General features: G+C 40.6%; 91 protein-coding genes, 1 tRNA gene and 1 CRISPR repeat array (1 of these 93 running past the window's edge). Of the genes, 36 read left to right on the forward strand and 56 right to left on the reverse strand.

Annotated elements, in window-relative coordinates; translation table 11 throughout:
• Positions 1-307 precede the first annotated feature (307 nt).
• The 4 genes from H6G18_RS03220 to H6G18_RS03235 form a co-directional block, all read right to left on the reverse strand.
• On the reverse strand, positions 308-1,105 hold the full coding sequence (locus tag H6G18_RS03220; RefSeq protein WP_190405647.1) for a class I SAM-dependent methyltransferase: 798 nt from the start codon (positions 1,103-1,105) through the stop codon (positions 308-310).
• Between the two features lie 84 nt (positions 1,106-1,189).
• Complete coding sequence (locus H6G18_RS03225) at positions 1,190-2,215, reverse strand: helix-turn-helix domain-containing protein (RefSeq protein WP_190405648.1); 1,026 nt, start codon at positions 2,213-2,215, stop codon at positions 1,190-1,192.
• A gap of 434 nt (positions 2,216-2,649) precedes the next feature.
• Entirely contained in the window at positions 2,650-4,245 is a 1,596-nt protein-coding gene (locus H6G18_RS03230; protein WP_190405649.1) for a 2-isopropylmalate synthase, read from the reverse strand.
• Between the two features lie 90 nt (positions 4,246-4,335).
• Positions 4,336-4,857, reverse strand: a complete 522-nt coding sequence (locus H6G18_RS03235) for a LabA-like NYN domain-containing protein (protein WP_011318899.1) — start codon at positions 4,855-4,857, stop codon at positions 4,336-4,338.
• A gap of 758 nt (positions 4,858-5,615) precedes the next feature.
• On the opposite strand from H6G18_RS03235, the gene H6G18_RS03240 reads away from it, so the two are divergent.
• Complete coding sequence (locus tag H6G18_RS03240) at positions 5,616-7,949, forward strand: CHASE2 domain-containing serine/threonine-protein kinase (protein WP_190405650.1); 2,334 nt, start codon at positions 5,616-5,618, stop codon at positions 7,947-7,949.
• A gap of 195 nt (positions 7,950-8,144) precedes the next feature.
• Here the strand turns inward: H6G18_RS03240 and H6G18_RS03245 are convergent, their stop codons facing one another.
• Together H6G18_RS03245 and pirA are read right to left on the reverse strand one after the other, a co-directional pair.
• Complete coding sequence (locus H6G18_RS03245; RefSeq protein ID WP_190405651.1) at positions 8,145-8,600, reverse strand: hypothetical protein; 456 nt, start codon at positions 8,598-8,600, stop codon at positions 8,145-8,147.
• Between the two features lie 286 nt (positions 8,601-8,886).
• Positions 8,887-9,042 (reverse strand): arginine synthesis PII-interacting regulator PirA, encoded by a 156-nt coding sequence (pirA, locus tag H6G18_RS03250; protein WP_190405652.1) that lies wholly within the window; start codon positions 9,040-9,042, stop codon positions 8,887-8,889.
• 110 nt (positions 9,043-9,152) lie between these two features.
• On the opposite strand from pirA, the gene H6G18_RS03255 reads away from it, so the two are divergent.
• From H6G18_RS03255 to dprA, 3 genes are read left to right on the forward strand one after another with little or no spacing between them, the layout of a single operon-like run.
• Entirely contained in the window at positions 9,153-9,953 is an 801-nt protein-coding gene (locus tag H6G18_RS03255) for an SAM hydrolase/SAM-dependent halogenase family protein (protein ID WP_190405653.1), read from the forward strand.
• Between the two features lie 50 nt (positions 9,954-10,003).
• The gene (locus H6G18_RS03260) at positions 10,004-10,669 is read left to right on the forward strand and encodes a DUF2301 domain-containing membrane protein (RefSeq protein ID WP_190405654.1); all 666 of its coding nucleotides are present in this window, start codon (positions 10,004-10,006) and stop codon (positions 10,667-10,669) included.
• 49 nt (positions 10,670-10,718) lie between these two features.
• Entirely contained in the window at positions 10,719-11,837 is a 1,119-nt protein-coding gene (gene dprA / locus H6G18_RS03265; RefSeq protein WP_190405655.1) for a DNA-processing protein DprA, read from the forward strand.
• Here the strand turns inward: dprA and psb28 are convergent.
• The 3 genes from psb28 to H6G18_RS03280 form a co-directional block, all read right to left on the reverse strand.
• Positions 11,834-12,202, reverse strand: a complete 369-nt coding sequence (psb28, locus tag H6G18_RS03270) for a photosystem II reaction center protein Psb28 (protein WP_190405656.1) — start codon at positions 12,200-12,202, stop codon at positions 11,834-11,836. The genes dprA and psb28 overlap by 4 nt on opposite strands.
• An 85-nt stretch (positions 12,203-12,287) precedes the next feature.
• The gene (locus tag H6G18_RS03275; RefSeq protein ID WP_190405657.1) at positions 12,288-13,817 is read right to left on the reverse strand and encodes a serine hydrolase; all 1,530 of its coding nucleotides are present in this window, start codon (positions 13,815-13,817) and stop codon (positions 12,288-12,290) included.
• Between the two features lie 271 nt (positions 13,818-14,088).
• Entirely contained in the window at positions 14,089-14,820 is a 732-nt protein-coding gene (locus H6G18_RS03280) for an RNA methyltransferase (protein WP_190405658.1), read from the reverse strand.
• Positions 14,821-14,887: 67 nt separating this feature from the next.
• On the opposite strand from H6G18_RS03280, the gene H6G18_RS03285 reads away from it, so the two are divergent.
• From H6G18_RS03285 to H6G18_RS03300, 4 genes are all read left to right on the forward strand, one after another.
• On the forward strand, positions 14,888-15,520 hold the full coding sequence (locus tag H6G18_RS03285; protein WP_242040173.1) for a Crp/Fnr family transcriptional regulator: 633 nt from the start codon (positions 14,888-14,890) through the stop codon (positions 15,518-15,520).
• Between the two features lie 70 nt (positions 15,521-15,590).
• A complete protein-coding gene (locus tag H6G18_RS03290; RefSeq protein WP_190405659.1) occupies positions 15,591-16,004 on the forward strand; it encodes an ester cyclase in 414 nt (137 codons plus the stop codon).
• A 143-nt stretch (positions 16,005-16,147) separates the two neighbouring features.
• Positions 16,148-17,494, forward strand: a complete 1,347-nt coding sequence (locus H6G18_RS03295; protein WP_190405660.1) for a PQQ-dependent sugar dehydrogenase — start codon at positions 16,148-16,150, stop codon at positions 17,492-17,494.
• Positions 17,495-17,867: 373 nt separating this feature from the next.
• Positions 17,868-18,275, forward strand: a complete 408-nt coding sequence (locus tag H6G18_RS03300; protein ID WP_190405661.1) for a phosphomannose isomerase type II C-terminal cupin domain — start codon at positions 17,868-17,870, stop codon at positions 18,273-18,275.
• 79 nt (positions 18,276-18,354) lie between these two features.
• On the opposite strand, the gene H6G18_RS03305 is transcribed toward H6G18_RS03300, so the two are convergent.
• From H6G18_RS03305 to dndC, 9 genes are all read right to left on the reverse strand, one after another.
• Positions 18,355-19,113, reverse strand: coding sequence for a HEAT repeat domain-containing protein (locus H6G18_RS03305; RefSeq protein WP_190405662.1), 759 nt, complete (start codon positions 19,111-19,113; stop codon positions 18,355-18,357).
• Positions 19,114-19,296: 183 nt separating this feature from the next.
• Positions 19,297-19,893 carry a GNAT family N-acetyltransferase gene (locus H6G18_RS03310; RefSeq protein ID WP_199311544.1) on the reverse strand — a complete coding sequence of 199 codons (597 nt, stop codon included), beginning with the start codon at positions 19,891-19,893 and terminating at the stop codon, positions 19,297-19,299.
• Positions 19,894-19,941: 48 nt separating this feature from the next.
• Positions 19,942-20,118, reverse strand: coding sequence for a hypothetical protein (locus H6G18_RS03315; RefSeq protein ID WP_190405663.1), 177 nt, complete (start codon positions 20,116-20,118; stop codon positions 19,942-19,944).
• 104 nt (positions 20,119-20,222) lie between these two features.
• Entirely contained in the window at positions 20,223-20,639 is a 417-nt protein-coding gene (locus H6G18_RS03320) for an ABC transporter permease (RefSeq protein ID WP_190405664.1), read from the reverse strand.
• Positions 20,624-22,132 (reverse strand): AmpG family muropeptide MFS transporter, encoded by a 1,509-nt coding sequence (locus H6G18_RS03325; protein ID WP_190405665.1) that lies wholly within the window; start codon positions 22,130-22,132, stop codon positions 20,624-20,626. The genes H6G18_RS03320 and H6G18_RS03325 overlap by 16 nt, the downstream gene beginning before the upstream one ends.
• An 87-nt stretch (positions 22,133-22,219) precedes the next feature.
• Positions 22,220-23,677 (reverse strand): DNA phosphorothioation-associated putative methyltransferase, encoded by a 1,458-nt coding sequence (locus tag H6G18_RS03330; RefSeq protein ID WP_190405666.1) that lies wholly within the window; start codon positions 23,675-23,677, stop codon positions 22,220-22,222.
• A 30-nt stretch (positions 23,678-23,707) separates the two neighbouring features.
• Positions 23,708-24,109, reverse strand: a complete 402-nt coding sequence (dndE, locus tag H6G18_RS03335; protein WP_190405667.1) for a DNA sulfur modification protein DndE — start codon at positions 24,107-24,109, stop codon at positions 23,708-23,710.
• Between the two features lie 11 nt (positions 24,110-24,120).
• Positions 24,121-26,109 (reverse strand): DNA sulfur modification protein DndD, encoded by a 1,989-nt coding sequence (gene dndD / locus H6G18_RS03340; RefSeq protein WP_190405668.1) that lies wholly within the window; start codon positions 26,107-26,109, stop codon positions 24,121-24,123.
• Positions 26,110-26,359: 250 nt separating this feature from the next.
• Positions 26,360-28,006: a DNA phosphorothioation system sulfurtransferase DndC gene (gene dndC, locus H6G18_RS03345; protein ID WP_190405669.1), complete on the reverse strand. Its 1,647-nt coding sequence runs from the start codon at positions 28,004-28,006 to the stop codon at positions 26,360-26,362.
• Positions 28,007-28,164: 158 nt separating this feature from the next.
• On the opposite strand from dndC, the gene H6G18_RS03350 reads away from it, so the two are divergent.
• Positions 28,165-29,763, forward strand: coding sequence for a DGQHR domain-containing protein (locus H6G18_RS03350; protein ID WP_190405670.1), 1,599 nt, complete (start codon positions 28,165-28,167; stop codon positions 29,761-29,763).
• Between the two features lie 105 nt (positions 29,764-29,868).
• Positions 29,869-31,059 (forward strand): DNA sulfur modification protein DndB, encoded by a 1,191-nt coding sequence (locus H6G18_RS03355; protein WP_190405671.1) that lies wholly within the window; start codon positions 29,869-29,871, stop codon positions 31,057-31,059.
• A gap of 33 nt (positions 31,060-31,092) precedes the next feature.
• Here H6G18_RS03355 and H6G18_RS03360 read toward each other — a convergent pair whose 3' ends face one another.
• The 8 genes from H6G18_RS03360 to argF form a co-directional block, all read right to left on the reverse strand.
• Positions 31,093-31,566, reverse strand: coding sequence for a DNA phosphorothioation-associated protein 4 (locus tag H6G18_RS03360; RefSeq protein WP_190405672.1), 474 nt, complete (start codon positions 31,564-31,566; stop codon positions 31,093-31,095).
• Between the two features lie 80 nt (positions 31,567-31,646).
• A complete protein-coding gene (locus tag H6G18_RS03365; protein WP_190405673.1) occupies positions 31,647-32,213 on the reverse strand; it encodes a Uma2 family endonuclease in 567 nt (188 codons plus the stop codon).
• Between the two features lie 127 nt (positions 32,214-32,340).
• The gene (locus H6G18_RS03370; protein WP_190405674.1) at positions 32,341-34,413 is read right to left on the reverse strand and encodes an AAA family ATPase; all 2,073 of its coding nucleotides are present in this window, start codon (positions 34,411-34,413) and stop codon (positions 32,341-32,343) included.
• Entirely contained in the window at positions 34,410-34,583 is a 174-nt protein-coding gene (locus H6G18_RS03375; protein WP_190405675.1) for a hypothetical protein, read from the reverse strand. Before H6G18_RS03375 ends, H6G18_RS03370 begins: the two co-directional genes overlap by 4 nt.
• A 396-nt stretch (positions 34,584-34,979) precedes the next feature.
• Entirely contained in the window at positions 34,980-38,309 is a 3,330-nt protein-coding gene (locus tag H6G18_RS03380) for a CBS domain-containing protein (RefSeq protein WP_190405676.1), read from the reverse strand.
• Between the two features lie 270 nt (positions 38,310-38,579).
• Positions 38,580-40,058: a DNA phosphorothioation system restriction enzyme gene (locus H6G18_RS03385; protein WP_190405677.1), complete on the reverse strand. Its 1,479-nt coding sequence runs from the start codon at positions 40,056-40,058 to the stop codon at positions 38,580-38,582.
• A gap of 124 nt (positions 40,059-40,182) precedes the next feature.
• Positions 40,183-40,788: a transcriptional repressor LexA gene (gene lexA / locus H6G18_RS03390; RefSeq protein ID WP_190405678.1), complete on the reverse strand. Its 606-nt coding sequence runs from the start codon at positions 40,786-40,788 to the stop codon at positions 40,183-40,185.
• 145 nt (positions 40,789-40,933) lie between these two features.
• Positions 40,934-41,854 (reverse strand): ornithine carbamoyltransferase, encoded by a 921-nt coding sequence (argF, locus tag H6G18_RS03395; protein WP_190405679.1) that lies wholly within the window; start codon positions 41,852-41,854, stop codon positions 40,934-40,936.
• Positions 41,855-42,184: 330 nt separating this feature from the next.
• Between argF and H6G18_RS03400 the strand changes: the two genes are divergently transcribed.
• The 5 genes from H6G18_RS03400 (at position 42,185) to H6G18_RS03420 (ending at position 48,105) form a co-directional block, all read left to right on the forward strand.
• Positions 42,185-42,256 (forward strand) — tRNA-Thr (locus H6G18_RS03400).
• 663 nt (positions 42,257-42,919) lie between these two features.
• Complete coding sequence (locus H6G18_RS03405) at positions 42,920-43,156, forward strand: hypothetical protein (protein ID WP_190405680.1); 237 nt, start codon at positions 42,920-42,922, stop codon at positions 43,154-43,156.
• Positions 43,157-43,339: 183 nt separating this feature from the next.
• Positions 43,340-45,094: a sensor histidine kinase gene (locus H6G18_RS03410; protein WP_190405681.1), complete on the forward strand. Its 1,755-nt coding sequence runs from the start codon at positions 43,340-43,342 to the stop codon at positions 45,092-45,094.
• 398 nt (positions 45,095-45,492) lie between these two features.
• A complete protein-coding gene (locus H6G18_RS03415) occupies positions 45,493-45,723 on the forward strand; it encodes a NifU family protein (RefSeq protein ID WP_010995481.1) in 231 nt (76 codons plus the stop codon).
• Between the two features lie 147 nt (positions 45,724-45,870).
• A complete protein-coding gene (locus tag H6G18_RS03420) occupies positions 45,871-48,105 on the forward strand; it encodes a glycoside hydrolase (RefSeq protein WP_190405682.1) in 2,235 nt (744 codons plus the stop codon).
• Between the two features lie 202 nt (positions 48,106-48,307).
• Here H6G18_RS03420 and H6G18_RS03425 read toward each other — a convergent pair whose 3' ends face one another.
• The 3 genes from H6G18_RS03425 to H6G18_RS03435 are packed head-to-tail and all read right to left on the reverse strand — an operon-like array spanning position 48,308 to position 53,645.
• Complete coding sequence (locus H6G18_RS03425; RefSeq protein ID WP_190405683.1) at positions 48,308-50,581, reverse strand: hybrid sensor histidine kinase/response regulator; 2,274 nt, start codon at positions 50,579-50,581, stop codon at positions 48,308-48,310.
• 5 nt (positions 50,582-50,586) lie between these two features.
• Positions 50,587-51,012, reverse strand: coding sequence for a response regulator (locus tag H6G18_RS03430; RefSeq protein WP_199311547.1), 426 nt, complete (start codon positions 51,010-51,012; stop codon positions 50,587-50,589).
• Between the two features lie 17 nt (positions 51,013-51,029).
• Positions 51,030-53,645 carry a GAF domain-containing protein gene (locus tag H6G18_RS03435; RefSeq protein ID WP_190405685.1) on the reverse strand — a complete coding sequence of 872 codons (2,616 nt, stop codon included), beginning with the start codon at positions 53,643-53,645 and terminating at the stop codon, positions 51,030-51,032.
• A 421-nt stretch (positions 53,646-54,066) separates the two neighbouring features.
• Here H6G18_RS03435 and H6G18_RS03440 point away from each other — a divergent pair, with 421 nt between their 5' ends.
• Together H6G18_RS03440 and H6G18_RS03445 are read left to right on the forward strand one after the other, a co-directional pair.
• Positions 54,067-55,788 (forward strand): hybrid sensor histidine kinase/response regulator, encoded by a 1,722-nt coding sequence (locus H6G18_RS03440; RefSeq protein WP_190405686.1) that lies wholly within the window; start codon positions 54,067-54,069, stop codon positions 55,786-55,788.
• Between the two features lie 91 nt (positions 55,789-55,879).
• Positions 55,880-56,923 (forward strand): adenosine deaminase, encoded by a 1,044-nt coding sequence (locus H6G18_RS03445; RefSeq protein ID WP_190405687.1) that lies wholly within the window; start codon positions 55,880-55,882, stop codon positions 56,921-56,923.
• Here the strand turns inward: H6G18_RS03445 and H6G18_RS03450 are convergent, their stop codons facing one another.
• From H6G18_RS03450 to H6G18_RS03460, 3 genes are all read right to left on the reverse strand, one after another.
• A complete protein-coding gene (locus H6G18_RS03450) occupies positions 56,924-57,829 on the reverse strand; it encodes a DUF5331 domain-containing protein (protein ID WP_190405688.1) in 906 nt (301 codons plus the stop codon).
• 267 nt (positions 57,830-58,096) lie between these two features.
• A complete protein-coding gene (locus H6G18_RS03455; RefSeq protein WP_190405689.1) occupies positions 58,097-58,429 on the reverse strand; it encodes a (2Fe-2S) ferredoxin domain-containing protein in 333 nt (110 codons plus the stop codon).
• Between the two features lie 110 nt (positions 58,430-58,539).
• The gene (locus H6G18_RS03460; protein ID WP_190405690.1) at positions 58,540-59,514 is read right to left on the reverse strand and encodes a cysteine synthase A; all 975 of its coding nucleotides are present in this window, start codon (positions 59,512-59,514) and stop codon (positions 58,540-58,542) included.
• 302 nt (positions 59,515-59,816) lie between these two features.
• Here H6G18_RS03460 and H6G18_RS03465 point away from each other — a divergent pair, with 302 nt between their 5' ends.
• The 3 genes from H6G18_RS03465 (at position 59,817) to H6G18_RS03475 (ending at position 64,557) form a co-directional block, all read left to right on the forward strand.
• The gene (locus H6G18_RS03465; protein WP_190405691.1) at positions 59,817-60,131 is read left to right on the forward strand and encodes a hypothetical protein; all 315 of its coding nucleotides are present in this window, start codon (positions 59,817-59,819) and stop codon (positions 60,129-60,131) included.
• Between the two features lie 22 nt (positions 60,132-60,153).
• The gene (locus H6G18_RS03470) at positions 60,154-62,235 is read left to right on the forward strand and encodes a dynamin family protein (RefSeq protein ID WP_190405692.1); all 2,082 of its coding nucleotides are present in this window, start codon (positions 60,154-60,156) and stop codon (positions 62,233-62,235) included.
• 99 nt (positions 62,236-62,334) lie between these two features.
• Positions 62,335-64,557, forward strand: a complete 2,223-nt coding sequence (locus H6G18_RS03475) for a dynamin family protein (protein WP_190405693.1) — start codon at positions 62,335-62,337, stop codon at positions 64,555-64,557.
• A 76-nt stretch (positions 64,558-64,633) separates the two neighbouring features.
• On the opposite strand, the gene H6G18_RS03480 is transcribed toward H6G18_RS03475, so the two are convergent.
• Both H6G18_RS03480 and H6G18_RS03485 read right to left on the reverse strand, forming a co-directional pair.
• Entirely contained in the window at positions 64,634-65,218 is a 585-nt protein-coding gene (locus tag H6G18_RS03480) for a Uma2 family endonuclease (protein WP_190405819.1), read from the reverse strand.
• Positions 65,219-65,357: 139 nt separating this feature from the next.
• Positions 65,358-65,996, reverse strand: coding sequence for a peroxiredoxin (locus tag H6G18_RS03485; protein ID WP_190405694.1), 639 nt, complete (start codon positions 65,994-65,996; stop codon positions 65,358-65,360).
• Between the two features lie 354 nt (positions 65,997-66,350).
• On the opposite strand from H6G18_RS03485, the gene H6G18_RS03490 reads away from it, so the two are divergent.
• Genes H6G18_RS03490 through H6G18_RS03500 form a run of 3 tightly spaced genes read left to right on the forward strand, consistent with a single transcriptional unit; the run spans position 66,351 to position 69,992 of the window.
• Entirely contained in the window at positions 66,351-68,063 is a 1,713-nt protein-coding gene (locus H6G18_RS03490; protein WP_190405695.1) for a VWA domain-containing protein, read from the forward strand.
• 59 nt (positions 68,064-68,122) lie between these two features.
• On the forward strand, positions 68,123-68,848 hold the full coding sequence (locus tag H6G18_RS03495; RefSeq protein WP_190405696.1) for a hypothetical protein: 726 nt from the start codon (positions 68,123-68,125) through the stop codon (positions 68,846-68,848).
• 31 nt (positions 68,849-68,879) lie between these two features.
• The gene (locus H6G18_RS03500; protein ID WP_190405697.1) at positions 68,880-69,992 is read left to right on the forward strand and encodes a substrate-binding domain-containing protein; all 1,113 of its coding nucleotides are present in this window, start codon (positions 68,880-68,882) and stop codon (positions 69,990-69,992) included.
• Positions 69,993-70,010: 18 nt separating this feature from the next.
• On the opposite strand, the gene hpsP is transcribed toward H6G18_RS03500, so the two are convergent.
• The 6 genes from hpsP to glmM form a co-directional block, all read right to left on the reverse strand.
• Positions 70,011-71,192 (reverse strand): hormogonium polysaccharide biosynthesis glycosyltransferase HpsP, encoded by a 1,182-nt coding sequence (hpsP, locus tag H6G18_RS03505; protein WP_190405698.1) that lies wholly within the window; start codon positions 71,190-71,192, stop codon positions 70,011-70,013.
• 340 nt (positions 71,193-71,532) lie between these two features.
• Positions 71,533-72,711: a hormogonium polysaccharide biosynthesis glycosyltransferase HpsO gene (gene hpsO / locus H6G18_RS03510; protein WP_190405699.1), complete on the reverse strand. Its 1,179-nt coding sequence runs from the start codon at positions 72,709-72,711 to the stop codon at positions 71,533-71,535.
• A 10-nt stretch (positions 72,712-72,721) separates the two neighbouring features.
• Positions 72,722-73,732, reverse strand: a complete 1,011-nt coding sequence (gene hpsN / locus H6G18_RS03515; RefSeq protein WP_190405700.1) for a hormogonium polysaccharide biosynthesis glycosyltransferase HpsN — start codon at positions 73,730-73,732, stop codon at positions 72,722-72,724.
• A 94-nt stretch (positions 73,733-73,826) separates the two neighbouring features.
• Entirely contained in the window at positions 73,827-75,491 is a 1,665-nt protein-coding gene (hpsL, locus tag H6G18_RS03520; protein WP_190405701.1) for a hormogonium polysaccharide biosynthesis protein HpsL, read from the reverse strand.
• A 195-nt stretch (positions 75,492-75,686) separates the two neighbouring features.
• Positions 75,687-76,427 carry a glycosyltransferase family 2 protein gene (locus tag H6G18_RS03525; RefSeq protein ID WP_190405702.1) on the reverse strand — a complete coding sequence of 247 codons (741 nt, stop codon included), beginning with the start codon at positions 76,425-76,427 and terminating at the stop codon, positions 75,687-75,689.
• Positions 76,428-76,579: 152 nt separating this feature from the next.
• Positions 76,580-78,052, reverse strand: a complete 1,473-nt coding sequence (glmM, locus tag H6G18_RS03530; protein ID WP_190405703.1) for a phosphoglucosamine mutase — start codon at positions 78,050-78,052, stop codon at positions 76,580-76,582.
• Positions 78,053-78,738: 686 nt separating this feature from the next.
• Between glmM and H6G18_RS03535 the strand changes: the two genes are divergently transcribed.
• Positions 78,739-79,455, forward strand: a complete 717-nt coding sequence (locus H6G18_RS03535) for a biliverdin-producing heme oxygenase (RefSeq protein ID WP_190405704.1) — start codon at positions 78,739-78,741, stop codon at positions 79,453-79,455.
• 187 nt (positions 79,456-79,642) lie between these two features.
• Here H6G18_RS03535 and groL read toward each other — a convergent pair whose 3' ends face one another.
• The gene (groL, locus tag H6G18_RS03540) at positions 79,643-81,325 is read right to left on the reverse strand and encodes a chaperonin GroEL (RefSeq protein ID WP_190405705.1); all 1,683 of its coding nucleotides are present in this window, start codon (positions 81,323-81,325) and stop codon (positions 79,643-79,645) included.
• A 158-nt stretch (positions 81,326-81,483) separates the two neighbouring features.
• Here groL and H6G18_RS03545 point away from each other — a divergent pair, with 158 nt between their 5' ends.
• Entirely contained in the window at positions 81,484-82,566 is a 1,083-nt protein-coding gene (locus H6G18_RS03545; protein WP_190405706.1) for an MraY family glycosyltransferase, read from the forward strand.
• A gap of 56 nt (positions 82,567-82,622) precedes the next feature.
• Here H6G18_RS03545 and fabG read toward each other — a convergent pair whose 3' ends face one another.
• The gene (gene fabG, locus H6G18_RS03550; RefSeq protein ID WP_190405707.1) at positions 82,623-83,375 is read right to left on the reverse strand and encodes a 3-oxoacyl-[acyl-carrier-protein] reductase; all 753 of its coding nucleotides are present in this window, start codon (positions 83,373-83,375) and stop codon (positions 82,623-82,625) included.
• Between the two features lie 258 nt (positions 83,376-83,633).
• Here fabG and trxA point away from each other — a divergent pair, with 258 nt between their 5' ends.
• The gene (trxA, locus tag H6G18_RS03555) at positions 83,634-83,951 is read left to right on the forward strand and encodes a thioredoxin (protein ID WP_190405708.1); all 318 of its coding nucleotides are present in this window, start codon (positions 83,634-83,636) and stop codon (positions 83,949-83,951) included.
• Between the two features lie 166 nt (positions 83,952-84,117).
• Here trxA and prmA read toward each other — a convergent pair whose 3' ends face one another.
• The 4 genes from prmA to H6G18_RS03575 all read right to left on the reverse strand — a co-directional run bounded on the left by prmA (position 84,118) and on the right by H6G18_RS03575 (position 94,922).
• Positions 84,118-85,038, reverse strand: coding sequence for a 50S ribosomal protein L11 methyltransferase (gene prmA / locus H6G18_RS03560; RefSeq protein ID WP_190405709.1), 921 nt, complete (start codon positions 85,036-85,038; stop codon positions 84,118-84,120).
• A gap of 68 nt (positions 85,039-85,106) precedes the next feature.
• Positions 85,107-86,687: a phosphoglycerate dehydrogenase gene (serA, locus tag H6G18_RS03565; protein WP_190405710.1), complete on the reverse strand. Its 1,581-nt coding sequence runs from the start codon at positions 86,685-86,687 to the stop codon at positions 85,107-85,109.
• 278 nt (positions 86,688-86,965) lie between these two features.
• Positions 86,966-92,371, reverse strand: a complete 5,406-nt coding sequence (locus H6G18_RS03570; RefSeq protein WP_190405711.1) for a trifunctional serine/threonine-protein kinase/ATP-binding protein/sensor histidine kinase — start codon at positions 92,369-92,371, stop codon at positions 86,966-86,968.
• Between the two features lie 175 nt (positions 92,372-92,546).
• Positions 92,547-94,174: direct repeats of the CRISPR family, unit length 37 nt; unit sequence GTTTCAATCCCTAATAGGGATTTTATTATGTTGCAAC.
• A gap of 280 nt (positions 94,175-94,454) precedes the next feature.
• On the reverse strand, positions 94,455-94,922 hold the full coding sequence (locus tag H6G18_RS03575) for a GNAT family N-acetyltransferase (RefSeq protein WP_190405712.1): 468 nt from the start codon (positions 94,920-94,922) through the stop codon (positions 94,455-94,457).
• A 177-nt stretch (positions 94,923-95,099) separates the two neighbouring features.
• On the opposite strand from H6G18_RS03575, the gene H6G18_RS03580 reads away from it, so the two are divergent.
• The 3 genes from H6G18_RS03580 to H6G18_RS03590 all read left to right on the forward strand — a co-directional run bounded on the left by H6G18_RS03580 (position 95,100) and on the right by H6G18_RS03590 (position 99,972).
• Complete coding sequence (locus tag H6G18_RS03580) at positions 95,100-95,300, forward strand: hypothetical protein (protein WP_190405713.1); 201 nt, start codon at positions 95,100-95,102, stop codon at positions 95,298-95,300.
• A gap of 229 nt (positions 95,301-95,529) precedes the next feature.
• A complete protein-coding gene (locus H6G18_RS03585; protein WP_190405714.1) occupies positions 95,530-98,889 on the forward strand; it encodes a response regulator in 3,360 nt (1,119 codons plus the stop codon).
• A gap of 12 nt (positions 98,890-98,901) precedes the next feature.
• The gene (locus tag H6G18_RS03590) at positions 98,902-99,972 is read left to right on the forward strand and encodes a hybrid sensor histidine kinase/response regulator (RefSeq protein WP_190405715.1); all 1,071 of its coding nucleotides are present in this window, start codon (positions 98,902-98,904) and stop codon (positions 99,970-99,972) included.
• Positions 99,973-100,082: 110 nt separating this feature from the next.
• Here the strand turns inward: H6G18_RS03590 and H6G18_RS03595 are convergent, their stop codons facing one another.
• The 5 genes from H6G18_RS03595 to H6G18_RS03620 form a co-directional block, all read right to left on the reverse strand.
• Positions 100,083-100,733: an HAD-IA family hydrolase gene (locus tag H6G18_RS03595; protein ID WP_190405716.1), complete on the reverse strand. Its 651-nt coding sequence runs from the start codon at positions 100,731-100,733 to the stop codon at positions 100,083-100,085.
• Between the two features lie 92 nt (positions 100,734-100,825).
• Positions 100,826-102,070: an NAD(P)/FAD-dependent oxidoreductase gene (locus H6G18_RS03600; protein WP_190405717.1), complete on the reverse strand. Its 1,245-nt coding sequence runs from the start codon at positions 102,068-102,070 to the stop codon at positions 100,826-100,828.
• A gap of 289 nt (positions 102,071-102,359) precedes the next feature.
• Positions 102,360-103,526: a baeRF7 domain-containing protein gene (locus H6G18_RS03610; RefSeq protein WP_190405718.1), complete on the reverse strand. Its 1,167-nt coding sequence runs from the start codon at positions 103,524-103,526 to the stop codon at positions 102,360-102,362.
• A gap of 59 nt (positions 103,527-103,585) precedes the next feature.
• Positions 103,586-104,152 (reverse strand): HPF/RaiA family ribosome-associated protein, encoded by a 567-nt coding sequence (locus H6G18_RS03615; RefSeq protein WP_190405719.1) that lies wholly within the window; start codon positions 104,150-104,152, stop codon positions 103,586-103,588.
• Positions 104,153-104,215: 63 nt separating this feature from the next.
• Positions 104,216-104,380, reverse strand: a complete 165-nt coding sequence (locus H6G18_RS03620) for a hypothetical protein (RefSeq protein ID WP_190405720.1) — start codon at positions 104,378-104,380, stop codon at positions 104,216-104,218.
• A gap of 675 nt (positions 104,381-105,055) precedes the next feature.
• On the opposite strand from H6G18_RS03620, the gene H6G18_RS03625 reads away from it, so the two are divergent.
• Positions 105,056-105,175, forward strand: coding sequence for a pentapeptide repeat-containing protein (locus H6G18_RS03625; RefSeq protein WP_242040180.1), 120 nt, complete (start codon positions 105,056-105,058; stop codon positions 105,173-105,175).
• A 417-nt stretch (positions 105,176-105,592) separates the two neighbouring features.
• Here H6G18_RS03625 and H6G18_RS03630 read toward each other — a convergent pair whose 3' ends face one another.
• Positions 105,593-105,838 carry a ChaB family protein gene (locus tag H6G18_RS03630; protein WP_190405722.1) on the reverse strand — a complete coding sequence of 82 codons (246 nt, stop codon included), beginning with the start codon at positions 105,836-105,838 and terminating at the stop codon, positions 105,593-105,595.
• A 537-nt stretch (positions 105,839-106,375) separates the two neighbouring features.
• Here H6G18_RS03630 and H6G18_RS03635 point away from each other — a divergent pair.
• Both H6G18_RS03635 and H6G18_RS03640 read left to right on the forward strand, forming a co-directional pair.
• The gene (locus H6G18_RS03635) at positions 106,376-107,440 is read left to right on the forward strand and encodes a J domain-containing protein (RefSeq protein ID WP_190405723.1); all 1,065 of its coding nucleotides are present in this window, start codon (positions 106,376-106,378) and stop codon (positions 107,438-107,440) included.
• Between the two features lie 260 nt (positions 107,441-107,700).
• Positions 107,701-108,471 carry a hypothetical protein gene (locus H6G18_RS03640; RefSeq protein ID WP_190405724.1) on the forward strand — a complete coding sequence of 257 codons (771 nt, stop codon included), beginning with the start codon at positions 107,701-107,703 and terminating at the stop codon, positions 108,469-108,471.
• A gap of 17 nt (positions 108,472-108,488) precedes the next feature.
• Here the strand turns inward: H6G18_RS03640 and H6G18_RS03645 are convergent, their stop codons facing one another.
• A complete protein-coding gene (locus H6G18_RS03645) occupies positions 108,489-110,018 on the reverse strand; it encodes a YifB family Mg chelatase-like AAA ATPase (protein WP_190405725.1) in 1,530 nt (509 codons plus the stop codon).
• A gap of 67 nt (positions 110,019-110,085) precedes the next feature.
• Here H6G18_RS03645 and H6G18_RS03650 point away from each other — a divergent pair, with 67 nt between their 5' ends.
• The gene (locus H6G18_RS03650; RefSeq protein WP_190405726.1) at positions 110,086-110,436 is read left to right on the forward strand and encodes a histidine triad nucleotide-binding protein; all 351 of its coding nucleotides are present in this window, start codon (positions 110,086-110,088) and stop codon (positions 110,434-110,436) included.
• Between the two features lie 197 nt (positions 110,437-110,633).
• Here the strand turns inward: H6G18_RS03650 and H6G18_RS03655 are convergent, their stop codons facing one another.
• Positions 110,634-111,257, reverse strand: a complete 624-nt coding sequence (locus tag H6G18_RS03655) for a class I SAM-dependent methyltransferase (protein WP_190405727.1) — start codon at positions 111,255-111,257, stop codon at positions 110,634-110,636.
• Positions 111,258-111,351: 94 nt separating this feature from the next.
• Here H6G18_RS03655 and hemH point away from each other — a divergent pair, with 94 nt between their 5' ends.
• Positions 111,352-112,518 carry a ferrochelatase gene (hemH, locus tag H6G18_RS03660; protein ID WP_190405728.1) on the forward strand — a complete coding sequence of 389 codons (1,167 nt, stop codon included), beginning with the start codon at positions 111,352-111,354 and terminating at the stop codon, positions 112,516-112,518.
• A 416-nt stretch (positions 112,519-112,934) separates the two neighbouring features.
• Positions 112,935-113,528, forward strand: a complete 594-nt coding sequence (locus H6G18_RS03665) for a DUF2808 domain-containing protein (RefSeq protein ID WP_242040175.1) — start codon at positions 112,935-112,937, stop codon at positions 113,526-113,528.
• A gap of 125 nt (positions 113,529-113,653) precedes the next feature.
• Here the strand turns inward: H6G18_RS03665 and H6G18_RS03670 are convergent, their stop codons facing one another.
• Positions 113,654-114,193 carry a DUF4126 domain-containing protein gene (locus H6G18_RS03670; protein ID WP_190405729.1) on the reverse strand — a complete coding sequence of 180 codons (540 nt, stop codon included), beginning with the start codon at positions 114,191-114,193 and terminating at the stop codon, positions 113,654-113,656.
• A gap of 489 nt (positions 114,194-114,682) precedes the next feature.
• On the opposite strand from H6G18_RS03670, the gene H6G18_RS24940 reads away from it, so the two are divergent.
• The gene (locus tag H6G18_RS24940) at positions 114,683-114,817 is read left to right on the forward strand and encodes a hypothetical protein (protein ID WP_277875560.1); all 135 of its coding nucleotides are present in this window, start codon (positions 114,683-114,685) and stop codon (positions 114,815-114,817) included.
• 104 nt (positions 114,818-114,921) lie between these two features.
• Here H6G18_RS24940 and rpiA read toward each other — a convergent pair whose 3' ends face one another.
• Positions 114,922-115,343, reverse strand: the 3' portion of a protein-coding gene (gene rpiA, locus H6G18_RS03675; RefSeq protein WP_190405730.1) for a ribose-5-phosphate isomerase RpiA. 289 nt of this gene lie beyond the right edge of the window; 422 of the gene's 711 nt are visible here — the last part of the coding sequence; its start codon lies off the right edge, out of view; its stop codon occupies positions 114,922-114,924.

Here is a 115,343-nt window from a genome sequence, read left to right on the forward strand (position 1 = left end):
ATTTCCTGCCCTTTAATCAGATATAGGGCTTGTATTCGTTCTTTGCACCGAGACTGTTTTTGATGTCTGAGCCACTCCTCTAGTTCCTCGACACTTTCTTCAATCTCAATATGCGTTACCCCTGCCATCACATACTCTGAATACTACTTCTGTCTATATTTACCATCTGTCGCATTCTTTTTTCAAATTGGTATTACTATTCACTTCAGATAAGAAACTTCATAACCAGGAATGCCGACAAATTCACCTTGGTAGATAGCTTTTGAGGCTCACAGAAAACCTCTATTCCGTCCACACTGATGGAGTGTTAGCTTGCTCTATAAGCCCATATCTCAAACTTGGCTTGAGATGATAACTCTGTTTCCAACGAACCGTAATGTTCAACACAAAACTCTTCAAACTCGCTCATTACATGAGGAAATATTTCATCCGACACCAGCCAACATAAACCGTATGCCCGTGATTTGGAAAAACTGAGGAGTTCTTCAACAGTGTTACTTACCGTCCACTCTTTTGCAATCACATACTTTGACCGATAACCTTTGCTATAAAAATAGTCTTCTACGTTAATTTCTTCAATTACTTTATTGACACGCTTCGATGCTTCTTTCGCTTCGTATTTAGCTAAAATAGCTCTCAAATAACGCTCAAATTCCATGCGGGCAGGTGGGGTAATCCATTGAGCATTGAGATAAAAACCTTGTGGTTTCAAGACGCGATGAATCTCATCTAGAAACATTTTTTTATTGGAAATGCCGTGAACCATGTGAACGGTTAACACAACATCAAAACTCTTATCTGTAAAAGGTAATTGTGAAGCATCGGCATGAATCAAGTTCAGATTTTGAGGAATTTTGTCCAGTTTTTTTCTTAATTGGTCAAGCATTGCTTCAGAAACATCAATTCCTGTGACAGGATAGCCGCGTCTGATGAAAGGAAGAACATTCAATCCTGTACCAATACCAGGTTCTAAAAAAGATGTCTCAGGCGTTGCATCAACTAATTCCAGGATAAAATCTGCAACTTCCTGCGCGACGGATTCTGTTAACCAACGGGTTTGGTCGTAAAGGTGAGCAATGTTGTCGTAATAAGTAGACTTGACCATTTTGCTAAAATTTATACAGTAGTTAAAACTATCAACTTTTTTATTGTTAGGTTATAGGCTGACTTTTACCGCTTGTCGTCTCATTTAAAACTTCTCTAAAAATCGACCTAATCGACAATCTTGAGGAGTAATACCAAACTTACGCTTGAATGCGGCGGCGAAGTGACTTTGATTTGCATAACCGACTGTGTTAACTACTGTTCTCACGTTCTGCTTTTGTTCTTGTAGCAGCTTTCGCGCTACTTCTAAGCGATAGTCACGCAAATAGCCAAATACTGTAGTACCAAACACTTCACGAAAGCCGTACTTTAGTTTGTTGTCATTAATACCAACTGTCTTAGCTAAGTCAATCAATGAGGGTGGATGATCGTAGTTTTTGCTAAGAATATCCCTAGCTTGATAAATTTTCTCAACATCGCCAGCTTTGAGATTAATCAAGGGTTGTTTATCTCCCTCAGCTTCTATTAATTGGGCAAACTGCAAAGCTAGTAATTCTAAAACCTTGCCTTCAAGATACATTCTTTGTATCATCCCTTGATAGGGAACATTGAGAATTTGCTGTAATGCTGTCTGTATAGGAGGGGTAATCTTGCCCACTGGATGGTGAAACAAGGGTGGTGAGTCTTTTTCTAAGAAAGGCTGTAACTGTTTTGGTAGATGCTCTAGTCCATCGATAAAGGTTTTAAAGAAGTCTAAGTCTATACAAATTCTAATTAAATAGATGCGATCGCCTGCAAAATATTGTTCTACTTCTTCAATATCTGGTAAGTAGAATAGGTAATTATTTCCTACTGTTTCTTGATAATTTTCTCTAACGCCTGGAATCCCTGGACAAATTACATTATGATTACCTGATAAATAAAATTTAGCTGTTAGTACGTAACTACCATAGTGATCAACTATACTATTAACTTGTTGATAGTAATAATCATCAAAAATTTCTAGAACTAATCCTGGGCGAAATTCAACTACTTGGGAATAAGTATCACATAAGCTGTTGCGGAATCTCTGAATTTGGTCAAATCCCTTAGTATTATAGGATACCTCTAGATTTTCTAAAGTTTCCTGTTCAATCTGATTGATTTGCTCTTCCGTCAGGATATTTGTCATGTTTTAACGGCAATTTTAGATAATCAGTTGCAATAAATTATCAACTGTAAAACTAATTAATGTATAATCTACAGTAATTAGTATTTTATTGCAATAAAAAATTAATCTCATTAGTGATAGTATTTGCTATACCATCAACCATAACTAAATAGCTGTTTAGCAAGAGCATGATATTTGCAGAATTAGATCAATTGAAGGGAGCAATGAGAAAAAATGGCGTTGCATATTTGCAGTATAAATTGAGAATTTTGTACAACGCTAAAAGTTGATTCTTTGCTCGTACTCTGCGAGAACGCCTTGTGGCGGATGCGTGTGAGCGTTCGCGGAGCATCTTCTAGAGAAGCGGGGTTGTAGCCCGGCAAAAATCATCCCATCATTCAGCAATGCCAAATAAATAAACCCAACTCACAAGCTAGTTGGGTTTTGTTTGATTTCTATGCAGTGACTTCTGTTTGCTTTTCTTGAGTTTGCAAGGATGCGTATAAACGATTCAGTGCGTTAACGTAAGCTTGGGCAGAAGCTACAATGATATCGGTGTTGGCTGCATGACCAGAAAAGACTCTCGATTCGTAGCGCAAGCGAATAGTTACTTCTCCAAGCGCATCTATACCACCTGTTACTGATTGTACAGAAAATTCAATTAACTGATTCGGTACGTTGACCACGCGGTTAATTGCTTTATAAACTGCGTCTACTGGCCCTGTACCAATGGCTGCATCGGTTAATTCTTCGCCATCTGGGGTACGGAGGGTGACTGTTGCGGTGGGACGTGCATTACTACCACAGGAAACTTGTACCAATTCTACCCGGAACAAATCAGGGGCTTGTTGAATTTCATCGTTAACAATGGCTTCCAAATCCCAATCCGAAATTTCTTTCTTTTTGTCGGCTACTTCTTTAAACCTAACGAAGGCTTTATTTAACTCAGTTTCTGATAGTTCAAAGCCTAATTCTTTCAAGCGGGTACGGAAAGCATTACGCCCAGAATGTTTACCCAAAACTATTTGATTGTCTGTTAAACCAATCAATTGGGCATCCATGATTTCGTAGGTGAGTTTGTTTTTTAACACACCATCTTGATGAATTCCAGATTCATGGGCAAAGGCATTAGCCCCGACGATCGCCTTGTTTGGTTGCACTAGCATTCCCGTTAAACTAGACACTAGGCGAGAGCTTTTATAAATTTGTTTGGTGTCAATATTTGTGAGTGATTCTTCCGAATCTGGGTGTCTACCTAAGAAGGGGTTGAAGTATTGTCGCCGGACGTGTAATGCCATGACTAATTCTTCTAAAGCGGCGTTTCCGGCGCGTTCACCAATACCATTGATAGTGCATTCTAATTGTCTAGCACCATTTTTGACTGCTTCTAGAAAGTTAGCCACTGCCAAGCCTAAATCATTGTGTCCATGAACAGAAATAATTGCTTGGTCAATGTTAGGAACGTTTTCTTTAATGCCCTTAATTATTGCCCCAAATTCGCTGGGTGTGGTGTAACCAACTGTATCGGGAATGTTAACTGTTGTTGCACCAGCCGCGATCGCCCGTTCTAAAACCTGATACAAAAATTCTGGGTCAGAACGTCCGGCATCTTCTGGGGAAAATTCTACATCATTGGTGAAGCTTTTGGCATAAGCTACCATTTCTTCGGCGATCGCTATCACTTCCGGTCTGGTTTTTTTCAGCTTGTACTTCAGATGAATATCAGATGTAGCAATAAAGGTATGAATCCTGCCTTTAGCTGCTGGTTTAATTGCCTCGGCTGCGGCTTTAATATCATCATGTCTCGCCCTTGCCAAACTACAAATTACCGGGCCTGATTCTGTCCCTACAGTTTGAGCAATTTTATTAACAGCTTCAAAATCTCCGGGGCTAGCAAAAGCAAAACCTGCCTCAATAATATCTACACCTAAACGAGCTAATTGTTTGGCGATCGCTAATTTTTCATCTATGTTTAGCGTTGCGCCCGGACATTGTTCACCATCCCGGAGTGTAGTATCAAAAATGATGATTCTTTCTGGCTTAGTTGTCATTTTGGCTATTTGTTTAGTTGTACTTTTTGCTTAAAATATCTAGAACCTAAGTTTTTGTAGTTTTAATTTTGTAAATAATTGCTAAGAATATTAACCTTCTGCTTTTTCTATTCGGTCTCTAATATCATTTAAATCTATATATCTGTCCGTAGCATTACGTAATTCTCTGGCAATCATTCCTTCTGTCGATACTACTGTAATATGTGTATTTTTTGAACGTAATAATTCAATTGCTCTTTCAAAATCACCATCACCACTAAATAGAACTACTCGGTCGTACTGATCTACTGTATTAAACATATCAACGACAATTTCAATATCTAAATTAGCTTTTTGTGAGTAACGACCGGACGAATCATCATAATATTCTTTGAGTATTTTAGTTCTGACTGTATATCCTAAACTAATGAGAGCATCTCTAAAACCTCGTTGATCTTGTGGGTCTTTTAAGCCAGTGTACCAAAATGCGTTGATTAGTGTTGTTTCTGATTGCTCGTTCTTAAAATATTCTAAAACGCGTCTTGGGTCAAAAAACCACCCATTTTTTTGTTGGGCATAGAACATATTGTTTCCGTCTACAAAAATAGACAGACGATTCATTGGGGAACCCATAGAAAAATACACCTAATATATAGTAAAGAATTTAGAATGGACAATAGATTATAGCAATTCTCATTTGATAAATTGACTAATAGTTCTAGCGTAACTTTTCATCTATAGCTTTTATTTTACCTCTCTCAATACCTAAAATTAGCAGTAACATAGGAATTTAAGTGCTGGTCGTTGAACATTTTAACCCTCAAGAGTAAGAGAAACACCCTGTAATCAAAATCTACCAATAAAAAAGACTGATTAACAGGATACTTTGCCATCCATCTATCAATTTTACTTCTAAAGAGGTAAGGCATATGTCTGAAAATAGGAGATTGGGAAATTACCATATATGGGTTGTACAGTTAACAATAAAGCTTAGTAAAAAATACGAGTTTTGTATAAGCGGTATAAGTAGCAGGCTAGAGGCTAGGGATTAGCGGCTAGGAAATAAGGGATAGAAGCTAGTATTTTTTACTCGACACGGGCTGAGTTAACAGCAATTTTCTAAGTCAGCTAATCACGCAAAAATCGGAAAATCCAGTATAGAAAATTATTTTCTCTAGCCCCTAGCATCTAACCTCTAGCCCCTAGCATCTCACCCTCTAGCTCATATTAAGTTCACTTAGTTGAGATTGTCTAACACAAGTTTGGCGTAGAATAAAATTTCTATTACAAATGTATAAGATTATCATTTAAGTTTTGATTTCAATGTAGTTGTAGTATAAATGAAACTAAATAAATAAAAAAATTGTACTTAAACTAATTATTAACACGATATGGCAGAAGAACCTACACAAAAAGACAACAAAAAATATGTGTCTACTGCCAATATAGCGTCAAACAAAACAACAAAAGCCTCGTTGACAGCATCAGCACGTCAGTCTCAGCGTCTAGTACGCTTAGATAACCTACTCACTATTGTTTCAGCAATGGGAGCGGCTTTACTGACAACTTCTGGCTTAAGTTTAGTACAGTTACTGGAAACTCAAGCGCTTTCGACATTTTTTCAAATACGTGGGCCGCTTGTCCCTCCAGAAGACATAGTGATTTTAGCAATTGACGATCAGTCCATATCAATACCCGAACAATACTATAAAACAGATTCACAAAAGTATGCCTACCTGGAACCACTGATTAAGTTTCCTTTTAAACGTGCTGCCTATGCTCAGGTAGTGGAAAAATTAATGCAGGCTGGGGCTAAATCCGTAGCCTTGGATGTGGTTTTTGATTTACCCGGAAGCTATGGTGATGAGGACGATCGCCAACTGCAAGCAGTATTACAAACATACGGTAGTAAAATTACCTTAGCCGCACAATACGAAATTTCTCAATCTCACCAGGGAATATTCACTCAATTAAGGTTGCCTTATGAAAAATTTCTTAACAATAGCTTATCAATAGGTACGGTGAATTTCCCTGTGGAAGTGGATGGGAAAGTACACCGTCTAGCTAGTGAATTTCCCAAGTTGTTAAGCGAATACGGTGCGTTGACAGATAAAATTCCATCCTTTGACCAAGCAGTATTGGGGTCAGCGCAGGTAAAATATCCTCAACCAGAAGGAGAACGTATTTATTTTTGGGGGCCTCCTGGCACATTTGAGCCAATTCCCTTTTGGTATGTCCTCGACCCGCAAAACTGGAATACTTATTTGCAGCAGGGAAAAGTATTCCAAAACAAAATCGTGATTATCGGCGCTACAGCCCAGTTAGCTAATGATTATCATCCTGTTGCAGTAGCCAACAATTGGTTATCTCCTGAACGGATGTCGGGAGTGGAAATTCACGCGAATGCGATCGCCACTGTCATGCAAGGTAAAGCGATCGCCCAAGCAATTAAAAGTCCCACTCTGCAAGCATTATTTGTCTTGGCTTTAGTTGGTGGTGCATCATTCATCATTACTAAAAGCAAAAGCGGGCTGAAAAGATTTATTTTAAGTATTACTGTTGCTAGTGGTTGGGCGAGTATTAGCTATGTCAGCTTTGTTTATGCACAGTTACTATTTCCGACGACTATACCAATGTTGGCGATCGCTTTTTGTGGAATATCTTATCTGGGAACAGAAATAGCTAGAGAAAAAATTAGAACTCGCCAAATAGTCGATATTTTTCAGAAATATAAAACTTCTCCGGTTGTTCAAGAAATTATTAGCCAACAACAGGAACTGCAAGACTTATTGCAGCAAAGATATTTAGCTGTATCGGGAAAAATCCTCAGTGGACGCTACAAAATTGTCAAGGTGCTTGGTTCTGGTGGATTTAGTGAAACTTATATTGCCGAAGATACCCAACGTCCTGGGAACCCGCGATGTGTCGTCAAGCAGCTAAAACCAGCCAACACCCAGGCGAAAGGATTAGAACTAGCTAGACGTTTATTTCACTCCGAAGCACAAACCCTAGAAAGATTGGGTACACACCACAACATTCCCCAACTTCTAGCTTATTTTGAACAAGAGGCAGAATTTTATTTAGTTCAAGAATATATCATTGGTCATCCTCTCAGTCGGGAATTGCCATCCGGTAGAGGCATTATGGAAACAGATGTGAGCGAAATTGTCAGAGAATTACTGCAAATATTAGTATTTATTCATGAAAATGGCGTAATTCATCGAGATATTAAACCCAGCAATATTATCCGCAGAGACTCAGATGGTAAATTAGTATTAATTGACTTTGGTGCAGTCAAAGAAATTTCCTCACTCCACATAGAAAATCAAGAGCAAACCCCCTTTACTATTGGTATTGGGACTAAAGGTTACGCACCCAGCGAACAATGCTTTGGTCGTCCCCAATATAATAGTGATATCTATGCAGTCGGGATGATTGGTATTAAAGCCTTAACAGGCATCGCCCCTCATGATCTGCCTAGAGATGATAATGAGGAAGTGAAATGGAGTGATAAGGCGTTTGTTAGCGACGACTTCGCCCAAATTCTCAGTAAAATGGTACGCGATGATTTTAAGCAGCGATATCAGTCTGCATCAGAAGTATTAGCCGCTCTTAATCAACTAGCCAATTCGGCAGATCAAAACTTCAAACAGAAAGATGACTCATCAATGAATACACTAATATCCATAGATGAAGAAGATTTGCCTACCGCACCTTGGCCATGATTAACAATTCAAAATTCAAAATAGCCTACGGCAAGGCTGCGCCAACAAAATTCAAAATTAAAGACAGTTGGAGTTGGGGATTTAAACCCCGACTCAACTGATACTACGTATAGACATAGGGGTCTTGAACCCTTGATTTTATGATAACTAATGAACAGTTATCAGGTGAATGTTCGCTGATAACTGTTCATTGGTTTAATTAGAATAACCACTGATATATCTAATTACAGATTCTGACTGTATAAGTTTGCCATTGTTGATAATGTCTAGACTAGCACCATTGACAACATATTCATATCGTCCATTTCTAGCGACATATCCTGTGCCTTCTTCCGTATAAGCTGGCAGAGAATAAATCCCTCTACCATTCCGTTTAGAAACACCTGTATAAAACAGCTTTCCACGTCGTTTGCAAAGATGAATAATAAAATTACGAGTTTCAATTTGGGCTGATAATCTTCCTCCTCCAGCATATTGGGGGCAAGTACTGACATTGGCTATAGTTCTACTATTTATTGCCGAATTATGATTAGCTATTAGTTCTGATGCAACAGCAGAATTAACATTACCAACAAATGATAAAGCTGTTCCACAAGTTGTAGCTAAAATTAATAACAAAGACTTCATTTGCTGATTAGGGTAAGTGTTCATATTTAGTCCATTAATTCGATGAATTTTTACTTCATCGGGTGATTAGTTTAACTCAAGACTGATAGATTTTAATCTACATTCATGTCTACCAATTCATCATGAGCTTTTCCAGATTTTTCTTGCAAAATGAACTCCATCTAGAAATTTTATTAGTCAGCGATGCACTGAGCAGAGAAGCCGATAACAAAAAGGAGAATGACTATTGACTATTGACCAATGATTAACCAAAAAAAAACCCGCCTTAGCGGGATAAACACAACAACACTATGAACAATAAATACTGAATTTAAGCAAATTGTCTTAATTCAGCTTCCAGTTGGCGGATTAATCTTTCATCGCCTTTAGCTCTGGCTACTTCTAAGCGATGTTCTATGTTTCTTTGAATATTTTGTCTATGCACTTCTTTGGCAGCACCATTTGCCTTGAGTCTAGTTTGGCTCATAGGATTAACCTCTTAATTTTTCTACTTTATGTTTTGTCTTCCTAACATAGCATAAATTTCGTAGTCTATGTTACAGAAAAATTTAATTTAATATATTTTTTGTGGAAGTCATGCCAGGAAATTGGTCAAATCAGCAGTTTTTAACTTTATTGAGTGATTTTGGCGATCGCGATGTGTATGTAGCTGTGATGAAGGGAGTAATTGCCCAAATTAACCCTAAATTGTCGGTGGTAGATTTAACCCATCAGATACCACCACAAAACATTGCTGCTGCTAGGTTTAGTTTGATGAATGCTTATCCCTACTTCCCAGAAGGGACTGTACACATAGCAGTGGTAGATCCGGGGGTGGGTAGTAAAAGACGAGCGATCGCTGTAGAATTTGCTCAAGGTTTCTTAGTTGGGCCAGATAATGGCACATTTAGCGGCGTATTAGCTCAAACTCCAGCCATTGCAGTTGTTGAGCTAACCAATTCTCGATATTGGCGCACCCCAGAACCTAGCAAAACTTTTCACGGTAGAGATATTTTTGCACCAGTCGCCGCTCATCTCGCCAGTGGTGTGACTCTCCAACAGCTAGGACATGAAATTGATCCAGCTAGTTTGGTGCAAATGAATCTGAAAAATTGTACCGAAACAAAAACTGGTTGGTTTGGCTGCATTCAATACATAGATCACTTTGGTAATTTAGTCAGTAATATTCCAGGTAATTACGTACAAAACAAAAGATGGTGTGTACAAGTTAGCGGCTTGATGATTCCGGGGTGTGATACATACAGTAATGTGAAAGCAGGAGAGGTGGTTGCGCTAGTTGGGAGTCATGGCTGGGTAGAAATTGCCATTAATAGCGGTGATGCACATTCACAGTTACAGCTAAATTTGCAAGACCCCCTGGAAGTCATTAGTTATTAGACTAGTAAATAATAGTTGACTGTTGACTAACGACTAAGGACTGACAACTAATGACTACATCAACAATATCTGCATCAGAGATTTATCAAGGTCAGTTTGGAGAGTTTACCATCAATCAGAGCGATCGCAATGGTGTGATTATCTACCGTTCTGGCTTAATGGTAGCCGCCTTGAGCTTTGCCATTGGCAGTGCTTTAGTATTATTCAACCATAATCCTATCGCCATCCAAGCACTGACACCTTTATACACCTGCTTTAGCTTGGCACTGGGAGTCAGTTTATGGACGATTCATATTTACCTTGCACCCTTGCACAGACTATTACAAGTTTTTTGGTTAATTGGTAGTATTGCGGCGTTTTTTGTCGGACATTCTGATAGCCAACCTTTTGCTGTGACTGTATACAATCAACCTTTAACGATATTGGGAATTGGTTTTACCTTCGCTGCGTTGACAGGGATTTATTTCAAAGAAGCATTTTGCTTTAATCGTTTAGAAACCAAAGCACTAACCTTTATCGTCCCCTCACTGTTGTTAGGACATTTGCTGGGCATTTTACCAACTCAATGGGAACAAGTGTTATTGGGAACTTGGGCAATTTTATTTTTAATATTTGCTGTGCGTAAGGTAGTACAAGCAATTCCCCCCGATATTGGTGATAAATCTGTGTTTGCTTATCTCAAAGAAAAACGCTCAGACAGCACAATTCGTAATTAAAACTGACGAATTTGGGAATACTCAACCCAGTGGGTGTGAGGATGGAAAAGTGGGAGAAGAACGGGCGTATTGGTTAGCTTGGGCGCAAATTTCCGGGGTTGGGCCTGTTTTAGTGCAACGACTACAGCAGCATTTCGGCACATTATCAGCCGCTTGGAATGCAAATAAGGCTCAATTGGGAGAAGTTGAGGGCTTTGGTTTACAGACATTAGAAAAAGTGGTGAGACAGCGATCGCATCTCAACCCAGAACAGTTATTCATCCAGCACGAAGCAGATAACCCTCATTTCTGGACACCAGCCGATACAGACTATCCCCGTTTATTACTGGAAACTCCCAGTCCACCACCCATGTTGTACTACCGTGGTGAAGTAGATTTACAAGAAAATCTAGGAAACAAACCCCTAGTAGGAATTGTCGGGACGCGTCAACCATCAGAATATGGTATACGTTGGACTAGGCAAATTAGCACAGCCTTAGCTAAAAACGGCTTCACCGTAGTTTCGGGTATGGCTGAGGGAATCGACACCGTTAGCCACAGTGCAGCGATGAAAGCCGGTGGAAGGACAATTGCAGTGTTGGGTACGGGTGTAGATGTCGTTTATCCTCCGAAAAATCGGGATTTATACAAAGAAATTTTGACTTGTGGCTTAGTTGTGAGTGAATATCCTGCGACAACACCACCCGATCGCACTCATTTTCCTCGTCGTAATCGCATCATTGCCGGCTTAAGCCGCGCTATTTTGGTAATGGAAGCGCCTATCAAATCTGGTGCATTAATTACTGCTACCTATGCGAATGATTTTGGTAGAGATGTTTATGCACTCCCCGGAAGAATAGATGATCACCCATCCCAAGGTTGTTTAAAGTTACTCAGCCAAGGCGCTTCGCAAATTGTCAGAGAACTAGACGAACTATTAAAAATGTTGGGAGCAATACCACAACTGGACGTAGTAGATAAATCACCAATACCAGAACAGTTGAGTTTGCCTAGTTTATCACCAGAACTACAACAAGTATTGGATGCGATCGCCCTTGAAGCCTTACCCTTCGATTTTATTATCCAACAAACAGGCATGAACGCAGGCTCAGTTTCCAGCGCCTTATTACAGTTGGAACTGATGGGTATAATTTCCCAACTCCCAGGGATGCGATATCAAAAATGTTAACGTTCTCCATATTCCATACCATTAGCCTCGGCGTAACGGTGCATAAAACGCATGAATCGCTCCCAATGATCATCACGCTCAACTTCAAATTGGCACTCTACCCCCTTTAATTCATCACCTTCATCACCCCCAAAGATAAATCTTGTGGAAGAAGGAGTGACACTAATCTCACCTTCCTCATCAGTTAACAATAGAGAATTCAATGATTGTTTAGTAAAACTGGTAAATCCTTCTATGGCTCTGAGTTGATTGAACTGAAACATAACGATGCGTTTATCAGTACGGACTTCTCGCCGCAAACTCACATTACTTAGTTCTTCAAAAATCCCTGCAAAAAATTGAATTGTGGGGGTAGTAGATGTCATAAGCGGATTTTATATTTGATTGTTATAATCCACAATTTACATCAGTTTGTGACCCAGTAAAGACTTGATATATGACACCTGCCAATTATCTAGTTGGTGGGTAATATGGTGGATTTACTACTGGAGATGGATAACCACCTACATTGTTGGATGTAGGAGGAGCAATAGCTGGATTTATAGGTGTGTTGATTACAGGAGAAGTCATGGCTGGCGACTGATAACTAGTTGGAGGTAAATTACTAGTCGTATTACTCGGTATAGGCTCACTCTGGCTAAATTGTTGGTACGCAGCACGAGAAATTGAACTAATGAGTTTTTCGGCACGGGGATCATTATTGGGGCGTTGTACCATGACAGCAACCACATAACGCTTACCTGTGGGAGTATCAATTAAACCCGCATCTGCCAACATAGTACCAATGTCGCCAGTTTTGTGGTATACTCTTGCACCTGCGCCTAAACCGGAAGGTAGGAGATGATCGCGTTCTGTCTGACGCATGATATCGAGGATTTGGTCACGCGATCGCATACTCACTAGATTACCCTGACTCACCATAGCCATCAAATTTCCCAATTCTTTGGGGCTGGTGGTGTTTGTCCCTTGTAAATCTGGTAGTGGATTGCGAATAACTGTATTTGTTAATCCCCAACTCCGAAAACGCTCGTTGACTGCTTCCATACCTCCGAGTCGAGCAATCAGCATATTAGTAGCTGTGTTGTCGCTGATGGTAATCATTTTTGTGGCAACTTCCAAAGCAGCATACTGAGTTCCGGCTGGTTTGTATTGAAAATTACCTGAACCTCCTGCTACCATTTCCCGTTCCATCGTCAGCATCTCATCCAAGCGGATCTTCCCAGCATCGACATCTTGGAAAAACGCAACGAGAATCGGGATTTTAATTGTACTAGCGGCAGGCCAACTGCTACCAGCATTGATATCTACATAACCCCCTGTATCTAAATCTACTAAAAAGACTCCAGGGGTGAGGTTAGGGTTGGCTGCTGTTAATTCTTGTACAGCGTTCTTTAAAGGTGTAATTTCTTGAGTTAAATACACACCTGCTACTGAATTACCAGGATTAATTTTTGACTGAGATTGTCCTGTATTATTACTGCTAGATAGGGTAGAAGCATTAGGAGTAATGCGAGTTGCGGGGTCTAAAACAGACAAGACTGTACCAACGATCGCACCAATACCAACTCCTACAATTAATAACCGTATAGCATACAAAATGGCTCTAGCCATTGGTTTTAATCGTGTCTTGCGTGATACTCTTCTACCGATTTGAGACATCGGCTGCTTCTGCACTCTTACTGTTCTAACTTTTACGTTGTTGCGATTTAAAGGGGGAACCTGACCTTTGGCAGTGGGCATGGGTTTGACTACACTAGGCATTACCAATCCCTGTTTTGGTTTGCGACCTCCAGCAACGGCAGGAGGAGGCACAACATTATTGGAGGAGCGCGTTATGACTGCTGCTCCTGTAGTAGCACGCTGCTGGTTCGGAACTTTAGCTTTTTTTGACTCTACTTTTGGAACTTTACGCGATCGCTGGCGGCGGTTGACGGGTTGTCGCCGCGAGAAATCTCTTAGTTTGTCACTTGACTCTGACACTACTACTCCTTGTGACCCACTCGAATTTTTTCCTGCCGACTCCCGATCCAAAACTCACGCCATAGGCAGCTTGAGGCGGAAATCATTCTTCTGCAACAGCCGGAAAGCAGGAGATTTCCCACTCCCCATTCTTTACTCCCTACTCCCTGTTTTATCTACTTAGTAACATTTTTGTGTTTAGTTTAATTCATATTAAATATTTTGGGGAATAGTTGCGTAAATATTAGATAATGAATTATACCAAATTGGGACACAATGTCTCTGGGCATAATTACGAATTACGCTGATTGTTAATTGCCCATTCTACCTGTCGTAAGATACCGCGAAGCATTCCTATTTCATGAGTTTGCAGGTAGGCACGGTTATATAGTTGGCGAAATTTTTCCATCCTGCTAATTGCTGTATGAGGATATAAATAACCAATTTTCAGTAATAAAGACTCCAATTCCTGATAGTACGCCTCTACAAAATCTAAAGGTGCTAATTCAGTTTCGTTAATGGTTGGAGTTTCAATTGGCGCTGTATTTTGGGCTAGTTCGTAGCAGCAGATACCGACAGATGTAGCCAAATTCAAAGACGTATATTCAGGACTGGTGGGAATACGAACAAATCGCTGGGCATAAATTAATTCTTCATTGCTTAAACCCCGGTCTTCTCTGCCAAAAACTAGGGCTGAGGGTTGACCTGTTTCTTCTATTAACCAAGGTAAAGCTGTTCTGGGTTGTTCTAGGGCTAAACCCCAATCATTATCACGCCCTGTAGTGGCGATCGCCCGCACACATCCATGTAAAGCTGCTGGTAAAGTCGGTACTAATACGGCAGATTCTAAAATTTCTTTGGCGTGGACTGCCATTCTCATCGCTTCTTCAGACAGTGGATCACATTGAGGATTAACTAATACTAGGTGTTTTAACCCGAAATTTTTCATCACTCTGGCGATCGCACCCACATTTAAAGGGCCAGCTGGTTCTACCAACACAATTCTTACACCAGCCAATCCCATTCTTTACCCCCACTATCGAAATAGTCTATAAACTAATTTAATCATCTTACCTTTAGAGAATTACTACTTGAGCTTAGATAAGGTTCAAACCATCACAAGGTTAAATTCCGATGATCAAATGTATGAATCATTTTACGAATTCATTCGGCAACTTTTGCCTGATTTCAAAATTGACATGACCCTTGTTGAACCACTTTTAGAGTTCAAAAAAGTTAATAAAGGTGAATTCTTTTTGCGGGAGGGCGATGTTTGTGAAGTTCTTGGCTTGACGATGAAAGGTTGTCTGAGAACATTTTTCTTAAAAGACGGAAAAGAGTTCACTTTATTTTTTCACGTCGAACATCAACCACTGGGTGATTACGAGAGCTTCTGCAAACAAATACCCGCCTGTTTCTCTTGTGAGGCGATTGAAGATTCTGACGTACTGATTATCAACCATGAGGCATTTGAAGTTTTTGAAGTAAGTCCAGATGGACAAAAACTTCTGAGGCTCCATGCTGAAAGTCTTGCGTTTATGCTGCGAGATAAATTGCTGTCTCTTTTTAGGGATACACCTGAACAGCGTTATCTCAAGATAATTAACACAGAACCCGAACTCTTACGGCGCATTCCTCAATACTACTTAGCATCATATCTGGGAATTGAACCAGAATCTTTGAGCCGATTAAAACGCAGAGTCAAACAGCAGCAATTTTCTTAACCTAAGTCAATGCAACTGAGCAACTAACAAGGTAGATTCGTAACGCAATATTTCAGCATCAAAACCTCTCATGTCATTAGAAGATAATAAATTTATAGTCCTGCAAGCTTACGAAGCCTTTGATTTAGGAGACATCGAAAAAGGTAAAACATTTGTAGCCTCAGATATTATTGGCTGTGTGATGGGGAGCCATCAACTTCAAGGGTCTGATGCTTTTTTTGGGTATGCACTGATGATGCGTGCTGCTTTTCCAGATGGTTTCCACACTTTTGTAGATGTGATTGCTGAAGGCGATAAGGTTGTTACCCGTGGGACATTCAGTGGAACTCATCAAGGAGAAATTATGGGTATTCCACCGACAGGAAAGCACGTCAAATTTTCAATCATACATATTGATCATGTCATTGATGGCAAAATTGTAGAACATTGGGGTCAAGGTGACATGATGGCGTTAATGGGGCAATTAGGTGCTGTATCTAACTGAGCTTTTGGCAGAAACAAAACTTAATTTATTAGGTCAGACGATAAGCACGAAAACCCTAACCAGTAAAAATCGCACTTGTGGCAGGCGACAACTATTGAACTTCTAGCTTACATTGAAGAAGTTGTGTATATAACCGCACTATCATGAAGGTTTCTAGGCGTTTCGTGCTGTCTGTGTTTCTATCCATCACCGCAGCAGCCTGTAATCAAACTAGCACCTCATTAGAAAGTTCTCCACCACAAGAAGCGTCTACACCTGCGGCTCAACTAGCACAAAATCCCACAGAAACCAAAAACCTCATCCCGACAGAAAAACTTTCACCCACACCTATCCGCATCGACCTAAAAAATTTACCAGCACCTTTTGCTACAGACAGCGCCTCTAAACCACCGCGAGTTGTATCCATTCCGCAAAAACCAGTGCTAAGAGTTCCAACAGGGTTTACAGTTAACGTTTTTGCCGAAGGTTTGGATGCACCACGTTGGCTGGCTTTAACCCCCAGTGGTGATGTATTGGTGACAGAAACCAGGCAAAATAGGATTCGTTTGTTGCGTGATACTAACGGTGATGGGGTAGCTGATGTCCGGCAAACTTTTGCTAGTGCGGAAAATGGGTTGAATATTCCTTTTGGTATGGCATTTGTCGGCGATTCCTTCTTTTTAGGGAATACGGATGCGGTATTACGGTTTCCCTACACTCAAGACCAACAACAACTAACTGGCACTGGTAAAAAAATTGCTGACCTCCCTGGTGGTGGTTACAATCAGCACTGGACTCGTAATGTTATCCCCTCACCAGATGGGGATAAGGTGTATGTTTCCGTGGGTTCCCGTTCCAATGTGGATGAAGAAGAACCACCAAGGGCTTCTGTACAGGTGATGAATTTAGATGGTTCCCAAAAGCAGACTTTTGCTTTTGGCTTACGTAACCCAGTCGGTCTTGATTTTCACCCCGTAAGCAAAGAACTTTACACCACCGTGAATGAACGGGATGGAATTGGCGATGATTTGGTTCCAGACTACTTTACACGGATTCGGCAAGGGGAATTTTACGGCTGGCCTTATGCTTACTTTACACCCGAAAACCTCGACCCCAGGCAAAAAGCAGGTGGTAAAAGTAAACGCCCAGATTTAGCAGCCATGACTCGCACCCCAGATGTATTGTTTCAATCTCACTCAGCCGCTTTGGGTTTGCAATTTTATGATGGTCAAACTTTTCCCCAAAGATATCGTAACGGTGCGTTTGTAGCATTTCGGGGTTCTTGGAACCGCGATCGCGGTACTGGTTATAAAGTAGTATTTGTTCCTTTTAATGCCCAAGGACGACCACAAGGACATTATGAAGACTTTCTCACGGGATTTTTACTAGATCCTGCTGGACCCACTACTTGGGGGCGACCTGTAGGTTTACTTGTGTTACCCGACGGTAGTCTATTAGTTACAGAGGAAGCGAATAATCGTATTTACCGCATTCAATATACAGGTAAGTAGAACGAATTGAAAAAACAAACTATGTTAAGTAATGTAAAAATACTAAGATTCGTTTCGTAGTAAGGACTTTAGTCCTTTTTTGTTCGCTGAGCGTCTGTCTACGACACGCTATGCGTTGGCGTAGCCTCTCGAAAGAGAACGCAGAGAGAACTAAAGTTCTCACTACAAAACTTTAATTATTTACCCTGTTCTCAGTGGGAATAACATCACCGAATATTTTTGTCTCTGTTCACAATTAGATACAATTTATGGCCATAGGGTAAAGTAAGAGCAGGAATCATCACATAAGATTGTGCATCTTGCTATTGGTTTTCTCTGGTTTAAGTTGGATTGCTGGAAAACATTAATATTCTTTTAGCTGAGAAATTTAGTTATGACTCAGAGTGAAAATAACGGGCAGTTAGATGCCAATGACTCTTCCTCACATTCAGGTTCACGTTACTGGGGTAATGTGGAGGTGATAGAAGAAGGGGAAACCTATAGAATTAGTCGCGTGGAAATCAAGCCCAGACATGGCATTAAACCCCAAATTCACTATCACCGCAATGAACATTGGGTGGTAGTGTCTGGCGTTGCCAAGGTGACTTGTGATGAACAGGAAGTGTTGTTAGGTCGTAATCAATCAACTTATGTACCAGCAGCCACTCTACACAAAGTGGAAAATCCAGGTTCTATCCCTCTAGTAATTCTGGAAATTCAGAATGGTGAATATTTAGGCGAGGATGATACAGAACGTCCCTATGACTTAAATTTGGTCAAGCCTACAACTGAAAATAAGTAAAAGGGATTAGGGAGTGCTGAGGTAAGAGTTATTCATAGTCATTGTTTCTCTTCTCCCCCTGCTCCCTGCTCCCTGCTCCCTAAAACCATCCTTCCTGCTCCAAAGTTTCAATGAGTTGCAAGCCACGGGGGTCGCCTACACCTAATAGCGAGGCTTTAGCATCCTCGCGTACACCTAAATCTTTGTCTTCAGCGAAAGCCTGAATCAAGGCATCGATCGCTGTGGCATAAACTATGTTAGAAGGCAGTTCTTTACATAATTGTCCAATTGACCAAGCACTGTTACTCCGTACTGCTCCTACGCTATCTTGAACTAAAGCTTCAATCAGTGGTGGGATTGCCCCAACAACAGACTCATAACTAACTCCTGCCATTTGGGCTAAGGCACTGGCAGACCAAAGGCGCACGGCAGAAATATCTGTTCTCAAAGCGTCGGCTAAGGGTGCTAAACAACGGCGATCGCGGCAGTTTCCTAAAGCCCAAACAACGCCTTTTCTGACATAGCCATTCCAATCTCGATACAGTTGGGTAATTAACGGTTCAACTGCATCGGCGCTAGGGTTACGCCCAATACCATAGGATGCACTGACTCGCACCAAGGGACAGTTATCATTCAAAAGGCGAATCAGAATTGGGGTGGCTCGTGAGTCTTCAATATCACAAAAAGCACGAGCTGCCAGCATCCGTTTCTGTGGTTGCGGATTGTCTAGGAGCGCTAGCATTTCATCTGGGTCAGGCTTTGGTATTTCTGACTCAGCCGTGATTGGTTCTATCTTATCTAAGGGGCTTTCTAACTCTTCCTCGATATCGAGTAGGCTTAGGTCTTCTTCGTCATACATATTTCTCTTGCACGCGCGAGTGAGATTTAAATAAACCCCCCGTGCTAATTATTTAAAGATTTATTTTTATTGATTAGCTCATTGTACACTTTCTGATCCATCTCATACGCCATGAGTTGGGAATTGCTCTGTGAGAAACAGGGGAGTAGGGGGAGAAGAGAACCAATGAATAATGAATAATAACTATTGACCAATCGACTTTACCATCCAGAGCGATTGGGTTTGATAACCGAGATGATTGTAAAGATTTAAGGCGGGTGGGTTGGATTGAAAGACTTGTAATCCGATTTGGCGATCGCCTCTTTGCTTTGCCCAATTTTCTGCATATTGCATCAATGCTGTAGCAATACCGCGCCTTCGATGTTCTGGAAGGACGTATAAAAGAAAAATATGAGCATGGCGATCGCCCTGAATCTGGTCTATGGCGTTTCCCATCCAGAGACAGGCTACGGGGGATGAGGTAGAGGAGCAGGGGAGCCACTGCGGTCTTGGGGTCTCCCCAAGTGGAGCAAGTGGCGTAGCAGGGAGCAGAGGGGAGGAAATATTCCCAGACTCTATCCCTTCCCCGCTTCCTAATTCTTCATGAGAAAAATCTACCCACCACAAAGGCGTGTCCTTTGAGAAGTATTGCTCAACAGTGATTGCTAGGTGAGCAAAATCCTGTTGTGTGGGAAACAACTCTTGGTAGGTACGCTGGATGAATTTGACAAGTTGCGATCGCTCCAAGGTTGAGCCACGGCGAATATGATATCCGGGTATTAGCAATTCAGAATTTGTCAATGGTCAATAATCATTGGTCATTAGTTTTTCTCCCTCATCCCCAATCCCTCACAAAAGAGCTATGGGAGAATTGCCGATAGGTACAAGACTGACACCAACTTCTTCAATGGGGGCTGGGGAAGCCATGTCTGAGGGTAAGAAGATGCGGGCGCTGACCGCCACTAAGGCAAATATAAATACTAGTACTACTAGTAAGGGTGCAATGTACTGTCTGAATATAGCCATATTTTGATTCGTAATTATGTCAGGTTGTGTTGTGCAACCTAATCAAAGATTTGTAAATTTTCCTTGACTTATTTTAGCGATATTTGAGCATGACAAGCTAAAGATTAGCGAGTGTCGCGGTCTAGGTCATCAAGAACTCTCTCGCAATACCAGTTGTCTGGCATCCCTGGATAGTTTTGCCTTGCTTGCTCTATTAATCGTTCTGCTGATTCTACATCACCAGATAATCGGGAAATTAGTTTGTTTTTGAGATGATTTTCCGGTATTGTTGGGGTTTGCGTTTGTGTTTCTAGTTGGGTGGGCATTTCTGCTGGTAATACTTGTGTTTGTTCCCGCTTTAACTGCCAGAACAGGACATAGTATAGGGTGCCAAAAATCAAGATTAGGCTGATTGTGCCGAAAAAAGTTAGGAGGTTAAAAGCTAAAAAACCTAAAACTAACTGTGAAAGAACATAGCCTAGTAACAAACCGGTGAGTAAGAGAATAAATGTGCCGGCAATAATCACTACTTGGTTTCCCATACATCCTCGTCATCAATTCCTGGTCTATTTACTACCACTGGTTTAGGATTCCAAGGGGCAACAAAGGGTAAAAGCAGCAATCCAGGTATTGCTACTACTAGGGTGAGCAAGAAAAATGTAGGCCAGCCTGTGGCTTTAGCCAAATCTCCTGCTGGTGCAGAAAGAACATCTCTACTAATAGCCATTAAGCTAGAGAATAAAGCGAATTGAGTAGTAGTAAAGCGATGGTTACAAAGGTTCATCAAGAAAGCTACTGTAGCAACTGTCACTAATCCTGCACTGAAGTTTTCGATGTTCACTGCTAAGATTAGAAGTGAGTAATTTTTGCCAGCAACTGCTAGTGCATAATAACCTAAGTTACTCAGTAATTGAAGAATACCAAAGATCCACAAACTGCGATTGAGGTGGATTTTAGTCATAATCACGCCACCGGCTAATACGCCGATAGTTGTGGCAATAAAGCCCATACCAGCCTGGATTGACCCAATCTCAGTTTTGGTAAAGTCTATTTCTCGCAGAAATAGGTTGGCGGTAATACCTACTAAGGAGTCACCTAGTTTATAAAGGATGATAAAAATAAGAATGATGCTGGCTTGAGTTAAGCCAAATCTGTGAAAAAATTCTTTGAAGGGGAGAAAAATTGCGGCTTGTAAATTTTGGGGAGGACTATCTTCCGTGACTTCTCCTAATAGTTCTGTGGGTAATAACCAGGAGGTGACAATCCAAGCGACTATTAAACTCGCCAATAACCAATAAAATACAGGCAGAGCAATATAACCGACAAAGACACCGCCAATTAATCCCGCAACTAAGACTGTGATTAAGACGATAAAGATAACGTCTTTAACAGATATAGGTGCATACTTTTCAGTAGCGTTGCGGATTTCTGGTTCTGGCGGCGACCATAAGGTAGTTAAAATACTCCCCGCCATGAAAACAGCCATGAGTAAGTAAACGCCGTTCCAGGGAATATAATCGGCTAAAACTATCGCTAGGGAACTGGTGATAAACAAGGCTATGCGATAACCTAGCACCCAAACTGATGCGCCTGGTTCAGCTTCGAGTGGGTTTAAAATATCGGTACGGTAAGCATCTCCGGCGATGTCTTGGGTAGCGCTTAAAAAAGTAATGATGAGACAGTTGATTGCCAGGATTTGCAATACTTGGTCACTTTGAGATGGTTGTTGCAATGCTAAGGCGGCGATCGCTAATGTTAACCCAATTTGGGTGCATATTAACCAACCCCGTCTAGCTCCTAAAAGTGGTGGTACAAATCTATCTAATAAGGGCGACCACAGGAATTTTAGGGAATAAGGCAAAGCCAACAACCCAAATAAGGTGATTTTCCCTAAATCAACTTTGGCATCCTGCATCCATAGCTGCAATGTTCTACTAGTCAAGAACAAAGGTAACCCAGATGCAAAACCTAGCAGTAGTAGCGCTCCCATTTTGCGACTTTGAAAGGCTTGTCGCAGAGCTTGAACTTCTCTCATCTTTTATACTTTTCCTTTTCGCCAGAGCGCATTGCCGTTATAGTGTCATAGTTACTGTGTGATTTCATTGGCAACATTCAGGGTTTCTTAATCTTCCTGAATCACATAAACTTCATGTCCCCTAATTTCCACTCCGTGAGCTGCAAGGCATTTTTCCCAACCTGCACGAGTACCAATTTCACTTTTCTGCTTGAGTAATCCTAATTCCTGCTCTTGTTGGGTGAGTTTAGCAAATTGTTCATAGAGTGGGTAGTTGGGAGTAACAAAAGTTTCTTTACGATGCAAAACAGGTGGATTTGCACGATTGCTGTAGTCGCGGTGAGTGACATACAAACTTTTTAAGTCAATTGTGATACTTGCTTTCAAGGCTGGATGGGGGTCTGTGTCAAATTCTGGATAGAATAAATAGGATATTTGCGGTTGGTCGGTGTAATATTTGATGAGCGTAGCCCCATCTACACGCCCAATGGTACGGCTGGCGCAACCTTCATAAATTCGCAGCAAAGGCTCAAGGGCGGCTAGTGCGGAAATGTGGACATATAAAGCGCCCCTTGTGTGTTTACCTATTTTGCTTTTTTCACAGGCTGTTTGGACTACTTTTGGTTTACCTAAACTAAAAAGTTTTTGGTCGGCGACATTACAGGCTTCCTCGTAGCTACCAAAGAAGGCTTTGATGTCATGGCGCATTTCTGGCGCGAGTTGGGAAAATTTGGGACGTTTATCAAAGTGAGTGAGGGCAAGGTAAACCTGTATATCTAAAGAACGACGGTAAGCGATCGCATCCCATTCTGCCTCATCTGTGGCTTGCAACACAACAGCGAAAGCCCGGCGAAAGTTGCCAAATCCCCTGAGTAATTCTTCTTCGTTTCCTAGTTCTCCTTTTATCGGCAGTCTACCGCGCTTGGTGAAAAATGCCATGAGGGGTGCGAGTTGTTCTTGGTAGTCTTCAAACCGCTTGGTAGGAATCCTAACTCGCGGTGTAGAGGTACGAGAAAAGAAGCGGATGGCTTTGAAGTTTTCTTTTTCGGCTTCATCGCGAAAGACGAAATAAACACCAAGGGCTACTGGGACTGCATCAACGTTTAAGATTTCATCAATATATTTTTTCAGTTCTTGTTGTTCGTAATATTTTTGAAAAGTATTACGACTGGTGACAATCCCATCACTGTAAGCCAGTTGGGCTTTACTGGGGGCATTAATTAATACTTGTGCGGAGACAATTAAAACTTTGCGGGTGAGTTCCCAAGCTTGGATGAGACTTTGGCGGCGTTCCTCTATGTCTTCAATGACGTTGAGGACGTAACCTAAATTGACCACATCGGCGGGAGTAATTGGTTCATTGGGGTAGTAGTATGGGTCCCAACCTGCGCTAGTGTAACCAAGGTTAGCTACACGCTGTACATCACCACCATAACCACAGCCATAGTCAAAAAAAATCGTGTCTGGGTTAAGGATTGCCCATTCTATAGCCAATCGTACAGGACGAGAGATTTCCGTGCGAGCGATCGCTGCTCGATGACGCTCGATTTCTAAGGCTTCAGGCATAATATTCAGTTAACAGTCAACAGTTAACAGTTAACTAATATCCTTTCCATCTTTTATCGCTAGTTCAATTAAATCTTCAATTTTCTTGATATTTGGATCGCCTGCTAAGTAGCCAATGCCACGATGTAAATGTAGGCGGAATTGTGTGACTAGGGTTTCTTTATCATTGGGGTAGCCGTCATTGTGACAGCGTTGCTTAAGGGCGAGGAGGAGAATATCTGAGATTTCACCACCAAAAACGCGCCATGTCATTTCCACGTTACTATCTTGGGGAATGGGTACGGGTGAAGGTGGGGTAGATTCGGAGAGGGAACGACAAAAAGCCCAACGACAAAGGATATTCCATTGGTCAATTTTGGTGCTGCGGCGGAGTTTTAAGAGTTGGTCTTTAGCTGTTTGTGAGAGTTTAATTCTTTCGATGGGCGATTCCATAATAATTCGTATTACCAAAAATATTTATTTTCTATGACAGTTGTCTGACGAGTTGCGGAGTTGTATTGCAGGAGATATTCACGGGCGATCGCCTCATTACTCCTCAGTGTTTCTACTTCCTTTTTCCCAATTTCAGTATCCGTAGATAGGAGAATTACTTGATGGCTGGCGGCGGGAAAGTACTTCTCTACTAGGTTTTGACGGTGGGAGGAGTCGAGTCTACCGAGGGGTGTATCGATAGCTACAGGTAAGCGCAGTCCAGAGACTTTGGCTAATCCCCAAAGGAAGGCGATCGCTAATAGTTGTTTTTCCCCTGCTGATAAACGATGCTTGGGGACTCGTTTACCATCAAAATCGAACAGCGATAAGGCAAAAGTTTTAGTATCAATAGTGAGGCGATATACTAAATCTGATTTGTGGAGTAGATAGAGGAAGCAATTCTTCACTTCTTCCTCTAGTTTGTTGAGTTTTCGCAGAGTTAATTTTTCCCGAAAAACCTTAAGTGTTTCTTGAACTTTAGCGGCTGAAGTAATAATATGTCCTCTATTTTTAGTATCAATATTTTTATCAGTATATTCTCTTAATTCCTTCTTTGTTCGTTCAATAGAGTCTGCTAATTCAGCTAAAATACGACGAGTTGTTTCCAAATCAGCCTTAGCTTGAACCACCTGATTTTGTGCTGCTTCTACAGTCTCACGCAGATGTTGATAAGCTTCCGGCTCTGCGGCTGTCTGCACTTGTCTAGCTAATACAATCAATTCTTCTTCTATACTTTTGAGATTAGCTAATTGCTGCTTTGTCAAAATTTTAGCATTTTGTAAATGATATCTAGCATTATCTAACTGACTCAAACTTTCTTCGTCAGCTAATAACCAAGGTGCTTCCGCTTGAGCATAACCTGTATATAAATTATCCACATCTTCCACTAAAAAAGATTGGATTTTATCGACCTGTTCAGAATTAATTGCTATTTCACTTAACCATTGCAGTAGACGTTTATCTCGCTCCAGCAAGACATCTCTAGCTAATTGTATTTGTTGATAACGAAATTCTTTTGCTCCCTGAGTTTGTATTTGACTTAGTAAATTGGGAATTAAAGCTAACGGTAAAACCTCAGCAGCTACCGCACACATTGACTGTCTAATATTCTCAATGGCGCTAGATTTTTCCTTTTGTTGTTGTTCTAACTGATTGCGCTCGGCGGCAATTTTACCACCTTCAGAAACGAATTTATCTAAAGCTTCTCGCTGTATAGTTTCTAACTTTTCAATTTGATTTTTGAAAGTTCCTAACTTTTCTTCTATAACTTGATAATCTTCTTGCTGTGATTTTAACTTTTGTTCAATTTCTTCCAATTCCGCTAAATCTTTAGTTTCAGCGAGTTCCTTACGTTTGCGATTGACTAAAATCTCTAAATCAATTGCTAATCTATCCGCCAATTCTAAACCCAACAATCCGCGAATAGCTTCAATAACAATTTGTGGTGGTGTTTCCTGTTCCGCAAGTTCTTTAACTTGTTCCCCATCAAATAAAAATAAATTAGAAATCCCCAAAGGCAAAAGATTTTCTATATAGTCATCCCAGATATTCACCAGAGAATCCACAGGCCAAGTGTCATCATCACCTAAAATTCCTAGTGCATCTTTACCATCTTTAGGGTTTTTTTCCCAAGTTCTGACAATCCGATATTTTATTGGTTTATCATCTTCAATATGTTCAAAAAGCAACTCAACTCGCGTTTTTTCCGCAGGATTAGCTTGACTATTAACGCATTGAGTTAAGAAATCACTATAACTTAAATTACCACGGGTAGAACATTGGGCGCGCTGTCCATATAAAGCCAGGCGAATAGAATCCATGAGTGTGGTTTTTCCGCCTCCATTCATTCCCCCTAATAAAATAATGGGGTGAGGATTGTTTTCACTTCTGGGATCAAGATTGATTACTTGTCTCCCAGAATAGGGGCCAAAGTTTTCTAGAACGAGTTCAAGGAATATCATTAATTTTTGTTCAACCGATGCAGATTGCAATTGTTCTCTCTGTACCTTTGTGGTGAAAATGATTTTTAACCACGAAGACACAGAGTTACAGAGAATTAAGAGTTTACTAATAATTAAGCCGTGTCAATCTTAGCCTTTTTAAACGCAGAGGTTCGCGGAGGTTAACGCAAAGGAGGTAGAGACTTTATCAAAATTATTGGCTGATTCCCAAAGTAATTAGAATTACTTGCTTTTTAATTAATAATTTCTATTAAAGTTTTGTCTGTTTACTTTTGAATTTCTTATTTCCCCAAGACTTCGCCTTAGCATCAGATTTGGTTGTGTCAGTTTTTGTATTGGGTGTGACATCTTCCGTATTGGATGCAGTACAATCTCCTAAAGTTAGTTGCTTGACTTTAGCAATATCACCTTGACTAATAGCTTGACTTAAATTGCGTCTTAAATGAGCATTTTCAATAGCTTCTTGAGGAGAACGAGAACTAGACTTAAAACATTTTTCTAAAGATTCATATATTCCTACACGCTTCGTTTTTTTACGAAATTGCCATTCTGTGCTTAAAAGTTTTGACATGAGTTCTAGGTGCATATTGTCATCAGCACAGATTTCTTCTAACACACTCCATTCATCGCTACCTAGTAACTTGTGATCAGCCCCAGGGCGTGGGTCTTTAAATTTGTCACCAGTTACTTCTTCATAAATTCGAGGTAGGCTGTCATCAAACTCATGTCTTTCTTCCAACCAAATACGACGAATTTCGCTAAGTTCTTCTAAAGATATCAGTGTGATGTCCCGCATATTTTCTGGTGCTGTTTGACGGAGTTGTTTTTGAATAGTCAATAACTTTCTCAGCCAATCTTCCCGCGCTTCTTTCACATAGGGGCCAGGAATAGGCTCAATAGATATTTCTCCTTCTAGATTGCGCTCGTAAAGTTGGACATCTCCATTTCTGCGGCGAAAATCTCGGCGATCGCGTGTTTCTTCCGCATCTAATTCTTTCCGAAAATCGAGTAGAGGCTGCATCCACTCTTTTTCTTCGTCATTTTGAATCATAGCAGCCAGAGATTTATCTTGACTGACTAAGGTACAAACCCAACAACCAAAACGAGAGCTACCACAACTAGGTGTAGTTGTATCAACGACTAAGGGACATTCATTATCAGCAGAAGCGCCTCGATACATGGCAAATAAATCTTTATTGCTGTATCCCCAAGGATTTTGCCATTGCATAAGATAAATCCAAACATCATCATTTTGCCAATCCTCAATAGGACTGTAAACTAGAGAGTTTGGCAAATTCATATTAGGACTAAGGCGATCGCGTACTCGCATAGCTTCTAATTTTCTCATTCTAGAAGCGCGCCTTGTACTTTCTGCTTTCCGAGTACCTAAAATAACAATAGCTTCTCCATTAGTGCGGATAACATCACGAATAAAGCGATTTGAGGGATTGATTTTCAGACGTTCTGTACACCAACGAAATTTCCCTCTTGGTGCTGGATAACCCTTACCAATCAAACCAACCCAAAATGTTTCTTTAAAATCTGGCTGTAGTAGATGAGGCTGAAATGGTAATCCTTGCGCTTGCGTCTCCAATTCCATCTGTTTGAGAGAATTACGTACCCAAGCAGCAACAATCGGATTCTCTACTAGCGTGTCTGTCGTGATCACGTATATTGTTTTAGTCAGCTTTTCCGGTGGGAGTCCCGATATTGCATTCCAAACCAGCTGTAACGTTGCAGTACTGTCTTTTCCACCCGAATAACCAATAACCCAAGGTATCGCATCTAAACAATACAATTCTTGAATTTCCGTAGTGAGAGCTTGGATCTCTTCCACCAAGTCTGATACAGTACGTGTTTGCTGACCTTTATTTTCTGGCTGTTGTGTTGTACTCATTGCTCCCTACCTCTGGACATTTGGGCGTTACCGCATTTTTTCTGACCCAACGAATTGGAATGTGCGGGTTGCCAAAAAGTTTTTAAAAACTGATTAACTAGTATCTAACTTTTTGGAAAATATAGCTACACTACAAGACTAAGTTTTTAAAAATTAATATGAGAGATACCGCATCTGACCCAACTGCTGATATTGCTAGAGATTACTTAGAGCGAGAAGACAAGGAAAAACAGGTACTAGCTTTACTTTTAGACAAGTTTTTACAAAAAAAAGACCAAATTCTCGTTCAAAAAACCGAGATGGGGGGTACAGAGTCTTATGTAGGGTCTGTCACTCTGGAATGGTTTGCAGGTAGGGTTCACTTCGCCTCTGGTTTACCTCTACTGCAAAAAAAGTATAATGCAGAGACTGATAACGTCGAAATTGACGCGGATACTATTGACGAAATCCAACAGCGTCCCCTTGACTGGTCACGTCAAGCACCCCTTGTTCAGTATTTAGCAGCTAGAAAAAATCATAAGTTTCCACCAGTCCTAGTGGTAATTAATCAGTCTTGGGTAGATCAACACAAAACCGATGAATGGGATAGTGAAGGACGTGCGAGAAAGTCTACTACTGATTTTACACCCCTGGATCAAGATGATAAGGTCGGCTTGCTCAATGTTTCTGAGGATAACGTCAGCATTTACGCATTAGATGGACAACATCGATTAATGGGAGTGCAGGGGTTGATAGAGTTAATCAAAACTGGCAAACTCCAGCGATACAAAAAGGATAAAACGGCTGATGATAGTTTTATTACAGTGTCAGATTTGCTAGAGCAGTATCAAGTAGACCCTGATTATTTACAAAGTTTACCCAAAGAAAAAATAGGTATTGAGTTCATTTGTGCGGTGAATGCTGGAGAAACTCGCATTGAAGCAAGGCGAAGGGTGAGGTCAGTATTTGTTCATGTTAACTTAATGGCTGCACCGTTAACTAAAGGTCAGTTAGCGCAGTTAAATGAAGATGATGGTTTTGCAATTGTGGCGCGAAAAATTGCAGTTACTCATCCGCTTTTAGAACAAAAACCAAATCGTAACCCCCGCGTTAATTGGAATAGTGCAACAGTCGCAGCAAATTCCACAGTCTTGACAACTTTGCAAGCATTGCAAGATATGTCAGAAAGGTACTTGGGTCAAAAGTTCCCGCACTGGAAACCTTTTGAGAAAGGTTTAATTCCCATGCGTCCAGAGGATGAGGAAATTGAAGAGGGAATTGCAGAATTCACCAAACTTTTTGATAACTTGGCAAGTTTACCTAGTTATAAGATTTTGGAACACGAAGATACGCCTATTTTACGACGCTTCAGTTTTGAAAAGGGCGGTGGTGAAGCAAACATACTTTTCCGTCCTGTAGCACAAGTGGCTATAGCACAAGCTTTAGGATTTTTAGTTTTTAAAAAAGGTTTGTCTGTAGCCGGCATTTTTAAGAAGTTACGCAAGTTTGACCAACAAGGGGGTTTTACTGGTATGGAATACCCTCAATCTTTGTGGTATGGGGTATTGTATGACCCTAATAAAAAGCGAGTGCAAGTGTCAGGAAAGGAATTAGCAACAAAGTTATTAATTTATATCCTTGGCGGAATTCAAGATTCTATGGAACGTGCTGAACTTCGTAAGGCTTTAGCTAATGCTAGGACTGTAGAAAATCAAACTATAGGCTTTGATGGTGAGTTTGTTGATCCAAAAGAAGTAGGACTCCCGTCGCTGATATAAGTGAAAACTTTCACAAGTTCCTTTAAAAGGGTTTTTACTGATTCCAAACTGCTGAAAAACGGATTATTATGTTAAATACTTGACTGAAATTATACCAATTCCTCTATGGTTAACATAAACCAGGATAGTGCAAATACCATTCCACCAGAAGTTCGAGGTAAGTTTAATGCCTTTCTTGAACCTTTTTTTTCTAAATACCATCGTGAGCGTTGTTATCCTGGGTTAATTTTTAGGCAGGGAAAGCGAACAATGCTACAAATAAATGTACCTGCAAGTGATTTTTCTGGTCTTCTGCAAGCAAAACCATCCACGGGTAATGATCCTGATTCGGGGAAAAATCGCCCAGAAGTGAAAGGTCATGCAGAAGAAATTACGCAATACATAGTTGAACGTGCCAGAAAGGGAAAGCCTTGGATTGTAGGAACTTTAACTGCAAATATAGATCCAAAAGATATCATAATTATTGACTTAGGTAGAGGTATTTGTCTAGTTGTCATTCGTCGCGGAGTCAAATTAGATATCACTGATGGACAACATCGGAAGCGTGCTATTCATGAATTAATTGAAAGTGCTGAAAGTTACTTAATTAGTGATGATGATTTTCCAATTACACTGGTATTGGAAGGGGACTTACGCCAATGTCAGACAGACTTTAGAGACATGGCACAAACAAGACAATTAGATAAATCATTGTTATTATCATTTGGTGAGTTTTCTGGTCGAGTTGGCATTACTAAAGAATTAATACAAAGAGTGCCAATGTTTCAAGGTAAAACAGAAAAGATTAAATCTTCTCCTGCTACCAAACAAAAGCTGATTTATACAACTAACTATATAGCTAGGTTTGTGAGTTGTATCTTTACTAAAGACCCAAATCACCAATTGCGAGACTATGATGTTTATGAAGCATCAGATTCTCTAGTTATTTGTCTGAATAAATTTTTCTCACGATGTAGTAATACAGAATATATTTTTGATACACCAGTAGAAGAATTAGGTGAGGATGAAGTAGCGGCATTTAAGGAAGATTGTCTTTTAGGTGTAAGTGTTGGCTTGGAAGTTTTAGGACGTTTGTTATATTTGACTTATTCTCAAACAGATAACTATTTTAATGAAGAAAAAGTTTTACAACTTTCACAGATAAATTGGTCTAGAGAAAATCTACTTTGGCAGGATAACGTAGTTAGAATAGACCCAAAACCAAAAAATCCTGATAAACCTTTTAAATTAACTACAGCAGCAAATGCTGTTAATGATGCAGTAAAAATGGTAATAGATAGTCTGGGATGGATGTAATTAGTTAGTTGTTAATTATCAACATCAATTTAGTTAAAAGAGGAATTTACTTAAATCAAATTCCTCTTCTTTCTCATCTTTGTGAGTCCGTTCATAGCTGAGAAATAATAAAATTCTCTCTGAATAATCCACTGCTCCACGCAACTCATTTTGTAATATCTCTAATCCACCGTTAGCATATTCTTCAAAAATACTGTTGCGTTGAGTCTCATACTCTTCTTCATAAATGGATAATATATTAATGTCCTGAGTTTCAGTCATTCCCAGTAATTTAATTACCACATCATTTCCCACTGAAGCAAAATATTCTAACCGAATTGGTGATGGTTCTCGTTTAGAAATTTCCCCTAAGGGTACGCGCTTTTTATGCTTTGCACCTAACGCAGCAGCAAACACAATCACATCAGCAAAGGTTTGAAAAGGCCCAGTGCTACCATCTGAAGATGTCAACGCTTTAACTAAATCTGCTTTATCTTTAGCAACCCTGATTCTGCCCGTTTCTGCCATGATATTGATAATCGCTTTGTTGCTATTTTAACCGAAAGGTACAAGTGTCACTTCTTATAATTTTATACCAAGTAAGCAAATTAACCCAAAAACACATCCTCATAAACCAAAGATATGGGAAAGCGAAAATCAACACTCTGCAAATAAACCTCATTTCCCTCTTCGTAAGAATACAACTCCCAAATACCGTTTTCATTTAACCGAAAACAATCTAAATTGATTTTTTCTGCATCAATTAGGACGTATTCTTTTAAGGTTTGAATGCGGCGATACTGCTTAAATTTAGCACCTCGGTCATAAGCCTCGGTACTTGGAGATAAAACTTCGACAATTAGACAAGGATACTGAAGAAATTTAATAGCCTGTCTATCTCTGTCATCACAACTCACAACAACATCAGGGTAATGAAATGACCCGTTATCAGATACCCCTACTTTCGCATCAGACATATTAACACGACATAAGCCACCACGTAGATGAGTTTTTAGGGATGTAGCCAAGTTGAGGGCAATATCATTATGAGGAAGAGTTCCCCCAGTCATGGCGAAAACTTCACCATTGACATACTCATATTTAATATCTTGGCGTTCTTCCCATTCCAAATATTCTTGAGGAGACATATAATTCCGGTCTGGACTTGCAACCATAACCAACTCCCTTTTCTCAACTGCACTAATAAAAACTCTCCGCGCTCCTCTGCGTTTAAAAACATTAACTCTACACCTAACTTCACAAAGAATCGCTATAAATAACCTCTCAAAATTCTGCTGAATATCACCACTCCCTCTCTACCACTATCACCTCAGTATATTCAAACTCATTCGGGCTTTGTTTCACCAAAGGATATCTTTGTCCACCCAATTCAATATAATCTTGTTCACAGTCTGGCTTAGAAGAGTAATAAGTCAGCACGTATTCCCTACCAATTCTATTTGTCATCTCTGCTTCCACTTCCCCCCGCCATTGAGTTTTTGTCACTAACACTATCAACTGATTAGCCAACTCAGGTAATGTTTGAGCAATGCGACGGCGATAAGTTTCATCTAAACTCCCAAAAGGGGAATCCATGACGATGGGAAAAGTACTGCTATCGGGTACCGTTAAGATTTTGCGTTTTTCGCTCCAATCTCTTACTTTATCAATAATACTGGCAATAAAAGACAAACTAAGAATTTGGTTTTCACCAGTAGACGCGGCGACTGACGCTTCCATCCCTGATGTACTTTCTACAAGAGTCAATTCATATTTATCGCTGATTTTAGGTACATAAGGCGTAAAAGATACGGAATTAAATATCTCTTGCAAGCGCTTTTCTAATTGCAGCCGAAACTGATTTTCTTGGCGATTTCTGACTTCTGTTAAGCGTTCAATTGCGTCTTGTGTAGCATTAATCCGCCTTTGTGCCAATAACTGTTTTTCTTCGTTGAGCTTTTGTTTAGCAATTTGTTTAACTAAAGCATCAATATCAGCCTGCAAATGAGAAATTTCTTGCTGATTTGCACCTTGTTCTCTATTTAATTCATCAATTTTACTTTCAATCTCATCTAACCGCTTTTGTAAACTGCTAATTTCTTCGTTTGCATCTTTGCGTAAGCGTTCTTGAATGGTTTCTAATTCATTTTCCACTTGAGATATATTTTGCCGCAACTGATTGATTCTGAGTTGTTCTTTATCTACATCTTCCCAAAATGCTATGGCTTGCTTATCAATTTCATCTACTTGGGCGCTCATGCGAATTGCCGTTTCTTCCACAGCCGAAGAACCTGCTTGATTTAACCAGAGACTCACATTTGTATGAGCATGATTACCTTCATGTAATTCTGCACCACAAATACAGCGTTGGGATTTTAATAACTCATGAATAAATTCCCGTGAAATTCCCGCAGTTAAGTCACCTTGTTGCTTAAGTTGATTTATAATCGTCCGAAATTCGGCTGTAGTATCTGATAATAATACGGTGTAACCCCGTGCAGAAATAATTTTCTTTAGTGATTCTCTAGTTTGTCTGAGGCTTTCTTGATTGGAGTTTTTTTGATTTTCTAGCTCTTGTCGTCTTTGTTGCAGTTCTTTGGCTGCACTTAATTCTTGTAAACGATTACCTGTTTCTTTCTTAAAGGTTTGTTGATATTCTAACTCTTGCTTAATTTCTGTTTGTCTGGTGTGAATGCGTTCAATTTCTTGTTCTAGTTTCTCTTGTTCACGTAAAAGCTGCTTAATCTCAGAGTCACCAATTGCTTTTAACTCATTCTCTAAACTTTTTTTAGCTTCTCCTAAATGCCTGATAGAACGGTTAATTACTTCCACACCCAAGAAAATTTTAGTAGCTTCGGCAATTTCCGCTTTTTTATCAGAACGAACAATTTCTTCTATGCGTTCGCCGTCGAAGAAAAAGTATTGATGTAAACTAACTGGTAAAATCTGCCCAATGATTTCTTCTGGTTGTTGACTTGGGTAATACCATCTCCCATCATCTCCAGCTACCTGCATGAGTAATTCTGTTTTACCCACGGCAAAGTCGGTTTTATTTTTATAGCCTTTACACTGGCGTTTGACGTTGTAGCGTTTACCTTCGTGTTCCCAGTTAATCTCTACCCAACATTCTACAACTTGTCCGATTGTAGCTTCAGCGATCGCCCGTTTATTCACTAGTTGTTCTATCGAGGCAAAGGCTGCACTAAACTTCTCATATAATACCCACGTAAAGGCATTCAGTAAACTAGTTTTACCTGAACCATTATTCCCATGAATTATCGTGGTGTTAAGAACATCCCCCCCAGCAATAACTATCTCTGGTGTTTTGCCATAAAAGGAGCGAAAATTGCATAGTTTAATTGAAGTCAACTTCATTGCACCGCTTCCTTCACAATTGTCAAAATATCATCATTGATAGGGCTATTACTTTTTCTATCTAGCCTGTTTTTTTCCAGATGCCATACCCGCTCAATAATTTGTTGCACCTCCGGCGGAGCATGAATAATTGGCTCCTGAACATCATCGATATTTTGCTCTTGAGACATCTGAGTTTTTTAAAAAGACCTTTTTCTCTATTTTAACCGCCCCAATCCCTGCTTTTACATCCGTAAAGCCACTATCACCGCTATTTGCAAATTCTGCTAATTGTCGATATACAATTTCCTATTTTTTGGACAAAATAGGATTTATTTTTATTTTGTTTTTTGATATAATCAACAAACATAAAATTTTTATAATTAAATATTAGTAATTTTTTTAAATAGACAAACACTCAATTTTAATAATCTTTAATTTTTCACAAAAAGTACAATTAAGCACAACTTTTATAAAAAAATTTACAAAGTAGCGCCCAGTGAGGAAGTATACTTGCTCAGTACAATTGAAGTATAGTTTAATCAGCGCCTATACCCTTACCACACCTGTGAGTACACCCCTACACCCTAATTCCTCCTACCGATCGCATCTGATAGAGTATGTAATAAATCTGTTGCTGTGTAAGGCTTAGAGAGAAATTTCTTAGCACCAGTTGCAATAGTTTTTAGCTGATTGGCGGGTAAGCCACTGGTAGCAATAATCTTGACACTGGGATTGAGAGTTAGTAGAGTGCGAATGGTTGTCAATCCATCCATGTTGGGCATATTCACATCTAGCAAGACGGCACTGATTTCTGGCTTATGTTCAACATAGAGAGCGATCGCCTCAATGCCATCGTTAGCCAATAGAGTTTTATAATTGTAATGTTCTAAGGTTTCCTGAGTGGTTTGTTGGACAACTCTTTCATCATCTACAACTAAAATTAACTCACCCTGGCCTCTGGGCAAATCTGTCTGTGTTGCTGTCTCGATTGCTGTTCCTTCTCCTCTGGGCAGAAACACCTGAAATTTTGTTCCTTTACCTACCTGACTGGATACATCCACAAAACCACCGTAGTTCTTGACTATACCTAAAACCGTTGATAGCCCCAGTCCTGTACCTTTCCCGACTTCTTTAGTGGTAAAAAAGGGATCAAAGATGCGCTCCAAAAATTCTGGTGGAATTCCCGTCCCTGTATCTGAGATAGTGACAACGACATAGCCTCCCGCGTGAGCCTCAAGGTGCATTCGAGAATATGTGTTGTCAATGATTCGATTTTCAGCAGTGATGGTGAGAATACCATCATTGGGCATGGCATCACGGGCATTAACGGCCAAATTCATGAATACCTGTTCTATTTGAGTAGGATCACCTTGCACCATCCACAAAGTATTTGTGGGAATGTCAGTCACGATTTCAATAGATTTAGGAAATGTCTGCTTGATAACTTTGACTAATTCTTGGAGCAAATGTCCAGGTTGCAACAGGATGTGTTTACCTTCTGTACCACGGGCAAAGGTGAGAATTTGTTTAACTAATTCAGATCCACGCTTCGAGCTGTTTTCTAGTGTGTGAAACAGTTCTTGAGTCTTTTCATCCACATTTCTGCACCTTAAAGGCAACAGTTGGGCAATCATCATGATGGGTGCAAAGACGTTGTTCAAGTCGTGAGCAATACCACTAGCTAGGGTTCCTAGACTCTCTAGGCGTTGAGCGCGATAGAATTGTTGTTCTAGTTGTTTTTTCTCAGTAATATCGGTGTTGACTGTTAAGATAGATTGAGTTTGTCCGAATTGATTGTGTATTCGTGTCCACCGACTAGCAACGATAATTTTTCTCCCAGTTTTGGTGGTTTTCTCTAACTCACCTTGCCATGAACCTTGTTCGACAGTAGTTTTTAAAGCTGCTTCCAATTCAGACAAAGATTCTGTATGAAAAAGTTCATGAGCTACTTTCCCCACACTTTCTTCTGCTGTCCAACCGTATAAGTTTTCAGCCCCTCGACTCCAGAACAGAATGCGGTTTTCTAAATCACGGACAAAAATGGCATCAGTGCCGATATCAATTAAAGACGCTTGTTCGGCAATTTTCTGTTCGGACAGCTTGCGATCGGTAATATTGCGGCTGACGCTTGCCAGACCAATTAACTGGTCGTTCGTGTCTTTGATGCAAGAAACGCTGTAAACCATCCATAATGCTTCCCCCGTCTTGAAATGACGGAAACGAATTTCTACCTCCGCCCGTCCTTCACACAAAACACGCGGGAAAAATTCATTGATGATAAAGTCCTGATCTTCGGGAAAGAAAAATTCCCTGACTGGCGTTTCGCTATATTGGTGAGTGTCATTCAAACCGACTAGTTCCATGCCTGCCGGGTTGAGATAGAACGGCACAAAATTCATATCACACATACCAATAAATTCTGTGCTGTTATCAGCCAGAGAAACAAATTTACGGATTTCTAGTTCCGATTGTTTGCAATCAGTGATATCTCGCCCTTCTGGAACCAACATTACCACAGTTCCAGTTTCATCAAAAATGGGCTTCAGGGAAAAGTCTACAAATGCCTGTTTTCCATTTGCCCAAATGTGTTTAGTTTCCATCCGAACAAACTCACCATTTGCTGCACGGGCGATCGCCTTTTGCAGTATTTGCTGCTGTTCTGGGAAATGCACCCACCACGGTGTTTCCCAAAAGGGTTTTCCCATGACATCTGACAAATTAGCGGCGACAATGTCTAAAGCTGCACGATTTGCGTTGATGACAATCCCTTCCGTCGTCAGTAGTCCCATAAATTCAAAAGTACTGTCAAAGACGGCGCGAAGTTTCCATTCATTTTGCTGTAATTCTGCTTGTGCTTGTTTGCGTTCCTCAATCTCTTGTTGCAGACGTATATTTGTTTGTACCAATTCAGCTGTACGCTCCGCCACCCGCAACTCTAATTCTTGTTGAGCTTGGCGTAGTGATTTCTCAACCTGGCGGCGTTGTATCACTTCCTGTTGTAACTGATGGTTGCTTTGCCTGAGTTGCACCGTTTGCTCTGAAATTTTTGCTTGTAAAGCTTGGATAACTGTAACTATTTCTAGAGGATCAAGTACTTGCAAAAAATTGGTTTGTGTCACCAGTCCTTGTAGTTCTCCTTGTTCTCCAACTACAACTAACCGCCGCACCTGTCGCGCTTGCATCAACTGGTGAACCGTCCATAAAGATTCAGTAGGACTGACACTGAATACAGGACTACTCATCACTTCTTGCGCCTGGGTTTGGGCTATATCTAGTCCCTGTAACTGGACTTTAATAATATCTTTCTCAGTGATCATGCCTACAGGGATCAGCGCCGTTTCCTGTTTTGCGACAATTACCAGACAACTGATTTGGCGATCGCTCATAATTTGGGATAATTCCAACACAGATGTAGTTGGCAGAGCATGAATCACTTCTGTGGTCATCACTTCTGTCACACATCGCAGCTTCAGCAGGTGAGTTGGTTGGATGACCTGACGAATTCTATCTTGGGTAATCAAACCTACTAATTGCCCTTGCTCATCTACTAGAGGCAAATGGCGAATTCGATGCTGGCACATCAAAGATAAAGCTGTCAGGGCATTTTGATCCGGAGCTAACGTTAGGCTGACGACTGGCTGTGTCATCACCTCAGAAATTTTGACCCTAAATAAATCTACTCCCGCCCCAGTCAGCCGGACTACATCCCGTAGAGTGAATATGCCTACTAAGTTGTTTTCTTTAACTACTAAAACACAACTACTAAAATCAGATGTAGATTCTACTAAACTGCTTTTTACCGGATTCATTCGAGAAATTACATCAATGATTAGGGTATCTGGTAATACAGTTAAAGGTGAATATTCAACTACCTGCTCTAGAGTAGGCAAATCCACAGAATAAAGTGATTGCATTAGGTCAAGTTTTCAGTTATTGCAATAAAGAACTGAGAAAAAGCAGCACAAAATGGGCTTAGTAATGATTAATTTTTAAGCCTGACGACAAAATTTAACTTCCTGGTCGAATAAGATTCTGATTTTAATTTTTACTAATCTACTTAGATGATATTTTGTAATAGAAATAACTATCTTTTAATAAAAAAACATATATTAATTATACAATACAAGTATTTTTCCAACTAATAACTAGTTTAACTTAAAGTTTATACATTCGGCATTTACTAATCAAATATCCAGTAAACCATAGCGTTTTTGCAAATTAAGTAACTTAATCCTTGCTTGTCCTGCATTATCAGCCAAATCAGCAAATTCTACAAACCTACGCAACTCTTTTCTTAACAGATTGCGCTCTACTTCTATGGTTTCCCGATCTAAATCTGGTGGCAAAACAATCATATCGTAGATGGTAGCCCGTTCTTTATTTGGGTGAGGACGCAACACTCTTCCTCGTCGCTGAATGAATTGGCGAGGATTACCAGAACTAGACAAAATCACAGCCGTTTGAATTGCTGGAATATCTACTCCTTCATCTAAACAACGAATTGCTACTAAACCTTGTAATTTACCTTGTTCAAATTGAAGACGCAAAGTTTCTCTTTCGTGTAAGGGTGTTTTTGCTGTGTATGTACTGACTTTGTAACCTAATTCCACTCCCAAAATTTTGGCAACGGCTTTGAGTTGACGTAAAGAGGAACGTTGTCCTATTTCTGGGGAACCATCACTACAATAAAAGAGTGTATGAGTAGTTTCTCGGCGCGTTGTCATCAAATCACGTAAAGCAGGTAATTTATTGGCTGCTGCACCAATTAATCTCGCCCTTTGCATCAATAACGGCTTTAAATCTTCATGATCTTCCAAATTAGATGACTCGCCGCTTTCTCTTTCTCGATATAGTAGCGCCCTACCAATTTTTTTCGTTAACTTTAAATAGGAAATACTTTCAGCTTCCGTGAGTTCCACTAGTATGGGATAATACAAATAATGTACTAATGCACCTTGAGAGATCGCATCCCTCAAAGTAAACTCTGGTTGTAAAACCGTGCCAAAATAATCAAATAAAGATTGTGTACCTTCATCATCAAAATATCTTTCAGGTGTAGCCGATAAAGCGAGTCTCAACCCTACACGCCGGGGTAAACTTTCCTCTAACTTAGGTGCGCCTAAATTATGGGCTTCATCACCAATAATTAAAGTTTTGGCAGGAAAATACTTGAGTTGCGACTGAAAACCATCACCAATTAATGTGGAATTGGTAGTAATCACAGTTACAAAGCCTTGAGAACCTGAACGCAGATTGTAAAGTTGGGTAGAAAGTTGACTTTGCCAAGTGCGTAGATTCTCAAAGGCTAATATTGGTTGTAAATTAAATTTCTCGCATTCTCGCGCCCATTGTGTGACCAAATGACGATAGGGACACACCACCAACAGCACTTGTAAGCTAATCTGCTGGTATAGTTCACAAGCGATCGCCAGTGCAGTAATAGTTTTACCGCTACCAGTCGCCATTTTCAGCGTTCCTCTGCCATTATTCGCAAACCAGTTAGTCATAGCTTGACGCTGATACTGGCGTAACTGCACAGATAACGGCATTCTAGGACACCCTGGTAACGGCTGAGTCTGATAACTACCTTGACCTTCCCTGACAAATGGTAATTTGAGCCGGAAAACAGGAAGTTGCTGCACTGGATCTTGCTTCAGGTACATAATACCAATTCAAAATTCAAAATTTCTAGGGATTGGAGATGAGGAAGATGAGGGGATGAGGGGATGAGGAAGACAGGGTAGGTGAAATTCTTCCCCATCTCCCATATCTCCCCCATCTTCCCATTCACATATAACCGCGCCAAACACCGACGAGAGAACCCTGTACCTGTACCTGCATGGCTGTAACTTCAATGGGATTGTATTTGGGATTGGCTGGTTTGAGGGTGATGCGATCGCCACTTCTGTAAAATCGTTTTAATGTAGTACCGTAACCATCAACCCTGGCGGCGACAATTGTCCCGTTTTTTAACTGATCTGGTTCAGGGACTGGACGGAGAAATACCAAATCGCCATCGGTAATTAAATCTTCAATCATGCTGTCGCCAGTTACCCGCAAAGCATAAGTTTGAGCAGGTAAAGTGAAATTGGAAAAGTCGATATGCTCTACAGCATCAGTGAATGGTTCTATTAAACCACCTGCTGCGATCGCGCCTAAAACTGGCACACCTTGCTTAATAGGTTGTAAAATCCGAATCGTTCTGGCTTTACCTTCAGTCCATTCAATGTATCCTTTCGTGCGTAAATGTTCTAAACGACTTTGAATAGGTGCAGGTGATTTTAAATTCATCGCTTGCATCATTTGGCGAATCGAAGGTGAATGCTGGTGAATGCGGATATATTCTGCCAGCCATTCATAAAGTTCTTGTTGAGCTTCTGTTAGGCGTTCCATAAAATAATAGGGAGGTAAATATAAATGTCCCTAGAACATTAGTACTACAAAAAATCTCGAATAACAAGATAAAAATCAAAATATAAAAGGCAAAAGAAAGCTAATTTACTTTGCTTTTGCCTTCTTACTTTCGACTTTTAACTGTTCACTCTGCCCCTAAAATACTAGCTAGCAAAGCTTTTTGAACGTGCATTCGATTTTCTGCTTGTTGCCAAACTCGTGATTGAGAACCTTCGATCACTTCTTCTGTAATTTCTTCACCACGATGAGCTGGTAAACAATGTAAAACAATTGCATCTGGTCTTGCTAGACTTAATAACTGTTCGGAAATTTGGTAAGGTTGAAAAATAGGAAAGCGATCGTCCGCTTCTGCTTCTTGTCCCATACTTGCCCAAACGTCAGTGTAGAGTACTGATGCGTCTTTAGTCGCTAATTCTGGGTCATGAGTCAGCAGAATTTCCGTTTTACCATCTCCTATTGCCTGTGCTTGTGCTACAACTTTGGGGTCTGGCTCATATCCACTAGGAGTAGCAATTTTCACATTCATCCCCGCCAAAGCACAGCCAAGCATCAAAGAATTAGCAACATTATTACCATCACCAACATAGGTCAAAGTTAACCCAGAAGTTTTGCCAAAACATTCTTGTACAGTTAATAAATCCGCTAATATTTGGCAAGGATGTTCTAAATCTGTAAGTGCATTAATTACCGGAATTTTGGCGTACTCAGCAAAAGTTACTAACTCTTGTTGTTCAAAAGTGCGGATTGCCAAAACATCCAGATATCGATCTAATACTCGTGCGGTATCTTGTATTGGTTCTCCCCGACTAACTTGAGTAACATTGGGATTAAGATCAATTACTTGTCCACCCAATTGGTACATCGCCACTGTAAAACTGACTCTTGTACGAGTTGAAGCCTTAGAAAATAACAAACCCAATACTTTATTACACCGCAACTTCAACTGTTGTGATTTCAATTGGGTTGCCAATTGCAGGAGTTCTTGAATTTCTGTAGGAGTCAAGTCTGCCAGACTTAACAAATCTCGTCCTAACAATGCTGCCATGCTTGTGATCTGTTAAAGAATAATTATAAATCTCTGTTCCTTTCCCCAGTCAAGTCAAAAAAAAAATACAGTTGGAAAACTGTACTCTATGTTTTTTCATCAAGTCTAGGATTTGAATCAGCTTTTGCAATGAATATTAATTTATCAACATTTTTTTAGTGATTTAAATCACCGATTTTTATTAAGCACATCATCTCGCCCAAGGTGAAGAAAGTAGTCTATCAGCCTCTTCTTATCCACGGCACCAAATTAAGAGGCTTTGGGGGTAGACAAATGAATTAATTGTGATATAATTAAAAATCGGTGAGTGCATTAAGGCAACTGCACAATGCCAGCATAGCACAGTGGTAGTGCATCCGACTTGTAATCGGAAGGTCGTCGGTTCAAATCCGACTGCTGGCTTTCGCAAAAGAATGTTGATCTGTATTTACGTGTACATTTGTCTGCGTTGGCAGATTAGTTTTGTTTTCAACACATTTAATATTGTGGTCTAACAAATTTGTGTCGTGGCTTATTTGAGATAACTGTTCACAAATTTAAGAGAGGCGATCGCTAACTCCTGAGCAAATCCGATTTTTGGTTGATACGCTTGTAAATAACCTTCCCTCAGGTAATCAAACAGCCCTATCTCTAATCCCCCTGCCTTTCCTGCTCCTCTTACTCCTATCCTACGGAATACTAAAGCTATATATACCCCCAATCTCCAGTCCCAATTTTAAAGATTACTCACAGACTTTTTAAGAATCTCTATAAAGTCTATTTTTCTCTGCTAGTATTCATCAAACTGAAGCGTACAATAAATATATATAAGTACATAGTATAGATAGGATGGGCAATTACCACCCGTATTTGCCCGGAATCTCTGATTTACTGACAAAACTTCTAGCCTCATGTCTAGAAAGTTCTAGAAAAATTGCCACTGGCTATCTGATGCTGTTAGTTTGGTGAAATTTCGGGGAACTATGTAACTATAAACTTTTAATATTTGTCAGTAAAATAACCCGAACAGTGAATAAAACTGCTTTACAAAGCTTGTGACAAGACAGTTTCTGAGTATATAAACCTATGAATATGAAAGAAAGAGCTACCGATGCGGAATCAAGCCAAACCGATAAGGTAGAGATAGCTGTCCACTTGGATTCGGAGTTACTGGAGCAAATTCAGCACCTAACTAACGACCCTAGCAAAGTAATTGAAGTAGCGATTCGTCAATGGTTGAGAGGCGAAGCTCTCAGAGATGATGAACTGACGCGTAGCCCACACCGTGTACCAGTTCCACCGCGTGGGGAATGGAATGATTGACTTTCATGAATAGGCTGTAAAGAACAAGCCTATAAAATGTAAAGTTTGTCAATCTAGATGCCAGAACAGTTAGAATACGCAATACTCATTATGTATAAACTGTAAAATTTTACGCCAACCTTTGCCCAGCCTTAGTGAAACTGTTGTGAGTTGCTATCTGTCCATCCAACTCGATTCGATGTAATGACTATTACTGCCAATTCCCAATTACCAAATAGATTTCCCCAAAACCTGGAATCGATTAACCACAAGGCTGATGGCTTATTAGCAACCCTCGGTGCTGAGTTGATATATGTACAAGATGGGCTAGGGCGTTACCTATCCTTTTATTGGCAGAAAAGTGATCTTTTAGGGTTCAACCCAGAGCAAATAGTAGCCGATAGCAATGGACAAGAAATCTTTTCCCCAGTGGACAAAGTTTCTTACATGGAAAGATTACATCAAGTAATGACCAACCTAGTTCCAGAAAAGTTCCCCTTCTGGTTTAGTTGTCATCAAAATTTATTTGAGTTGGAATTGGTTATCAGTCCGATTATTCCGCCATTGGGAACGGCTGCTACTACTGTTTTAGTTATGGGAAGGTTATTACAAGTTAAAGTCAATAACCAAGAATTAAATGTAGCAATTACCACACCTACACAAATAGACCTAGCTTCACGATCGCAGCAACACCAAAGACTGGTAAATAAAATTACCAGAAATATTCGCCGGACGTTAGATTTAGATGCAATTTGGCAGCAAACAGTTGACAGTCTAGGCAAAGCACTCAGACTAGAGCGTTGTATTATTTGCCCCTATCAGCCCTCCAGCTCAAAAGTGCGAGTAATCGCCGAATATCATCAACCAGACAGAGCATCTATGCTGGGGTTGGAAATAGATGTGACCTCTGAACCAGCGTTTGCTCAAGCCTTGGCGACCTTGGAACCAATCATCATGGAGGTTCCAGACTATAATCTTTGTCCACAACAAAAAATTCTCGTAGTAGCTACCTGTTATCAAGACCAAGCCAATGCTTTGATAGCAATCAACTTGCGGGATGAGTGTTATCCCCTCACCAATGCTGAACTAGAACTAGCCAAAGAAGTAGCAGATCAATTAGGAACAGCGATCGCTCATGCTACTTTATACAAAGAATTAGAAGCAGCACGACAAAAAGCCGAAGAAGCTTCCCGCCTCAAAAGTGAGTTTCTCGCTAATGTCTCCCACGAAATCCGGACTCCCTTAAATGGTATGATTGGCTTTTTGAAGCTAATTTTAGAGGGAATGGCAGACGATGCCGAAGAGAGGAATCAGTTTTTATCTGAAGCCCATCACTTATCTTTACATCTGCTCAATATTATTAACGACATCTTAGATATAGCCAAAATTGAAGCAGGAAAAATGGAGCTAGTTTGCGCTCCCGTCAAGCTAGAAGAGCTATTCTCTGATGTAGATAACTTCATGCGCCCACAAGCAGAAGTCAAAAACCTGACTTTTCGGATGCAATTACCACCAACTTCCGATGAAATAGTAGTCGAAGGTAATTACCAACGGCTTCTGCAAGTGATGTTGAACATAGTCAATAATGCCATTAAATTTACCCACGAAGGTGGTATTACCATCACTGCGGATGTCGTACTCAAAAAAGGGAAATTCCAAGAACAGCATTTCCCTGGCATGGTAAGAGTCAGGATAGCTGATACCGGTATTGGTGTTTCTTTAGACCAACAAGACAAACTATTTCAATTATTCTCTCAAGTCGATGGTTCCCGCACTCGTCAGTACGGTGGTACAGGTTTAGGACTGGCAATATCCCAGAAACTTGTAGAGACTATGGGTGGAGAGGTACATTTCTACAGTCTTGGTGAAGGACTTGGTTCGACAGTCACATTCACCGTACCCTTATATCAACAGCCAGTGATGCTGTCATCTAACGACAGTGACGTAGATTGTAAGTAGTCGGTTACAGGTTACAGGTTACAGGATAAAACTGGTGTAATTAATTTTGTCTCATTACTTATTCGTTAAATATATAAGCGATGGGGTGAGCTATCAATACTCAACTGTCATCGATGCCCAGAAATCAGCAATAACTTATAGAATATTTGATAAATACTCAACCTTCAACAGCAAACAGTTATGGATTGTGACCTATAGCGATATTATTATGTGTTCATGACGATTGCACCAAGCAACTGAGAAGAAAACACAATTTGGCAACAATTGGATCTAGGATCGATTTAATAAAGCTGCAAAATAAGACTTTGAGTGGGATGTGAAAAATTAGGCATAGGAAGAACAGCCAATGTCCAATGCTCCATATCCACATACTTTGTTAACTTACTAGGTATCAAGCAATGGAATTAACAATTGACAACGTTGAGACAGTCTTAGATGAAATGCGCCCTTACCTGATATCTGATGGTGGTAACGTGGAACTTGTAGAACTTGATGGGCCTATTGTTAAGTTACGTTTACAAGGTGCTTGTGGTTCTTGTCCTAGCTCTACCATGACCCTGAGAATGGGTATTGAACGCCGTCTACGGGAAATGATTCCTGAAATTGCCGAAGTTGAACAGGTAATTTAGGGACTGGGGATTGGGGGCTGGGAAGAAGCAGAGGAGTAGGGAAGTAAAAGAGCAGAGAAGAGGGATTTAATCTCCGATCCCCAAATTCCCAAAACCCAAAACCCAAAACCCAAAACTCAATACCCAATACCCAATCCCTAAGACTCTATGACTCAACCACTCTACGTTGCTTTTATCTGGCATCAACATCAGCCACTATATAAGTCTCCTGGTAGCAGCCTAGCAACAGCTTCTAGTCAGCAATATCGCCTGCCTTGGGTACGCTTACATGGTACGAAGGATTATTTGGATTTGGTGTTACTTTTGGAAAGGTATCCCAAATTGCACCAAACGGTAAATTTAGTTCCTTCCTTAATTCTGCAACTAGAAGATTACATTGCTGGTACAGCTTTTGACCCTTACCTGACTGCCAGTCTGACACCTAATGAGCAATTGACTCAGCAACAAAGAGAGTTTATCGTCCAGCACTTTTTTGATGCCAATCACCATACCTTAATTGATCCTCATCCCCGCTATGCCGAGTTGTATTACCAAAGGCAAGAGAAAGGAAAGAGTTGGTGTTTAGCGAATTGGCAGTTAGCAGATTACAGTGATTTGCTGGCTTGGCACAACTTGGCATGGATAGATCCACTGTTTTGGAATGACCCAGAAATTGCAGCTTGGTTAGAGCAGGGGCGTAACTTTACATTAGGCGATCGCCAGCGCATTTATTCCAAACAACGTGATATTCTCAGCCGTATTATCCCCCAACACCGGAAAATGCAGGAATTGGGGCAACTAGAAGTTACCACCACACCCTACACTCACCCGATTTTACCTTTATTAGCCGATACCAACTCTGGACGAGTAGCAGTAGCAAATATGACTTTGCCAGAGGCTCGATTCCAATGGGCAGAAGATATTCCTCGTCACTTACAAAAAGCTTGGGAGTTATATAGAGAAAGATTTGGGCAGGAACCAAGAGGTTTATGGCCTTCAGAACAATCCGTCAGCCCAGCTATATTACCGTATATTATTAAACAAGGATTTCAGTGGATTTGCTCAGATGAATCCGTCTTGGGGTGGACACTAAAACATTTCTTCCATCGGGATGAAGTAGGGAATGTACAGGAGCCAGAGCTAATATATCGCCCTTATCGCCTAACCACACCAGCCGGAGATTTAGCAATTGTCTTCCGTGACCACAGATTATCAGATTTAATCGGCTTTACCTACGGGGCAATGCCAGCCAAACAAGCAGCCGCAGACCTGGTGGGACACCTACAAGCGATCGCCAGAATGCAAAGAGAACGCCCCAGTGAACAGCCTTGGTTAGTCACCATCGCTTTAGATGGCGAAAATTGCTGGGAGTTTTACCCCCAAGATGGCAAACCATTTTTAGAAGCTTTATATCAAAATTTAAGTAACGAACCCCATATTAAACTTGTCACCGTCTCCGAATTTATCCAAGAATTTCCCCCTACAGCCACTATTCCCGCCGAAAAGCTTCATAGCGGTTCTTGGGTCGATGGCAGTTTTACTACCTGGATTGGTGATCCCGTCAAAAATCGCGCTTGGGATTACCTCACAGAAGCGAGAATCATGCTGGCAAACCATCCAGAAGCTACGGAAGAAAATAACCCTGAAGCCTGGGAAGCTTTGTATGCTGCTGAAGGTTCAGATTGGTTTTGGTGGTTTGGGGAAGGACACTCCTCAAATCAGGATGCCATTTTTGACCAATTGTTTCGAGAACATTTGTGCGGTATCTACAAAGCCTTGAACGAACCTATACCCGCCTATCTCAAGCAACCCTTAGAAGTTCATGCAGCAAGAACAGACCATTCCCCCGAAGGATTTATACATCCGGTGATTGATGGTAAAGGTGACGAACAAGACTGGGACAAAGCCGGACGGATAGAAATTGGTGGGGCGCGAGGGACGATGCACAACAGCAGCATCGTTCAGCGATTGTGGTATGGGGTAGATCACTTGAATTTTTATTTGAGGTTGGACTTTAAAAGCGGTGTTACACCAGGACAAGGTTTACCCCCAGAGTTAAACTTGTTGTGGTTCTATCCAGACAAAACAATGCACAACAGCCCGATTCCTTTGGCAGATGTGCCGGATACAGACCCACTCAATTATCTATTCCATCATCATTTGGAAATTAACTTACTGACCCAATCAATCCAGTTTCGGGAAGCAGCCGAACATTATCAATGGCATCCCCGTGTTAGTCGCGCTCAAGTAGCTTTAGAAAATTGTTTGGAAGTAGCAATTCCTTGGGCTGATTTACAAGTTCCACCAGATTATCCTTTGCGGATGATTGTTGTGTTAGCGGATGAAGGGCGTTTTAGTAAATACTTACCAGAGGATACTTTAATTCCGATTGAAGTACCCTAACAAGGGACTTCCAGAAATTAACAATTCAAAAATAAATTATCCCATTTACTCAGGCTACATTATTCTGTATCCCCCTGCTCCCTGCTCCCTGCCTACAAAGCGATGGAATATTTTTTTAGTTGGAAGTCCCTAAGAATTGGGAATTTATTAAACCTACACTTGTCAGGAGTAGAGAGTGGGGGTAAATCAGCAGTGATGGTGACTAAATCATCACTTCGTGCAATGCCAATAACAACTCATTGACGGTGTAAGGTTTAGCTAAAAATGAGTTAGCGCCTGTGTTGACTATTTCGCTTAACTTATTTTTGGAGATTAGTCCACTAGTAGCAATAATTTTGACATGAGGATTAATTTTTTTTAGGGTACGAATAGTGGTCAACCCATCTAGTACGGGTAACATAATATCCACCAGTACAGCACTAATTTTATCTGCATTTTTGGCATAGAGAGCGATCGCCTCGACACCATCACCAGCAACTAAAGCCTGATACTGGTGAGTTTCTAAGGATGTTTTCGTAATATCTCGAATTGCGGGTTCATCATCAACAATCAAAATTAATTCTCCCCGACCTGGAGGCAGTAGTAAATTATCTGCGGTGGGTGTTTCTGAGCCTGCAACAGCCGGCAAGTAAACTTTAAAGGTAGTGCCACGTCCTTCTTCACTATAGACGTTGACAAAACCGCCATGACTTTTAACAATTCCTAAAACGGTGGAAAGTCCTAAACCTGTACCTTGTCCTACGGCTTTGGTGGTAAAAAATGGTTCAAAAATTCTATCTAAGTTTTCCTGAGAAATACCAACTCCTGTATCCGCCACTGTAACCATGATGTAGGAGCCTTGTTTGGCTTCCAAGTTCATGCGAGCGTAGTTTTCATCAATCAAGAGATTTTCCGCAGAGATTGTCATCTTACCACCGTTAGGCATAGCATCACGGGCATTCACACAGAGATTCATCAGCACTTGATGGAGTTGGGTACTGTCTCCAGACACCATCCATAAGTTGTTTGGTACATCTGTAGAAACTTCGATGGATTTGGGAAATGTCTCTTTTAAAATTTTGGCAACTTCAACGATTAAATGCTTGAGTTGTAAAGTGATGCGCTTCCCTTCTACACCTCTGGCAAAGGACAGCACTTGTTTGACTAAATCAGCACCACGTTTAGCATTGATTTCTAAAATCTCTAACAGATGCTGAGTGCGTTCATCTGCGTCAGGGAATTTGAGTGGTAGTAATTGCGCTCCTGCCAAAATTGGTGTCAAAATATTATTCAAATCATGAGCAATGCCACTTGCTAAAGTCCCGATACTTTCTAGGCGCTGGGTACGAAATAACTGAGCTTCTAAATGTTTTTTCTGTGTAATATCTGTATCTACAGAGAGAATTGATTTTGGTCGTCCCTGTTCATCAGATACTAAACTCCAGCGACTAGCCACCACAATTTCCTTACCAGTTTTGGTAACTTTGCTTAATTCTCCTTGCCAATTACCTTGAGAGATAACGTTTAATAAAGCTGCTTCGACTTCTTGAGAAGGTTCACGAAAGAAAAGTTCACTAGCATTTTTACTTATCACCTCATGAGCTTGCCAGCCGTAGAGATTTTCAGCACCTTTATTCCAAAAGAGAATTTTATTATCTAAATCACGCACGCATATAGCATCTGTGGTGATGTCTAACAAGGCTGCTTGTTCGCGGATTTTGGCTTCTGCTAGTTTACGCTCACTAATATCAATACAGGCGCAAGTTATGCCAACAATTTCTTGGGATTCATTCCGTAATGGTTCGACGGTTAAATCATAATATCTTGTACCTTGAGGAGTTCTTATCGATACCACTTGACGATTACCCATGCCTGTGGCTAACACATGATATTTGATGGCAGTGAGACATTGGGCATCTTGCTCTGACATAATTTCAGAGTCTTGTTTGCCCAGCATTTCGTCAATTTTCCACCCAGCAATTGGGTTATAAATCCAGGTATAACGTAAGTCTCTATCTTGGTTAAAAACGAAAATAGGAGAGTTTTTCAACGCAACCCGAAACCGTTCCTCACTATGGCGCAGTGCTTCCTCTACTCTTTGGCGTTCTATGGCATAACGTATGGAACGTACTAATAAGTCGCCTGTTACTTGTCCTTTGACTAAATAATCCTGCGCTCCTTCTTGCATAGCTCGTAGTGCTAAATTTTCATCATCTATACCTGTGAGTACAATGATGGGAATGACTGTTGTTTCACGATTGGCTCTAATAAAGGTATCCAAACCTTGGCTATCAGGTAAGGAAAGGTCTAGTAGCATGACATCAAAATGCGAGCCGCAGGAGGTATGGGTGGCTAAAGTTTCCAATGCTTCGGATAGTCGCTCAACTGGCTGTAACTCTACCTTTGCTGAATGTACCTCTCTGATTAACTCTTGAATTAAAAAAACATCACCAGGATTGTCTTCTACTAATAAGACTTTAATAATTTCATCTGCCATTGCCTTTACTCCGGTGGCAGCTTAACGATCGCAAACCAAAAGTTTTCTATAGATTGTACAATTCTAACGAACTGATCAAAGTCAACTGGCTTAGTTATGTAACAATTAGCCGCTAAGTTATACGCTTTGAGGATGTCTTCTTCTGCTTGGGAGGTTGTCAGCACAACTACCGGGATGCGTTTGAGATGAACATCCGTTTTAATTTCTGCCAATACTTCCCGCCCATCTTTTCTAGGCAGGTTTAAATCCAGCAAAACTATATCTGGATGAGGTACATTGGTGTATCTATCCAGTTTTCTCAGAAATGCCATTGCTTCTACCCCATCTTCAACTACATTGAGGTTGATGGAGATTTTGCTATCCTCTAAAGCAATACGGGTAAGTTCAGCATCCCCTGGGTTATCTTCTACCAACAAAACCTCAATTGGCATAATCCCTGTTGTGGTATTCACGATTGTTTCCCTACTTGTTCTGGAATAGTGAAGTAGAAAGTCGAGCCTTGACCCAGTTCCGACTCCACCCAGATATGACCACCGTGGCGTTCTATTATTTTCTTACAAATTGCTAAACCAATACCTGTACCTGGGTATTTACTTCTACCATGCAGGCGTTGGAAAATGACAAATATGCGTTCGGCATATTGGGGCTCGATACCGATGCCATTGTCGCGGACTGAAAATAGCCATGTTGTTTGGAGAGTGGGAGACGATGAGGAAGTAGAGCGAGTGAGAGAGAAATCATGTTTTTCCTCCTCCTGCCCCCTGACCCCTGCCCCCTGCCCCCTGCCCCCTGACTCTTCAACTAGTCCAATATGAATCCTTGGTGGTGCTTCTTGGCGAAATTTGATGGCGTTGGCGATGAGATTTTGAAAAACTTGGGTTAGCTGGGTAGGGTCTGCCATGACTGTGGGTAAAGGGTCATGGGTGATGACTGCACCAGATTCTTCGATCGCTATTTTGAGGTTAGCGATCGCTCGCTGTAAAATAACACCACAGTCAACTAGGACAAATGGCTGTCCACGGGTAGTAACTCGTGAGTAATTCAACAAGTCGTTAATTAAGGTCTGCATCCGCCTTGCGCCATCGACGGCATAAGTTATAAACTGTTCGGCGTTGCTGTCTAGTTGATTTTTGTATCTCCTCTCTAATAACTGTAAATAACTAGTCACCATCCGTAAGGGTTCTTGCAAATCGTGGGAAGCTACGTAAGCAAAATTTTCTAGTTCGGTATTAGAACGAGCTAGTTCTTGACTTTGCTTTGTTTGTATTTCCAATAACTGTCCTTGGGATAAAGCTATACCAATTTGGTTGGCTAGTTGTTGCAACAGTTCCAACTCAAAGTTATTCCAATGGCGGGGAGTAGCACACTGATGGGCAATGAGTAAGCCCCAAATCCCATCTCGATTGAGAATGGGGACTACGAGGTTAGCTTTAACTCCGAATTGTTGTAAAAATTGCCGATGACAGTCTTGAATGTCTGCTTTAGCAATATCAAAGATGGCGCTGACTCTGCCTTGGCGATATTTGTCTACGTAGTCTTGCTGAAAACATGGGTCAAGGATCTCCTTTCCCAAAACTACAGGCCAGCCAGGTAGAACAGCCTCCTGTACGACTATTCCCGAACCATCAGCCCACAATCGGAAAATCACTACTCGGTCGGCTTGCAAAAGTTTCTGCACCTCATTCACCGATGTTTGCAGAATCCCTTCGATTTCGAGGGTTTCCCGAATTTTGAGGGTGATTTCGGCGAATAGTTGCGATCGCAAAATCTGCCTTCTTAATTCTTCTTCTGTCCGTTTGCGTTCAGTAATATCTGTATGGGAACCTACCATTCGCAATACATTACCTGTTTCATCCCAAAGCGCCTGACCTCTATCCAAAATCCATTTATAACTGCCATCTTTGCACAATACGCGATGTTCAGTCACATAATACGGAGTTTTTTGGACAAAATGGTCTTGCATCGCTTGCATTACCCAATCTAAATCATCGGGATGCACCCGCTTTGACCATTCGTCAATGTGGTTAGCAATTTCTTGATCTTCATACCCCAGCATTTGTTTCCAACGCTGGGAGAAAAAGACCTCATTCGTCTTGACGTTCCAATCCCAAATCCCATCATTGTTACCATTGAGCGCCAACTGCCAACGTTCTTCACTCTCACGCAGTGCGGAGGCTGTGTGGCGACGTTCGCTAATGTCTTGGAAATAGACTGATAAGCCCTCTTTACTTGGATAGGCGTGAACTGCAAACCATTTGTTAAGCGGGGGATAAAACTCTTCAAACTCTACACTAATTTTTTGCGCGATCGCTCTGCGCGTCTCACGGTAGAATAAAGTATCACCTGTATCTAAAAACACTTCCCAGATATTTTTACCTAAAAGTTCATCTTGGCTTTTTTGTAATAGCTTGGCTGCTTGATTATTAACGTAGGTAAATCGCCACTCATGATCTATGGCAAAAAACGCATCAGTAATACTTTCCAGTATATTGGTAATCTGAACCCTTGTAGCCTCCGACTGTATACGCACTGCTTGCTCGTGATTTATTAACTGTTCGCTAATCCGAGCTACATCGGCTACATTACGTCTCAGTTCCAACTGGCTGATTACTAGGCGGCTTAAAGCTACCAACGCATCAATTTGGGCTTGAGTTAGTTCTTTTGGCACTTTGTCAATTACACAGAGGGTTCCTAAAAAATGCCCTTCTGGTGTCATCAGTGGCACACCTGCATAAAATCGTGCATGAGGATAAGATGTGACGACTGGGTTATTAATGAAGCGATCGTCAGCTAATGTATCAGGAATGACTACAACACCTTGCTTTTCTATGCAAAGGTACGATAAACCCACATTACGGGGCATTTCTGGTACATCTATACCTAGTTTTGCCTTAAACCACTGGCGATTTTCATCAATAAAATTGACCAAAGCTATGGGTGTACCACAAATAAAGGCGGCTAACCGAGCCAGATTGTCATAAACTTCTTCTGGTTCAGTATCCAGAATTTGATATCGGCGTAAAGCAGCAAGCCTCGCCTGTTCATTATTCAACGGATATTTCATTAATTTTTGTGAAAAAATGCTTCAAAAAGTAGCTAAAAGCTTGGTTTTAAAAATAAAAAGTTGGACTAATTTATAGTTTAGACAAAATTGTGTGAACTACCTCACCGCATAGACACATAGGGAAGAGTGAAAAACTACTGTTCCCCGGTGAGATGCGTAAGTAGATGAATTGGTGAGGTTTAAAAAAACACTCAAGAAAAGAATTTTGACGAAAAATAGTTTAAATAACAGTTGCAAACCTGTCCAAACTGCTATTAAGCTATCTTTTAAATAAAAAGAACCTTTAATGCTGTTATTGCGTCTGCGTAGTTGTAAATAATTACAGTTAGCGAAAAATTGCTGTGATTATTAAACTGCTGAATTTTTGGACTGTAATTTTTAATTCTCACTAACTGGAGGCATTTGCATTAAGGGCGATCGCATGGTGAAATTTCCTGTTATTCACAAGCTGAAAGCAGTATTTATCTTGGCACTGGTAGTTTTATTGACAAATACTGTAATTACTTACAGTCATACTACAAAATTGATGGAAAATCAGTCATGTATTTACATATCAGAACACAAAACTCTTGCCATATTTTGTCTAGCTGCTTTTGTGAATGTGCTATTGCTAACCTATTTTTATAACTTACTACAGCGTCATATTACCAATATTCAGCAGGCAGAACAGAAAATTCGTGAACAAGCTGCAATTTTAGATGTAGTAAGTGATGCAATTTTAGTAAGTAATATTCAGAATAAAATTGTTTTTTGGAATAAAGGTGCAGAATCTTTGTATGGCTGGAAAAATGAGGATATTTTAGGAAAAAATATTACAGAACTTCTGTATCAGCCAACCTCACCCCAGTTAGAACAAGCACTATCCACTGTCATCAATCAGGGTGAGTGGCAAGGAGAGTTACATCAACTCAGCAAGAATGGAAAGGAAATCATCGTTAAAAGTCGCTGGACTTTGGTAAAAGATGAGGATGGACAACCAAAATCTATTCTGAGTGTGAATACAGAAGTTACCAGCAAAAAACCACTGAATGCACAGTTATTGCGATCGCAACGCCTCGAAAGTATCGGTACACTAGCAAGTGGTATTGCCCATGACCTGAACAATATACTCTCTCCCATTTTAATGGCGGTTCAGCTCTTACAGATGAAATCCCACGATAGGCAGATGCAAAAAGTGCTGAACACTTTAGAAGGTAATGTCAAGCGTGGTGCAAATTTGCTTAAGCAAGTATTGTCTTTTGCACGGGGTATTGAAGGTAAAAAGACAATTGTGCAAGTCAGACAGTTATTATCAGAAATTGAACAAATTGTCCAGCAAACATTTCCCAAATCGATTATTTGCCAGACAAATATTCCCGAAAATCTGTGGTATGTATCAGGAGATACAACACAATTACATCAGGTATTGATGAATCTTGTTCTTAATGCCCGCGATGCCATGCCTCATGGTGGGATATTAAGAATAACGGCTGATAATGTCGTGCTTACGCCCCAGGGTGGACATCATATTACTTTATGTATAGAAGATACGGGTTTAGGTATACCAGCCAAAATTCAACAGCAAATTTTTGAGCCATTCTTTTCTACAAAAGAAGTAGGCCACGGTACAGGTTTAGGACTGTCTACGGCTTCGAGTATTATTGATAATCACGGTGGTTTTATCAACGTGCAGAGTGAAGAAGGCAAAGGCACACAATTTCAAGTGTATTTGCCTGCTTTAGTCTCTAACATCCAGTCAGTTAATTATGTAGAGATAGAATCACCTACAGGTAATGCGGAATTAATTTTGGTAGTAGATGATGAAGCTATTATCCGCGAAATTACTAAATCCTCTCTAGAAGCATATAATTACCAAGTACTAACAGCTAGTGACGGAAAAGAAGCACTAGCAATTTATACACAACATCAAGAGCAAATTAGTGTAGTGTTGCTAGATATGATGATGCCATCGATGGATGGAGCGATCGCTATCCGTAAATTACAACAAATTAATCCCCTGGTCAAAATTATTGCCATTAGTGGACTTTTATCAGAATCCCATGAGGGCGCAATTGCTAAGATGGGAGTGAAGGCATTTTTATCCAAACCCTGCACAGCTAAAGAGTTAGTACAGACAATTAATTCTGTCCATACTAGTAATTAACAGTAAATTTACACAATCTTCCTAAAGGTATAGATTTTTTCCCTCGGTAATTTTGTTAATATTATTGAACTTTTTATAAAAAAGTAACATTATGGCTTTATATGCAGAACTACATAGACACTTGGGTGGTTCCGTTGTCCCCCGTGTCTTGTGGCGCTATTTTGAGCGACACTCATCAGAGTTGATTTCCCGTTTTGCGGAGTACCCAGAGTTTGAAGACTTTTACACACGTCCCCGCAATACCTTAGATGAATATTTAGAACTGCACACTCTCGTGGAAAGCGTGCAAACCGTAGATACCCTACCTTACTTTATTTATCGTCTGGTGCGCGGTGCTTACATTTTTGAAAATTTGGCTTATTTGGAACTGCGCTACACCCCTTACTTACGCACACCAGAACATCTGAGTCAGTCCCAAAGAATTGACAAGATGGCGGAAATCATCAAAGTTGTAGGGGAAGCTAGTAGCCAGCCAGAATATCCCATTGTGACTAGCCAAATTTTGTGTATGCACACACGCCTACCTTATGAGGTAAATAGGGCAATTATTGATTTGGCGGCGCAAAACAAACATTATGTTTGTGGGATAGATGTAGCTGGGGGTGATAGCCATTACGCCGAGCGCCTGGCAGAATGGATTAGCTTATATGAGTATGCGCAATCGCTAGGCATAAACACCACCGGACACTTTTATGAAACCCCGGTTGGTTGTTACCCCCAACTGTTACCTTACCTAAAGCGGATTGGTCACGGTATCCAAATTCCCCTCTTATACCCAGAGTTACTGCCAGATGTAGCTAGGCGTGGTCAATGTTTGGAGGTTTGCCCGACAACCTACATCAAAACCGGCACATTACAAGACATCCGCCAACTCAAGTTAGTATTTGACCGATGTTTTGATGCTGGCGTAGATATTGCCATTTGTACTGATAACGCTGGACTGCATAATGTACGTTTGCCCTTTGAGTATGAAAATCTCTTAACCTACGACATTATCAACTTTGAACAGTTGCAAGCTTGTCAGGATGCAGCTTTCCGCCATGCCTTTGCTTGGCCTTATGGTCAACGTCCTGCATCCCTATTGAATGGATTACTACAACCGGAAACTACCAAAGTTTTAGCATTGAAAGACTAATCAGTGATGTATGGAAATAGCTTCATCTTGATTACAGCCAGTACCCTGACAAAATTCATCCACCCAAGAAGCCAGACTACTGGCATTACTACTAGGTGATGACTTAACTTTGTTGGCAGGTGCTGGCGTTTGTTTATCTACATCTCGTCTGTTTTGGGTAACTTCTCTGGTTAATGTTGGTAATGCTAAAGTTTTTGACTGACTAGGAACCTTAGTTGTAATTTCCAATACTCTCAACGTCTTACCATTATGGTGAGTTTCCGTAGCCAAAGCCAATCTGAAGGATGGTAGGGGTTTAGTTTTGTTGGGAACCTCCACAGTCACAGATGGCGATGACCTGTGGTTGGTCGGAGACCATCGGTGAGATTGGGAATGTGTATGATTACCTTTGGGAGTAATTGCGTTCACCTCCGATAAGTTGAAGCCTATCGCTTGGCTACCATTTCCCGCAGCGAAGTTTGTAGGTTCAGCTTCATGTGTAACATCAACTTTCCTAGTTTCTGCACCCAAATGCACAGGGTTCTGCACAAGTGACAAAACAGGTTGACTTTCCCAGTGGTGGGTATTGGGAACCAATCCGTTCGATAGGGTGGGTTTGCTTTCTATCTGCTGTTTTTTTTGGTTGCTACTTGGTGTTGTTAAACCTAACTCAGCATCGGGATTGAAATTTAGACCCAAAGCAGCAACAATTTCATCGGGATCATTATTCAGTTCCATAATAAAACCAAGTATTTGCTCAAACTGTGGCTCTAAAACAGATAGCGTTGCCAAAATGAATCCAGACGAAGGTCGCCGCAGTCCATTATAAGTAGCCCAAACCCTCATTTTGGCCAACCAAGAACGATTTTGCTCGTAATAACTCAGCCATTTCATTTTCAAGGATTGACGCAGCTCCTGAATATCCATCGGATGCCTCGCTTCAGTCAAAAATAGTGCAGACCTATTTATTTTGAATTATCTGTATACCAATTCTTTCAAACAAGGAAACAGATTTACATCTGAAACCCCTAATATTTGAATTTTGGGTGTTGCATAATTGCGGGATGATTTTACTGGTTTTGTGGAATAGGCATCTTGCCTTTCGCCCCTCATATTTTTGGGTTGACAGGATGCCCACCCCACAAGAATCATCCCTTGATTCAGCAATACCAAATTTTGAATTTTGAATTGGTATTATCCCTGGGGATGAAACCGATAATAAAGCATCTGCTTGACCTTTTGACCATTTATCAAGTGTTGTTCTACCAATAGAGGTACTTCACGAGGTTTTACACCGCCATACCAAACCATATCTGGCAAAACAAGCACCATCGGCCCGTTTCCACACTGTCCTAAACAACTGCTACCCGTTACCGTTACATCTGGAACTGGTAAAGCCTCAAAAGCTGCTAATACTTGTTTTGCACCTTGCTTTTTACAAGTACGATTTTGACATATTCGTACACATTTAGAATCAGATGATTTGTTTGTAATTGGCAAGTTTGATGGTTGCGTGCCGTGAGTCATTTTTCCCACCCTGTAAAAATTTAATCCATAGTTCATAGCCAAAAGTCTCAAGTCCAAAGCAAAAATCACTATTGACTGCTGATGATTGACCATTAACTAATGACTATTGACTAATCTACCGACAGTCCCTTAGACGCAAGCCATTCGCGGTTAAATATGCGTGACTGATAGCGGGAACCACTATCACATAGGATGGTGACGATAGTATGACCAGGCCCCAATTGCTTTGCTAAAGCCACAGCACCCGCTACATTAATACCCGTTGAACCACCCATTAACAACCCATCTTTTCGCAATAGTTGATAAACTACCCGCAAAGCTTCTTTGTCATCTATTTGGATAGCATCATCAGCTGGTGCGCCTTCCATATTAGCTGTGATACGACTGTTACCAATACCTTCAGTGATAGAATTTCCTTCTATCTTGATTTCACCTGTTTTAATATAGCTATACAGTCCACTACCTAGTGGATCGGCTACAACACATTTAATTGCGGGATTTTGTTCTTTAAGGTACATGGCTACACCTGCAAATGTACCGCCAGTACCAGTTGCCGCTACCCAGCCATCAACTTTACCATCTGTTTGTGTCCATATTTCTGAACCTGTGGTTTCGTAGTGAGCGCGGCGGTTAGCTAAATTATCAAACTGATTTGCCCAAATAGCATTGTCTAACTCAGCTGCAACTCTACCAGATAGCTTGACGTAGTTGTTTGGGTCTTTGTAAGGTACAGCCGGGACGGGACGGACTTCGGCTCCCAAGGCTGTGAGTGCGTCAATCTTTTCTTGTGATTGGGTGTTGGGGATAATAATGAGGCATTTGTAGCCTTTGGCATTGCAAATATGCGCTAATCCAATGCCAGTATTACCAGCAGTTCCTTCTACAACGGTTCCACCTGGTTTGAGTAAGCCTTTTTCTTCTGCGTCTTCGATGATGTAAAGTGCAGCGCGATCTTTGACTGAACCACCAGGATTAAGAAATTCTGCTTTACCGAGAATTTCACATCCTGTTTCTTCACTGAAGCTGTTTAAGCGAATCAGTGGTGTATTGCCAACAGTGCCTATGAAGCCATTTTTAATATCCATTGTGTTTTAACTTTAGTTCGGTGCATATAAAAATTGTGGCTCATAGTGGTGGCAAGATATACGTTTAATCTAGATTGTCAGGCGATAGTCTCCAAGCAACCATAGATCATTGCTATCAGATTTTAGCCAAATTTCCGAAAAGCAAATCTAGCTCGTGGAATCTATTTTTACAAGTTAAATTGAGGGTTTATGGATTCTAAGTAGTAGTATTACTGTGGTTGCCCCAAGTATATGTAAGTTAATATACAGTATTTTCATCAGTGCGAATATCATTACTAAAATCCTCACAGGGGTGGACATCAATGACATCTCCAAGCGATCGCCATCAAGAACTTGAGCAAAAAGAACGAATACTGCGGGAGAAAGAAGTAGAGCTGCGACTGCGGGAACTAGAACAACAAATTTCTCCTAACGATGTAAATTTTCATAAAACTGTCAAGCACCAACCAGAACAAAAACCCTGGATGAAAAAAGTGATTGTGGGTGCAAAGCTGTTTGGTCTGGGTATAGCAGCGTTAGTTGCGGTCAGAATTGCCTCAGTATTGGCAGGATTAATTATGATTGCAGCTTTGGGATGGGTAACTTATCAGCTATTTTTTGCGTCTCGAAAAAAATAATCTTAACTAAGGTGTAAATATTGTGGTTAATCAAGTAGTAACTGACAAATTTATTCAAGATTTAGAACGTGTGGCTCAAGTACGTTCTGAAATTGCTGTCTGTTTAAACAAACTAGGTGAGACAATCAATCAAGCTGAATTAGCTGGAGACACATCATCAGGTAAGCTCAGTTTGGAAAGAGATTTAGAAGATATTTTTGTAGCTAGTAAGAACCTGAAAAAAGGTGTATTTCGCCTCTTGGTATTAGGCGATATGAAGCGAGGTAAAAGTACATTTCTTAATGCTTTAATTGGAGAAAATTTATTACCTAGTGATGTAAACCCCTGTACGGCAGTTTTAACAGTTTTACGCTATGGAGCAGAAAAGAAAGTTACAATTCATTTTAATGATGGCAAAAGCCCACAAATATTAGATTTTCAAAGCTTTAAATATAAATATACAATTGATCCTGCCGAAGCTAAAAAGTTAGAGCAAGAGAAAAAACAAGCTTTTCCTGATGTTGATTATGCAGTTGTGGAATATCCTTTAACTTTACTGGAAAAAGGCATTGAAATTGTTGATAGTCCTGGGTTAAATGATACGGAAGCCCGCAATGAATTATCTCTGGGATATGTAAATAACTGTCATGCAATTTTATTTGTCATGAGAGCTTCTCAGCCTTGTACTTTAGGAGAGCGTCGCTATTTAGAAAACTATATTAAAGGTCGAGGTTTATCAGTCTTCTTCTTAATTAATGCTTGGGATCAAGTAAAAGAATCATTGATTGATCCTGATGACGTGGAGGAATTAAAAGCATCTGAAGACAGGCTAAGACAAGTATTTAAAGCCAATTTATCAGAATATTGTTATGTAGATGGTCAAGATATTTATGATGAGAGGGTGTTTGAACTGTCATCAATTCAAGCACTGCGACGACGGTTGAAGAATCCCCAAGCAGATTTAACCGGGACTGGCTTTGCTGAGTTTATGGGTTCCCTTAATACTTTTCTTACCAGAGAACGAGCGATCGCTGAACTACGACAAGCCAGAACTTTAGCTAGACAAGCTGTTAACCATACCCGTGAAGCAATTGGGAGAAGGCTACCATTATTAGATCAAGATGTCGATGAATTAAAGAAACGGATTGATTCTGTTGAACCAGAGTTTACCAAACTCACAAATATTCGTGATCAATTTCAAAAGGAAATTTTCACTACTAGAGATACCCAAGCGCGAAAAGTATCTGAGTCTTTTCGCAGCTATGTTTTAGGCTTAGGAGATACGTTTGAAAGTGATTTCTTACGCTATCAACCAGAGTTAAATCTGTTGGATTTCCTCAGTACTGGTAAGCGGGAAGCATTTAACGCTGCACTACAAAAAGCCTTTGAACAATACATTACTGATAAGTTTTCGGCTTGGACTTTAAGCGCCGAAAAAGATATCAATGTCGCCTTTAGAGAATTGTCACGCAGTGCGGCGCAGTATGGCGCATCCTATAGCCAAGTTACTGACCAAATAACAGAAAAACTCACAGGGAAAAAAGTTACAGTTAATCCTACGACGACTACAGAAGATGATAAGTCTCCTGGTTGGGCAAAATGGGCAATGGGATTGTTATCTTTGTCTCGTGGAAACTTAGCTGGTGTAGCCTTAGCTGGTGCTGGTTTTGACTGGAAAAATATTTTATTAAATTATTTCACTGTCGTTGGAATTGGGGGAATTATCACAGCTGTTACAGGTGTATTTCTCGGCCCCATTGGATTTGCTTTACTTGGCTTGGGAGTGGGTTTTTTGCAAGCAGACCAAGCGCGGAAGGAATTGGTTAAAACTGCTAAGAAAGAGTTGGTTAAATATCTCCCACAGGTAGCACATGAACAATCTCAAACTGTATATGATGCGGTGAGGGAATGTTTTGATGCTTATGAAAGGGAGGTGAGTAAGCGGATTAATGATGATATTACTTCTCGTAAATCGGAGTTGGATAATTTACTAAAGCAGAAAGAGACACGAGAAATTAATCGGGAAGGTGAGTTGAAAAGGTTAAAAAACTTGCAGGAGGATGTGATTGCTCAATTGCAAAAGATTGAGGGTGCTTATAGCAATTTGTTGGCTTATTATGGCTGAGGAAGGGGATTATTTTTAAACGCGCTGAGTGAAATAAGAGAGAGGAAGTTTTTCTTCTCTCTTCGTTTGTAGGGAGAAGAGGTTGAAGAAAGGAGAAGTATGCAGCAACAGTATGAAGGTTATGGGAGTTTAGTGAATGGGCTGAAATCTGCGTCTACTTTGTTAGGCTTGGAGAGGACATCAAAACTGAATCAAGACGTGGTGTCTGTCTGTAATTATTTAGATAATCCTAACTTTCGGATTGCGGTTTTTGGCCCTTTTAATCATGGTAAATCTACTTTGTTGAATGCTGTTTTGGGAAGTCGGGCTTTACCAATTGATTTAATTCCCACTACGGGTGCGGCGATCGCAGTGAAGTATGGTTCTAGTGTGCGATCGCGTATCATGTTGGTAGATGGTACGGAAGTGTATCGTAGTGGTACGGAGGTTTTACAGCAGTTCGCTATTCTGGATGGGAATAGACAGATGCGAAAGGATGTATCCTCTGTAGAGGTTTTTTGTCCTCATCCGTTTTTAGAAACTGGTGTGGAGTTTGTCGATTTACCTGGGACTAATGATAGAGAGGAGCAGGATAATTTAGTTAAGGAACAGTTGTTGAGCGCAGATTTAGTTGTGCAGTTACTTGATGCACGCAAGTTGATGACTTTGGGCGAACGGGAAAATCTGCGCGATTGGCTATTAGATAGGGGGATTAAGACTGTTATTTTTGTCGCTAATTTTATTAATTTACTGGAGCCAGAGGAACAAAAACAAGTACAAAGTCGGCTCAGGTTTGTTGCAGAAAGTTTCCGGGCTGAGTTACCACCGGGTTTTAGTAATTTATATCGTGTCGATGCGTTACCCGCTTTACGCGCTAGGTTAAAAGGCGATGTAGGGGCGGCTAGTAGTAGTGGGTTAGCTGGTTTTGAAACGGCTTTGCAAAATGTTGTGGATATTTTACAAAAAAATCGGGTTAGTGTGCGCTTGCCCAGAGTGGAGGCGATCGCATCCCAAATTCAGCTAATATTAAAACATAAAATTGATCCACTTGTTAATGAAATTAGATTAATTGATGATAAACAAAACGCTAAATTGGCAATTAAACAAAAAGCTCATAATTTAATTGGGCAAGGTTTTTCTACTAGTATTACCGAGTTACGAAATTTCTTATCTTTACCTAATCTACTTACTAAATATCAAGCTGATGCTGCTGTTGCTTTGGCAGAAAATAATTTTAAATCTTGGCAAATAAATAAACTAAAAAAAGACTTAAATGATTTACAAATAGCTGTGGTGAAATGGCTATATCAAGCTTATGAATTTTTCCAAGAAGAACGACCAGAAGATTTATTAATTCCTCTACCCAGTGAACCAATAATTACACTACCACCTAAGTCTGATAATAGTGATACTTGGAGTGAACCCGGTTCAATTGCTGTCGGTGGTGGTATAGGTTGGTTATTGGGTGGGCCTGTAGGTGCGGCTGTGGTGGGGAGTGTTTCCTATTTACTTAACAAAAATGTGCAGCAGCAAGATGATCAATTAGCTAAGGAATCCTATCATCAACAAGTTGCAAAACTTTGTATCTCTGCAACTGAAGAGTATTTTGCTCATCTCAGCAATCAAGGCTTATCAATCTTAGATGAATATGAACGTAAATCTGAAAAAGTAATTTGCTTTAAAGTTAGTCCAGAATCTTTAGAAATTACTAAAAAGCGTGAAGAATTAAGAAGATTACAAAAGGGATTTAATCAATTAATTAGTGAGTTGAAAAAATTCAAAATTTCTTCTAACTATCAACCTTATATAGAAACACCAAAAGTTAGTCAAACTCAACAGCAAGAACGGATTTATACCCGTCCACCCCAAGCCACGCCTAAGCCACCACAACAGGAACATAGAACTAAGACTGCTGAAAGAAAAGTTGAACCTCCAAAACAGCAAGTTTATTCACCACCACCAAAAACGACTCCTTCACCCAATCCCGCAGAGTTAGAAGCAAAGTTTCGTAACTGGGAAATGGATGAGGAAATAGCACGAATGAAAGCTCAAATGGGTTCTCCTGGTTATCAAAATGGTAAGCAACAGACAACTCAAAATACCCAAGCATCTAAACCCCCCCAAAATCAAACAGACAAAGATAAAATTGCTCGCGCGTACAAGATTTTAGGATTACCACAAGACGCAGAGTTTACTGATATTAAACAAGCTTATAAAACTTTAGTTAAAAAATGGCATCCTGATTTATTTGTTAATCAACCGCAGATGCAAAAACAAGCGCAAGAAAAAATGCGTTTGTTAAATGAAGCTTATACAGTATTATCTACTGCTAAATATGGTTGAAGGGTATGATGTGTAGGGATAAATATTTTAGTTAAGATAATTTTACCCATCAGCGATAGCTTATATTTCTGAATAACTACCAAATTTTAGACATATTCAAAAAAAATCCCGGTAAAATTGGATCTGCGCTTACTGTATCAGGATTTTCTAAACATTCCTCTGGTTTGCCAGGACAATAAATATATACTTGGCGGTGTTTGCGATCAATCAACCAACCTAACTGTATTCCTGGCTCTTTCATATATTCTGCCATTTTATCTTTCAGGGGTTGGAGATTATCGCTTGGCGATCGCAGTTCAATTACAAAATCAGGACAAATAGGCGCAAATCCTTGTTTTTGTCCAGGCGAGAGACTATTCCACCGTTCTAATTTCATCCAGGAAGCATCAGGAGAGCGTTTTGCACCCGTGGATAATGTAAAGCCTGTACTGGAGTCAAAACAAATACCTGTACCGTCTTTTTCTGACCAAACTCCTACCTGTAAAGCTACATTAAAGTTACGATTTCCTGTTTCTGAACCCGTAGGCGGCATAATTGAAATTTCTCCGAATTGATTCATTTCAATGCGTAAATCTCGATTTACTTGACAGAAATCAAAGAATTGTTCGTCTGTCATTGGCATTGATGGCGGCATTTGGATCACAAAAGAAGATGACAGCATCATAGTTCAACATCTGACTTTATTTTCCATTTTTACGTAGATACAAAAAAACGCAAAGCTTTATCTTTGCGTCTTCTAAACGAACTGACTTAGAAATTTATCTACTCAATATTGAGTAGTTATTTTCACTCAGCAATCATTACTTGTTAGGCTGGGGAGTCATCCGCAAGTAGGGTTTAATTTCCTGGTAGCCTTTGGGGAATTTTTCTTTCAAGACTTCTGGGTCTTTGAGAGATGGTACGATGACGCAATCATCGCCGTCTTTCCAGTCGGCTGGAGTAGCCACGCTGTAGTTGTCGGTGAGTTGCAAGGAATCGATTACTCGCAACAGTTCATCAAAGTTGCGTCCGGTGCTGGGGGGATAGGTGAAGCTGAGACGGAGTTTTTTGCTGGGATCAATAACGAATACGGAACGTACTGTTAAGGTTGCATTGGCATTGGGATGAATCATGTCGTAAAGATCGGAAACTTTACGATCTGCATCTGCCAAAATAGGATAGTTGAGGCTGGTGCTTTGGGTTTCTTCGATGTCGCCTACCCAGCCGTTGTGAGATTCTACATCATCAACGCTGAGAGCGATCGCTTTGACGTTGCGCTTGTCAAATTCTGGTTTCAGTTTAGCAACTGTTCCTAATTCTGTTGTGCAGACTGGGGTAAAGTCAGCAGGGTGAGAAAACAGCACAACCCAGCTGTCACCAGCCCATGTGTAAAAATCTATGTCGCCGTGTGTAGACGCTTGCGTAAAGTTGGGTACTGTATCACCAAGACGGAGAGCCATAAGAGATTCCCTGTAGTTAAGTAAGGCTTATGTATTCTATTTTGCCACAATGACAAAAAAACATCGGTTTCCCCATCGGTTTTGAGTGGTTTTTAACAAAATTTTAATTTCTCCACTCTTGAGCAGACTGTCTTGATGGGGAATAATACTGACGAGTTCTGATTATTGCATAAATAGGATGTACTTTTTCCCGGCTATGAATTAATTTGTTTGGTAATTTTTCGGGAATTGTCTGGTGCGCTTTTGTGGTTGTTATGGGGATTTGTGTAATACGGCACTAATTTTGATGGATTGTGTTAATAAATGAATGGCTGGTAGTTAGATATTAAATAAACGGCTTTCTGGGATAAATACATGATTCTCAAAGGGTCTTGGTTAGATACACGCCTTGTAGCAGTTTTTGGTGTTCTGTTACTAACCGCTTGTAGCAGTGACTCCAATTCAACAGATAATTTTACTGGTTTAAAAGTTAAGGTTTTGGTAGGTAGCGCCTTGGGAGACTTTTGTAACCAAGCGGCAAAAAATTTTAATGCAACGCAACCTAAGTTAGACAATGGTAATGCTTTCCAGGTGCGATGCGAAGCCTTAGGTAGTGGTGATGTGGTTAGTAGTGTAGTTGGGTTGACTTCTCAATTAAAGAATGGAACTCTCAAAGCTGATGCCACAGACTTTCCTAGCATTATTTCTGTAGATGGGGATATATATCAAAGTCAGCTAATTTATCGAGTTAACCAGATTTTCCCTGGACAAAATTACATTCCCGATATCACCGATGCGCCATTGTTAGCTAATAGCCCAATGGTATTTATGGCACAGACTGATGTGGCTGGCGGGTTGCGGAAAGTGTCTGACCCTTATCAGGCTTTGGTGACAGCTAAAACTCACCGTGATATCGACCCTACCTCACCAGCGTTAACAGTTAATTATGTCCACACTGCACCGACTCGTTCTAATTCGGGGTTGCAAACGTTGGTCGCACAGTATACTAGTGTGTCTGGTAAGCGTCCTGAAGAATTGACAGTGACTGATGTGCAGACTTTTCAGCCGCAAATTCAGCAAATCCAAAGTAAAATTACTCGTTATGGCGTTTCTACCAATTCTCTCGCCCAAGGGATGGTGAAAAACGGGCCGTTCTGGGCTTCTGTGGGGTCTGTGTATGAGTCTAGTGTAATTAGTGCCAATTCTAGCTTGCAAGCTGGACAGGAGCGTTATGAGGCGATTTACCCCAAGACAACATTTACTTCTAATATGCGGGCAATTGTCCCGAATGCCCCTTGGATGAGTGCTGATGAGAAGGCTGCCGCAGAGAAGTTTATCACTTATTGGCGATCGCCTGATACACAAAAAATTGCTACAGATTTAGGTTTACGCCCAGGAACCCCAGGAGTAGCATTAGGTGCAAAGTTTTCTCCTGAATTTGGTGTGGTGGCTGAAGCTAAGTACGATTCTTTGCGTCCACCAAAGCCAGAGGTAGTAGATGCAATGCTGAAATCTTGGCAAGAGGCTTCTAAAAAACCATCTTTGGTTGTGGTTGTGGTTGATTCTTCTGGGTCAATGTCGGGGAACAAGTTACCAGCAGTCCAAAACACTTTGCAAAATTATATTAAGAATTTAGGTAAAAAAGAACAAATTGCTTTAATAGATTTTGATTCAGAAATTAGGGAACCTGTCTTAGTCGATGGTACTCCTGAAGGACGCGATCGCGGGTTACAGTTTATTAGTAGTCTTAGGGCTGATGGTGGTACTAGTTTATATGATGCTGCTTTGCAAGCACGGAATTGGTTGAGAAAAAATCGTCGCCCAGATGCAATCAATGCAGTTTTGATATTAACTGATGGGGAAGATTCTGGTTCACGAATATCTTTAGATCAGCTATCAACAGCGTTAAAAGAAAGCGGTTTTTCTAGTGATGAAAGAATAGGCTTTTTTACTGTTGGTTATGGTCGCGAGGGGGAATTTAATCCTGATGCTTTAAAGAAGATTGCTGAGTGGAATGGAGGTTATTATTCTAAGGGTGATCCAGAGACGATTTCGCGGTTGATGTCGGATTTACAGGTGGAGTTTTAAACGCAGAGGAGCGCGGAGTTAAACGCAAAGTTGCGCGGAGTTTTTTTGAGGTCGATTTTATGTTGAAGTTAACAAATCCGCTTGATTATCCGGTGGCTGTGTTGGTTGGGGGTTTAAGTTTATTTGTGGGTGTGCGTTTGGGCGGTTTGCCTAGTCCAGTTGTGTTACCTGTTGCGGCTGGGATTACTATGGTTGGGGCTAGTTTTTTAAAGTCTCGTGAACCGGAGTATTTGGCATTAGATAATCCTGAATTAGAACGAGAAATAAATGCTGTTAAGGTGTCGGCTTTGGCTTTGGCAAATCAAGCAAATGAATTGCGTTTGCAAGCTAAGAAGTTGCTGACTGATTCTTTTCAAATTGAACTTTTGGCGGGTTTGGAAAGCAGTTGCGATCGCGCCGTTGAACTTCCGGGTAAAATTGATACTCTAGTATGGAATATTAGCGGCAATAATTCTCTACTTTCAGTTGATAAACTCCAACAACAATTGCAGGAAGTGAAACAAAAACGGCAATCTAGTTCGGGTGTGTCTAAACAACATTGGCAAGAACTTGCAGATAGTCTCCAACGTAACATCAAATTAGCTAAAGAAGGGGAAGATACTCGCCTAGCGAGAATTATTAATATTTCCACTTTAATTCAAGATTCTGCTGGTTTATTGCAGCGATTGCAGACAACATTACGCACCTCAGACTTACATGATTCTGAGCAAATTAATGGCATGATATTACTCAGTGATGAGCTTAGTAGTCTATCAGAAAATATCGATTTATTGGTTCGGAAATAATACTATATAATCGGGATGAGGACGTAAGTTTATGGCTAAGAAAAAGTCAAAGTCTTCCCAAATTTATACATCAACCGGAATTATTGCGGCATCACTAATTTTAACTTATGCCCCAATTCCTGGATTACAACAAACTATCATTGTTGTTAGTGGGACAGAATTACAAGAACCATTAGAACAACTAGCAATAAAATTCCAGCAGGAAAACCCCAATATTAAGTTACAACTAAAGTTTCAAGGTTCCCAAGATATAGCTAACAGATATCTCGACCAGAAAAATGATTTTAAACCTACTGTATTAATTCCTGCTAATGGAGAAATTTTAGCAGAATTAAGTGATCGCCTGCGTGCCACTGGCAACACTCCTCCGTTTTACGACACTCCCCGACCCATCACCAAAACCATGTTAGTCGGTATTGCTTGGCCTGAACGGGGCAAAGTTCTGTTTCCCGATGGACGCTTTCAATGGCAAAAAGTCGAACAAGCCATGCAGGCTAGTAACTGGGAAAAAATTGGTGGTAATAAAGATTGGGGTAGCTTTGATTTTGTCACCACTGACCCGACCCGTTCTAATAGTGGTCAGGTAACATTGAACCTGTGGACACAATCAAAATTAGGCACACAAGTTAACAGTAATAGTTTCAATAATCCATCTGTGCAGTCGTTGTTTGGATTAGTTAAAAAGTCAGTTTATCAGCCTCCTCGGTCTACAGATATTCTGCTGCAAGAATTTATTACCAGAGGCCCCAATGATGCTGATGTAGCTACAGTTTATGAAAGTATCGCTCTTTATCGTTGGCAACAATCAAGCACCAATAACGGTAGACCTTATCAAATATATTATTTAAATCCATCCATTGAATCCACAGCCACAGCAGCAATTGTCCGTCGGGATGTGGACTCAGGAACGGCGAATGCAGCCAAGAAGTTTCTCGACTTTGTAACGCAACCCGCACAACAAGCCGTATTAGTTGAGTATGGTTTTCGTCCAGTGAATAATGCTGTTGATTTAAAATCTGTGCCGAAAAGTCCCTGGAATCAAAATATTCCTGGTGCGGAAGTGAAACCATCTGTTCAAGCTTTACCACCTCCCACGGCTGAGATGATTACAGAAATGCAAAGACTTTGGGAAAGGGCGAATTAATTAGTCAGTTGTCAGTTGTCAGTTGCTAATAGTTTTCTTGATTGTTTGGTAGGCTTGAATCATTTGTTTAGCGATCGCATCCCAGCTAAAATGTTGTAAGGCGTAATTCTGGGCGTTTAATCCCCGGCGTTGGCGTTCTTGGGGATTTTGCAATGCTTGTTGCAATAACTCTACAAGTGATTCTACATCAGTTGTTCCTACCCAGCCTGATTGACTATCGCCTACCTGTTGCCAAATATGCACTTGGTCGGAGATAACCACAGGTACACCCGCTACCATTGCCTCAGCGACGGCAATACCGAAGTTTTCATAATATGAAGGTAGCACGAATAAATCAGCCGCTTGTAGTAAACTAGCTTTTAATTCACCAGAGACAAAACCTGTGATGGTAGTATGCGATCGCAATGGCGAATTAGTAATCTGGTCTTTAATTTTTTGTTCATAATTAGGGTCTTGGGGATTGGTTCCAGCCAAGACAAAATGAAAGTTATTCCCCGATGCTAATAGCTTTTCTAATGCGGGTATTAATAAATTCAACCCTTTTTTCGGGTCTATCCGCGACATAAATAATATCAATGACACGTCTTTAGGCATTTCCAACTGATTAGTGACTATATTCTCTGCTTTTTCTGGAGGGGGAATAACACCCAAAGGAATCACTAAATCCCGTGTAGATACTCCAAATCTTGCTGATATTTTTGCTTCTTGTTCGCTAGTGAAATGAATTGCTGCTGCACCAGCTAAATTACGCCGTTCAATAATATTGACATACAGCTTTTTTAATTGCTTTTTCTTCTGTAAATCAGCCGGGTCAAGAGTACCCAAAGGGCGCAAAATATAAGGTAAATTATGTTGACGACATACAGTAGCAGCCGCACTACTTACAGGAGAAAATAGAGCATGAATATGAGCTATATCATACTCATGGGCGTGAATTTTTAGCCATTTTAATAAATCTAAAGAAAATTTATAACGACGGAATGGAGAACAGCGAAAATAAATTATTTCATAACCATCTTGTTTGATGGGAATATTCAAAGGTACATCTAAAGGTGTTTGACCACTATCACCATTACTATCAGTTGTTATGACTGTAACTTCCGCACCCTCTTTTGCTAAAGCAGGCGCTAACCCTAATACCATTTGACTGGGGCCACCATAAATCAGGGAAATTGATGGAATAATTTGTAATATTTTCATTTTTATCAGTCGTCAGTAACGAATGGTTAGTAATCAGTTGTTGTGTTAAATAGAAAGACTTAATAAAATAAGAGTCTGTAGTAAGGGCTACCCTATGGGAACGCTATGCGAATAGCCCTTTAAAATCTGGTAAGTGAGCGGTAAATTGCTTACTACTATATTTAGTTGTGCCTATAGGACTCATATTTGATTTTTGAACAGATAAATAATAATCCAGTAGGGTGTGTTAGCGACAGCGTAACGCACCTTCCATAAGGACTTCGGTGCGTTAAGGCTTACGCTAACACATCCTACTTGTACTTAGATTATTTCATAAATCAAATCGGATTCTTATACTTACTTAGTGACTATTAACCAACTCTTGGTAAAACTCATATTGTTGCTTGGCTAAAGCTTTATTGGTATATTTAACCATAGCTTTTTGATAACCCCTTTCACCAAGTTCTTGAGTTAATTTTGGGTTTTCTAAGAGTTGTAATAGGCAATTCGTTAAGGCTTGAACATCACCTTCCGGAAAAATTAAACCAGCGTCACCAATTACATGGGGTATCTCACCGGAATCAGAACCAATAACTGGGACTTGACAAGCCATCGCCTCAATTAGAACATGACCAAATTGTTCTTTCCAGCCAACGGAAGTTAAAGTTTTAAATTTATAAGTTGTTTCTGAAGGTAATACCAAAGTATTCATTAAATTAATGTAGTTGGCGACTTCATTATGAGGAACGCTTTCAACTAAAATTACTCTATCTTGAATATTATTTTCTGAAGCAATTCTATTTAGTTCTTCTTGTAAAACTCCACGACCTAATAATAGTAATTTCCAAGGTTTATCTAGAGGTAACTTAGTTAAGGCTTGTAAAAGTGTTAATAAACCCTTTTCTGGTACAAATCTGCCAACAAAGCCAATCACAAATTCACCAGATTGGATACCTAACTTAGCAGCTAATTCTGGTTGTGTTTGAGGTGTAAATAGGGTTTCATCTACACCCAACTGTGGCATAACTTTAATTGCTCCTTTGTATCCCCTTTGGCGCAAAATTTCTGCACCATCTTGATTGCCAGAAATAATGCCGTGGCTATTGTTAAGGTTATACTTTTCTAATAAAGCAATTGGTAGTTTTAACTCGTAAGGTAAATTCCACCAAGTAAAAAAGATATTCTTTGCCTTCAGACCTAATAATTGGTTCAAGGCAATCAATTGAGCATACGCAAGTCCTCTAGACCCTTGTTCTACTTGAATAACTTGGGGGCGAAACTGTCTCAATAATGATATCAAATCAGTCCCAAAGGTGAGTAGACCTTGATGATTTTGGCTAAAATTAGAAACTGGAACTATCTTAAATGCACCTTCATCACGGTATTCGGTTTCAATAATTTTGTTTTGAACGCCGCCGGGTTTCCAAGTTTTAGGAACTACAACTGTTACTTCAATCCCAGGTTCTAGTTGAGATAAAGCCCGTAGTTTTTCACAGTTCAGGTCTACGATATAGGTATGGCTGGCAACTAAAATTTTCATAAAATAGTTGTTAGTTGTTAGTTGTCAGTTGACTGTTGATTGTTGACTCTTGATCAAGATGAGTGTAGATTTGACCATCATTCCAAGTTGATTGGATGACAGTCCCTAAAGCTTTGATAAATCCCAATGTATAGAATACTCCACGGGTAGCAATTTTGATGGGAGAACCGCTTTTATGACAAGGGGGACGACCCAGGACGTGACAATCAAATAAGCGGGAGTATAGGCGTAAGGCTTGGCTGAAATTGAGATTTTTCAGTCCTAGTAAGAAATGATTGTGGTAAAAGGTGAATTGATATTTTAGCGATCGCATACTAATATCATGACAACCCCCAGTCTCTTCTCCTAGATGAACTAAATCAGCCTCTGGGTCATACCAAATCTTATATCCTGTCTGCCGCACCCTTAAACAAAAGTCTGATTCTTCACGGACTGCACTACCGCCAAATCTTTCATCAAACCTCAGTCCGTATTTAGTAAAAATTTCCCGGCGAAAAGACATATTACAACCCCTAGCTGTCAACACTTGCTGGGGCTTAATCGTATGCACTAAGTCTATATGATACCAAGCAATTCCTGGATCCATCGCTTCTGGGGGTAGATATTCAATCTCCAAATCTCCTCCAGAATCCCCTAATTTCATTCTGTCAAATACCCTTCCTGCCACAGCCCCCACTTCGGGGTTTTGTACGTAATTTTTCGCATGAGCTGCTAAAAAACCGGGCTTTAATTTGACATCGTCATCAATAAATAAAATTATCTCTCCAGATGACCGCCGCACACCATAATTACGTGCGCCTGGTAAACTAGCCCAATCTAGGCGAAACCATTTAATCTTGGCTGCTGCGGCTACTTCTTCTAAGTAAGCTTGGATTTCTGGTGTGTGTGTTGGAGACTGGTCTACTACCAAAACTTCATAATTTGGATAATCCTGATTTAAAACATCTACAATGCTATCCCTTAGGGCTTCCTCTCTTCCGTAGGTTGGTATGACTACGGTAATCAAAGGTAAATTACTCATGTGACTTTCTACCTAGCTTAAATTTGTTTGCTCAGAGAATCGTCTGTCATAAACAACCTTGTCATATTTACTTGGTATCTACTGAGAGTCTAGTCTATAAAAATTTTACTTGTAGACGTTTTTTCTGGTTTTTTTGCTGAGGATTAGCATTTTCCCTCTCTTGTTTGTCTATTACTGGTAATTTAAACAACATCCCAGCAAAAAACCAGTAGTACACAGCCACTGGATCAACATCTAGAGGATAGTAGTAAGTGTTATAACTAATAAACAATATAAACACCCACAAAGCAGCTGCATAAGTACGGAAATTACGGTTTTTTATTGAGCGATAAGCTTTGTAGGCAGCAATTGTTAGGGTCGTGACTAAAGCCAGAAAGCCCAATGTCCCAATCATACCTACTTCATACAAGAGTTTAGGATAATACGTTTCTATCAACCTAGTTGAACCCAAAGTACGAGCAGAGTTAGTGGCTCGACCTAATCCATTTCCTAAAGGGTTGTTACTAGAACTTCTCAAAGAGTCTTCAAATTGCTGAACGATAAACTCCTGAGGTGGTGACGCTTCCCAGCGACCCGTTAAACTATCTATCCGTTCTTGTACAAGCGCAGGGTTACTGGCCATGGCAATCCCCAACACAGCAGCTAGCCCTATACCTATAGGAATAAAGCGTTTAAGGTTACGGATTTGACCTGTAAGTAAGAGCAGAATCACAAAACAGACGGGTACTAACGCTAAGGCAATCCTTTGTCCAGACACAACGGCATTAATAAATACAGTCGCCAAAGAACCTAAGCTGATGAAGCGCCAAATAAAGGAAGGGTCAGAGAAACCTGTGGCAAATGCTAAAAAGGTGCTGGAAATTAAAAACCATGCCCACTGCCAAGGAGCTACAAAGGTTCCTGGAAGTCTAATCATTCCTTGGCTGGGACTATACACTAAAGAACCACCAATATAACAACGTGCTTCTAAGGTTGCTTTAAATAAAGCGTCTCCTGAAGCATATCTAGTACCCTCACATACACCAGTCAGGAGTAAAAGATATTGAAAAATACCTAATACACCGCAGATGAGTATCAGGCTAACTTGTAGGCGCGATATGAATAGAAAGTCCTTTTTATCCTGCATTAAATAGTAGACACAACCCATTAAGGGCAAATAACCTAAAAGTACTTTTATTCCCAAAATACCCATACCTAAAGGTATTTCATTGCTTGGTTCTTTGAATGGGCCAAGATCAGGAGGATTGAATTGTTGTCCACCATTGACAAACAACAATGTTAAAAGACACAAACCCAATAAGATAAACAATGGTGTTCTAATGGCTGGAGGAATAATTAGGGGCAGTTTTTGCCGACGGCAAGCCTGCCAAATTGCAATTAGGGCTGGAAAGTAGAAAGCATCTTTAGCTAATTGCAGAATGGGACTGTTGCCAATGTAGTAAGTAATAGTACCTCCAAAAGGTACATATATTAAGAATGCTATCAGTCCCATGCGGGGGTATTTGTAAGAAAGGGACATGACAATAATTCCTAAAACTAGGGGAATTGCTGTTTTAATTCCACTTATTAAAAATACCAAAAGCCCAACAAAGAGACTAAAAAAGGTGACAGTACTCAATACGCTAATAAGTTCTTTGCGTGCTTGGGTAGCTTTGCGTTTTTGTGCTAGTCTTTCTTTGATACTCAGGCTAGGAGTTTCTACCTGTGACTGCTTTTCTGATTTTTTAGAACGTTTGGATTTTGATTTTAATATCGGCATGGGGTGATTTTAATCTATTGCCTAAACTTTATTAATTTTTTTAAGTTGCGACGGTCTCCTACCGGATGGAAGTCATGGTTTATGGTTAGGTAGAGTATTGTCGCCTAGTTTAAAACCTAGATTTCTGCTCTTTATCTTGGCTCACTTAAATAACAGTTAATCTATCAATTTATGTTGAGAAATAGATACAAATAACTATAAATCATATAAGCCAAATTCATCTCTAATCGATTGATTTAATGTCTTACGATTGAAAATACTAAAGTTTAGTCTTGTGCCATCATAGTAATGGTTTTCCCCTGTAGCCAACATATAAATTGCACCTGGGAATGGTAATAGCTTAATATTTATATCTTTTTCTTTTAAAATATTTTTTACTTTGGCATGGTCTATATAATATTTATAGTAACCATATCCACGGTTGTATTCTGGATTTTCTGGGATTAAATTTAAATCATACCTGAGGATATTGCAACTACCGCACATTTTATAAAAGTCATTTCTTTTAACGTATATATATTTATCTCCTTCTTGATATTTATACCCTTTATTGATCACCCAGCCATTGCTATTAGGGTTATTTTTCACAAATTCTGCCAAATTCCTACTTACACAATCATCTGCATCAACAGCCATAGTATGAGTAGGAGAAAAATGTTGAGCCTCAACTAAACCTTTGAGAATTTTACGCCCTTTATCAGTACGTCCTTGATTAATGTATTTAGTATCTTTTGCCTGAGGAAAATCAACTGTAATATATGTAATATTTGGATGATTGAATTGTATATCTGGTTTTTCATGACAGACAACAATAACATGAAATTCTGATGAAGTTTGATGACAAACTGATTTAATACATCTTTCAAATAACTGCGTAACACGTTCCCAAGATTTAGAAAATTGCCGACTTTTCAGGGGAATAACAAAAACTAGCATATTGTTACCTTGTTTAATGTTTAACAAATAGCTAACACGTAAATATTAGCATTTATGTAAAAACCCTAGTGTTTAGCTAGGGTCTAATTTACTGAGCTATTGAACAAAGTTCGTAATAACTTTATGATACTCAGCACTACTTATCCATTGCTTCACGGAGTTAAGTGTTGCTGTACTTGCGCTACTAATTCATTTGTCCAATGGTCAGCCAGTTCAGCATTAGCCGCTTCTACCATGACTCTGATGACTGGTTCTGTACCAGAAGCTCGGACTAAAATTCTGCCAGCATCACCCATAGCTTTTTCGGCAAGGGCGATCGCCTGTTGTACTGGTTCGCAATTTTGCCAGCTTAAACGGCGATCGCGGTCTACAACTCGCACATTCCGCAATAATTGGGGATAGGTTTGGAAGCTTTGGTCTACTAATTCGGCTAAGGAAACACCAGCCTGTTTGACTAAGCTTGCCAAGTGTAAGGCTGTTAACAAGCCATCTCCAGTCATACCATAGTGACTACAGAGGATATGACCTGATTGTTCACCCCCCAACATTGCCCCAGTTTTCAGCATTTCTGCTTGTACGTATTGGTCGCCAACGGCGGTGCGAATTAATTTACCACCCTGTTGCTGCCAAGCTTTTTCAAAGCCCAGGTTTGCCATGACGGTAGAAACAATCAAGTTATCTGGCAGTTGGTTTTGTTTTTTGAGGTGCAGTCCCCAGAGGTAAAGAATATAATCGCCGTTCACTGGACGACCTGTGGGATCTACTGCTAAGACGCGATCGGCATCACCATCAAAGGCGAAGCCCAGATCAGCGTTGTGTTCTCGGACTGTGGCTTGCAGCATTTCTAGGTGAGTAGAACCGCAATTAACATTAATGCGATCGCCATCTGCCACATTGTGTAAGCAAATCACTTCTGCTCCCATTTCTGCAAATACTGATGGTGCTAACCCAACAGCTGCACCCCAGGCTAGATCCAGAACAATCTTCATCCCCTGAAGATTCACTGTAGTTTGCAAGGGTTGTTTTAAAGCTTCGCCATAACCCTTCACCAATTCCCAACGTGAGTAATGCCGTCCACAATTACCTACACTACCTGTAGCTAGCAGATTTCCCCGCAGACCATTTTCAATTTCTGCCTGTAACGCCTGGGGTAACTTCCCACCATTAGCACCAAAAATTTTAATTCCATTATCTTCAGGAGGGTTATGACTGGCAGAAATCATCACACCACCGATCGCTTCACTAACGCTAGTTAAATAAGCTACACACGGAGTAGGACATAACCCTAAATACCAAACTTCTATCCCGGCTGCTGTCAACCCTGCACTCAATGCCATCGCCAACATATCGCTGGAGTTGCGAGAATCTTGTCCGAGGATGACTGGCCCTAAGTGACTAGCGTGACTACGTAAAACTACGCCTGCCCAAAAACCAACTTGCAATGCTAAGGGCGCACTCAGTAATTCCCCTACCTTGCCACGAATGCCATCTGTTCCAAACAGGGGCGTTGCTGGTATCGATATTAAGTCTGGTGCAAAATTCTCCTCAACAACTTTTCCTAATCCATCAGATGCAGTTGCACAATTTTTTGCGTAGCTTTGAATTCGAGTTATGGATGAAACCATTATTTTAAACACCCCTCACATCACACTAAAAATTATTACTTTAACGCCAGTTCGATCAATGTCGAGTGTTGAGTTCTGTTAGCGAGGCGTTGAGCAGGGTACTGAGTTGAGAAAGTTCTTCTCCCCTTTTCCCAGCCCTTCTGCCTCTTTTCAGCCCCCGAGCTTTAATTTTTCTCGAACTCACGTAAATTTACACTTTATTTAGCAACTAAGAGTAAATACCTGTTGATTTGCTTTTATGATAATTATTTTTCAGAAAAAAATAAATTTGTTTCCCATATTTTATTTAAGTGAAATTACTTAAAAAGAGTTATTCAATTGTCAATATTTTATGAAGAATTTAGTCACTCAGTTTTAATGCCCTTCAGTTTAACTCCTGACTTCAATAGTCGCCAGTACTACTTGATAACTTTACAGAAGTCTCATAATTTTTCGGTTTTTTTCAGGTGATGACAGTGTTATTAACGGGCGGGGCGGAGTATCATCGCCGAAAAATTTTTCTTGGTATTAGTTGTTTTTACTGGCTCAATTGGTGTTTACTTAACAAAAGTACAAATTTTACTTACTTAAAAAATATTAATATAAATTCTCATCAAATAGTTCTAATGTTACGTTCTAGTGGCATTTTTTAGCCGTCCGTAATTTAAAACTCTGGTAGTTGACCTTTTAAGGTTGAGAAATTTAGTATGAGCAGCAATTTAGCAAACAAACTACGTGTAGGTACAAAAAAAGCCCACACAATGGCAGAAAATGTGGGTTTTGTCAAATGCTTCTTAAAAGGGGTGGTAGAAAAAAGCTCTTACCGGAAGCTAGTGGCTAACTTTTACTACATCTACTCGGCAATGGAAGAGGAGATGGAAAAGCATCACCAGCACCCAATTGTTTCTAAAATCAATTTTTCCCAACTTAACCGTAAGCATACCTTAGAGCAAGACCTGAGTTACTACTATGGCGCTAACTGGCGGGAACAAATCCAACTGTCACCAGCAGGTGAAGCTTATGTGCAACGCATTCGGGAAATCTCTGCAACGGAACCAGAATTGTTGATTGCCCACTCTTACACCCGTTACTTAGGTGATTTGTCTGGGGGACAAATTCTCAAAAATATTGCTGTGACAGCGATGAATCTAAATGACGGTCAAGGAACTGCGTTTTATGAGTTCGCAGATATTACCGACGAGAAGGCTTTTAAAGCTAAATATCGGCAAACTTTGGATGAATTGCCAATTGATGAAGGGACAGGCGATCGCATCGTTAATGAGGCTAACGCCGCCTTTGGCATGAACATGAAGATGTTCCAAGAATTAGAAGGAAACTTAATCAAGGCCATCGGCATGATGGTGTATAACACCTTGACTCGCAAACGCACACGGGGTAATACCGAACTAGCTACTGCTGAGTAATTTTCTGTAACGTAAATTTTCGTAAATTGAAGGGGCAGCCTCCCTGGGTTCACCTGTGAAGAAGCAGGCGATCGCGGGGAAGTTGCCCCTAATGTTTGGCTACTGGAGGCTGGTTATTAGGAACTGGAACTCAGAATAGAAAAGTCAGTTCTTACCTATTCCCTGTTCCCTATCCTCTGTCCCCTAATTAGAACATACCCATGCCGCCCATGCCACCCATACCGCCCATGCCACCCATACCACCCATACCGCCCATGCCACCCATACCGGCATCAGCAGGAACAGCAGGTTTTTTCTCTGGTTTTTCCACAACGATCGCTTCGGTGGTTAAGACCAAACCAGCAATAGAAGCGGCGTTTTGCAAAGCTGAACGCACTACTTTAGCTGGGTCGATAATACCAGCAGCAATCAAGTCTTCAAACTCTCCACTAGCAGCGTTGTAACCGATGTTAAAATCGCTCTCTTTGACTCTAGAGACGATGACGGAACCTTCTACGCCAGCGTTATCAGCGATTTGACGTAAAGGAGCTTCTAAAGCTCGTTTAACGATTTCAGCGCCGATTTTTTCTTCTTCATCAAAATCTTTCTTAATCTCGTCTACTTTGCCTGCCAAGTAAATGAGAGTTTTGCCACCACCAGGAACGATGCCTTCAGCGACAGCCGCTTTAGTAGCATTGAGAGCATCTTCGATTCTCAGTTTGCGGTCTTTGAGTTCGGTTTCGGTGGCTGCACCGACTTTGATCACTGCCACACCACCAGCTAGTTTGGCAATGCGTTCTTGTAATTTTTCACTATCGTACTCAGAATCAGTCTCTTCCAATTGTTTGCGAATTTGAGCAATCCGCTTCTGTATTTCTGGCTTAGTAGTACTACCAGCAACAATTGTGGTGTTGTCTTTTTCAATTGTGATTTTCCGCGCAGTACCCAAAGCTTCCAAATCTGCTGTATCTAAGCTTAAGCCGATTTCTTCGGAAATTAGCTGACCATCGGTGAGGATAGCGATATCTTGCAGCAATGCTTTGCGGCGTTCACCGAAGCCTGGTGCTTTAATTGCAGCGACGGAAAGTACACCCCGTGCTTTGTTCACTACCAAAGTTGCTAAGGCATCTCCTTCTACATCTTCAGCAATAATCAGTAGGGGTTGACCCAAACGAGCTACTTTTTCCAGAATGGGTACTAGTTCTTGAATACTGCCGATTTTTTTGTCAGTAATCAGAATCCGAACATTTTCCAATTCCACTGTCTGGCGCTCGTTGTTGGTGACGAAGTAGGGGGAAATATAACCTCTGTCAATCTGCATCCCTTCCACGACTTCTAGTTCAGTTGTCAGGGATCTAGATTCTTCCACGGTAATTACACCGTCTTTGGTGACTCTTTCCACTGCTTGGGCAATCATGGCCCCAACTTCTTCATCGTTACCAGCCGAGACAGTAGCGACTTGAGCGATCGCACTACCTTCTACTGGCTTGGATATCTTGGCAATTTCTTCTACCAAGGCTTCAGTGGTTTTATCAATACCACGTTTTAAGCTGACCGGGTTAGTACCAGCCGCGACGTTTTTCAAACCTTCTTTAATTAAGGCTTGTACTAAAACAGTCGCAGTAGTTGTGCCATCGCCTGCTACATCCTTGGTTTTTGCTGCCACTTCTTGAATTAATCTGGCACCAGTATTTTCTAAAGGATCTTCTAATTCAATTTCTTTGGCGACAGTGATACCATCATTGACAATTTGAGGTGTGCCATATTTTTTTTCTAAAAGCACGTTACGACCTTTTGGCCCCAAGGTAATTTTCACAGCATCGGCTAGGGCATTGACACCCCGTTCTAAAGCACGCCGTGACTCTTCATTAAATAAAATAATTTTTGCCATGTTTCCTTTCTCTAGCGCTTCCATTAGACAATTTAGCACTCACAGGCTCAGAGTGCTAAGAACCTCATCAACTTAGATCATGTGTGGAAATAAAAAAAATTGATTAATATACACTTGATGCTCATTTAGGACACTGGCAGTAATGGTTGAATTGGGAGATGAATATTTACAACTCCCTTAGGTCTATAGGCATTGCTGACCCTAGCGGTTCCGGCTGGTTGGCAGTAGTATTCACGTTTATATTGGCTTGGTCGGTAACATGGCGTTTGATTCCCACGGTACGCAAATTCGCCTTGCAGGTAGGTTGGGCTGACCAACCCAACGCTAGACGACTCAATCGAGAACCGTTGCCGAATGCAGGGGGTTTAGCTATCTACGCGGGAGTAATTGCCGCATTGGTATTAGCTAGCCTCTTGCGTCCCATTGAACTGCAAAACGTCTTAGCTCAGGTATTGACTATTTTACTAGGGGGTTCAATCCTAGTCTTGGTCGGCTTTATTGACGATCAGTTCGGATTACCCCCCTCTGTGCGTTTATGGACGCAAATTGTCACAGCATTATTACTAGTTGCTAATGGCATCGTAGTTGATGTGAATTTCGGCACGCCCATTGACTCTATCCTTTCGATGTTGCTAACTGTGCTGTGGGTGGTGGGTATTACCAATGCTGTCAATTTGATGGATGGTATGGATGGATTGGCAGGGGGAATTAGTTTTATCACTGCCATGAGTTTGTTGGGAGTATCTGCCCAATTTCCTAATAAGGCTGCCTCCACTTTAGTTTTAGCTGCTTTAGGCGGTGGGGCTTTAGGATTTTTGCGTCATAACTTCCATCCCTCAAGAATCATCATGGGTGATGCTGGAGCATACTTTTTTGGTTATGTGCTAGCTGCAACTAGTATTTTAGGTAGCTTGCAACGAAACACGATATTTGCTCTTACTCCTACGGTTTTATTTTTGCTGTTGCCAGTGTTAGACACTACCCAAGTGTTTATCCGACGGCTTCTAGCAGGTAAAAACCCCTTGAGTACTCCTGGCAAAGACCATTTACACCACCGTTTACTCGCTTGGGGATTTTCGCAACGTCATGCTGCGTTTACCTTATGGTTAATCACCTTGGGTTGCAACGTACTAGCGATGAGAGTCCAAGGGATGAGCCTGGCGGTCATAGCTGCCACAGCTAGCAGCATTATTCTTTTGCTCAGTTTTACTGTCTGGCAAAGAATCAGAACTAATTCTTAATCCGTAATTCGTAATTCGTAATTCGTAATTACGAACTACAAATTACCAATTAAGAACTACATCACCATACCGCCATCGACATTAAAGACTTGTCCGGTAATATAAGCTGCTGCGGGATCGGCGGCGAGGAAACGCACCATACCGGCGATTTCCTCTGGTTGACCATAGCGCCCTAGAGGAATGTATTGCAAAATACCTTCTGCTTTGAGGTTGCTTGTCATGTCTGTAGTGATAAAACCAGGAGCGACGGCGTTGACAGTGATCCCACGAGAAGCAAATTCCTTGGCAATAGTTTTAGTGAAGCCAATCACACCAGCTTTAGCCGCACTGTAGTTCGCCTGACCAGGATTACCCATTTGTCCAGCGACGGAGGTAATGTTGATAATTCTACCAGCACGCTGTTTGAGCATGAGTTTACTAACGGCACGGGTACATAAAAATACACCAGTTAAATTAAGGTCAATTACAGATTGCCAGTCTTCTAGCTTCATCCTTAATAACAATGTGTCGCGGGTAATACCTGCATTATTAACCAAAATATCGATGCGGTTGAACTTCTCTATGACTTCGTTGATCAGATTGTCCACTTGGTCGGCTTGGGACACATCAGCTTGTAAAGCAATCGCTTCACCACCAGCATTTGTAATTTCTGCTACTACGCTATCAGCAGCAGTGCTAGAACTAGCGTAATTGACCACTACAGTAGCACCGTAATTAGCTAATTCTAAGGCGATCGCTCGGCCAATCCCCCGCGAAGCACCTGTAACAACAGCTACTTGTCCCCGCAAATTTTCACTTAAAATTGCCATAAAATATTCCTCAAGGTTGTAAATTCCCGCGCTAATTATCTTATGGCGATTTGTACCTACAACTTATCAAGAATTCAAAATTCAAAATTCAAAAAACCATTTGTCTACAAAATAACAATCTCTCTTCTACTCTCTAGTACATATATCTTAGGAAGTAGAAGATAAGTTGAGAAACAATAAAAACAAAATAACGTTACACCATTTCCAGAAAGCAGACATTAATATTGAATTCAATCAATAAATAATGGTGTGTGTCACATGACAGAGAAAAAACAATTCAACAGTTTTGAAGAGATGCTGTCTGGTTCTGATTTACCTGTTTTAGTAGATTTTTATGCTGACTGGTGTGGGCCTTGTCAAATGATGGGGACAATTTTACAGCAAGTAAACACTCAACTTAAAGACCGCATCCGCATTGTCAAAATCGACACGGAAAAGTACACAGAATTAGCAACTGAGTATCAAATTTATGCTCTACCAACATTGGTATTGTTCAAACAAGGTCAACCAGTAGATCGGATTGAAGGTGTACTGCAAACGCCCGATTTAGTTCAGCGTCTGCAAGGTTTCCTTTAATAAAAGTTCAATGTAGAGATACAAAAATTCGTATCTCTACATATTAATATTTATTTTGAATTTTGAATTGATTCATGATTCCTTGATGTCCTAATCTATCTAACTACTGCTATAGTTATGCAAAAAGGTTGGTTTTCAAGCAAATTTACTCACAAAACTGGATAATTTAAGAACGTCTGACATTTAAGCAACACCATTCTTTGCGTTTCCACATAGTAGCGACTACCCAACCATGTTTTTCTAAAGCTTCAGCAACAGATGTGGATTGTTCAACTAAAATTCCGCTAAAAATTGCCCAAGTACTAGGTTTAGATATTTCGCTGATTTCTGGCACTAATTGAATAATTACATCAGCCAAAATATTGCACACAATACCATCTACTGGACGTTCAATTAGTTTTTTTAAAATATCTACACTACCTTCAGCAGGTACTAGACGTTCTGGGTTTACGTCGTTGAGTGCGCGATTGCTAAAGGTTGACTGCACTGCTAAAGGATCAGTATCTACTGCATAGGCTTTTGCTGCACCTAACAGGACGGCTCCAATAGAAAGGATACCAGAACCGCAACCGATATCCGCAATTATAACGGGTTCTTGTTGATCACCTTTGTTAACAAAAGATTTGGGAACTTCACTCAAGCGCATTTCTAGAGATTCTAGACATAGCTGGGTGGTGGCATGGTTGCCTGTGCCGAAAGCTACACCGGGATCAAGGCGAATTACTAACCTGTCTGAGTTTTCTGGTAAGGGTAGCCAGGCGGGATTAATGAGGAAGCGATCGCCTATTTCCTGGGGATGCCAATACTGTTTCCAGCTACTTGCCCAGTCTTCCTCATCAATTAATTGCCAAGTCAAACTAGGAGTAGATAACCCCATACACAGTGCATCTTGTTGCAGCCACAGACCCAGGGCCGCCAAATCTAATAACTGTGCTTGAAATATCGGTAAGTAACCTTTAACTAAGCAAGATTCACCTTTACTTTCGCTGGCGGTACCACGACAACCAAAATCTTCCAAGCGCCAAGAAACAGAGTCTTCTAGCGCTGATTCACATGAAACCTGTAGTTCCCACCAAGTATTTGCCATAAAAAAGTAATTAGTAAAAAGGCAAAAGAAAATCTATTCTTTTTACTTTTACCTTTTTACTTTTGCCCTTATAAAGTTACTGTGTATGCGTCTCGAATTCCTGGGACTTTGGTAATTTCTGCCAAAATACCATCTGGTAAGGGATCATCTATGCTGAGAGCCATGACCGCATCACCACGGACGATTTTGCGTCCTACCTGCATACTGGCAATATTGACATTAAAGCTGCCTAATAGGGAACCGAGTTTGCCAATAATTCCTGGCATATCGCGGTGCAAGGTAAACAGCATATATTTGCTGGGAGGAACGTTAATCGGGAAGCCGTCAACGTCAGTGAGGTGAATTTCCTTATCGCCCAGTAATGCGCCCGTGACGGAATGAGTACCTAAAGTTCCTGTAGCTTCTAGGCGTAGAGAACCGGCATAGTCACGAGCTGAAGCGTCACGGGTTTCGATGACACGAATGCCCCGTTCCTTGGCTTCTATATTGGCGTTGACGTAATTTACCCGTTCCCGCAGGGCTTGGTAAAGTAGTCCTTTGAGGGAAGCAATTACTAGAGGTTGACTCTTATTAGTGGCGAGTTCCCCTTGTAAGCGGACGGTGAGTAGTTCTACTCGTCCACCTGCTAGCTGTCCTACCAATTTACCCAAGGTTTCAGCTAGTTCCATATAGGGCTTGAGTTCTTCCAACACATCGGGGCCGAGTCCAGGGATGTTGACGGCGGAACGTGCGGGTAAACCCAAAAGCACATCGCGGATTTGTTCGGCTACATCGATCGCTACATTCACCTGGGCTTCTGTGGTGGATGCGCCTAAGTGGGGGGTGAGGATAATATCTTTACCGATCGCTCGCAATTCTGATTCACCCAGTGGTTCTGACTCGAACACATCCAGCGCCGCACCTGCAATTTTCCCTTCTTTAATGGCTGCGGCTAAGGCTACTTCATCAATGATCCCACCACGGGCGCAGTTGATAATCCGGGCGGTGGGCTTCATTTTTGCCAGAGTTGTGGCGTTGATTATGTGGGTGGTTTCCGGTGTTTTGGGAATATGCAGGGTAATATAGTCGGATTGCTGCATGAGCAAATCTAAATCTACCAACTGACAACCAATTTGTTCTGCTCGCTCTGTAGAAATAAAGGGATCGTAAGCCAACAATTTCATTCCCATTGCTTTGGCAACTGCGGCGACATGGGAACCAATTTTACCCAAGCCAACCACCCCTAAGGTTTTTTTGTAAACTTCCGCACCTACGAAAGTTTTGCGATCCCACTCACCGCGTTTGACGGAAGCGTTAGCATCGGGGATGTGACGAGACAATGACAACATCATTGCTAAGGCGTGTTCGGCGGCGGCGATGGTATTCCCTTCAGGAGAGTTGACAACAACAATTCCTCTGCGAGTAGCAGCCGGAACATCCACATTATCCACACCCACACCGGCACGACCGATGATTTTCAGCTGTGTACCTGCTTCAATAATTTCTTGAGTGACGCGTGTACCAGAACGAATCATTAACGCGTCATACTGAGGAATAATTTCTATTAATTCTGCTGGTTTTAGACCTGTATTGACATCAACAGTAGCGACTTGCGAGAGAATGTCAATGCCAGCCTGGTCAATAGGATCGGAGACAAGAACCTTAGACATGATTACATCATTTATAGTGACAAGTTTTGCTGCACAAGACTTTTTAGTGTAGTCTTTATTCGTTACAATTCAGCAAAAAATCTGCGTTTTAATAACAACTTAACCTTCAAAAAAAAGCAGGGTGTGGGGTGTAGTAAGGCTTTCTTCTTTTTCCCTACATCCTACACTTTATCCCCTACCCCTGTCTTCACGGGGGTTTCAGGACTTCCCGTAAAAAGTCTGTTTTCAGAAGGGGTTAGAATCCTACAGATGAAAAGAACCTTCTGCCTTTTTCAACTCTAAACGATCGCCAATGTGATGACAAACTCAGTTCCCAATCCTGGTGTAGAATTTACCACGATGGTTCCCCTATGTTTTTCTACTACAATTTCTCTAGCGATCGCTAATCCTAGTCCTGTACCTCTACCTACTTCTTTGGTCGTAAACAGGTGATCAAAGATGCGTACTTTGACTTCTTCTGGCATTCCTGTACCGTTATCACTGATGGCAATCTTTACCTGTTCACCAACAACTCTTGTGCAAATCGTAATGCGATTGGGGTTAGCTTCCATCTCCGCCAGACTAATTCCCTGACTTGATTCATCCAACGCATCGATTGCATTTGCCAAAATATTCATAAATACCTGATTTAGTTGACCAGGAAAGCAATTTACATCGGGAAGATTACCGTAGTCGGTGATCACTTCAATCGCCGGGCGATGTTCGTTAGCTTTTAGACGATGACGTAGAATCAGCAGAGTACTATCGATGCCATCGTGGATGTTAAATGGTTGTCTTTGGTCGCTGTCGGCGCGGGAGAAAGTCCGCAGACTCGTACTGATGGCTGTGATGCGATCGCCCCCGTCTTTCATAGCTCTGATGAGTTTGGGCAAATCATCTCGCAGATAGTCCAGGTCAATTATCTCTAGTTCATCTTCAATTCTCGCGCTGGATTGTGGAAATTCCTCACGGTAGAGGTCAATCACCCCCAACAGATCGTGAATATAATCTTGGGCAGCACTAACATTACCCACAATACAGCTGAGGGGATTATTGATTTCGTGAGCCACACCCGCCACGAGGTTGCCCAGGGCTGACATTTTTTCATTTTGGACGATTTGCACCTGGGCTTGCTGAAGCTCCTCTAAGGTCGTCTGTACTTGGCTATAGAGACGAGCATTTTCTAGAGCGATGGTGGCTTGGCTAGAAAGGAAGTTGAGAACGAGACAGCGATCGCTCGTAAACACGCCATTAGTCGCCCGATTTTCCAGGTATAAAATGCCGACTAAATTACCTTGATTGAGTAATGGCATACATAGCAAGCTTTTGGGCTGATAATCATAGAGATAGCTACCAATCACACCTGGTAGATCGGTTTTTAGGTCATGGATAATTACCGTTTCTAAGGTATTTTTGACGTACTGAATTAGCTTTACGGGAACACGCGGATTGTTTTCCAGTGGAGTCGATTGTAAAGTAGTTTGCTCTAAGTCGGCTATCACTCGTACTTGCCATTCACCCCCGTGAGACATTATCAAAGCGCAGTGATCTGCACCAGAATTTTCCAACATCGTCTGAGTGAGGGTTTGCAGTAACTCATCCAATTGAATGGTGCTAGAAATTGCTTGAGATACTTGCAGCAATGCTACAAAATCAAGGGTGTTGTTGATGCTGCTGGTGGAAGTTTGGTTACGGGTAGAGCTATGAACAGGAGCAGTGATACTGGCGAAGGTTTCTAAAACGCTCAGAGAATGAGTAGCTTGTTGTAGGATGGGAGACAGCAGTTGTGGATAACGGGTTTCGAGATCATCCGTTTTGGCTAGGCTACCCCAACGCGCATAGCAATAATAAGCTTCCTGCATATAGCCTGCGGCGACTTTTTCTTTACCCCAGTTGAGGTAGAATTTGGCAGCTAGTTCGTTAGCGATCGCTTCTTCTTGGATGTAGCCGTTGGCTTGAGCCAGGGCGATCGCTTGGTCGTATAGTTCTATGGCGGTTGTTTTGTCCTCTAAAACTCGATGTCTTTCGGCTTCCACCAAATAGAATTTATGTTGATAATTTAAAGGAGCATGATCTGCCCACTTTCTCATTTTTTGTTGATTTGCTGTAATCTTCTCTAAGTAAGTAGATTGTTGATTACTGTCCAATTTTGGATATAAAGACAGCATACTCAAAGATTGATAAAAATTCTTCAATGGCACAATCAATAAGCCAGCCGCACCCTGTTCATATTCTTCAAATCGACTGGCATATTCAATCGCTTCTGCTTCTGCTGCAAATAGATAAGCCAAGAGTGATTTAGCCAGATAAACATAACAAATCCCATTTGTATTACGACTGGCGATTAAAGCGGGTAAAATTTCTCTTTCGTCAAAATAATCCCCAATTAATAACTTAGGATTACTAGCTTTGCCTCGCAAATTTCCGACAGTTTGCCGCCAGGTATTTCCCCATACCAAAGATACATCTTGCTTGATTTCTTGCAGTAATTGACAATACTTATCGGCTTCAGATTCAGCAATTTCTAGGTTTTCTCCAGTCCAAAATAGAAATTGAGCATAACAATTGGCACAATAACCAACATACTCTAAATCACCAGTTTCTAAACCACTTTGTAAACCTTGTAAAAAGATATCTAAAATTGAGGCGATCGCATCTTTCCAATGTTTGATAAATAAGCTGAAAGTCAGATAAACTTTACTTTTGAGTTCTTGGGCATGGAACTTTTGTAAAATTGTCATAGCTATCTGACCAAATTGATAGCCGTCTTCAATTTCCTCAGTTGCACACAAAAATAAGCCGTAAAGACTGTAGGCGATCGCTGATTGGGGAGAGTTACCAGATTGGATACAAATATCCACCATCTTGAATATCTTCAACGGTAACAACATGGGTTTGGCAAGATAGATAGGCGCAAACAAACCAGATAAAATCCGTAAAGCTGCACCTTGATGTAAATCCCTCAGTTCTGGTAAATGCACTAAGTCTGCAATCAAAGTTTCCTCTAGCAGCGATTTCACCCGACCGTGTTCGGCTATAATGGTCTGCATATCGCCATCTTCTGGCAAATCTACACCAAGTAAACCTAAAATTTCTCTACCTGTAGCGATCGCTTCGATGAGTTTATTTTGGGCTGTATAAGATTGAATTTGAATCTCGTAAGCTTTGATTTTATCTAAAGTATTTTTGGCTTGTAAAAGGATTTGTCTAACTAAGAGTTCTGAAGTTGTAAAATTCGTATTTAAATACTCGGATTCTGCCACAAAATTATATAAACTCAGAGTGAGTTCATATTGAGTTTGCCAACTATCAGCTTCAAGGAGTTTTATCCCTGTATTTAAATACTCAACCGCAACTGCATAAGCTGTAGCTAACTTTGCTTTTCTTCCCGCCATTAAATTCAACCGAACAAGCTGTTCTCGTTGTTTTTTTTCGGTAAAGAAATCAATACCAATATTTAACTGATTAACAATATCAAAAATGCGATTTTCTAATTCGGCTTCAGGCGTAGAATTTAAAAGTAACTGACCAATTCTCAGGTGAGTTACTTTCTTACTATCTTGAGGAATCAGAGAATAAGCTGCTTGTTGGACGCGATCATGTAAAAACTTATAACCCACTATAATATGGTGCTTTTCTACTCCAGTCGATTCATTTGATTGAAAAAACTTGTAGGTTTCACTCATTGGCAGAATCAAACCTTCCTGCAACGCCTTCCACAAGAACGTAGCCGTTTCCGTCTCCGATGTTTCTGAAACAATCGCCAGTGTATTTAAATCAAATTGATTGCCAATACAAGCCGCTAATTTCAAAATTTCCTGAGTAGTTGGCGGCAATTTTTGCAACTGCAACGCCATAAACTCCACCACATCATCCGTGAGCGCCGCTTCCTGCACCTGCACTATATCACACTGCCAATATCCGGCTTGCAAGTCAAAATGAATCAGTCCATCTTGATGCAGCGCCTTGAGAAATTGTGTCGCAAAAAAGGGATTACCTTGGGTTTTCTGATATACCAATTTCGTCAATGGTTGTGCCAATACTTCGGTACAATTGAGCGTATCGCCAATCAATTGATTCAGACTGGTTTGACTCAATGGTTCCAAAGTAATTGTATTTATCGTTGCTCCTTTTTTCTCCACTGCATTCAGCATCAATATCAACGGATGAGAAGCAAATACTTCATTGTCCCGATACGCTCCAATCAATAGCAAATAGCCCGGTTTCGACTCTGCTATCAATCCTTGCATCAAGTTGAGCGAAGCTGAATCAGCCCACTGTAAATCATCCAAGAACATCACCAAAGGATGCTCTAGTTTGGTGAAGACTTGAATAAACTTTTGGAATAGCAGGTTAAACCGATTTTGTGCTGCATTTCCCGATAACTCTAGGACTGGTGGTTGTGACCCAATAATGTGTTCTAATTCGGGAATCACATCAATCAGCACTTGTCCGTTCTCGCCCACAGCTTGTAATAGTTGGGTTTTCCAAGTTTGTAATTGAGTATCGCTCTCACTCAATAATTGCCCCATCAAATCCCGAAATGCCTGTACAAAGGCAGATAAGGGAGTGCTGCGATTAAATTGGTCAAACTTACCTTTGATAAAGTAGCCTCGTTTTTCGACGATTGGCTTGTGGACTTCATGAACTACAGCCGTTTTGCCAATACCAGAGAAACCAGCCACCAGCATCAATTCTGATGTCCCATTGCTGACGCGATCAAACGCTTTCAAGAGTGTAGAAACTTCTCCTTCCCTACCGTAAAGTTTTTCTGGAATGATGAAGCGATCGCACACATCCCTCTTGCCAATCTCAAATTCCTCAATCTTCCCCGTAGTCTGGAGTTGATGCCAGCAAGTCTCTAAATCATACTGCAAACCCAAAGCACTTTGGTAACGATCCTCAGCATTCTTCGCCATCAGTTTTGCCACAATCTGCCCAATTACAGGGGGTAGTTCTGGCTGGAATGCACACACCGAAGGTGCAGGCTTGGCAATATGACAGTGTACCAACTCCAAAGGATCATCTGATAGGAATGGTAACTGTCTTGTTAACAGTTCAAACAATGTCACACCCAAAGCATAAAAATCGGTACGATAATCTATCCCTCGGTTCATCCGTCCGGTTTGCTCCGGTGCAAGATAGGCGAGTGTCCCTTCCAAGACATTGGGATGTTTAACTTCTTCCGTTTCCTTCGGTAGTAGTGAGGCGATACTGAAATCAATCAGCTTAATTTCTTTTGTTTCAGGATGAATCAGCACGTTTGCAGGTTTGATATCTTTGTGGATGACACGATGTTGATACAAATCGTGTAAGACTTTTGTTAGTTGGATAGCGATCGCCAATACCTCTGTCAGAGTCAAAGGGTTGGTTTGACTATATACTCGCAGTGATACACCACCAAAATCTTCCATCACCAAAGCATAGCTGTTACCATAGTTTTCTAGGGAAGAGGGGCGGACAATACCCGGAATATTTAAATTTTTAGCGATCGTATATTGATTGCGAAACTGCAACAGTTCACTGAAACTGGGATAGTCCCCTCGTAGTAGCTTAATCACCACAGACTGCTGCTCGTGGTGTGTGTTTTCCTTAGTCTCTACTAGCTTTATCCCACGGTAAACAAGCGTTTTAGCGCCTTCATAAAGCTGCTCAATCAGGTGATATCCAGGCAGCAAAACGGTTGTATCTACGGTTGGATTCATGGAAACCGACCTCATTTTACAGATTGAGTGTGTGGGATATTCAAGGTTTAGTATGCCCAGAATTTGAGTAGGTATATCGTTTCCACCACCCACTGTATAGAGATCACAGACACTATTATTCGATTAGCGATCGTTCTCACTGGTTGGTAATCAGCAGATTTACCAAACGCTGAATGTTTCAATCCCTAATAGGGATTTTATTATGTTGCAACAGGCGTATTGATGTTCATGATCACTGTCGATCCTCGGTTTCAATCCCTAATAGGGATTTTATTATGTTGCAACCTCTCTCGACCACAATCACGCCCCCGATCGCTGTTTCAATCCCTAATAGGGATTTTATTATGTTGCAACCTTGCGGCTTTTAGTGAAGTCAAAAACTGAAGGTGGTTTCAATCCCTAATAGGGATTTTATTATGTTGCAACCTGCCGTCCATTAAGGAATAACTGAGCGTACCTAGTTTCAATCCCTAATAGGGATTTTATTATGTTGCAACTTGGTAATCGTGTTTTCAAAAACTCTTTTGAAGTTTCAATCCCTAATAGGGATTTTATTATGTTGCAACTTTACCGGAAAAACGTAAAAATCGCCAAAGAAATCGTTTCAATCCCTAATAGGGATTTTATTATGTTGCAACCAAATCATCATCCAAAAATACTTTTATCTTCTGTGTTTCAATCCCTAATAGGGATTTTATTATGTTGCAACTGGGGTGAGGGTCATGACCGACTGGCTTACTATCTTGTTTCAATCCCTAATAGGGATTTTATTATGTTGCAACCTTGTCACCACACCTTTACCAATTGCTTTAATAAAGTTTCAATCCCTAATAGGGATTTTATTATGTTGCAACGCGGTTGGGGGCGATCGCTTTTACTCATCGCCAGGTCAGTTTCAATCCCTAATAGGGATTTTATTATGTTGCAACGCGCATCCCTCAGCAGGTAATAAAGCACAGGTTTTTTATGTTTCAATCCCTAATAGGGATTTTATTATGTTGCAACCAGTCTAACAACAGGTTTGGGTGAGAGTTTTCTAGTTTCAATCCCTAATAGGGATTTTATTATGTTGCAACTAAATTCAGTCATTATCCCCTCCATGCTTGCCGTGTTTCAATCCCTAATAGGGATTTTATTATGTTGCAACTAAGACCTCTCTCTACTCCATCTATCCTTGAGCTTAAGTTTCAATCCCTAATAGGGATTTTATTATGTTGCAACCGGTGTCGATGGCTTTGAAATTGCCTTTACGTCCTATGTTTCAATCCCTAATAGGGATTTTATTATGTTGCAACTTACATCGCTGGTAAAACCGAAGCAAGTTTAAGAAGTTTCAATCCCTAATAGGGATTTTATTATGTTGCAACCAACTTGTGTTTCTACAGTTTTAGAAACTTATATAGTTTCAATCCCTAATAGGGATTTTATTATGTTGCAACGCGATGTTATAAAACCTGAGTATTTTAGACCCGCGAGGTTTCAATCCCTAATAGGGATTTTATTATGTTGCAACGAACAAACTAAACAGGTAGCCGAATATTATCAAGTTTCAATCCCTAATAGGGATTTTATTATGTTGCAACGTTTTTATCATGTCTAAAGCAGTAGAATTGTATGTTTCAATCCCTAATAGGGATTTTATTATGTTGCAACCAACTTCTTCTAATCGTTTAATAGAGTTTGAAAAGTTTCAATCCCTAATAGGGATTTTATTATGTTGCAACTTTCACGAATAATCCCAAAAAATGCTTGACTTTTTACATGAGGTTTCAATCCCTAATAGGGATTTTATTATGTTGCAACAGCTCCGTGCTAGAAGCATTGATTTATTCGGTTTTCAAGGTTCAGTTGTGTCAACCTGGAGCTAAGATAGCTTTTCAGGCAATGGATTGTCAAGATTAATATGATGAACAAAAGCCAAAAAGCTCTACTGGTAAGAATTTGAATAATTGCGTCAACCCCGATTTTGGTATAAGAGGGTTCAAAGCCAGAGAGGATAAGCGATTCAGTCACAAAATTTGAGCTTGGCGGAAAAACACCTACAGGTTGACGCAAATTTAGTGCGATCGCTCCCATAGCTATATTATGATTCCACTTGATATCGCATAAATACTACAGGAAATTTCAGCAGCTTTTTAGCTAATTGAGAAATTTGGAACTTACGCTGGAGTGATTTCGGCAAGTCCTCAAAGACAATTGGCACAAAGCCAAAACCTTTGTAAAACTCTGCTAGTCTTTCACCAAGGCATTCGAGATAAAGCGGTTGTGTTGCTGTAACGATGAGATGATGTGTCAAAAAACTAGCTAACCCGCGACCTCTCCAAGCTGGAGCAACTACCAAGCTACCAAGTTCTTGCGCTTGTGAAAAGTTGCGTAGCTGTCCGCAAGCTACTACATTCCCTTGGCATTGAATGACCCAGAACTGTTGCCACATCAGTTGAGTGGGGTCAAGTACAGACGAGAATACCAACCATCGAACTGACCAAATATCCTCATAGGTCGCCTTGCGGATTGTACATCCAGATGGTAATGAAAAATTGCTTAGTTTCATGAATGAGATTTTACTACTAAATTGTTATTTTTAGCGTTTAGGCAAGTATACATAAGTAATATTAAACAATACTTTTGATAGAGACATAAGTTAGCGATAACTAGTTTCTAGATAGATAAAATTGTTAGTTATATTTTATTAGAATGATGCACAAGAATAAACAAAGGAGTATTAATTATGTCTGAAAAAAAGAAACAAAAACCTAATAATCAAGATGCTACAGCTACAGCTTCTGGCGGCTACCAAACTCCCCTCAATGAAGATATCCGCAAAACTGGTGCTGCTATTGAATCTGATGCTAAAGATAGTGCTAAACCAGAATCACCAGGCGAAGATGATGTTGCAGGTAGCCCCAATCAAGGTACTGAATCACGTTAATTAGGATTAAATATTTACCATAAAAATAGCCTCAGTGGTTGTTTGCGTAATTGCCATAGTTAAATTTTGAGTGGATAAATGCAGTCAAAGGCATATTTATTCACTCATTTTGTATTTTTAACTATCAAAAAAATAATAAATTAAGCAGACATCTCCGCAAAAATAGAGACGTAACACTGTTGCATCTCTACAATGGTTCTGAATGACTTTTGTCTTGCAGTTTTGATTTATGAATCATTGCTCGCCTTATACTATCTTGCTGATTGATAATTGTGCCGAAGATCGGGCTATATTGACTCGCTATTTACAACAAGACAGCCTATATGCTTATAAAATTGTAGAATTTACGACGGCACAAGCAGCCCTAACTTGGTGTCAACAGGCAACACCAGATGTCATTTTATTGGATTTTTGCTTACCGGATCAGAATAGTCTAGTTCTTTTGGAGACGTTACAATCACCTACGGCGGGTGGAACGCCATCGCACATCAGTAATAACCAATGTGCAGTCATTTTATTGATAGAACAAGGCAATGAAAATCTTGCCATCCGTGCTATGAAAGGCGGCGCTCAAGATTATCTAGTCAAAAATAATCTCACACCTGAAATCCTGCAACACGTAATTCACGATGCCATTGAAAAGATGTCTCTAAGGCAGCAGTTAGACCAAACAAAGGCTAAATTGCGCGATAGTGAGGAACGTTGGCATTTAGCAGTAAATAGCAGCAATGACGGCATTTGGGACTGGAATATTCAAACTAATCAGATTTTTTTCTCGCCTCGCTGGAAACAAATGCGGGGCTTTGCCGAAAATGAAATTAGCTACAGTCTAGAAGAATGGACAAACCAAATTCACCCTGATGACCGCGATCGCATTATGACAGCAGTTGCTGATTATTTTGCCCACAAGTCACCATTCTTTCAAGAAGAATATCGAGTACAGCACAAAGATGGCTCTTACTTTTGGGTATTAGACCGGGGTCAAGCTTTGTGGGATGAGCTAGGTAATGTGATCCGAATGAGTGGTTCGGAAACAGATATTACTAAGCACAAACAAACTGAAGAAGCATTACGGGAGAGCGAACATCGCTATGCAACATTAGCAGAAGCTTCTCCAGTGGGTATTTTTCGACTTGATGCCGTCGGTAACTGTATTTACGTCAACGATCGCTGGAGTAAGATGACAGGTAAACCAATACAGTTTGCATTAGACGAAGGGTGCGTAGATTGCATACATCCAGAAGACCGCGATCGCGTTTTCGGGCAATGGACTGAAGCAATGACGCAAAGAAAAATGTATCGCAATGAAGGCAGATTTTTGCATACAGATGGCAGCATTATCTGGTTCTACGTGCAGATATTACCTGAAATTGACCCAAAAGGTAACATTATTGGCTATGTCGGCACACTGACCGATATTAGTGAACAGCAAGCCGCCCTGCGCGATCGCAAACAAGCTGAACAAGAACTCATCCGCAATCGGGATTTACGGGAGGCAATTTTTAACGAATCTGCCGATGCTCTATTTTTAGTTCATCCTGTATCATTACTCACCCTAGATTGTAATCGGCGGGCGGTGGAACTATTTGAGGCGGCTAACAAAGATGAATTACTCGGTATTGAAGGAAGAACACTCCAGCACCGTCCTTTCAATACCGATGAAATACTTAGCATCGTTGACCAAATGCAAACAAAAGGCTTTTGGAGTCAAGAACTGGAATATGTGACTCGTAAAGGCAAATTATTTTGGGGAAACATTGCCGCCAAGCCAATTACTATAGCTGGTCGTACCCTGAATCTAGTACGGGTGACTGACATCAATGAACGCAAACAAGCAGAAGAACAACTGTGGCGGACAAATGAGCAATTGGCTAATGCCAATGCCGAACTTGCCCGCGCCACTAGGCTCAAAGATGAATTTCTGGCAAATATGAGCCATGAACTGCGAACCCCTCTCAATGCTATTCTGGGTATGTCTGAAGGCTTCCTAGAAGGTGTATTTGGTTCCATTAATCAAAAGCAAGCAAAAGCGATCGCCACCATCGAGCGCAGTGGCAAACATCTCCTAGAGCTGATCAATGACATCCTTGACTTATCCAAAATCGAATCAGGCAAACTAGAACTGCAAATCAGTGATGTTTCGGTCAGGAGTCTCTGTGATGCTAGTCTTACTTTTATTAAACAGATGGCGTTGAAAAAAAATATCCGCCTGAGTACTCATATCAGTTCAGATATTGACACCATTCAGGTAGACGATCGCCGTCTGCGTCAAGTACTCATCAACCTCCTCAGCAATGCTGTCAAATTCACCCCAGAAGGCGGAATGGTCAAGCTCAAGGTTTGGCTGGAGGAAATAGAAGATGTAGGGGCGCAGGAGCAGGGGAGGCACTGCGGGACGCTACGCGAAGGAGTTTCCCCAAGTGGAGCAATTGGCGTAGCAGGGGACAGCGAGGAGAACTTATTCAAAGACTCTCCCCCTTTCTCCCCATCCCCAATTCCTAATTTTTCCCCACTCCCGAATATTTACATCTGCTTCTGTGTCATTGATACTGGTATTGGCATCGCCACAGAAGACATGAGCAAGTTATTTCAGCCTTTTACCCAACTTGATAGCAGTCTTAACCGCAGTTACACTGGTACAGGTTTAGGTCTAGCATTGGTAAAACGGATTGCTTCTCTGCATAGAGGAACAGTGTTAGTTAGCAGTCAGGTCAGCAAAGGTAGTAGTTTTACTCTCCGCATTCCCTACCAGAGTGGAGATAACTCTCTCAAGCAGCAGGTAATGGTTGCACCGCCTAGCTATCGTTTACCTGCGGAGAATGCCCAAGTTTTGATTATTGAAGATTCTATTCCTGCGGCGGATCAGATGACTCGCTACCTGAGCGAAATGGGAATGCAATTTATTGTCTATCCACAAGGCGAAGGAGCATTAGAAGAAGTCTTGCGCCTTTGCCCCGCTCTCATTATCCTGGATTTGCAACTGCCAAACTTATCAGGTTGGAACGTCCTCAATCAACTGAAGTTAAACCCTAAAACTCAAGAAATTCCCGTTATTATCACCTCAGTGGTGGATGAGCAAATCAAGGGAATGGCTCAAGGAGCATTTGCTTATATGGTGAAACCGATTACCCGTCCTCAGTTTCAAGCAATTATAGAAAAACTGCAATATCCTGACCTTGCTGACCCTTCTGCTGTCTCTGTTGTTGCACAACCAGCCTTGACAGCACCTGTGATTTTGCTCGCAGAAGATAACCAAGCCAATATTGATACTATCTCTGGCTATCTAGAAAGTCGGGGATATCATCTCATTTTGGCAGAAAATGGACAACAGGCCCTTGACTTTGCCAGAGCAAAATGCCCAAACTTAATTATCATGGACATTCAGATGCCGGGAATGAACGGATTAGACGCTATACGCTGTATCCGTAATGACCAGCAATTTGTGGATGTGCCGATAATCGCCTTAACAGCCCTAGCCATGCCTAGCGATCGCGCAACTTGTCTAGCAGCCGGAGCCAACGAATATTTGACCAAGCCTATAAAACTTAAACAATTGGTATTAACAATACAAAAACTTTTAAGCAGGTAGGGGAAATTTTCAATGGACACTCAACCATCCATTTTGGTGATTGATGATGAACCAGATAACTTCGATGTTGTTGAAACATTACTGGATGGTGAAAACTACCAGCTACATTATGCTCCTAGTGGTCAACAAGCGATCGACCGCCTCAACAGTTTTCAGCCAGATGTGATTTTGCTAGATGTGATGATGCCCAATTTAGATGGGATGGAAGTCTGTCGGCGCATCAAAGCTGATCCACAATGGCAGGTAGTGCCAATTATTATGGTGACGGCATTAACGGCTAAAGAAGACCTAGCTCAGTGTATGGCAGCAGGAGCAGATGACTTTATTAGTAAGCCAGTCAACAGCGTAGAGTTGAGAGCTAGGGTTCATTCCATGTTGCGGATTAAGCAACAGTACGATAACTGGCAAGCCTTACTAAAATTGCAGGAAGACATGGTGAATATGATTGTCCATGACCTGCGAAATCCTCTAGCCAGTATTGTGCTATCGGCGGAAATGCTGAAATCTTGTGGTTTGCCACCAGACAAACAACAATTTAAAATTAATCAAATAGCGATCGCCACTCAACAACTACAAACTTTAATTGATAGTTTGCTGATCATGGCTAAGTTAGAATCCGGTAAAATGGCTCTCAACTACACAGAAATAGACCTTTGTGCTATTTGTATATCAGCTGTAGCAGATATTCAGGAAATTGCTGCCCAAAAGAACCTCACCCTCATCAGTGAATTACCTGAACCAGGTGGCATGATCAAACTAGATGCAGCGATTTTTCGTCGAGTACTGGATAATTTGCTCTCCAATGCGATTAAGTTTTCGCCCTCAAATACACAGGTAATTCTGAAAGCAGAGTATTTAGAAACAGGTGCGAAAGTGCAAGTTAGTGATTCAGGTGCGGGAATTGCTCCAGAATTAAGGCACAGGATTTTTGAGAAATATGAAATTGGCAATCTAGTGTCAGAAGTTTCCCAACTTGGTCTAGGATTGGCATTTTGCAAAATGGCGATCGAGGCACATAAAGGCACTATTGCTGTTGCAGATAATCATCCCCAAGGTTCTATTTTTACAGTATTTATTGCATGACTTGTAAATTGTATTTTTATAGCAGTCACCAAATAGATGAGGACATCAAGCAATAATAAAAAATTTACATTCAAAGGCTTTCAACTCTGTCACCTGTCACCTGTTTCCTACTAATTTTTCTCCCGATTAATCCAAACACCTCTTAACCCGGCTGCTTTGGCTCCTTGATAATCTTCTTCAAGACTATCACCAATGTGCCATGCTTCTTCAGGAGAACAATTGTGCTTTTCTAAAGCAATAGCAAAAATTTTGGGATCAGGTTTTGCTGCACCTACTTGAGTAGAAATAGTCACGGAAGAAAAGTAATGACTCAAACCTAAACCTTGTAAAACAGAATGTAGCCGTGAATCGAAATTAGATAAAACACCTAGTTCAATGCCTATATGTTGCCAGTTATTTAAAGATTGCACAACATCAGGATATATAATCCACGGTTCAGCAGTACCAAAATGAATATATAGTTCACCGAAAAAACTAGAAAAATCAGCAAATTGCTGCACAACACCTGCACTTTCAAAAGTATTGAGGGCAATCTTGCGCCACCACTCAAACTCACGTTGTGGTATGTCTTCGATGTCAGCATCGGGAAATATTGGTGGTGGAGATGCTTTAAAGCTTTGAATAAATGCTTTATCCAAAACTTCAGGTGCAACTTCAACACCAAATTCCTGAGCTATCTGACTATAAACCTTACCGACACTGCCTTTAACGCCGAAGAGTGTCCCCACAGCATCTACGAAAATAACTTTGGGCCTTTCCATTAAACTGTTTGCAACTTATAAACGTTGGTCATTGGTCATTGGTCACTAGTTATGAGTCTTGAGTCATTAGTGAAAATTTCTCCGCCATCTGACTACTCCTTACTCCCCTGACCTTTCACCTCTTTTTCACTGACAGCATCTACTGCTGAGTAAATTGTTTCTATAATAGGACGTACAAGCCAGTTAACACCAACTTTGATCTGATGATCTAAGGTTGGCAGCCGATATAAGTAGGCAAGACGACGGGCAACATAAGCCAGAGAACCATCTAACTTAATTCCTAAACCTGTAAGGGTGGCGTTATCTTTACCTAGTGCCATCATTTCCCCTAACTGTTGGTAATGGAAAGGTAGAAGGGGACGCACAGTTACAGAAGCCCAGATATTCCAGGCGGCGTAGTCTGCTTGTTGGAAGGCGGCTTGTGCAGTAGCAGGGACTTGTTGACCTTCAGCGTCACGACAGTCGGCTAAATCTCCCAAGGCAAAGATTTCTGGATGGTCAAGCACTTGGAGAGTGGGTGTAGTCGTAATTTGACCACGCTGGTTTTGTTTGAAAGGTAGGTTTCTGACTACGGTTGTCACCCGTGTACCCACAGTCCAAATTACTAAATCCACAGGAATTGTATCTAGCTGATTTTTGTACTCTAGGGAGATGGTATCTTGCCCTATTGATTCGACTTTGGTTTCTAAATCAATGAATACACCTCTTGCATCTAAAGCCTTCTTGGCTGCTTCGCGGTTAAAATCTGGGGAGGTGCGTAAAATTTGGTCGCTGATTTCCACTAGGCGGAAGCGTCCTCTTTCCCCTAGTCTGTCGGTTAACTTACAAGCTAACTCGACACCACTATAACCAGCACCAACAATGGCGACGCGAATTTTCTCAACGTCTGACTCTTCTAATATCCGCAGACGTTCTTCCAAACGATAGGCATCAACAATAGTTCTGAAGGGATAGGCGTAGGATGTTGCACCGGGGACTAAATCTAGCGGTGTTTCGCCACCCAAGGTCAAAACTAACCGATCGTAGGAGATTTCTGGGCCATCTTGCAGGTGTACCCGTTGCTGGTCGATATCAATTCCAGAAACAACTGCTTGATAAAAACGTACACCTGTGCCTTGGAGAAGTTCAATAAACGGAGGGGCAATTTCCCAAGTTTGCAGTTCTCCAGTGAGTAATTCGTACAATAAGGGGGAAAATAGGAAGCGATCGCTCTGGTCAACCAAAACAATTTCGGGTTTTTCCTGAGGTTCCCAAGGTAATTGGCTTAAACGTAAAGCTGTATAGAGACCACCAAAGCCTCCACCAAGGATCACAATTCTCGTAGTTTTTTCAGTCATGGATTTTATGGGATATTCTATCCCAGCAAGGCAACTAACTCTCAGTGTAATGATTTATTTCCTTCTGTGTTCACTCTTGGCTTAACAAGTCTCGCAGATAGGATGATGATTCTTTCTGCTCAAATGCTACTCAAAGTCTAGTTTTTTGTCTAACTCCTTTGGTTCCAGTTGTCACAATGCGGGACGGGTGATGAGTGGACATAAAGCCAAGCGAGAAATTCGGGGCGATAGATACTTAAGGATAGTTTTCCAAGCTGGGGTATTAGCACTCGCTGCACCAAAGCTCCCATTAATAGCGAAATACCGCAGCTATCGGTGTATCATCGGGCATATCTGCCGACTCAACGGCATAGACCATGCCACCATTCAAAATAGTCTGGGTTGCAGCGAAATCTAATAACTCTTCGTCGTTGGGTTCTGCATTGGGATGTACCAGAACCGTTTGGGTATCCGAGTCAAAAGTACCCCACTGTTGCTGATGGAGAGCCACAACTAACTTGTCAACTCGTCCCTGACAAGCCGCCGGAATAGTTTCCGTAATTTGGCTGGAAGCTTTTCCAGTTCCTACTAATTTCCTGTATTGAGCGATCGCCTCTTGTTGTGCTTGTAAAAATAATGGCTCTACTATTTCCCAGGCTTGAGTGTGTAATTCCTCTGATGTCAGTAGTTCTGGATTACCTGTTATACCAGCTTCCATGAGATGAGCATAAGTATTTGCTTCTTGGTAAATCGGCAAAAGATATTCCACCCCAGCCAACACCAAGGGAGCGTGTTCCTCTTTGAGTAACTCCTGTAATGCCTCATTTAACCGATGAAAATACAGGCTGAGGTTTTCCTTTTCATCCTCATCACCAGCACCATGACCATGAAATACCGTGACACCACTAGGAGCAGCGCGCCGTCCACCTACTGCTCCTGGGGTTCCTGTATGAGAAGGGGTTTGTCTTTCTGGCTCCTCAAATCGCAGCACTTCTTCCAAGCTTGGCAACACACCAGTCAGATCAATTTCTTCAATGTGATGGTGTGTGCCTTCTAATAGCCGAATCAGATTACGGCTGAGAGCAAGAATATAGAAGTGTCCATCGCTCTGAAAGAGTGGTAATAGAGGTTTAAGGTAAAAACGGTTACTAACAATTGCTAATTCTGTAAAATCTAAAGGTAGAGAATAATATCGCAACAAATCTTGTGAGCGGAAAATCGCTAAACCATCACTCTGATGTTGCCAAAATTCATACCCATCTAGCTCTTTGACTGGTTCGAGTAAGTTTTTCGCATCTTCAGAACGCCAACCATGTTCAATCAGGCGTTCTTCAGCTTCCCGAATTAAATTCCTAAAGCGGATTGGATTCTGTTGTGTGTCTGACCCCGCATGGAAAGTTGGTAGAAAAATTGATACGCAAGCTCCTGTAGGTTGTTTTGCTAGTGTTTCGAGTTCCGCAATAGAGAGTAATTTCATTTGTTTGCCTCCTGTTTACAGAAAAGGGACTATGAAGAAAGTGCCTGAAATCAACACCCTCAACCTTGCAGGTGATGCTTACCAATTAGTCTGACAGTACTAGCTTGGAGTCCTTTGTCACCTTCTTCTTCCGCAAAACGAACTTCGTCTCCCACCTGCAACTGCTCGAAATCACCATTAAATAGACTATTGCGGTGAAAATAAACTTCGCTACCATCAGATGTGTCGATAAAACCGTAACCCTCATCTCGGAACAATGTCGCAATCCTCCCATGAGGCTGCTCTTTGTGAGTTTTGGTTTCCTGCCGTAGCATACTGATATGGTCTTGTAGTTGGCGTTTGGCTGCATCAAAAGCATCACGAATGGCTACGTAAATATCCTCATGAGACTGACGTTCAGGTGGGTCACGTTTTACAACTATTTCCCCCGTTGGCAGGGTGATGTCAATTCGCACCTGATAAAGTTTGCCGTTACGGTGATGTCGATGTGGGGCATCAACTACGACTCTACAGCTTGTAATCCTGTTATAAAAATTTTCTAGTTTATCAACTAAGGAGCGAATTTTCGTTTCTACAGCGTCTGATGGAGGAATATTATGAAATGTGATTTGTAGTGGGATTCTCATGATTTCTCCTATTTCTCAAGTATCTCTTGCCTTGATTAACAGGTTACTCAAGTAAGGTGCTAATTAAGATGCGTTTTCCCAATCACAAAGCAACTCATGCTCTTGCTTAATTGCGATCTGACGTAGGGGAACTTGAGGATTACCGATATCTGTTGATTGTCTCAATAACTGTTTTTTCTTAATTGGCTTTTTTACCTGCAAGTTTGGTTTAGTGGCTGTGATGATCATTTTACTCACCTCCCACGCTACTACTTTGTCAAGTTAATTTTGAGGTTTCTTCAGTCCATTTTATGGAGTCGAATAATAAATACAATCTAATCGGAGTCTGTATACCATGCTGTGAATGGATATTAGATTTTTGAGACTTTCTATAAAAGTGCTATTTTAATGCCGTACCAGAAAACCAACGCAACAACCATTTTGAGAGTTGGTAGTAAACACTAAAGTGTTTAGAAGAATTAGGCTAAAGTCCTTACTAAGCAATGGTTTATCTATCAATTCAATGTTAACAAAGTACTCCATCCAGAAGAATAATTCTTTACAGATACGATATATTCAGCACTAATTACAACCCAGTAGTCAATATATATGAGGATTTTGAAATTTAATTATCAACACTCTACCTTCAATTTCTATTATTTCTCTAAAAGCTGATCATAGTGTAGAAATGATAAAAAACTATATATAAATACAATGTAATGATTAGGCAGACAGAGGTTTTAAAAAGAAGAATTATGACAAAAAAATGATTATTTTTTAGAGATGGTAGCTTAAAATTATAAAACTAATGTGAAATTTAATAATTAGTGTCTTTTTGGCAAAATAAAACTTGAAACCATAAAAATTAACTATTAGGGTATGAGTATCGATGTACGATGAATGGCGATCGCTGTGGCGCGACAGATGAATTTACGTGAAGCTACACTATCAACAGCTAACCTCAATGAATCAGACCTTAGTGGTGCATATCTTTGTGATGCAGACTTATGTAATGCTACTTTGCACATAACAAATTATGCCTGACGGTACTGTCCATAAATAGTCTAAAAGGATATTATTTTTTTTTGAGCAAAGAAAACTGATTGTCTACTGATGAGTCGTCCGGGAAAATAGTCTTAGGGAAGGTAAAAGAGACCCCAACTAGCACCGTATATATTTGATATCCTATGCCAACAACGTGTAAAATACGCATTTGGTATACCTGGATATTTTGCCCTAACGCTATTCGATGCAATAGCTGCCAGAAAAATTGAACCCCTGTCCTTAATTAGATAAATAGTAACCTCATCTTTTTGAATTAGCATCCTAACTAACTCGTAATTCGTAATATTTAGGTTTATCCCTGCACTCGGTGATAAAATTAGTGTTTTTCAAATGCTGGAAATCTCAAACCATGCGCATTTTAATTACGAATTACGAATTATAAATTACTAATTAGGTCTAGTTGCCACCTGTTGTGATAGCTTTATGATGAATTGCTGAGTCTTCAGCTTTTCTGTGCCATTTACCATCTTTGCCTTGTTCATATTCATTTCTGACACTATTCCAAGCAACATCTCGCGCACCCTCTTCACTCAAACCATCACTTTGAGCAGCATTGAAGGCCGCACAGAAAATCTGCTGACAGTGTTCTGGTAATTGATCTCTAATTTCTTGGGGTAAATCACTTATTTGTTTATAAGTCATAATGAAACTCCGATCAATCTAACTTTTATTTATGCTAAAAGACTAGTCAATAAAATTTCCTCTTTCCAAAAGTAGAGATGTAGAATTACCAACCTTTTGGTAGAGTAAAAAAATCACCTATAATTCCCATTTGATTTATGTTGAATTTAGCCTGCTATAAGTCATAGCCTACTCTTAAAAATTCGATAAAACTTGAAAAGGCTTATTCTCTACTTCCTACACAAGAGAGTTAAAAAATAAAAATAAATTACAATATCATTTTGACAATACTATTAAGCTAGTACAACATGATTAAAATAAACTACCCATTCCAAATCAGCACAATAAATTAATTTTGAATTTTGCCTGGCAATACTAGATTAAAAAATTAACATAATTAAACAAGCATACTATATTGTTCCATCATTAATCTATAGAAAATATGTGGTATTTCCGTAATTTATTGCTGGCGATCATGTATCATCAAGAGAGTATCTTCCGTGGGCATTGACCCAAAAAGTCAGAATTTTTGACACCTAAAACTGTTCTGCGTCTTTTATGCCTCGCAAAACCTCATCTACATCGCATACTAATATTACAACACCATTGGCTCTCTCCCAGCTTCATATCCGCTTGGAGGGTCTAGAAAAAGAACACCAAAATTTACTTAAAAAGATTAAGAAGAAGCGGACTGAACTAAAGAACTTTGTTGAACAGATGCGTTCTTTAGCAACAGAAATATTTCATCGAGCTAATCCTAGCTTCACAAAAATGTCAGAGCTAGACAAAGAAATTCATACACTGTTTGCAGAAATTTTGACTACTAGAAAATTTGGTAAACAAACAGAGAAAAAGGTAAAATCAGTTTACCTTAATCTCCAGATGGCGGGAATCATCAGTCCAAAATTTGAGAGCGAGCAATCAGATTCCGAACTAGATGAAATGTTTGATAATGATCAACACGAAAATGATGATTGTTCTCAAGGAAAAAATTCACACCACCATGAATACAGAGAAACTCAACAGGGATTGGAGTTTTCATCTGCAACTAGAACAGAGGAATCCAGGAAGATTCGTCAAACATTTCTGAGGTTAGCTGAAATCTTTCATCCTGATAAGGTAAAGGACAATGAAACACAGATGAACCACACAGAAATTATGAAGGAAATCAATAAAGCCTATCAAGAAGGTGATTTAGCAAGGCTTTTGGAGATTGAACAAAAGCATCAAGTGGGTGAATCTATTGATAATAATAGTGAAGATGATTTAACTAGAAAATGTAAGACGTTAGAACAGCAAAATGAAATTTTAGTAACTCAATATGAAAATTTGAAACGGGAACTACGCCTAGCAAAGAACACCTCTGAGGGGGCAATGGTTTCTGATGCTCGCAAAGCCACTAAACAAGGCATTGACCCTATTGACCAAATGTTAGAAACCATAGAAATGCAAATTAGTCTTGTTACTGAAATTCGGGATTTTGTCAAAGATTTCAAAGGACAGAAAATTACTATTAAAGAATTTCTTGAAGGTCCAGAAAGTTTATATTCTTTGAAGCAAGAAATGATGGAAGATATTCTTGAACAAATGTTGTCAGAATTAGATGAAATAGTAGTGTTTTAAATTCCAATATTGTAATATTACAAGTATACAGATATCAATGGTATAGCGTTTTGTAATTGAGTCTAATATAGAGCTAACCCCCAACCCCTTCCCTACAAAGGAAGGGGAGTAAGCCAGCCTCAAAGCTTCTCTCCTGCCTTCGGCACGCTGCGCGAAGCAGTGTTTGTAAACACTTAGCAAATGTTGTGGAAATATTCAAAACCCAGTGTAAACTTATACGCAACACAACTAAAATTATTACACAACTAAAATAGCGCCTTATGTCAATTATTGCGCTCAGAGCATGGTATCTTCAGGATTATGAGCCGATTTCCGAATTAGAAAAACGCCCATCAGATATTCGCCTCAGTAAGAAAAGCTTGCTGAGATCGGCGTTACGTGCGGACTTTTTAGAGAATAGTGATGAAGTTAAGCACTCAAGCTGGTTTACTCGCTATTTAGAGGGTGAAAATGTAGAGTTTTATATTGAAGGTAGTGGTGGCTATTGTGTAGCTAACATTGACTTAATCAGTCATGAAATTTATTTTACTAAGCAGACAGTTTTAGCTCAGTTAGAACCAATAATTTTTTTCTCCTATCAAATTGAGTATGCCGAAGCTAGTGATATTCTCAGGGAAGAACTGCGAAAAAGTTTAGAAAAATTAAATTTACGCTCGCGCCTTCCTCTTACCTTAGTAGAATCATCTCGCCCCAAAGACTCGCCCTTGCGTCTAAACCGCACCACTCTGAGAAAATTACGTAAAAGTTTGTTGTTTATTGCAGATACTACACCCATCGCTAGTGTTGAGAGCAAAGAGACACAACAATTAATTCCTAGTCCTAATGTTTGTGTAGAAATTGGCTATGCCATTCAAAGCAAGCGAACAGAGCAAATTTTGTTAGCTCATTTACATCGAACAGAATATGAAGGAAGATTTCCTTTCGACTTACCCACACAACAAACTTTGGAATTTCGAGATGGCCCAGAACTAAATAAAATTCTCACAGGAGCGATTGAAACCCAGTTAACAAGATTTAAACTGTTTTTTTGATATGTAATAATTACAAATTACTGCATCCTATCGATAGTACGATATTGAATAGCTTCTGCGACATGATTGGGTTTTAGCTCGTCTTCACTTGCCAAATCTGCAATAGTCCGAGCTACTTTGAGAATGCGATCGCTTGCTCTGGCAGATAAACCTAACTTTTTAATTGCTGCTTCTAATAAACTGCGGCTACCATCATCCAACTTGCACCATTTTTGCAGATGCCGACTTTGCATTTGGGCATTACAACGCAGATTTGGTTCTGTTTGAAAACGAGTAATGGCGCGATCGCGGGCTTGTTGTACCCTTTCGCGGACAGAAATAGATTCCTCTCCTGTGGGTTGTTGGGTGATTTCCTCTGGTTTCAACCGATTTACAGCTACTTGTAAATCAATCCGATCCATCAAAGGGCCAGAAAGTTTTGCCCAATATTGCTCCCGTTGTCTTGGTGAACAGGTACACTGTTGGATGGTATCGCCGTAGTAACCGCAAGGACAAGGATTTGTACTTGCCACCAAGGTAAACTGTGCCGGAAACATGACAGATTGTCTGGTGCGGGAAATCGTTACATAGCCATCTTCTAAAGGCTGGCGGAGAAACTCTAAGACATCACGTTTAAATTCCGTCAATTCATCAAGAAATAAGATACCCCGGTGTGATAAAGAAATTTCCCCAGGACGAGGGAAACTACCACCACCGACAAGAGAAGGGCCAGACGCTGAATGGTGGGGACTCCGAAAAGGGCGATCGCGGACTAAGGAACCACGATTTTTTAATAAACCAGCCACCGAATGAATCCGCGTCACTTCCAACGCATCAGCAAAACTCAGGGGTGGTAAAATACCCGGTAAGCGTCTTGCTAACATGGTTTTTCCACTTCCGGGGGGGCCGACAAAAATCAAATTGTGGCCGCCAGCAGCCGCAATTTCTAAAGCCCGACGAGCGTGAGCCTGTCCTTTCACATCTTTTAAATCAGCGATCGCCCCAAATACTGATGTTACTTCTGGTGATTGATCCAACTTGACAGGCTTTCCTTTACCTGGGTTATTTAATAAATCGACAACCTCAGACACATCCTTACAGCCATAAACAGCTAAACCCTCAACAACCGAAGCCTCTTGAGCATTATCCACAGGCACAACCAAACCGGCAATTCCCATTTTTTTGGCAGTAGCGGCGATCGGTAAAACACCCGCAACAGGGCGTAAGCTGCCGTCTAGAGACACTTCACCCAAGAAAAGATGATCTCCCAACAAATCAGGGCTAACTTGTTCAGAAGCAGCCAAAATCCCTACACTAATGGGCAAATCAAAACAGGGGCCTTCCTTGCGTAAGTCTGCTGGAGTCAGGTTAATCACAATTTTTCGCATGGGAAAGGCAAAACCCGCATTCTTCAATGTGGCTTTGACTCTTTCTTTAGACTCTTGCACAGCACTATCTGGGAGTCCCAAAACTACAATTCCTGGCAAACCACCGGATATATCGACTTCTACGCCTACTTTGACGGCATCGATGCCGACAATTGATGCACTCCAGACTCTAGCAAGCATTGGCTAAATATTTCTTATATAAACAGTAACCCTTTAAAATCTCTAGCAGATGAGTTGTGATAAACGCATGAGTGAAACCACAGAGACAATTTTCAGCAAAATCATTCGTCGAGAAATTCCCGCCAATATCGTCTACGAAGACGATTTAGCCTTAGCTTTCACAGATGTCAATCCCCAAGCACCAGTACACATCCTGGTTATTCCTAAAAAACCCCTTGCCAAACTGTCTGATGCTGAATCTCAAGATCATGCGCTTTTGGGACATCTTCTATTAACGGCCAAGCGCGTCGCCGAAGAAGCCGGACTAGAAAACGGCTATCGCATTGTGATCAACAACGGTAATGATGGAGGTCAGACAGTTTACCACTTACATTTGCATATTTTAGGTGGGCGGCCGTTGGCATGGCCACCTGGTTGACAAGTTGTCTTTGAGGCTTACTCCCCTTCCCTACAAGGGAAGGGGTTGGGGGTTAGGTCTGTATTAGACTCAACTGCAAACCGCCATAGATGATCTATTTGTTTTCAATTAGAAGTAGAAAAACAGAAGCGTATGTTTCACATAACAACCATACTTCTGAACTGTAGCTCTCTGTCTCAAGAGGGCTTTATTTGTTTCTATTTGTTAGCTTGAATTACCTGTAAACTACCACCTGCATACAAGGTTGTTTTACTTACCTCAAAGCCAATTTCAGTTAACAAAGCAGCTAAATCTGTCTTTAATAATTGCCAAGCTGTTTCTGTCTCAAATAAGAGTAAAAATACTGTTAAACCAGGCCAAAATATAGGATTGGTAGGAGAGTGAAAATCTACTAAAGTAAATACTCCTCCTGGCTTCAGCACTCGATAAACTTCTTGAATAATTTCTCGTAACTGCTGAGGTTCCATTTCATGTAAGGCGGCGCTGGTATGCACTACATCAAACTGATTGTCGGTAAATGGCATCTTCTCAGCAAAAGCCTCTACATAATTAGCTTCAGGAACATTTTGTCTAGCTCGTTGCAAAGATAAGGGAGAAGCATCAAGTCCTGTTACGTTTTGTGAATATTTCACTAAGACTTGCGTTGCTTGACCACTACCACAACAAACGTCTAACACAGAGGTATTTTCTTGAATTGTTAAACCTTGCAAAGCCAATTCCCGAAATTTGGCTTCTCCACCTACACTGAGGGCGGCTACACGAGATATGGAATCGTAGAGCCATTGATAGCGATAACTTAAATCTCTGAAAATTGTGGCCATTGCACTATTCCTAACTGTTAAGCTTTATATTTAATAAAGAATATATTGTTAACAATAGTAAAAAATCTGAAAAGGTTGGGGGAAAATAACTGCTATGGGTCGTGTAGGCGTATTATTACTCAATCTCGGTGGTCCTGATAAGTTAGAGGATGTCGGGCCATTTTTATTCAACCTATTCTCTGATCCGGAAATTATACGCTTACCATTCCGATGGTTGCAGAAACCCTTGGCTTGGTTTATTGCCTCCCGACGTACCGCAACTTCTCAAGAGAATTACAAGCAAATTGGTGGTGGTTCACCCCTGCGACAGATTACAGAAGCCCAAGGGGAAGCCTTAAAGGAACAATTACACTATTTGGGACAAGAAGCTAATATTTATGTGGGAATGCGTTATTGGCATCCATATACTGAAGAAGCGATCGCTCTCCTTACCCAAGACAACATCGATAACTTGGTGATTCTGCCACTGTACCCCCAATTTTCCATTAGTACTAGTGGTTCTAGCTTCCGTTTATTAGAAAGGCTTTGGCAAGAAGACCCTAAACTACAGCGTCTCGAATATACTGTAATTCCTTCCTGGTACAAAGAGCCGGGTTACTTACAGGCGATGGCGGAACTCATTCGCCAAGAAATAGACCAGTTTCCCAATGCTGATCAGGTTCATGTATTCTTCAGCGCTCATGGTGTACCCAAAAGCTATGTTGAAGTAGCAGGCGACCCCTATCAACAAGAAATTGAGGAATGTACAGCATTAATTATGCAAACCCTCAATCGACCCAATCCCCACACCCTAGCTTACCAAAGTCGCGTCGGCCCAGTTGAGTGGTTACAACCTTATACTGAAGATGCACTCAAAGAACTAGGCGCACAGGGCGTAAAAGATTTAGTCGTCGTCCCTATCAGTTTCGTTTCCGAACACATCGAAACACTGCAAGAAATTGACATTGAGTATCGGGAAATAGCCGAAGAAGCAGGAATCCACAATTTCCGTCGTGTACCTGCACCTAACACTCACCCAGTATTTATTCGAGCTTTAGCAGATTTGGTAATTGATGCACTCAACAAACCTAGCTTTAAGCTTTCGCAAGCCGCCCAAATCAAAAAAAGAGTGAAAATGTATCCTCCTGAAAGTTGGGAATGGGGTATGACTACTAGCGCGGAAGTTTGGAACGGACGCATTGCCATGTTAGGTTTTATTGCTTTAATTGTCGAGCTGATTACAGGTCAAGGACTATTACATCTAATTGGAATTTTGCAGTAATGAAGAAAAAAGTAATTTTCATGAAATGTTAAGAGCAACAAAGTATTGATTGAAGTGAGCAAAGGGGTATTAATCTATATTTAATACCCCATTTTTATGACCAATTTTCCAATCCAAATCTGTTTAATTAGGAGTAAACACTACTATCAAAAGGTAGGAATAATGATTTTTTAAAAGTGAAGCAAATATCCCATTAGTCAGACGTATTTATGATTTAAATTTTTTAAAGTTAGTTTGATAAGTTCAGAAATTACGTATTTCAAACGAAGCAAAAATCATGACAAATATTTTTGCCAGATACATCAATTAGAACTACAAAATTAAACTGCTCTCCTTAGCAGTTACAAATAACCCAAGTCAAGGTTTGATTGATGAACTGCATTAGTTCTAATTGATGAAATTTCACAAGGAGATTAATGATGAAAAAACTAATTTGGTTTTCTAGCCTGAGTGTGGCGATCGCAGCTACTAGTTTACCAGCTGTAGCTCAGACTACACCAGTACCAAGAACTCAGTTTCCGGAAACCCAAACTCCAGCAACACCATTACCAGAACCTCAAGTTCCAGGTACTCAAATCCCAGAAACTCAAACACCAGGGACTCAGCTTCAACAAACAACCCCAATAGCCCAAGATAGATTTAGTGCGCCTCGAATCAAGGGTACAAGCACGTTTCGTGACGCTAATTACATTAACCTATATACAGGGAGCCAGCCTTTAGCCTATGTAACGATTTTACCACCAGGCTATATTGCCATTAGTGATAATATTAGGGTCACAGATCAATCTGGTCAAAACATTGATGCTAATATTTCTAGAGAAGGTGACAAAATTAGAATTAATTTTGCTCAACCAGTAGCACCAGGAAGTACTTTAGAAATTGCTCTCAGTGATTTGGCATTTGCTCCTCCATATCCTTCCCTCAGCAATTTTAACTATGAGTTAGCTGGCGGACATATTGGCTTCAATCGAGAGATTCCCTATGGACTAGCTCAGTTTCAGGTAAATTAATTACTTTGCAACTTCATAGATGATTTCAAGGGTAAAGGTGATTTAAATTTCTTTACCCTGATCTTGTTTAGATGATACTTAAAAAGTATTATTGGTAACATCCTCTAAGAAGTTTATACTAATTTTTATACTTTATTGTGATACCATTTGTACCATTCTTTTGCACTACGTAGGGCCAACCAAAGCAGGATTAAGGCAATTACTCCTCCTTGCCAAGGAGCGTCAAAAGCAAAAAGTACCAGAGCTACACATAAGGTGTCTTGAAGAAAAACAGCCCACAGTGGCAAACCACGTAAGCGATAAAACCAGCCGACTTGAACCAGCTGAAGAACCAAAGCTACTGAACTTCCAATTAAAATAATTAGCCAATTTGGGGTTGCTGTTGCCGAGGCTACTGCTAAACCCATAATTGCCCCTACCAGGGGAGATAATAATAACTGAATTATTTGTAAAATTCTTTGTCCCCATAGTTTTTTGGAAGCAAATAATTCTACTAATGACCAACTAATCAGGCAGCCTAACAGAATTGGCGAAGAAATACGAGATAAAACTGGGACGTGTGACCAAAAGTTACTTCCTTGCAACAATCCAATAATCAATAAAGGTACGCCTATTCTGATTCCTGCTGCCGCAGAAGCAGAAAGTGTCGCTAGGATTTCAATCATTAGGGCAACTCAAATAACTAATAATTAAGCAAGTATTTGTTATTGAGATTACCCATTATTCTTGATAATTCTCGCAGCAAACTGAAATTATTTATTAAGGCTTAATATGACACGTGCCAGTGAGTAGCGATGGCGTTCTGCTCACCGTAGGTGATTGCCCAATATCATCTAATACCAATTTGAAAAAAGAATACAACAGATGGATGCCCAGAACCCAGATACAGAGAGCGATTCTCAATCCAAAATCTAAAATGGTATAACCAAGTTAACACTAACGCAGATACACGTAACCATAATCACAAATTTAAGGTTTTCCAATCTTTATGGTTACTTTATCTAATTTATACCTATTTTTTAAAATATATCTGTTAATTCTTAAGGAGGAACAAGAATCTTTCCTAAGACTAAGCAGTTAGTAAAAGCTAATTAACTAGATTGTAGATATCAATACCTTTTCATCGCCCAAAACAGTATGAGAGGAGATTTACTATGTCTTTACGTTACAACGAAAATCATGCTCTTTTAGTAAAGGTAGTTTATTCTCAAGTAAAAGTTAATGGCAAAGTCGAGCTAGTTCCTTTGGAATTATATGCTGATGGTTCAATCAAGCGGTCTATTGGTTAATTCACAGCTAAAAAATCAACATTTTTCCCAAGATTGACTCAACTAAGGGAGCTGATTCTTCAGATATAGGGGTGTAGGTAATTTGAACACCTACACCTTTGGTTTTATAGCCGTCTTACCAGTGGTTGACCTTCTTTGACTTCGCCTACTAAAACTACGTCTGCACAGTTAACAAAGATACCATTCTCCAGAACTCCTGGAATGTTATTCAGTATTTTTTCTAGATTAACTGGGTCGTCAATTGAATCAAATCTAACATCTAAGACAAAGTTTCCTTGGTCGGTGATCACTGGCCCTGCTTTTTTCACTCCCATACGTAGTTCTGGTTTACCACCTAGTTGCTTAATTGCATTAGTAACTGGGGTAATTGCCATTGGGATGACTTCTACAGGTACTGCAAAAACAGAACCTAAGCGGTCTACTAATTTACCACTGTCTACTACAACAATGAATTGAGTTGCTAGGTAATCAACTACTTTTTCGCGGGTGTGAGCTGCACCACCACCTTTAATTAGGTTTTTGTGGG

Origin of the sequence: Anabaena subtropica FACHB-260 (assembly GCF_014697105.1) — a bacterium.
GTDB lineage: Bacteria > Cyanobacteriota > Cyanobacteriia > Cyanobacteriales > Nostocaceae > Trichormus > Trichormus subtropicus.

Excerpts from the sequence above, each read along its gene's own strand:
- H6G18_RS03460 (WP_190405690.1), bottom strand. The coding sequence starts at position 59,514 with ATGGATATTAAAAATGGCTTCATAGGCACTGTTGGCAATACACCACTG.
- argF (WP_190405679.1), bottom strand. The coding sequence starts at position 41,854 with ATGGCAGCATTGTTAGGACGAGATTTGTTAAGTCTGGCAGACTTGACT.
- H6G18_RS03330 (WP_190405666.1), bottom strand. The coding sequence starts at position 23,677 with ATGCCTGAAGCCTTAGAAATCGAGCGTCATCGAGCAGCGATCGCTCGC.
- H6G18_RS03500 (WP_190405697.1), top strand. The coding sequence starts at position 68,880 with ATGGCTAAGAAAAAGTCAAAGTCTTCCCAAATTTATACATCAACCGGA.
- H6G18_RS03535 (WP_190405704.1), top strand. The coding sequence starts at position 78,739 with ATGAGCAGCAATTTAGCAAACAAACTACGTGTAGGTACAAAAAAAGCC.
- H6G18_RS03380 (WP_190405676.1), bottom strand. The coding sequence starts at position 38,309 with ATGCAATCACTTTATTCTGTGGATTTGCCTACTCTAGAGCAGGTAGTT.
- H6G18_RS03305 (WP_190405662.1), bottom strand. The coding sequence starts at position 19,113 with ATGTATGACGAAGAAGACCTAAGCCTACTCGATATCGAGGAAGAGTTA.
- H6G18_RS03575 (WP_190405712.1), bottom strand. The coding sequence starts at position 94,922 with ATGAAACTAAGCAATTTTTCATTACCATCTGGATGTACAATCCGCAAG.
- H6G18_RS03545 (WP_190405706.1), top strand. The coding sequence starts at position 81,484 with ATGAATATTTACAACTCCCTTAGGTCTATAGGCATTGCTGACCCTAGC.
- H6G18_RS03670 (WP_190405729.1), bottom strand. The coding sequence starts at position 114,193 with ATGATTGAAATCCTAGCGACACTTTCTGCTTCTGCGGCAGCAGGAATC.
- H6G18_RS03610 (WP_190405718.1), bottom strand. The coding sequence starts at position 103,526 with ATGAAATTACTCTCTATTGCGGAACTCGAAACACTAGCAAAACAACCT.
- H6G18_RS24940 (WP_277875560.1), top strand. The coding sequence starts at position 114,683 with ATGTCTTTACGTTACAACGAAAATCATGCTCTTTTAGTAAAGGTAGTT.
- H6G18_RS03415 (WP_010995481.1), top strand. The coding sequence starts at position 45,493 with ATGGAATTAACAATTGACAACGTTGAGACAGTCTTAGATGAAATGCGC.
- trxA (WP_190405708.1), top strand. The coding sequence starts at position 83,634 with ATGACAGAGAAAAAACAATTCAACAGTTTTGAAGAGATGCTGTCTGGT.
- H6G18_RS03320 (WP_190405664.1), bottom strand. The coding sequence starts at position 20,639 with ATGGGAAACCAAGTAGTGATTATTGCCGGCACATTTATTCTCTTACTC.
- H6G18_RS03445 (WP_190405687.1), top strand. The coding sequence starts at position 55,880 with ATGGCTTTATATGCAGAACTACATAGACACTTGGGTGGTTCCGTTGTC.
- H6G18_RS03635 (WP_190405723.1), top strand. The coding sequence starts at position 106,376 with ATGCCTCGCAAAACCTCATCTACATCGCATACTAATATTACAACACCA.
- H6G18_RS03615 (WP_190405719.1), bottom strand. The coding sequence starts at position 104,152 with ATGAGAATCCCACTACAAATCACATTTCATAATATTCCTCCATCAGAC.
- H6G18_RS03375 (WP_190405675.1), bottom strand. The coding sequence starts at position 34,583 with ATGTCTCAAGAGCAAAATATCGATGATGTTCAGGAGCCAATTATTCAT.
- H6G18_RS03655 (WP_190405727.1), bottom strand. The coding sequence starts at position 111,257 with ATGGCCACAATTTTCAGAGATTTAAGTTATCGCTATCAATGGCTCTAC.
- H6G18_RS03235 (WP_011318899.1), bottom strand. The coding sequence starts at position 4,857 with ATGGGTTCCCCAATGAATCGTCTGTCTATTTTTGTAGACGGAAACAAT.
- H6G18_RS03480 (WP_190405819.1), bottom strand. The coding sequence starts at position 65,218 with ATGCTGTCATCTTCTTTTGTGATCCAAATGCCGCCATCAATGCCAATG.
- H6G18_RS03435 (WP_190405685.1), bottom strand. The coding sequence starts at position 53,645 with ATGAAATATCCGTTGAATAATGAACAGGCGAGGCTTGCTGCTTTACGC.
- dndE (WP_190405667.1), bottom strand. The coding sequence starts at position 24,109 with ATGGAATCGCCCATCGAAAGAATTAAACTCTCACAAACAGCTAAAGAC.
- hpsP (WP_190405698.1), bottom strand. The coding sequence starts at position 71,192 with ATGAAAATATTACAAATTATTCCATCAATTTCCCTGATTTATGGTGGC.
- H6G18_RS03645 (WP_190405725.1), bottom strand. The coding sequence starts at position 110,018 with ATGCTTGCTAGAGTCTGGAGTGCATCAATTGTCGGCATCGATGCCGTC.
- lexA (WP_190405678.1), bottom strand. The coding sequence starts at position 40,788 with ATGGAACGCCTAACAGAAGCTCAACAAGAACTTTATGAATGGCTGGCA.
- H6G18_RS03600 (WP_190405717.1), bottom strand. The coding sequence starts at position 102,070 with ATGACTGAAAAAACTACGAGAATTGTGATCCTTGGTGGAGGCTTTGGT.
- hpsO (WP_190405699.1), bottom strand. The coding sequence starts at position 72,711 with ATGAAAATTTTAGTTGCCAGCCATACCTATATCGTAGACCTGAACTGT.
- H6G18_RS03440 (WP_190405686.1), top strand. The coding sequence starts at position 54,067 with ATGGTGAAATTTCCTGTTATTCACAAGCTGAAAGCAGTATTTATCTTG.
- H6G18_RS03220 (WP_190405647.1), bottom strand. The coding sequence starts at position 1,105 with ATGGTCAAGTCTACTTATTACGACAACATTGCTCACCTTTACGACCAA.
- H6G18_RS03640 (WP_190405724.1), top strand. The coding sequence starts at position 107,701 with ATGTCAATTATTGCGCTCAGAGCATGGTATCTTCAGGATTATGAGCCG.
- prmA (WP_190405709.1), bottom strand. The coding sequence starts at position 85,038 with ATGGCAAATACTTGGTGGGAACTACAGGTTTCATGTGAATCAGCGCTA.
- H6G18_RS03525 (WP_190405702.1), bottom strand. The coding sequence starts at position 76,427 with ATGCTAGTTTTTGTTATTCCCCTGAAAAGTCGGCAATTTTCTAAATCT.
- H6G18_RS03620 (WP_190405720.1), bottom strand. The coding sequence starts at position 104,380 with ATGATCATCACAGCCACTAAACCAAACTTGCAGGTAAAAAAGCCAATT.
- H6G18_RS03580 (WP_190405713.1), top strand. The coding sequence starts at position 95,100 with ATGTCTGAAAAAAAGAAACAAAAACCTAATAATCAAGATGCTACAGCT.
- H6G18_RS03410 (WP_190405681.1), top strand. The coding sequence starts at position 43,340 with ATGACTATTACTGCCAATTCCCAATTACCAAATAGATTTCCCCAAAAC.
- hemH (WP_190405728.1), top strand. The coding sequence starts at position 111,352 with ATGGGTCGTGTAGGCGTATTATTACTCAATCTCGGTGGTCCTGATAAG.
- H6G18_RS03495 (WP_190405696.1), top strand. The coding sequence starts at position 68,123 with ATGTTGAAGTTAACAAATCCGCTTGATTATCCGGTGGCTGTGTTGGTT.
- H6G18_RS03485 (WP_190405694.1), bottom strand. The coding sequence starts at position 65,996 with ATGGCTCTCCGTCTTGGTGATACAGTACCCAACTTTACGCAAGCGTCT.
- H6G18_RS03430 (WP_199311547.1), bottom strand. The coding sequence starts at position 51,012 with ATGCCAATTGAGGTTTTGTTGGTAGAAGATAACCCAGGGGATGCTGAA.
- H6G18_RS03465 (WP_190405691.1), top strand. The coding sequence starts at position 59,817 with ATGACATCTCCAAGCGATCGCCATCAAGAACTTGAGCAAAAAGAACGA.
- H6G18_RS03315 (WP_190405663.1), bottom strand. The coding sequence starts at position 20,118 with ATGGCTATATTCAGACAGTACATTGCACCCTTACTAGTAGTACTAGTA.
- H6G18_RS03280 (WP_190405658.1), bottom strand. The coding sequence starts at position 14,820 with ATGGGATTGGCTGGTGTAAGAATTGTGTTGGTAGAACCAGCTGGCCCT.
- H6G18_RS03570 (WP_190405711.1), bottom strand. The coding sequence starts at position 92,371 with ATGAATCCAACCGTAGATACAACCGTTTTGCTGCCTGGATATCACCTG.
- H6G18_RS03350 (WP_190405670.1), top strand. The coding sequence starts at position 28,165 with ATGAGAGATACCGCATCTGACCCAACTGCTGATATTGCTAGAGATTAC.
- H6G18_RS03360 (WP_190405672.1), bottom strand. The coding sequence starts at position 31,566 with ATGGCAGAAACGGGCAGAATCAGGGTTGCTAAAGATAAAGCAGATTTA.
- fabG (WP_190405707.1), bottom strand. The coding sequence starts at position 83,375 with ATGGCAATTTTAAGTGAAAATTTGCGGGGACAAGTAGCTGTTGTTACA.
- H6G18_RS03665 (WP_242040175.1), top strand. The coding sequence starts at position 112,935 with ATGATGAAAAAACTAATTTGGTTTTCTAGCCTGAGTGTGGCGATCGCA.
- psb28 (WP_190405656.1), bottom strand. The coding sequence starts at position 12,202 with ATGACATCTACTACCCCCACAATTCAATTTTTTGCAGGGATTTTTGAA.
- H6G18_RS03595 (WP_190405716.1), bottom strand. The coding sequence starts at position 100,733 with ATGGAAAGGCCCAAAGTTATTTTCGTAGATGCTGTGGGGACACTCTTC.
- H6G18_RS03475 (WP_190405693.1), top strand. The coding sequence starts at position 62,335 with ATGCAGCAACAGTATGAAGGTTATGGGAGTTTAGTGAATGGGCTGAAA.
- H6G18_RS03405 (WP_190405680.1), top strand. The coding sequence starts at position 42,920 with ATGAATATGAAAGAAAGAGCTACCGATGCGGAATCAAGCCAAACCGAT.
- H6G18_RS03240 (WP_190405650.1), top strand. The coding sequence starts at position 5,616 with ATGGCAGAAGAACCTACACAAAAAGACAACAAAAAATATGTGTCTACT.
- dndC (WP_190405669.1), bottom strand. The coding sequence starts at position 28,006 with ATGAGTACAACACAACAGCCAGAAAATAAAGGTCAGCAAACACGTACT.
- H6G18_RS03370 (WP_190405674.1), bottom strand. The coding sequence starts at position 34,413 with ATGAAGTTGACTTCAATTAAACTATGCAATTTTCGCTCCTTTTATGGC.
- H6G18_RS03225 (WP_190405648.1), bottom strand. The coding sequence starts at position 2,215 with ATGACAAATATCCTGACGGAAGAGCAAATCAATCAGATTGAACAGGAA.
- hpsN (WP_190405700.1), bottom strand. The coding sequence starts at position 73,732 with ATGAGTAATTTACCTTTGATTACCGTAGTCATACCAACCTACGGAAGA.
- H6G18_RS03385 (WP_190405677.1), bottom strand. The coding sequence starts at position 40,058 with ATGTACCTGAAGCAAGATCCAGTGCAGCAACTTCCTGTTTTCCGGCTC.
- glmM (WP_190405703.1), bottom strand. The coding sequence starts at position 78,052 with ATGGTTTCATCCATAACTCGAATTCAAAGCTACGCAAAAAATTGTGCA.
- serA (WP_190405710.1), bottom strand. The coding sequence starts at position 86,687 with ATGTCTAAGGTTCTTGTCTCCGATCCTATTGACCAGGCTGGCATTGAC.
- H6G18_RS03300 (WP_190405661.1), top strand. The coding sequence starts at position 17,868 with ATGACTCAGAGTGAAAATAACGGGCAGTTAGATGCCAATGACTCTTCC.
- H6G18_RS03420 (WP_190405682.1), top strand. The coding sequence starts at position 45,871 with ATGACTCAACCACTCTACGTTGCTTTTATCTGGCATCAACATCAGCCA.
- H6G18_RS03490 (WP_190405695.1), top strand. The coding sequence starts at position 66,351 with ATGATTCTCAAAGGGTCTTGGTTAGATACACGCCTTGTAGCAGTTTTT.
- H6G18_RS03365 (WP_190405673.1), bottom strand. The coding sequence starts at position 32,213 with ATGGTTGCAAGTCCAGACCGGAATTATATGTCTCCTCAAGAATATTTG.
- dndD (WP_190405668.1), bottom strand. The coding sequence starts at position 26,109 with ATGATATTCCTTGAACTCGTTCTAGAAAACTTTGGCCCCTATTCTGGG.
- H6G18_RS03245 (WP_190405651.1), bottom strand. The coding sequence starts at position 8,600 with ATGAACACTTACCCTAATCAGCAAATGAAGTCTTTGTTATTAATTTTA.
- H6G18_RS03295 (WP_190405660.1), top strand. The coding sequence starts at position 16,148 with ATGAAGGTTTCTAGGCGTTTCGTGCTGTCTGTGTTTCTATCCATCACC.
- hpsL (WP_190405701.1), bottom strand. The coding sequence starts at position 75,491 with ATGCCGATATTAAAATCAAAATCCAAACGTTCTAAAAAATCAGAAAAG.
- H6G18_RS03290 (WP_190405659.1), top strand. The coding sequence starts at position 15,591 with ATGTCATTAGAAGATAATAAATTTATAGTCCTGCAAGCTTACGAAGCC.
- H6G18_RS03650 (WP_190405726.1), top strand. The coding sequence starts at position 110,086 with ATGAGTGAAACCACAGAGACAATTTTCAGCAAAATCATTCGTCGAGAA.
- H6G18_RS03625 (WP_242040180.1), top strand. The coding sequence starts at position 105,056 with ATGAATTTACGTGAAGCTACACTATCAACAGCTAACCTCAATGAATCA.
- H6G18_RS03590 (WP_190405715.1), top strand. The coding sequence starts at position 98,902 with ATGGACACTCAACCATCCATTTTGGTGATTGATGATGAACCAGATAAC.
- H6G18_RS03325 (WP_190405665.1), bottom strand. The coding sequence starts at position 22,132 with ATGAGAGAAGTTCAAGCTCTGCGACAAGCCTTTCAAAGTCGCAAAATG.
- H6G18_RS03585 (WP_190405714.1), top strand. The coding sequence starts at position 95,530 with ATGAATCATTGCTCGCCTTATACTATCTTGCTGATTGATAATTGTGCC.
- H6G18_RS03230 (WP_190405649.1), bottom strand. The coding sequence starts at position 4,245 with ATGACAACTAAGCCAGAAAGAATCATCATTTTTGATACTACACTCCGG.
- groL (WP_190405705.1), bottom strand. The coding sequence starts at position 81,325 with ATGGCAAAAATTATTTTATTTAATGAAGAGTCACGGCGTGCTTTAGAA.
- H6G18_RS03255 (WP_190405653.1), top strand. The coding sequence starts at position 9,153 with ATGCCAGGAAATTGGTCAAATCAGCAGTTTTTAACTTTATTGAGTGAT.
- H6G18_RS03630 (WP_190405722.1), bottom strand. The coding sequence starts at position 105,838 with ATGACTTATAAACAAATAAGTGATTTACCCCAAGAAATTAGAGATCAA.
- pirA (WP_190405652.1), bottom strand. The coding sequence starts at position 9,042 with ATGAGCCAAACTAGACTCAAGGCAAATGGTGCTGCCAAAGAAGTGCAT.
- H6G18_RS03425 (WP_190405683.1), bottom strand. The coding sequence starts at position 50,581 with ATGGCAGATGAAATTATTAAAGTCTTATTAGTAGAAGACAATCCTGGT.
- H6G18_RS03455 (WP_190405689.1), bottom strand. The coding sequence starts at position 58,429 with ATGACTCACGGCACGCAACCATCAAACTTGCCAATTACAAACAAATCA.
- H6G18_RS03260 (WP_190405654.1), top strand. The coding sequence starts at position 10,004 with ATGACTACATCAACAATATCTGCATCAGAGATTTATCAAGGTCAGTTT.
- H6G18_RS03450 (WP_190405688.1), bottom strand. The coding sequence starts at position 57,829 with ATGGATATTCAGGAGCTGCGTCAATCCTTGAAAATGAAATGGCTGAGT.
- H6G18_RS03355 (WP_190405671.1), top strand. The coding sequence starts at position 29,869 with ATGGTTAACATAAACCAGGATAGTGCAAATACCATTCCACCAGAAGTT.